The 111,923-nt window shown below is 62.7% G+C and carries 99 protein-coding genes, 1 tRNA gene, 2 rRNA genes and 1 other RNA gene (1 of these 103 running past the window's edge); 53 read left to right on the top strand and 50 right to left on the bottom strand.

All coding sequences use genetic code 11. The features are described 5' to 3' along the window. The 4 genes from BUC04_RS21260 to BUC04_RS21275 form a co-directional block, all read left to right on the top strand. Nucleotides 1-148, top strand: a 23S ribosomal RNA gene (locus BUC04_RS21260); the annotation flags it as partial. Nucleotides 149-248: 100 nt separating this feature from the next. Further along, nucleotides 249-363 (top strand): 5S ribosomal RNA (rrf, locus tag BUC04_RS21265). A gap of 289 nt (nt 364-652) precedes the next feature. Further along, the gene (locus BUC04_RS21270) at nt 653-1,903 is read left to right on the top strand and encodes a BamA/TamA family outer membrane protein (protein WP_067662516.1); all 1,251 of its coding nucleotides are present in this window, start codon (nt 653-655) and stop codon (nt 1,901-1,903) included. Nucleotides 1,904-1,990: 87 nt separating this feature from the next. Then, complete coding sequence (locus BUC04_RS21275) at nt 1,991-2,611, top strand: GNAT family N-acetyltransferase (RefSeq protein ID WP_067662513.1); 621 nt, start codon at nt 1,991-1,993, stop codon at nt 2,609-2,611. On the opposite strand, the gene BUC04_RS24255 is transcribed toward BUC04_RS21275, so the two are convergent. The 6 genes from BUC04_RS24255 to aspA all read right to left on the bottom strand — a co-directional run bounded on the left by BUC04_RS24255 (nt 2,598) and on the right by aspA (nt 11,209). After that, nucleotides 2,598-3,170 carry a prepilin-type N-terminal cleavage/methylation domain-containing protein gene (locus tag BUC04_RS24255; RefSeq protein ID WP_067662510.1) on the bottom strand — a complete coding sequence of 191 codons (573 nt, stop codon included), beginning with the start codon at nt 3,168-3,170 and terminating at the stop codon, nt 2,598-2,600. The genes BUC04_RS21275 and BUC04_RS24255 overlap by 14 nt on opposite strands. A 115-nt stretch (nt 3,171-3,285) precedes the next feature. Further along, nucleotides 3,286-5,220, bottom strand: a complete 1,935-nt coding sequence (locus tag BUC04_RS21285) for a RecQ family ATP-dependent DNA helicase (RefSeq protein WP_067662507.1) — start codon at nt 5,218-5,220, stop codon at nt 3,286-3,288. 117 nt (nt 5,221-5,337) lie between these two features. Then, nucleotides 5,338-6,147: an ABC transporter substrate-binding protein gene (locus tag BUC04_RS21290; RefSeq protein WP_067662504.1), complete on the bottom strand. Its 810-nt coding sequence runs from the start codon at nt 6,145-6,147 to the stop codon at nt 5,338-5,340. A 29-nt stretch (nt 6,148-6,176) separates the two neighbouring features. Then, nucleotides 6,177-7,106 (bottom strand): porin, encoded by a 930-nt coding sequence (locus tag BUC04_RS21295; protein ID WP_067662502.1) that lies wholly within the window; start codon nt 7,104-7,106, stop codon nt 6,177-6,179. A gap of 554 nt (nt 7,107-7,660) precedes the next feature. Continuing rightward, complete coding sequence (locus BUC04_RS21300; protein WP_067662499.1) at nt 7,661-9,127, bottom strand: hypothetical protein; 1,467 nt, start codon at nt 9,125-9,127, stop codon at nt 7,661-7,663. Nucleotides 9,128-9,766: 639 nt separating this feature from the next. Beyond that, complete coding sequence (aspA, locus tag BUC04_RS21305; RefSeq protein ID WP_067662497.1) at nt 9,767-11,209, bottom strand: aspartate ammonia-lyase; 1,443 nt, start codon at nt 11,207-11,209, stop codon at nt 9,767-9,769. A gap of 213 nt (nt 11,210-11,422) precedes the next feature. On the opposite strand from aspA, the gene BUC04_RS21310 reads away from it, so the two are divergent. From BUC04_RS21310 to BUC04_RS21320, 3 genes are all read left to right on the top strand, one after another. Next, entirely contained in the window at nt 11,423-12,223 is an 801-nt protein-coding gene (locus tag BUC04_RS21310; RefSeq protein WP_067662495.1) for a CLCA_X family protein, read from the top strand. 43 nt (nt 12,224-12,266) lie between these two features. Then, nucleotides 12,267-12,527, top strand: a complete 261-nt coding sequence (locus tag BUC04_RS21315; protein ID WP_067662492.1) for a hypothetical protein — start codon at nt 12,267-12,269, stop codon at nt 12,525-12,527. A 373-nt stretch (nt 12,528-12,900) separates the two neighbouring features. Continuing rightward, complete coding sequence (locus BUC04_RS21320; RefSeq protein WP_067662489.1) at nt 12,901-13,908, top strand: glycosyltransferase family 9 protein; 1,008 nt, start codon at nt 12,901-12,903, stop codon at nt 13,906-13,908. 69 nt (nt 13,909-13,977) lie between these two features. Here the strand turns inward: BUC04_RS21320 and panD are convergent, their stop codons facing one another. From panD to sfsA, 8 genes are all read right to left on the bottom strand, one after another. Next, nucleotides 13,978-14,358: an aspartate 1-decarboxylase gene (gene panD, locus BUC04_RS21325; RefSeq protein ID WP_067662486.1), complete on the bottom strand. Its 381-nt coding sequence runs from the start codon at nt 14,356-14,358 to the stop codon at nt 13,978-13,980. 38 nt (nt 14,359-14,396) lie between these two features. Continuing rightward, nucleotides 14,397-15,254, bottom strand: a complete 858-nt coding sequence (gene panC, locus BUC04_RS21330) for a pantoate--beta-alanine ligase (RefSeq protein ID WP_067662483.1) — start codon at nt 15,252-15,254, stop codon at nt 14,397-14,399. 8 nt (nt 15,255-15,262) lie between these two features. Continuing rightward, nucleotides 15,263-16,054 (bottom strand): 3-methyl-2-oxobutanoate hydroxymethyltransferase, encoded by a 792-nt coding sequence (panB, locus tag BUC04_RS21335; RefSeq protein ID WP_067662480.1) that lies wholly within the window; start codon nt 16,052-16,054, stop codon nt 15,263-15,265. Between the two features lie 76 nt (nt 16,055-16,130). After that, complete coding sequence (gene folK / locus BUC04_RS21340; RefSeq protein ID WP_067662477.1) at nt 16,131-16,631, bottom strand: 2-amino-4-hydroxy-6-hydroxymethyldihydropteridine diphosphokinase; 501 nt, start codon at nt 16,629-16,631, stop codon at nt 16,131-16,133. Then, nucleotides 16,628-17,971, bottom strand: coding sequence for a polynucleotide adenylyltransferase PcnB (gene pcnB, locus BUC04_RS21345; RefSeq protein WP_143165835.1), 1,344 nt, complete (start codon nt 17,969-17,971; stop codon nt 16,628-16,630). Before pcnB ends, folK begins: the two co-directional genes overlap by 4 nt. 99 nt (nt 17,972-18,070) lie before the next feature. Further along, nucleotides 18,071-18,952, bottom strand: a complete 882-nt coding sequence (gene gluQRS, locus BUC04_RS21350; protein WP_067662471.1) for a tRNA glutamyl-Q(34) synthetase GluQRS — start codon at nt 18,950-18,952, stop codon at nt 18,071-18,073. A gap of 60 nt (nt 18,953-19,012) precedes the next feature. After that, nucleotides 19,013-19,459, bottom strand: coding sequence for an RNA polymerase-binding protein DksA (dksA, locus tag BUC04_RS21355; RefSeq protein ID WP_067662468.1), 447 nt, complete (start codon nt 19,457-19,459; stop codon nt 19,013-19,015). Nucleotides 19,460-19,627: 168 nt separating this feature from the next. Beyond that, entirely contained in the window at nt 19,628-20,335 is a 708-nt protein-coding gene (gene sfsA / locus BUC04_RS21360; RefSeq protein ID WP_067662465.1) for a DNA/RNA nuclease SfsA, read from the bottom strand. Between the two features lie 158 nt (nt 20,336-20,493). On the opposite strand from sfsA, the gene pepB reads away from it, so the two are divergent. Continuing rightward, nucleotides 20,494-21,771, top strand: a complete 1,278-nt coding sequence (gene pepB, locus BUC04_RS21365) for an aminopeptidase PepB (protein WP_067662462.1) — start codon at nt 20,494-20,496, stop codon at nt 21,769-21,771. A 173-nt stretch (nt 21,772-21,944) separates the two neighbouring features. Here pepB and BUC04_RS21370 read toward each other — a convergent pair whose 3' ends face one another. The 4 genes from BUC04_RS21370 to thpR form a co-directional block, all read right to left on the bottom strand. Beyond that, the gene (locus tag BUC04_RS21370) at nt 21,945-22,595 is read right to left on the bottom strand and encodes a hypothetical protein (RefSeq protein WP_067662459.1); all 651 of its coding nucleotides are present in this window, start codon (nt 22,593-22,595) and stop codon (nt 21,945-21,947) included. Nucleotides 22,596-22,755: 160 nt separating this feature from the next. Further along, nucleotides 22,756-23,535: a PhzF family phenazine biosynthesis protein gene (locus tag BUC04_RS21375; protein ID WP_067662456.1), complete on the bottom strand. Its 780-nt coding sequence runs from the start codon at nt 23,533-23,535 to the stop codon at nt 22,756-22,758. Between the two features lie 244 nt (nt 23,536-23,779). Further along, complete coding sequence (locus tag BUC04_RS21380) at nt 23,780-24,610, bottom strand: zinc metalloprotease (protein WP_143165836.1); 831 nt, start codon at nt 24,608-24,610, stop codon at nt 23,780-23,782. A 610-nt stretch (nt 24,611-25,220) separates the two neighbouring features. Further along, a complete protein-coding gene (gene thpR / locus BUC04_RS21385; RefSeq protein WP_067662450.1) occupies nt 25,221-25,745 on the bottom strand; it encodes an RNA 2',3'-cyclic phosphodiesterase in 525 nt (174 codons plus the stop codon). Nucleotides 25,746-25,886: 141 nt separating this feature from the next. On the opposite strand from thpR, the gene hrpB reads away from it, so the two are divergent. The 4 genes from hrpB (at nt 25,887) to BUC04_RS21405 (ending at nt 32,373) form a co-directional block, all read left to right on the top strand. Further along, entirely contained in the window at nt 25,887-28,349 is a 2,463-nt protein-coding gene (hrpB, locus tag BUC04_RS21390) for an ATP-dependent helicase HrpB (RefSeq protein ID WP_067662447.1), read from the top strand. 12 nt (nt 28,350-28,361) lie between these two features. Continuing rightward, on the top strand, nt 28,362-30,719 hold the full coding sequence (gene mrcB / locus BUC04_RS21395) for a penicillin-binding protein 1B (RefSeq protein WP_067662444.1): 2,358 nt from the start codon (nt 28,362-28,364) through the stop codon (nt 30,717-30,719). Between the two features lie 24 nt (nt 30,720-30,743). Then, on the top strand, nt 30,744-31,742 hold the full coding sequence (locus BUC04_RS21400; RefSeq protein ID WP_067662441.1) for a substrate-binding domain-containing protein: 999 nt from the start codon (nt 30,744-30,746) through the stop codon (nt 31,740-31,742). 115 nt (nt 31,743-31,857) lie between these two features. Further along, nucleotides 31,858-32,373: a gluconokinase gene (locus BUC04_RS21405; protein ID WP_067662438.1), complete on the top strand. Its 516-nt coding sequence runs from the start codon at nt 31,858-31,860 to the stop codon at nt 32,371-32,373. 297 nt (nt 32,374-32,670) lie between these two features. Here BUC04_RS21405 and BUC04_RS21410 read toward each other — a convergent pair whose 3' ends face one another. Next, complete coding sequence (locus BUC04_RS21410; protein WP_067662435.1) at nt 32,671-34,050, bottom strand: GntP family permease; 1,380 nt, start codon at nt 34,048-34,050, stop codon at nt 32,671-32,673. Between the two features lie 379 nt (nt 34,051-34,429). Here BUC04_RS21410 and yfcC point away from each other — a divergent pair, with 379 nt between their 5' ends. The 8 genes from yfcC to BUC04_RS21450 all read left to right on the top strand — a co-directional run bounded on the left by yfcC (nt 34,430) and on the right by BUC04_RS21450 (nt 42,876). Further along, complete coding sequence (gene yfcC / locus BUC04_RS21415) at nt 34,430-35,968, top strand: putative basic amino acid antiporter YfcC (RefSeq protein ID WP_067662432.1); 1,539 nt, start codon at nt 34,430-34,432, stop codon at nt 35,966-35,968. Nucleotides 35,969-36,098: 130 nt separating this feature from the next. Then, entirely contained in the window at nt 36,099-36,695 is a 597-nt protein-coding gene (locus BUC04_RS21420; RefSeq protein WP_067662429.1) for a 3'-5' exonuclease, read from the top strand. Beyond that, entirely contained in the window at nt 36,688-37,659 is a 972-nt protein-coding gene (locus BUC04_RS21425) for a succinylglutamate desuccinylase/aspartoacylase family protein (RefSeq protein ID WP_143165837.1), read from the top strand. The genes BUC04_RS21420 and BUC04_RS21425 overlap by 8 nt, the downstream gene beginning before the upstream one ends. Nucleotides 37,660-37,785: 126 nt before the next feature. Next, complete coding sequence (locus BUC04_RS21430; protein ID WP_067662424.1) at nt 37,786-39,420, top strand: ATPase RavA domain-containing protein; 1,635 nt, start codon at nt 37,786-37,788, stop codon at nt 39,418-39,420. Then, nucleotides 39,407-40,888 (top strand): VWA domain-containing protein, encoded by a 1,482-nt coding sequence (locus BUC04_RS21435; protein ID WP_067662421.1) that lies wholly within the window; start codon nt 39,407-39,409, stop codon nt 40,886-40,888. Before BUC04_RS21430 ends, BUC04_RS21435 begins: the two co-directional genes overlap by 14 nt. Nucleotides 40,889-40,983: 95 nt before the next feature. Beyond that, on the top strand, nt 40,984-41,265 hold the full coding sequence (locus BUC04_RS21440) for a YihD family protein (RefSeq protein ID WP_067662418.1): 282 nt from the start codon (nt 40,984-40,986) through the stop codon (nt 41,263-41,265). Nucleotides 41,266-41,402: 137 nt separating this feature from the next. Further along, complete coding sequence (locus BUC04_RS21445) at nt 41,403-41,915, top strand: DUF2937 family protein (RefSeq protein ID WP_067662415.1); 513 nt, start codon at nt 41,403-41,405, stop codon at nt 41,913-41,915. Between the two features lie 151 nt (nt 41,916-42,066). Beyond that, nucleotides 42,067-42,876: a DUF2797 domain-containing protein gene (locus BUC04_RS21450; RefSeq protein WP_067662412.1), complete on the top strand. Its 810-nt coding sequence runs from the start codon at nt 42,067-42,069 to the stop codon at nt 42,874-42,876. On the opposite strand, the gene BUC04_RS21455 is transcribed toward BUC04_RS21450, so the two are convergent. The 3 genes from BUC04_RS21455 to BUC04_RS21465 all read right to left on the bottom strand — a co-directional run bounded on the left by BUC04_RS21455 (nt 42,873) and on the right by BUC04_RS21465 (nt 44,099). Continuing rightward, nucleotides 42,873-43,463 carry a 5-formyltetrahydrofolate cyclo-ligase gene (locus tag BUC04_RS21455; RefSeq protein WP_067662409.1) on the bottom strand — a complete coding sequence of 197 codons (591 nt, stop codon included), beginning with the start codon at nt 43,461-43,463 and terminating at the stop codon, nt 42,873-42,875. The genes BUC04_RS21450 and BUC04_RS21455 overlap by 4 nt on opposite strands. A gap of 63 nt (nt 43,464-43,526) precedes the next feature. Further along, nucleotides 43,527-43,707, bottom strand: a non-coding RNA gene (gene ssrS / locus BUC04_RS21460) — 6S RNA. Between the two features lie 35 nt (nt 43,708-43,742). Beyond that, nucleotides 43,743-44,099, bottom strand: a complete 357-nt coding sequence (locus BUC04_RS21465; protein WP_073326144.1) for a cell division protein ZapA — start codon at nt 44,097-44,099, stop codon at nt 43,743-43,745. A gap of 136 nt (nt 44,100-44,235) precedes the next feature. Here BUC04_RS21465 and BUC04_RS21470 point away from each other — a divergent pair, with 136 nt between their 5' ends. From BUC04_RS21470 to gcvP, 7 genes are all read left to right on the top strand, one after another. Next, nucleotides 44,236-44,805 carry a UPF0149 family protein gene (locus tag BUC04_RS21470; protein ID WP_067662406.1) on the top strand — a complete coding sequence of 190 codons (570 nt, stop codon included), beginning with the start codon at nt 44,236-44,238 and terminating at the stop codon, nt 44,803-44,805. A gap of 33 nt (nt 44,806-44,838) precedes the next feature. Beyond that, nucleotides 44,839-46,140: a Xaa-Pro aminopeptidase gene (pepP, locus tag BUC04_RS21475; protein ID WP_067662403.1), complete on the top strand. Its 1,302-nt coding sequence runs from the start codon at nt 44,839-44,841 to the stop codon at nt 46,138-46,140. A 17-nt stretch (nt 46,141-46,157) separates the two neighbouring features. Continuing rightward, the gene (ubiH, locus tag BUC04_RS21480; protein ID WP_067662400.1) at nt 46,158-47,363 is read left to right on the top strand and encodes a 2-octaprenyl-6-methoxyphenyl hydroxylase; all 1,206 of its coding nucleotides are present in this window, start codon (nt 46,158-46,160) and stop codon (nt 47,361-47,363) included. A gap of 62 nt (nt 47,364-47,425) precedes the next feature. Next, on the top strand, nt 47,426-48,610 hold the full coding sequence (locus BUC04_RS21485; protein WP_067662397.1) for an FAD-dependent oxidoreductase: 1,185 nt from the start codon (nt 47,426-47,428) through the stop codon (nt 48,608-48,610). A gap of 169 nt (nt 48,611-48,779) precedes the next feature. Beyond that, nucleotides 48,780-49,874: a glycine cleavage system aminomethyltransferase GcvT gene (gene gcvT / locus BUC04_RS21490; RefSeq protein ID WP_067662394.1), complete on the top strand. Its 1,095-nt coding sequence runs from the start codon at nt 48,780-48,782 to the stop codon at nt 49,872-49,874. A gap of 23 nt (nt 49,875-49,897) precedes the next feature. Further along, complete coding sequence (gene gcvH, locus BUC04_RS21495) at nt 49,898-50,287, top strand: glycine cleavage system protein GcvH (protein ID WP_067662392.1); 390 nt, start codon at nt 49,898-49,900, stop codon at nt 50,285-50,287. Between the two features lie 82 nt (nt 50,288-50,369). Continuing rightward, on the top strand, nt 50,370-53,246 hold the full coding sequence (gcvP, locus tag BUC04_RS21500) for an aminomethyl-transferring glycine dehydrogenase (protein WP_067662389.1): 2,877 nt from the start codon (nt 50,370-50,372) through the stop codon (nt 53,244-53,246). Nucleotides 53,247-53,714: 468 nt separating this feature from the next. Here gcvP and BUC04_RS21505 read toward each other — a convergent pair whose 3' ends face one another. After that, nucleotides 53,715-54,935, bottom strand: a complete 1,221-nt coding sequence (locus BUC04_RS21505) for a multifunctional CCA addition/repair protein (protein WP_067662386.1) — start codon at nt 54,933-54,935, stop codon at nt 53,715-53,717. 147 nt (nt 54,936-55,082) lie between these two features. On the opposite strand from BUC04_RS21505, the gene BUC04_RS21510 reads away from it, so the two are divergent. Together BUC04_RS21510 and BUC04_RS21515 are read left to right on the top strand one after the other, a co-directional pair. Beyond that, complete coding sequence (locus BUC04_RS21510) at nt 55,083-56,603, top strand: ExeA family protein (protein WP_067662383.1); 1,521 nt, start codon at nt 55,083-55,085, stop codon at nt 56,601-56,603. Continuing rightward, a complete protein-coding gene (locus BUC04_RS21515) occupies nt 56,603-57,520 on the top strand; it encodes a general secretion pathway protein GspB (RefSeq protein ID WP_067662380.1) in 918 nt (305 codons plus the stop codon). Before BUC04_RS21510 ends, BUC04_RS21515 begins: the two co-directional genes overlap by 1 nt. 63 nt (nt 57,521-57,583) lie before the next feature. Here the strand turns inward: BUC04_RS21515 and putA are convergent, their stop codons facing one another. The 4 genes from putA to BUC04_RS21535 all read right to left on the bottom strand — a co-directional run bounded on the left by putA (nt 57,584) and on the right by BUC04_RS21535 (nt 63,703). Continuing rightward, nucleotides 57,584-60,754: a bifunctional proline dehydrogenase/L-glutamate gamma-semialdehyde dehydrogenase PutA gene (gene putA / locus BUC04_RS21520; protein WP_067662377.1), complete on the bottom strand. Its 3,171-nt coding sequence runs from the start codon at nt 60,752-60,754 to the stop codon at nt 57,584-57,586. A gap of 222 nt (nt 60,755-60,976) precedes the next feature. Next, nucleotides 60,977-61,564, bottom strand: coding sequence for a TIGR04211 family SH3 domain-containing protein (locus BUC04_RS21525; RefSeq protein ID WP_067662374.1), 588 nt, complete (start codon nt 61,562-61,564; stop codon nt 60,977-60,979). Between the two features lie 149 nt (nt 61,565-61,713). Further along, nucleotides 61,714-62,982 carry an inorganic phosphate transporter gene (locus BUC04_RS21530; RefSeq protein WP_067662371.1) on the bottom strand — a complete coding sequence of 423 codons (1,269 nt, stop codon included), beginning with the start codon at nt 62,980-62,982 and terminating at the stop codon, nt 61,714-61,716. A 43-nt stretch (nt 62,983-63,025) separates the two neighbouring features. Next, nucleotides 63,026-63,703: a TIGR00153 family protein gene (locus tag BUC04_RS21535; RefSeq protein WP_067662368.1), complete on the bottom strand. Its 678-nt coding sequence runs from the start codon at nt 63,701-63,703 to the stop codon at nt 63,026-63,028. 230 nt (nt 63,704-63,933) lie between these two features. Between BUC04_RS21535 and BUC04_RS21540 the strand changes: the two genes are divergently transcribed. Then, nucleotides 63,934-64,791: a CYTH domain-containing protein gene (locus tag BUC04_RS21540; protein ID WP_067662365.1), complete on the top strand. Its 858-nt coding sequence runs from the start codon at nt 63,934-63,936 to the stop codon at nt 64,789-64,791. On the opposite strand, the gene BUC04_RS21545 is transcribed toward BUC04_RS21540, so the two are convergent. Further along, nucleotides 64,786-65,541: a potassium channel family protein gene (locus BUC04_RS21545; protein ID WP_067662362.1), complete on the bottom strand. Its 756-nt coding sequence runs from the start codon at nt 65,539-65,541 to the stop codon at nt 64,786-64,788. The genes BUC04_RS21540 and BUC04_RS21545 overlap by 6 nt on opposite strands. Next, on the bottom strand, nt 65,538-66,446 hold the full coding sequence (locus BUC04_RS21550; RefSeq protein WP_067662359.1) for a DUF350 domain-containing protein: 909 nt from the start codon (nt 66,444-66,446) through the stop codon (nt 65,538-65,540). Before BUC04_RS21550 ends, BUC04_RS21545 begins: the two co-directional genes overlap by 4 nt. Nucleotides 66,447-66,647: 201 nt before the next feature. On the opposite strand from BUC04_RS21550, the gene glnE reads away from it, so the two are divergent. After that, on the top strand, nt 66,648-69,500 hold the full coding sequence (gene glnE, locus BUC04_RS21555) for a bifunctional [glutamate--ammonia ligase]-adenylyl-L-tyrosine phosphorylase/[glutamate--ammonia-ligase] adenylyltransferase (RefSeq protein WP_067662356.1): 2,853 nt from the start codon (nt 66,648-66,650) through the stop codon (nt 69,498-69,500). 60 nt (nt 69,501-69,560) lie between these two features. Here the strand turns inward: glnE and folE2 are convergent, their stop codons facing one another. Both folE2 and BUC04_RS21565 read right to left on the bottom strand, forming a co-directional pair. Continuing rightward, on the bottom strand, nt 69,561-70,490 hold the full coding sequence (gene folE2 / locus BUC04_RS21560; RefSeq protein ID WP_067662353.1) for a GTP cyclohydrolase FolE2: 930 nt from the start codon (nt 70,488-70,490) through the stop codon (nt 69,561-69,563). Between the two features lie 110 nt (nt 70,491-70,600). Beyond that, nucleotides 70,601-73,915 carry an SPOR domain-containing protein gene (locus BUC04_RS21565; RefSeq protein WP_143165838.1) on the bottom strand — a complete coding sequence of 1,105 codons (3,315 nt, stop codon included), beginning with the start codon at nt 73,913-73,915 and terminating at the stop codon, nt 70,601-70,603. Between the two features lie 221 nt (nt 73,916-74,136). Here BUC04_RS21565 and BUC04_RS21570 point away from each other — a divergent pair, with 221 nt between their 5' ends. After that, complete coding sequence (locus tag BUC04_RS21570; protein WP_067662347.1) at nt 74,137-74,493, top strand: Hpt domain-containing protein; 357 nt, start codon at nt 74,137-74,139, stop codon at nt 74,491-74,493. Nucleotides 74,494-74,552: 59 nt separating this feature from the next. Here BUC04_RS21570 and arcA read toward each other — a convergent pair whose 3' ends face one another. The 7 genes from arcA to BUC04_RS21605 form a co-directional block, all read right to left on the bottom strand. Continuing rightward, nucleotides 74,553-75,278, bottom strand: a complete 726-nt coding sequence (gene arcA, locus BUC04_RS21575; RefSeq protein ID WP_067662344.1) for a two-component system response regulator ArcA — start codon at nt 75,276-75,278, stop codon at nt 74,553-74,555. A gap of 516 nt (nt 75,279-75,794) precedes the next feature. Beyond that, nucleotides 75,795-80,681: a S8 family serine peptidase gene (locus BUC04_RS21580; RefSeq protein ID WP_067662341.1), complete on the bottom strand. Its 4,887-nt coding sequence runs from the start codon at nt 80,679-80,681 to the stop codon at nt 75,795-75,797. Between the two features lie 191 nt (nt 80,682-80,872). Beyond that, nucleotides 80,873-83,749, bottom strand: a complete 2,877-nt coding sequence (locus BUC04_RS24110; RefSeq protein ID WP_067662338.1) for a hypothetical protein — start codon at nt 83,747-83,749, stop codon at nt 80,873-80,875. A 124-nt stretch (nt 83,750-83,873) separates the two neighbouring features. Beyond that, complete coding sequence (rluA, locus tag BUC04_RS21590) at nt 83,874-84,533, bottom strand: bifunctional tRNA pseudouridine(32) synthase/23S rRNA pseudouridine(746) synthase RluA (protein WP_067662335.1); 660 nt, start codon at nt 84,531-84,533, stop codon at nt 83,874-83,876. Nucleotides 84,534-84,592: 59 nt separating this feature from the next. Beyond that, nucleotides 84,593-84,883, bottom strand: coding sequence for a hypothetical protein (locus tag BUC04_RS21595; RefSeq protein ID WP_067662332.1), 291 nt, complete (start codon nt 84,881-84,883; stop codon nt 84,593-84,595). An 18-nt stretch (nt 84,884-84,901) separates the two neighbouring features. Beyond that, nucleotides 84,902-85,438, bottom strand: a complete 537-nt coding sequence (locus tag BUC04_RS21600) for a class I SAM-dependent methyltransferase (RefSeq protein WP_067662329.1) — start codon at nt 85,436-85,438, stop codon at nt 84,902-84,904. Next, nucleotides 85,438-85,842: a hypothetical protein gene (locus BUC04_RS21605; protein WP_067662326.1), complete on the bottom strand. Its 405-nt coding sequence runs from the start codon at nt 85,840-85,842 to the stop codon at nt 85,438-85,440. The genes BUC04_RS21600 and BUC04_RS21605 overlap by 1 nt, the downstream gene beginning before the upstream one ends. A 172-nt stretch (nt 85,843-86,014) precedes the next feature. Between BUC04_RS21605 and BUC04_RS21610 the strand changes: the two genes are divergently transcribed. Both BUC04_RS21610 and BUC04_RS21615 read left to right on the top strand, forming a co-directional pair. Continuing rightward, nucleotides 86,015-86,611, top strand: coding sequence for a thioredoxin family protein (locus BUC04_RS21610; RefSeq protein WP_067662323.1), 597 nt, complete (start codon nt 86,015-86,017; stop codon nt 86,609-86,611). A 104-nt stretch (nt 86,612-86,715) separates the two neighbouring features. Beyond that, nucleotides 86,716-87,501, top strand: a complete 786-nt coding sequence (locus BUC04_RS21615; RefSeq protein WP_067662319.1) for a ParA family protein — start codon at nt 86,716-86,718, stop codon at nt 87,499-87,501. A gap of 18 nt (nt 87,502-87,519) precedes the next feature. Here the strand turns inward: BUC04_RS21615 and BUC04_RS21620 are convergent, their stop codons facing one another. From BUC04_RS21620 to BUC04_RS21635, 4 genes are all read right to left on the bottom strand, one after another. Further along, on the bottom strand, nt 87,520-87,999 hold the full coding sequence (locus BUC04_RS21620; RefSeq protein ID WP_067662317.1) for a protein-tyrosine phosphatase family protein: 480 nt from the start codon (nt 87,997-87,999) through the stop codon (nt 87,520-87,522). Nucleotides 88,000-88,063: 64 nt separating this feature from the next. Further along, on the bottom strand, nt 88,064-88,507 hold the full coding sequence (locus BUC04_RS21625; protein ID WP_067662314.1) for an SRPBCC family protein: 444 nt from the start codon (nt 88,505-88,507) through the stop codon (nt 88,064-88,066). A gap of 4 nt (nt 88,508-88,511) precedes the next feature. Further along, complete coding sequence (locus BUC04_RS21630) at nt 88,512-89,447, bottom strand: DMT family transporter (protein ID WP_073326146.1); 936 nt, start codon at nt 89,445-89,447, stop codon at nt 88,512-88,514. A 93-nt stretch (nt 89,448-89,540) separates the two neighbouring features. After that, on the bottom strand, nt 89,541-90,449 hold the full coding sequence (locus tag BUC04_RS21635) for a cation diffusion facilitator family transporter (protein ID WP_067662311.1): 909 nt from the start codon (nt 90,447-90,449) through the stop codon (nt 89,541-89,543). Between the two features lie 123 nt (nt 90,450-90,572). Here BUC04_RS21635 and rsuA point away from each other — a divergent pair, with 123 nt between their 5' ends. Next, the gene (rsuA, locus tag BUC04_RS21640) at nt 90,573-91,259 is read left to right on the top strand and encodes a 16S rRNA pseudouridine(516) synthase RsuA (RefSeq protein ID WP_067662307.1); all 687 of its coding nucleotides are present in this window, start codon (nt 90,573-90,575) and stop codon (nt 91,257-91,259) included. Here rsuA and BUC04_RS21645 read toward each other — a convergent pair. Further along, on the bottom strand, nt 91,256-92,023 hold the full coding sequence (locus BUC04_RS21645) for an NRDE family protein (protein WP_067662304.1): 768 nt from the start codon (nt 92,021-92,023) through the stop codon (nt 91,256-91,258). The genes rsuA and BUC04_RS21645 overlap by 4 nt on opposite strands. Nucleotides 92,024-92,136: 113 nt before the next feature. On the opposite strand from BUC04_RS21645, the gene BUC04_RS21650 reads away from it, so the two are divergent. Both BUC04_RS21650 and BUC04_RS21655 read left to right on the top strand, forming a co-directional pair. Continuing rightward, nucleotides 92,137-92,589 carry a YtoQ family protein gene (locus BUC04_RS21650; protein WP_067662301.1) on the top strand — a complete coding sequence of 151 codons (453 nt, stop codon included), beginning with the start codon at nt 92,137-92,139 and terminating at the stop codon, nt 92,587-92,589. Nucleotides 92,590-92,657: 68 nt separating this feature from the next. Then, complete coding sequence (locus tag BUC04_RS21655; protein WP_067662298.1) at nt 92,658-92,897, top strand: YgjV family protein; 240 nt, start codon at nt 92,658-92,660, stop codon at nt 92,895-92,897. On the opposite strand, the gene BUC04_RS21660 is transcribed toward BUC04_RS21655, so the two are convergent. Next, nucleotides 92,876-93,502, bottom strand: a complete 627-nt coding sequence (locus BUC04_RS21660; protein ID WP_067662295.1) for an esterase/lipase family protein — start codon at nt 93,500-93,502, stop codon at nt 92,876-92,878. The two genes, BUC04_RS21655 and BUC04_RS21660, sit on opposite strands and share 22 nt — an antisense overlap. 235 nt (nt 93,503-93,737) lie before the next feature. On the opposite strand from BUC04_RS21660, the gene BUC04_RS21665 reads away from it, so the two are divergent. The 13 genes from BUC04_RS21665 to BUC04_RS21720 all read left to right on the top strand — a co-directional run bounded on the left by BUC04_RS21665 (nt 93,738) and on the right by BUC04_RS21720 (nt 104,785). Beyond that, the gene (locus BUC04_RS21665; protein ID WP_067662293.1) at nt 93,738-95,900 is read left to right on the top strand and encodes a S46 family peptidase; all 2,163 of its coding nucleotides are present in this window, start codon (nt 93,738-93,740) and stop codon (nt 95,898-95,900) included. A gap of 88 nt (nt 95,901-95,988) precedes the next feature. After that, nucleotides 95,989-96,062: transfer RNA gene (locus tag BUC04_RS21670), tRNA-Gly, on the top strand. A gap of 184 nt (nt 96,063-96,246) precedes the next feature. Further along, nucleotides 96,247-97,785, top strand: a complete 1,539-nt coding sequence (locus BUC04_RS21675) for a hypothetical protein (protein ID WP_073326148.1) — start codon at nt 96,247-96,249, stop codon at nt 97,783-97,785. Between the two features lie 441 nt (nt 97,786-98,226). Beyond that, a complete protein-coding gene (locus BUC04_RS21680) occupies nt 98,227-98,541 on the top strand; it encodes a hypothetical protein (protein ID WP_067662288.1) in 315 nt (104 codons plus the stop codon). A gap of 269 nt (nt 98,542-98,810) precedes the next feature. Then, the gene (locus tag BUC04_RS21685; protein WP_067662285.1) at nt 98,811-99,275 is read left to right on the top strand and encodes a hypothetical protein; all 465 of its coding nucleotides are present in this window, start codon (nt 98,811-98,813) and stop codon (nt 99,273-99,275) included. 11 nt (nt 99,276-99,286) lie between these two features. Continuing rightward, nucleotides 99,287-99,613, top strand: a complete 327-nt coding sequence (locus BUC04_RS21690; RefSeq protein ID WP_143165839.1) for a hypothetical protein — start codon at nt 99,287-99,289, stop codon at nt 99,611-99,613. A 530-nt stretch (nt 99,614-100,143) separates the two neighbouring features. After that, entirely contained in the window at nt 100,144-100,278 is a 135-nt protein-coding gene (locus BUC04_RS24230; RefSeq protein ID WP_268762554.1) for a hypothetical protein, read from the top strand. Nucleotides 100,279-100,346: 68 nt separating this feature from the next. Continuing rightward, entirely contained in the window at nt 100,347-100,796 is a 450-nt protein-coding gene (locus tag BUC04_RS21695) for a hypothetical protein (protein ID WP_067662279.1), read from the top strand. A 304-nt stretch (nt 100,797-101,100) separates the two neighbouring features. Next, nucleotides 101,101-101,421 (top strand): hypothetical protein, encoded by a 321-nt coding sequence (locus BUC04_RS21700; protein WP_067662276.1) that lies wholly within the window; start codon nt 101,101-101,103, stop codon nt 101,419-101,421. A 496-nt stretch (nt 101,422-101,917) separates the two neighbouring features. Further along, complete coding sequence (locus BUC04_RS21705) at nt 101,918-102,388, top strand: hypothetical protein (RefSeq protein ID WP_067662272.1); 471 nt, start codon at nt 101,918-101,920, stop codon at nt 102,386-102,388. A gap of 118 nt (nt 102,389-102,506) precedes the next feature. Beyond that, nucleotides 102,507-102,698: a hypothetical protein gene (locus BUC04_RS21710; protein WP_067662269.1), complete on the top strand. Its 192-nt coding sequence runs from the start codon at nt 102,507-102,509 to the stop codon at nt 102,696-102,698. A 276-nt stretch (nt 102,699-102,974) separates the two neighbouring features. After that, nucleotides 102,975-103,586: a PB1 domain-containing protein gene (locus BUC04_RS21715; protein WP_143165840.1), complete on the top strand. Its 612-nt coding sequence runs from the start codon at nt 102,975-102,977 to the stop codon at nt 103,584-103,586. A gap of 80 nt (nt 103,587-103,666) precedes the next feature. Beyond that, nucleotides 103,667-104,785, top strand: a complete 1,119-nt coding sequence (locus BUC04_RS21720; RefSeq protein WP_067662263.1) for a PilT/PilU family type 4a pilus ATPase — start codon at nt 103,667-103,669, stop codon at nt 104,783-104,785. Nucleotides 104,786-104,842: 57 nt separating this feature from the next. Here BUC04_RS21720 and BUC04_RS21725 read toward each other — a convergent pair whose 3' ends face one another. Both BUC04_RS21725 and BUC04_RS21730 read right to left on the bottom strand, forming a co-directional pair. Beyond that, complete coding sequence (locus BUC04_RS21725; protein ID WP_067662260.1) at nt 104,843-105,742, bottom strand: 1,4-dihydroxy-2-naphthoyl-CoA synthase; 900 nt, start codon at nt 105,740-105,742, stop codon at nt 104,843-104,845. Nucleotides 105,743-105,865: 123 nt separating this feature from the next. Continuing rightward, a complete protein-coding gene (locus BUC04_RS21730) occupies nt 105,866-106,273 on the bottom strand; it encodes a (deoxy)nucleoside triphosphate pyrophosphohydrolase (RefSeq protein WP_067662257.1) in 408 nt (135 codons plus the stop codon). Between the two features lie 84 nt (nt 106,274-106,357). Between BUC04_RS21730 and BUC04_RS21735 the strand changes: the two genes are divergently transcribed. Then, nucleotides 106,358-106,564, top strand: coding sequence for a dodecin (locus tag BUC04_RS21735; RefSeq protein ID WP_067662254.1), 207 nt, complete (start codon nt 106,358-106,360; stop codon nt 106,562-106,564). Nucleotides 106,565-106,608: 44 nt separating this feature from the next. Here the strand turns inward: BUC04_RS21735 and queG are convergent, their stop codons facing one another. The 4 genes from queG to BUC04_RS21755 are packed head-to-tail and all read right to left on the bottom strand — an operon-like array spanning nt 106,609 to nt 109,727. Continuing rightward, nucleotides 106,609-107,739, bottom strand: coding sequence for a tRNA epoxyqueuosine(34) reductase QueG (gene queG / locus BUC04_RS21740; protein WP_067662251.1), 1,131 nt, complete (start codon nt 107,737-107,739; stop codon nt 106,609-106,611). A 54-nt stretch (nt 107,740-107,793) separates the two neighbouring features. Further along, nucleotides 107,794-108,735 (bottom strand): DUF4097 family beta strand repeat-containing protein, encoded by a 942-nt coding sequence (locus BUC04_RS21745; RefSeq protein WP_067662248.1) that lies wholly within the window; start codon nt 108,733-108,735, stop codon nt 107,794-107,796. Between the two features lie 9 nt (nt 108,736-108,744). Further along, nucleotides 108,745-109,212 carry a hypothetical protein gene (locus BUC04_RS21750; protein ID WP_067662245.1) on the bottom strand — a complete coding sequence of 156 codons (468 nt, stop codon included), beginning with the start codon at nt 109,210-109,212 and terminating at the stop codon, nt 108,745-108,747. Beyond that, nucleotides 109,209-109,727 (bottom strand): RNA polymerase sigma factor, encoded by a 519-nt coding sequence (locus BUC04_RS21755; RefSeq protein WP_067662242.1) that lies wholly within the window; start codon nt 109,725-109,727, stop codon nt 109,209-109,211. Before BUC04_RS21755 ends, BUC04_RS21750 begins: the two co-directional genes overlap by 4 nt. 229 nt (nt 109,728-109,956) lie before the next feature. On the opposite strand from BUC04_RS21755, the gene BUC04_RS21760 reads away from it, so the two are divergent. Together BUC04_RS21760 and yfbR are read left to right on the top strand one after the other, a co-directional pair. Next, a complete protein-coding gene (locus tag BUC04_RS21760) occupies nt 109,957-111,294 on the top strand; it encodes a histidine kinase (protein WP_067662239.1) in 1,338 nt (445 codons plus the stop codon). Nucleotides 111,295-111,362: 68 nt separating this feature from the next. After that, nucleotides 111,363-111,923, top strand: the 5' portion of a protein-coding gene (yfbR, locus tag BUC04_RS21765) for a 5'-deoxynucleotidase (RefSeq protein ID WP_067662236.1). 51 nt of this gene lie beyond the right edge of the window; the window shows 561 of its 612 coding nt (coding positions 1-561); its start codon is at nt 111,363-111,365; the stop codon falls past the right edge of the window.

Genomic DNA, 111,923 nt, shown 5'->3' on the forward strand with positions numbered 1-111,923 from the left:
AAGCGGGAAGCGAGCCTCAAGATGAGTTCTCACTTGGACTTTAAGTCCACTGAAGGGCCGTGGAAGACTACCACGTTGATAGGCAGGGTGTGTAAGCGTTGTGAGGCGTTGAGCTAACCTGTACTAATGACCCGTGAGGCTTAACCATACAACACCCAAGTGGTTTTGTTTGCTGGATATCCAGCACTTGTAAGAATTAAGAGAAAGACGTTCGCAAGAGCGCAGCTTATCTAGATTGACGTTTTTTGTCTGGTGACAATAGCGTTGTGGTCCCACCTGATCCCATGCCGAACTCAGAAGTGAAACGCAACCGCGCCGATGGTAGTGTGGGAGTTCCCATGTGAGAGTAGGTCATCGCCAGACGCTTATTTAGATTAAGCCCCTGTCTTCGGACAGGGGCTTTTTCGTATTTGGCGCCCCTCTTTAATGGCAGCATGTTCCTCTATTGTTGGCCTTCAAACATCTTCTGCTCTGTTTCGTTATTACCGCTTTCCAACTGAATCACATTGGTTTTTTCGGCCCACTCGATGCTGAACAATATCCGGTGTAGGCTAATAACTTGTCCCTGAATTCATTCTGAATTGACACCGGATTGTCACTGACAGGGAATAGGAGAGTGCGTATGCTTGCGCCTCGTTAACAGGGAGCTTGCATGCGTCGTTTCATCCATTCCGTGTTGCTGATGGCACTGTCCTGCGGCACTGCATTGGCACAAGAGGATCTTGAGGTTGCCGAACCTCAAGCCGGACGCACCCGCAACGCTGCCGTTCCCATCGCTTTCTCCACCTCCAGTATGGGCTTGTCCGTGGGGGCTGCGGCCTCCCTGCAGGGGATTGGTCAGCCCCAGGCTCAGGTCGTCGCCATCGGCGCCTACTCGGAAAACCAGAGTTACGTTACCTATCTTGCTGGCTACAACTACCAGCTGGTGTCCGGTTCCCGTTTCTTCTTCGATATCGAGGGCTTTGTCGGCCGCTTCAAGGAATCGACCCTGCACCTTGACGGCGACATGCCATTTTCACCTCCGGCGGGCAGCCACGACTCGGCCTTCGAGGATGCGGTGGTCGGTCTGCAGAACCAGTGGGATGTGCGGGGTACCGTTCGATACCTGTTGCCGCTGGGGGCGGGCAGGGAGCCCACACCGAGGCGCCCCGAGTTGCGAGAGGGCCTGCCGGTGCCTAAGGCGGAGCGTCAGCAGCAGCGCCAGGGTGCCTACACTGCACTGGAACTCTCCCCGTTCTACGAAAAGCGCTACGTCGGCCCGCTGGACCGCACCGAGCTCAGTCAGGGCCTGACCCTGACCTTAGAGCACGACGCTCGCAACTTCCTGCCTTCGCCGACTGACGGCTATCGCTTCTCGCTGGAGGTGGATCGCGATTGGGGTAGCGAGGATCGGGTGGCCTATACCCGCTGGCAGGCCCAATACCGCCACTACTTCGATCTGGGCCAGAGTGATTGGTCCAAGCAGCAATCGGTGGCGCTGACCGCCTACCTGTCCGATGTCCCGACCTGGGAGGGGGGCAGTGAGGGAGATCTGGCAGCACCGCCCTGGTTTGCCCAGTCGACCCTGGGGGGCTGGTATCGACTGCGGGGCTACAGCAGTGCGCGCTATCACGACCGCAGCGCCATCTATTACGGTGCTGAATACCGCACCGTACCTACCTGGCAGCCCCAGGGCGGGATCCCCTTCATCAACCGCTATCGCTTCCCCTGGTATGAAGTCGCCTTGTTTGGTGGGGTGGGTCGGGTCAACCATGAGTTCGACCTACCGGAGCTGCACCGTGACCTGCAGTGGTCCGCCGGCGTTGGTTTACGGCTTTGGGTAGAGAATGTGCTGGTGCGGCTCGACCTGGCCTTTGCCCAGGACGACAGCGGCCTGGTGGTGGCAGTAAACCAACCCTTCTGAATCCGCTTCCAATCACAGGTGGCAACAGCCACCTGTGGCCTCCCCATTGGGGTATAGTGCTCCGCTTCATGAAGTAGAGAGGGCAGCATGAGCCAAACCGTCACCCCCGAATTGCACTACACACCACTCCAGCCCGAGCACTTTGCCCAGGTCGTGGCCTTGGGCAATGCCGTCCACGGTGAAGGCTACCTGACTCTGCCGATCCTTGAGGACTGGGCGCAGCGCGGCCATGCCAAGGGCATCAACGCCAGCTACGTAGCGCTTAACCAGGGACGTTTAGTGGGATTCCGCATCACCTTTGCGGTAGGCCAGTGGCAACCGGATGACTGGTGCACCCCCTCCCAGTGGCCGGTGAATCCGGCGCAGGTGTGCTACTTCAAGTGCAACACCGTGGCGCCGGATTGTCAGGGCCAGGGCATCGGCTCGGCGATGTTGAGTCACTCCATCTCCGCCGCCCAGCAGCAGGGTGCAGTGGCCGGTTTAGCCCACATCTGGAAGCAGAGCCCGGGTAACAGTGCGATGCGTTACTTCCAGCGCTGTGGTGGTGTGCTGATCGCCAGCCACCCGGGTAAATGGCGTCAGGCCAGCCTGGAGGGGTACGACTGCGTGGTGTGTGGTATCCCCTGCAGCTGTGAAGCGGCGGAGATGCTGCTGGATTTTGCTCAGCTGCCTGCCGCCCTGGCAGACAAGGTCGCTAGCACTCGCTGAAATCGCTGCCGATGACCCCGGCCTTGGGATCGTCCGGTTGGGTGGTGGCGTTAGGGTTGAGGTAGTAGAGGTAGCAGCGCTGGTTGTTGACCTGGTAGCCGTAGGGAAAGATCACGAAGCCCCGGCCCATGCCGTCGGCACTGTAGCCCCGGCTGGCAAACCAGCCGCCACCCCGCTGGCGCACGCACCAGCGCACGTCGTCCAGATCGCAGCTGTTGCTGTTGACCTGCTCAGTCGCTTCAAAATCGGTGAGGTGGATAAAGGTGTTGTTCCAGCGGCCGTCGGGGATGCCGCCACGCAGGCGGATCTGCTCTCCAGAGTCCAGGGTGAAGCGGCTGGCCGCGGCATTGATCTGCTCCGGTCGGAGCTGGATCTGCATGTTGGTCATCGACAGGGTAGAGCGCAGGGCGCCGGTCATGGCGCGCATTGCGGCCTGATCGGCATCGGTGGAGAGACTGATAAAACGTGGCGCTGCGGTAGCGGCCAGCATGCCCACCACGGCAATGACCACCACCAGTTCAACCAGGGTAAATCCCTTGCTGCCCATCTCTCTTTTCATCCCTGCATCCTTACTGCCGTTGGGTGAACTACCCCAATCTCGTTTCCTCGCCAATTTAACAACTTGAAACAGTAAACGCTAGCGCAACCAATCCCCAGGTGGTATCGGTGCAGTGCTAGGTCAGGCACTGGGATGCCAGCTGCCGTACCTGGGCATAAGGCACTTCGGCCAAAGCTCCGTAACCGGTCAACTGACGTGCCTTGACCTGGGTCAGCCAGGGGCTGGGCAGCCCCACCAGGAAGCGCGCCGCCAGGGTGGCGGTGAGCGCGGTGTGGCACTGGTTGGTGATGGTCTGCTGCAGCGGCTGAAGCCAGGACTGGACGGTTGCAGGCTCCGGCAGCGGCAGTTCAGGCATGGGCTGAAGCTGAGCCGGCTGATGGCGACAGGCGGAGCAGTGGCCGCAGGCAGTGGGGGCCTGGCCATCACCAAAGTAGTGGGCCAAGGCATGGCTGAGGCAATCCGGCGCCTGCAACAGCGCCAGCATCTGTTCGATGCGCTGCACCTCGCTGAGCTCCTTCTGTTCAAACTGCTGCAGCAGCTGCTGTGCCAATGCCTCCATCGGCGGCAATGGCTGGTGCACCCGGTAGACCTCGGTCATCTGTTTGCTCTGCAGCTCCACCAGGCCCCGATCTGCCAGGTATTCGATCGCCGCCATGGCACGGTTTCGCTCGGCACCGTAGGCCTGGTACAGCGCTTCAAAATCTGCCTGGTACCAGGTGCGCCCCTTGGGGCTATGGGCCAGCAGGGCCTCGAGAAAGACCCGGCGCTCGCCCTGGAAGCGCGCCAGCAGCTCGGAGACCTCCACCAGCAGCTTGAACTTCACCTCGGCAAAGTAGCTGTACTGGGGCTCGATCACCCCCGCCATCTCCAAATAGACCAGCAGGGTGCGCAGCGGCAGCGGACGAATGTTGCTGGCCTTGGACAGGGCGTTGCCCATCAGCTCCCACTGGTTTCCCGCCTGGGCTATCTCCTCCAACACCCGCTCGATGCCGGCACGCTCCGGGGTGTCACCGTAGACAAAGTTCTCCAACACACTGCGGTTGGCGAGGTTGGCCATCACCAGGCATTCGCTGGGCTGGCCGTCACGGCCGGCCCGACCGATCTCCTGGGAGTAGTTCTCCACTGATTTGGGCAGGTCATAGTGCACCACCAGGCGGATATCGGCCTTGTCGACCCCCATGCCAAAGGCGATGGTGGCCACGATCAGATCCAGCTGACCGGCCATAAAACGCTGCTGGATCCCCTGGCGTTGTGGGTGTTCCAGGCCCGCATGGTAGGCGCTGACCTTGTGCCCGGCAGCGGCGAGCTTGCTGGCCAGCACCTCGGCGGTTTGCTGTTGGGTGACGTAGATGATGCCAGGCCGATGGCGTCGAGTGTCCAGGTAGCGCAGCAGGGTGGCCTCCCGCTGCTCCGGTGCCACCGCCTCGACGCTCAAATCCAGGTTGGCCCGGTAGAAGCCGGTGGTGACGATGTTACCGCTGGGGATGGCAAACTTGCTGGCCATGTCCTCAATCACCTTGGGGGTAGCGGTGGCGGTCAGCAACAGGACCTGGGGGATGTTCAACTGCTGGCAGTAGCGTGGCAGCTTGAGGTAGTCGGGACGGAAGTTGTGGCCCCACTCCGAGATGCAGTGGGCCTCATCCACCACCAGCAGGGACAGGGGCACCTGGCCGATAAAGCGACGGAAGCGCTCGTTCTTGAGCCGCTCTACCGAGATCATCAGCACCTTGAGCTGACCCGCCCGGGCCGCGTTCATCACCGCCTGGCTCTCGTCATAGCTCTGGGTCGAGTCGATGGTGGCGGCGGGGATCCCCTTGGAGTGCAGAAACGCCAGTTGATCCTGCATCAGTGCCAGCAGCGGTGAGATCACCAGGGTCAGGTGGGGCAGGGCCAGGGCCGGCAGTTGGTAGCACAGTGACTTACCGGAGCCGGTGGGAAAGATGGCTGCAGCGCTTTGGCCGGCCAACAGGGTGTCGATCGCTTGTTGCTGACCGGGGCGAAACTGGGAGAAACCGAAGTGCTGCTGGAGCAGTTGCTGGGCTTGGGGCATGGTGAGTGCTGACGGATGGGGGATGCCAGCGAGTGTGACGCTAGCCCCAGTAGACTGTCAACGACCAAGACAACGCAAAAGGGCCGCGATGGCGGCCCCTTGTTGGGTTTGTTGCGATTACTGCTGGTAGGTGGCCTGGAACAGGCGCTGACCGTTGATGGTGAAGCTGTCGATCATCTGCTGACCCTCTTCGCTCACCAGCCAGTCACTGAAGGCTTCGGCGCCGGCGTGGTTGAGGTCCGGGTAGTGGGTCTCGCTGACCAGGATCACCTGGTAGGGGTTGAGCAGGCTGTCATCGCCTTCGTGCACCACCTCCAGTTGCAGACGCTCCATGAACGCCAGGTAGGTGCCACGATCGGCCAGCACGTAGGCTTCCATCTCACTGGCGGTCAGCATCGCCGGGCCCATGCCCTGGCCGATGGCGGAGTAGCCGGTAAAGTCGGTGGCCACGCCGGCTTGCTGCCACAGTGCCAGCTCCTTCATGTGGGTGCCGGACTCATCCCCACGGGAAACGAAGGGACGCTGCTGCTCGGCGATCACCTTGAACGCCTTCACTGCGGAGTCCAGTTGGCTCAGACCGGCAGGGTCCGCCTTGGGGCCCAGGATCACAAAGTCGTTGGCCATCAGCTGACGAGGTACACGGCCATAACCGTCCTCAACGAATTGAGCTTCTGCCGCCGGAGCGTGGGTCATCACCACATCGACGTCGCCGTTACGGCCATGGCGCAGGGCCTTGCCGGTACCGGTGGCGATCACCTGAACCTGGTAGCCGGTCTTTTCTTCAAAGGTAGGCAGCAGGTAGGCCAGCAGGCCGGAGTTGTCGGTGCTGGTGGTGGTGGCCAGCTTGATCACCTTGTCGTCGGCGGCTTGGGCACTGACGGGCAGAACCAGGGCCAGCAACAGAGCGCTGATAGTGTGCTTCTTCATGAGTCGGGGTCCTTATGGAGTTCAGCAGGTTAGAAGTTGTACTGCAGGCCAACGGCCAGGTAACGGTCGTCGTTGTCGCGGCTATCCCACTCCACACCGGTGTAGTAGGCGTGCACGCGCAGCGGGGTGGACAGGCGGTACTCACCACCCAGGGTGTAGCTGGTGTTGGCCTTGCCGGGCACATCACCGTCGCTGTACTGCACCTTCAGCTTGGTTTTGCCGATGGTGTAGTTGGCAGAGACCAGGAAGGCATCGCCGCTGGCACCGGCCTCGTCGCCATCCACGATCTCTTCGTCGGAGTAGATGGCACCCAGCTCAAAGCCAGCGATGCTGCCACCGACGGTGGCGCGCAGGATATCGCGGTTGGCAACCTTGCTGTCGTAGGCCACAGCGGCGTAGAAGGGCTGCAGCTGGTAGCGAGCGTCACCCAGCATCAGGGCGCTGGACAGGCCGGAGTCGCCGTTGTTGCCGTTCTCTGCCACGTAGGTGATCTCTGCCATCAGCAGGTTGGCGATGCGGGGGCTGGTGTAGGACACCTGCTGGCCGGCACGCACCTCACCACCCATGGTCTTGTTCAGATCACCGTCGAAGGTCAGGAACTGCTCGACGTTACCGCGGGAGCGCTTCAACGCGGTATCGCGTCGGCCCACGGTGGTCATACCGAAGTCGCCCTTCAGGCCGATGAACTGGTTACGATGGCTGAGGGGGTCGCCGTCGGTCACCCGCAGGCCAAACTCCGCCTGGTAGATCGCCTCCAGGTTGGCACTGAGCTCATGGCTGCCGCGGATACCGAAGCGGGAGCCGTGGCTGGCTACCTTGGTCTCGCTGTTACCGGCCACCTCGTTGGCCTGAGCGGTCAGGTTAAGCAGACCGTAGAGTTCCGGGGTGTCGGCCAGGGCGGTGCTGGGCAGGGACAGGGCAGCCAGGGCGGCGGCGACAGGGGCGTACTTGAGTTTCATTGAATCGACTTTCCTTAGGGTTGAATCCATCGCGTCACTGCGTGAGTTGAAGCGAAGAGGGCCGAAGTGCTGGAGAGGAGTGCCCAGCGCCCCGGCCCGAGATGCGCTAGATAATTGCAGAAAAAACAATGAGTTCAATTGGACACTTTGTCCGGCGTTGCGGGGCTATAGGGGATTGTGGAGGGTGATTTAAATCGCTTTTAGCGATGTCTGGCGATTATGGGCTGTGAGAAGGGCCGATCTGAGACGGAATGACCCGGCAATCTGTTTTGCTCTTCCCTTAGGCGGACTCTTTGGGTCTCTGGCGGTGGGCTCAGGTCACACATTGGGTTTGCTTGCGGGAGCGGCAGGAGCCTTGAACTGTGAGGTGGATCACGCTCGAGGGCTGTGTGGGCCGAGGCTGTTCGAAACTGAGCTTTTGGACTGAGCAAGGAAGGCCGGTTTGGACAGAGGGGCTTAGGTAAAAAGGCGGGTGATTGTCGGTGCTATATCCCTGGGCAGAAACAAAAAAACGCGGCCCGGGGGCCGCGTTGTAATGCAGGGAAAGCGCTGGCTTAGTTGATCTTCACGTCGGAGGACATGGTGATGTGATCGGCGCTAAGGGCTTCGATACGCTGCTCTTCGGTCACGTCGAACTCGATATCCAGCTCGTCTTCCAGCAGGTACCACAGCTGCGGCTGGGTGCTCAGCTCGATCTCCAGGCTGGTCAGAACCAGCTCAGCAGTGTCAGCACGCGGTGCTTGGGCAACGTCAATCACCAGCTCCGGCAGAGCAGTCACGGTCTGGTCGGTGATGATGACGTGGCTCGGAGCCAGTTCTTTCATGCACTTCATGGTGTTCCAGTCGTAGCCCCACTCCAGGCAGTAGGCCTCGTAGTTGGCATGCATCACCTGGGTGTAGCTCTCCAGGGTGGTGGCCAAGCTCAGGGTACCGGCCAGCATGTTGGCGTAGCGCAGGTACTCGTTGCTCAGATCCGGCAGGCTGATGCTGTAGGGATCGGCGTGCAGGTTGACTGCCTTGACGACGAACTCATCGTTGGGAGTAAAGTAGGTGCGGGTCTGTACCATCAGCTCCAGCTCGGCCGGCACGAAGATGTGGTCTTCGTGCTTCATGTTCGGCCAGCGGAGGCTGGTGCCGTCAAACCAGGAGGCGTAGAAGTCGTGCTCAGCGATGTTTTCCACCAGCACCTTATCGGCCATCTTGTACTCCACCGGCAGGGCGATCTTAATGTCTTCCTGGGCGTCGTGGTAAACCGGGTAGTGCTCAACGATGGCGTAATCCAGGTAGCCGGCTTGGTCCAACTGGGACAGCAGGAAGGCGCCTTCGTTATGGCTGTCCAGGGCGATCTCGTAGCCCGGGTAGGCATTGGACTCATCCAGGAAACGCTCTTCGCCGTTGGCGAAAGCGGCAATGGCAGAGCGGCTCACGTTGGCGTTGGTGACGTCCACCAGGGTGAACAGGTCGGCGCCTTCCGCCAGCTCCAGCTCTTCCTCGGCCAGGTTGTCACAGTCGGCAGCCACCAGGCCACGGGCCAGCTCAGGGGACAGCTCGATGACGGCGTCTTGCTGCAGCAGGCTCTGCTGAACGGTGATGTAGTTGGTGTCGGCGTCGTTGCCCAGGGCGAAAGTCACCAGGCTGTCTTCGTCCTGGTTGAAGGTGATCTGGCCGTTCTCGTCGGTGATCAGCGCGGTTTCCATCAGGTTACCGTCCAGGTCGTGCTGCATCAGGCTCAGGCCCGGAACCGCACAGATGGCGAACTCTTCGCGCTCGATCGGGTTTTCAGTTTCCGGCAGTTCAATCGGGTTCTCGATGGTCGGCGGCGGTACGATCGGGTTCTCGATCTCCAGGCCCGGATCTTCGATCGGGTTTTCAATGTCGCCGGAGCGCTTCACTTCGGTGACGAAGGTGAAGGTGGCGTTCTGAACCGCCGGGCCCTGGTTGTCGTTATCGTTGTCTTTGCTGGAGCTGCAGCCCGCCAGAATGCTGGCGCTGATCAGGGTCGCTAACAGTTTCTTGTTCATGGTGTATCCGTTTCTCACTGAAACCGGTTTATCCAAAAAGGGAAAAACCAAAGAAAAACCGACACATTGTGATGCGTCGGGAAATTGGCGCGAATTAGGCCATATGCTCTAGTTTCTGGCAAGCCGTCATGGAAATGTCATCTGTTTGGTGAATGTTGCAGAGTTATGTGCTCGTCCGTGGGGCGTAAAAACTTGAAGGGGGATGACGCGAAAGGGTGTAAGAGATCCGCTTTCGCGTAAGGCTCCAGAGAAAAACATCGCTAAAACAATAGCTTTAGAATCTAGATTCTCGAGTTGTTGGTGTCGGCTTGGCAGCTAAAGCGCGGACAGGTTGCGGGTGATACAGGCTTGGCGTTTCGCAACGGCGATATGTTGGGCAACGGAGGTGAGAAGGGTGAAAGGGGCGACTGCATTGTCGGTGATCGAATGAGCAGAGATGTAAACAGCTGACAAATAGGGGCAAACCCTAAAGTGTGAGCCGAGTCACCTCGGCTGGTGCGGCGTGGGACTGGTTGTCGCGAAAGGATATTTACCCTGGCGGCGAGGTTACGAGCTTCACTCGAAATGGCCGCTAAGTTGACCTCATTCGTGGGCAACAAAAAGGGGCCCATAAGGGCCCCTTTTGGTAACGCGGTGGCGTTAGCCGTAGCGTTTGCCGGCGTAGGCGGGGGCGATCAGATTCTGTACCGAGAAGATCTCCTCCAGCTGCGCTTCGGTCAGCAGGCCACGCTCCAGTACCACCTCTTTGACGCTGCGGCCGGTTTCGGCGCAGATCTTACCGACGATGTCCCCTTCGTGGTGACCGATGATCGGGTTGAGGTAGGTGATGATGCCGATGGAGTTGAACACATGCTCTTTGCAGCGCTCAACGTTCACGGTGATCCCTTCAACACACTTGCTGCGCAGGGTACCGCTGGCGTTGCCCAGCAGACGGATGGACTCGAACAGCGCCTGGCCGATCACCGGCTCCATCACGTTGAGCTGCAGCTGGCCGGCCTCGGCGGCCATGGTGACGGTGACGTCGTTGCCCATCACCTTAAAGCAGACCTGGTTCACCACTTCCGGGATCACCGGGTTGACCTTGGCGGGCATGATGGAGGAGCCAGCCTGGCGTTCCGGCAGGTTCAGCTCCTTCAGGCCTGCACGGGGGCCGGAGGAGAGCAGACGCAGATCGTTGCAGATCTTGGACAGCTTTACAGCGGTGCGTTTCAGCGCGGCCTGCAGCATCACGAAGGCGCCACAGTCGGAGGTAGCCTCGATCATGTTGTGGGCCTTCACTAGCGGGCGGCCGGTGATGCGGGCCAGGTGGCTAATGGCCAACTCACTGTAGCCCGCCGGGGTGTTCAGGCCGGTGCCGATGGCGGTGGCTCCAAGGTTCACCTCGTGCAGCAGTGCCGCGGTGTGGCGCAGGTTCTTCACCTCTTCGCGGATCAGCTCACCAAAGGCGGTGAACTCCTGGCCCACGGTCATCGGCACGGCGTCCTGCAGCTGGGTGCGACCCATCTTCAGCACGTCGGAGAACTCCCCGCCCTTGTCCATAAAGGCCTGCTGCAGCCCCTCGAACTCGGCTACCAAACCGTCGATCGCCTCCAGCAGGGCGATGCGGAAGCCGGTGGGGTAGGCGCAGTTGGTGGACTGGCTGTGGTTCACATGGTCGTTGGGATGGATGTGCTGGTACTGGCCCTTGTCATGGCCCATCAACTCCAGCGCCAGGTTTGCCACCACCTCGTTGGTGTTCATGTTGACCGAGGTACCGGCACCGCCCTGGAACAGATCGGTGGGGAACTGGTCCATGCAGGCGCCCTGCTGCAGGATCTGGTCACAAGCGGCGATGATCTGCTTCGCCACATCGGTGGGGATGGCCAGCAGGTCGCGGTTGGCCATGGCCGCAGCCTTCTTGACCTGGACCATGCCACGGATGAACTCGGGTACGTCGTTGATGGTGGTACCGGAGATCTGGAAGTTGTCCATCGCCCGAAGGGTATGGATGCCGTAATAGGTGTCGTTGCACACTTCACGACTGCCGAGCAGGTCGTGCTCCGTACGGCAACCGCACGGGCTGATCTCGTTGATTCCTTGCATTGGGCGCTCTATGGTTCTGGGCACATGGCCTGGGTGGGTCTCAATGTCGTGACGATTATAGGGATGGTGCGAACGAACTCTGTGATCTGGCGCACGCTGTGGCCCGGGAAATTCCGCTAGGTGCCGACGAGGAAATCGATTAACCGAGGCGGTCAGCCAAGGCAGGTATGCCAACTCACTGACCTCCATAGATTTGCAGACATCAGGAGCATAATGGCAACGAGTAAGGGGCGAGGCTTGCAGCGCGAGTTTTACCGGCGAGGCCCGGATTATCGCCATGGCGAGCCCAGCAGCTTCGCCGAGATCAAGGGCCAGTTCGGCCTGGGCGGCATACAGATTGGTGCCTGGGTGACCAAAGCCGAGAAGGCGTTGGCGGCGGATCTGATCTTCGATGCCATGGCGGACCTAGCGTTCCTGCTCAATGTGCCTCCGGCGCTGCTGGGGCTGCGGGGCGAGCTGGACCTGGCCTTTGGCACCGGTGGACAGCCGGGGGTGCAGGCCCACTATGCCCCTGGCAGTCGAACCCTGGCGCTGGCCAAGAACGCCGGGGCCGGCGCGCTGGCCCACGAATGGTGGCATGCCTTCGACCACTACATCAGCGATCATCTGTTTCCCGATCATGGCCAAAGGATGGCGATGGCCAGTTCGTTATGGCTGGCGGCGGTGCCGGTCCAGCCCCATCCTCTGAACCGCCGGCTGGAAGCCCTGTTTGCCGCCGTGATGCTGACCCCGGATGGCGAGCAGCAGCACGATTACGTGCGCCGCAGCGTCGCCCTGGATAAGCGCCTGGGGCGGCGCTATTTCAGCCAGCCGACCGAGATGATGGCCCGGGCCTTCGAGTCGGTGATCCAGGCCGACGGTCGGATCAAGAATCGCTACCTGGTCAGCGGTACCCAACAAAGTGAAGCGGCCCAGGCCGGCGCCTATCCCGACGAGACACACCTGCTTACGATTCGCTCAGCCTTACTGGGCTATTTTGAGCCCCTGGGCACAGCCTTGCATAAGGCCCTATGATGCAATGAATTGAGCATGTTGCCGCACAACAGGGAGAGGGCAGATGATACGATGGAGTGTGATCCTGGCAGCGCTGGTATTGGCCGGTTGTGCCACGCAAGAGTACGCCAGTGAAGTAGACCGTATCCTGGCGGAGGAGCAGCTCTGTACCGGGCTGGTGGACACCCAATACGAGCTCAGTGCCACGGTTTGGTCGAGCGACGGCGCTACCCCAACCTCTGGCCCCGCCCCCTCGGCGTCGTCCCGCTGCATCACCGATCCTGCCGAGATAGAGCGGGTACAACGGGAGCAGGAGCGCCCCTGAAGTTCTAGTTACGCAGTCCGCCACGGTGCAACTGGATCTGCACGTGGAGGAAATTAAGCTCTGAGGAGCTAGGAGCTAGGAGCTAGGAGCTAGGAGCTAGGAGCTAGGAGCTAGGAGCTAGGAGCTAGGAGCTAGGAGCTAGGAGCTAGGAGCTAGTTGCTAGAAAAACGTCGTGCCATCGCCCGGCGTTTTTTGTGGCAGGCAAAGACGGGTTTGATTCCCAAAGCCACGCCATTTGTAGAGGGGTGTATCATAGAATCCAGCCCCGCCTCTGGGATTTTGCGCCCAAGGATGGTGAGATACCCCTTTTACCCTATGGCCGGTGCACTGCACCCTCAGGGGCGTCCCCCCCTGCTGCCTTTTGGACGGAACTATGGATCGCATCCTTATCATTCGAGTCGATAAGCTGGGTGACTTTTGTCACTCATTGCCCGCCTTCTCCCTGCTCAAGCGATCGCTGCCCGACAGCCAGATCGACGTTATCGTGGCCCCGATCATGGAACCCTTTGCCAAGGCGATGCCCTTTATCGACAACGTGCTGGTCTACCGCAAGGAGGACGACAACCTGGTGGAGACCCTGCGTGAGCGGGATTACCAGGCGGCGATCGTGATGCACAGCCACAAGCGGATGGCCCAGATCGTCAAGGAGGCGGGGATCCCCTACCGCTTGGGTCAGCGTCGGAAGTGGTTCCAGTACCTCTACACACACCGCGCGCCGATCAACCGCAGCGCCTGCCTGAAACCGGAGTGGCGCTACTGTACCGATCATATCGAGTACTTCCTCTGCAAGAACCATATCCCGCCGGCGGATATCCACGACCGGGTCTGGCAAAGCCCCGATGATCGTGGCCAATGGCAGCAGTTCTACGGCCAGGCCGAGGGCGAGCGGCTGGTGTTTATCCATCCGGGCAGCGGCGGCTCTGAAGGCTCGTTGTCGACCCAGCAGTTCGCTGAGATCGCCGACAGCCTGGTCAGACATACCGAACAGCGGGTCAAGTTTGTGGTGACCTTCGGCCCGGGTGAGGAGTCGCTGGCCCAGGAGGTGGTGGATAAGATTGCCGGGCTGGGCCACACCGCGGTCAAGGCACCGCCGTTGGCGGCGGTCGAGGAGTTTATCCGCTCTTTGGCGGCGGCGGACATGATGATCGCCGGCTCCACCGGGCCACTGCACGCAGCCAGCCTGCACAACGCCATCACTGTGGGCTTCTACCCGCACAAGACCCGCGACGATAAGATCCGCTGGCAGACCCTCAGCGAGGATGTGCGCCGGCTGTCGTTCTCACCGCCGCAGGGCAAAGAGACCGGGACCCAGTTGAAGCTGATCGATGCCCAACTGGTGGGCCGCAAAGCGGCGCAGGTGCTGCACAAGCAGTTCAGCTAGCCGTTATGGCTGGGATCAAAAAACGCCGGGCAGTTGCCCGGCGTTTTGCGTTTCTGAGTCTTTCCTGGCTTAAGCCGCCTGGGTGGGGATGCCGTTGCCGGTGCCCTTGATCTTGTTGTCGGCATCCAGGTAAACCAGGCTGGGCTGGTGGGCCTGGGCTTCGCCGTCATTGAGGCCGACGTAAGCGCAGATGATCACCCGGTGGCCCGGGCTGGCCTTGTGGGCCGCAGCGCCATTGACGGAGATGATACGGGAGCCACGCTCACCGGCGATGGCGTAGGTGGCGAAGCGCTCACCGTTGTCGATGTTGTAGATCTCCACCTGTTCAAACGGCAGGATCCCGGCGGCGTCCAGCAGGTCCATATCGATGGCGCAGGAGCCTTCGTACTCCAGTTCGGCGTGGGTGACCCGCGCCTGATGCAGTTTGCCTTTCAGCATGATGCGTTGCATGGCAATTCCTTTTGTAAAACGAAAAAATGCCCCGCCGCTCAGGACGACAGGGTGAGGGTCAGGTTATCGATCAGGCGGGCCTTACCCAGGTAGGCGGCCGCCAGGATCACCAATTCTTGATCGCCGGGTGTGGCCGGCTGCAGGGTGGTGGCGTGGCAGATGCGAAAGAAGTCTGGCTCGAAGCCACGCTCCGCCAGGCGCTGCTGGGCTTGCTGCTCCAGCGTTTCGCGGTGTTCCAGCCCCATCTCGTCCAGCGCGGTGGCGGTGAGGTCGAGGGTCTTCTTCAGCTCCGGGGCGATGGCCCGCTCCAGCTCGGTGAGGTAGCCGTTGCGGGAGCTCATCGCCAGGCCATCGGCTTCCCGCACCGTGGCGATGCCGACGATCTCCACCGGCAGGTTCAGATCCCGCACCATGGCGCGGATGATCGCCAGCTGTTGGTAGTCCTTCTGGCCAAAGCAGGCCAGGTCAGGCTGCACCAGGTTGAACAGCTTGGTGACGATGGTGGTGACCCCACGGAAATGGCCCGGGCGGCTGGCACCGCAGTGCAGATCCGACAAACCCGGTACCTCGACAAAGGTCTGCTCGCCCAGACCGCTGGGATAGAGCAGCTGGGTGTCCGGGGTGAACAGCAGATCGCAGCCCGCCGCCACCAGGCGCTTCTGATCCGCCTCCAGGGTACGGGGGTAGCTGTCGAGATCCTCGCCAGCACCGAACTGCATCGGATTGACGAAGATGCTGGAGACCACCTTGTCGGCGCGGCCCTTTGCCTGGGTGACCAGCTCGATGTGGCCATCGTGCAGGTTGCCCATGGTGGGGACGAAGGCGACCCGAAGGCCCTCCTGGCGCCATTGGCGGATCTTCTGTCTCAGTCGATTGACGTCACTGATGGTCTGCACGGCGACTCCTAAAAACTGTGCTCCGGACCAGGGAACTGACCCTGGCGTACCTCATCGGCAAAGGCGGCAGTGGCGGCCTGGATGCTGCCATGTTCGGCCAGGTAGTTCTTGGCAAACTTGGGGATGTAGCCCGAGGTGATCCCCAGCAGGTCGTGCATCACCAGGATCTGACCGTCGGTGTCCGCGCCGGCACCGATGCCGATCACCGGGATGGTCAGGGCTTGGCTGATCGCCTTGGCCAGGGCGGCAGGCACACACTCCAGCACCAGCATCGCGGCGCCGGCCTGCTCCAGTTGCTTGGCCTGGTCGAGGATCGCCATGGCGGCGTCATCGGTCTTGCCCTGCACCTTGAAGCCGCCGAACACATGTACTGATTGTGGGGTCAGGCCAAGGTGGGCACACACCGGCACGCTGCGCTGGGTCAGACCACGAACGGTCTCCAGCAGCCAGCTGCCGCCTTCCAGTTTGACCATCTGGGCGCCGGCACGCATCAGGGTGGCGGCATTGCGGTAGGCGTTTTCCGGGGTGTCATAACTCATGAAGGGCATGTCGGCCATCACCAGGGCACTGGGCGCCCCCTGGGCCACACAGCGGGTGTGGTAGGCGATCTGCTCCACCGTCACCTTGAGGGTGTCGGCGTCGCCCTGCAGCACCATCCCCAGGCTGTCTCCGATCAGCAGCACCGGGATATCCGCCGCCTCGAAGGCCGCGGCAAAGCTCGAGTCGTACGCTGTCAGCGCCGCGAACTTGCGCCCGTCGCGCTTGTAGCGCGCCAGGGTGGAGGTGGTGATCTTATCCATAGACAACGGGTCTCCTAATTTGAGCAGCCCGTTATATGACAATTGCGGGGACGATTCAACGTCCGAACCGAATGGATCAGTCCGGCAGGTGGCAACCGCCGTCGTGGCGATAGAGGGGTTGGGCTGGGCATTGGGCCAGCAGGGTGGTGAGTTGGCGACCGTCCGGCAGGGCCAGCTCCGGTGCCAGTTCAAACAGCGGGATCAGGACAAACGCCCGCTCTGCCATGCCGTAATGGGGCAGGGTTAAACGCTCGGTGCAGAGGGTGGTGTCGCCGTAAAGCAGCAGATCCAGGTCCAGGGTACGGGCCCCCCAGCGCTCCAGGCGCTGACGGCCCTGCTGGGTTTCGATCCCCTGCAGGGCATCGAGCAGGGCCAGTGGTTTTAGCTGGGTATCCAGCACCGCCACCGCGTTGGTGTAGTCCGGCTGCTCCATCCCCGCCATTGGCGGGCTGCGGTAATAGCTGGAGCTGTCCACCAGTTGGCTGTCGGGCAGTTGGGCCAGGGCGGACAGCGCCTGGTCCAGGTGGGCGACGGAGTCACCCAGGTTACTGCCCATGCCAACGTAGCAGCGGATCATGCGTCGCTCTTGGCGCTGGGCTTACGACGACGGGGACGACGGCGACGGCGATTGCCTTCACCACCGACGTTGCGGGCCATCTGGCGACGACCCTGCTCATCGGCATCCTGGAACTGGGTCCACCAGCGGGCCAGTTCCAGCAGCTCTTCATCCTGCTCCGCCTCGGCCCGCAGTAGCAGGAAGTCGTAGGCGGCGCGGAAACGCGGGTGTTCGTACAGGCGGAAGGCGCGGGCACCGGAGCGCTTCTCCAGTCGGCCTTGCAGCTGCCAGATCTCCTGGGCCGGGGTGGTAAAGCGGCGCGGCAGTGACACGGTTTTGCACTGCTGGCTGATCGCTTCGCCACAGGCGGAGGTCAGGGCATCGTAGGGCGGAACCCCCTTCTGCTGACGCTTCTGGCTGATCTCCTCCACCACGTACCACAGCAGCGCAGCGTAGAGGAACGCCGGGGTCACTGGCTTCTCCGCGGCGACCCGCTCGTCGGTGTTGACCAGCATCGCCTCGATCAGGCGTTCTTCCTTGCCACCGGGGCTGCGCTTCAGCTGCGCTTCCTGCAGCGGGAACATCGGCTCCCACAGGCCGTATTCGCGCAGCATGCGGAAGTTTTCCAGGCCCTTGCCGGACATCAGCAGCTTGAGGGTTTCCTCGAACAGGCGGGCCGGCGGGATGGTGCCCATCAGCGGCGCCAGGCGAGGGATCGGCTTGGCGGTCTGCTTCTCCAGGGTGAAGCCCAGCTTGGTGGCGAAGCGCACGGCGCGGATCATCCGCACCGGATCCTCGCGGTAGCGGGTTTCCGGATCGCCGATCAGGCGCAGACGGCGGGCCTTGAGGTCTTCCATGCCACCGAAGTAGTCGCGCACGCTGTAATCGCTGATGTCGTAGTAGAGGCCGTTGACGGTAAAGTCACGACGCTCGGCGTCTTCATCGATGGTGCCGTAGACGTTGTCGCGCAACAGGCGGCCGCGGTCGTCCTGCTTGGCGTTCTTGCTGGTGTTCTCTTCGTGATGACCACGCAGGGTGGCGACCTCGATGATGTCACGGCCAAACAGGATGTGGGCCAGGCGGAACCGACGACCGACCAGACGACAGTTGCGGAACAGACGGCGGATCTGCTCCGGGGTGGCGTTGGTGGCGATGTCAAAATCCTTGGGCTGGTGGCGCAGCAGCAGATCGCGCACGCCGCCGCCCACCAGGTAGGCCTCAAAGCCCGCCTTGTGTAGGCGATAGAGCACCTTCAGTGCGTTTTCACTGATGTCATTGCGGGAGATCCCGTGGTGTTTGCGGGGGATCACCGCCAGTTCTGCGGCATCACTGGGCGCGTTGCCAATCAGTTTTTTTGCCAAAGATGTCAGGCGCTTAAGAATGGTACACCTCGTTTGTTCCAGGCCAATGGGCTTACATCGTTTTTCTGGCGCGCAATCATATACTACCGGCGGTGAAAATTATACCGCCTCCGGTGCCAGCAACTGTCGCTGCTGTGGCAGTCGGCTCAGGTCAAACTGGGTCACGGCCCAGTGAAGCTGCTCGGCCACCGGCGCCGCCGTCAGTTCGGTCGGCAACGGGTGGCGCAGAAACGCCAGGCACCGGGCCAGGGTGGCACTGCGATTTGACGCTTCGATGGCACGGGCGTGATTCTGTTTCGACAGCTTGTTGCCATTGGGCTGTACTGCCAAGGGCAGATGCAGAAACGTCGGCGCCTGCCAGCCCAGCTGCTGGTACAGCGACAGTTGTCGCACCGTTGCCTCCAGCAGGTCGTTGCCCCGCACCACCTCGGTTACCCCTTGATCATGGTCATCCAGCACCACAGCCAACTGGTAAGCATAGAGGCCGTCTCGCCTTTTTAGGATAAAGTCTTCCTGGGCGAAGGCCGGCTCGGTGTGGATGGGGCCCAGCAGGGCATCGTCAAACTGGCTTACGCCGGGCAGATTACGCAGTCGCAGTGCGGTGCCTTCGGCGGGCAGCTGGCGTGCTCGGCAGTGGCCATCGTAGACCCCACCAATCGCCTTGATCCGCTTGCGGGTGCAGTCGCAGCGGTAGGCCAGGCCCTGGTCCTGAAGCTCGGCCAGCACCTGCTCATAGCGGTCGTGGCGCTGGCTTTGGAACAGCACCTCGCCGTCCCAGTGCAGACCGTAGTCGTCGAGCTGACGCAGGATGGTGTCGGCGGCGCCGGCCACCTCACGGGGGGGATCCAGGTCCTCCATCCGGACCAGCCAGCGGCCGCCCTGATGGCGGGCACGCAGGTAGCTGCCTACGGCGGCCACCAGTGAGCCAAAGTGCAGTGGCCCGGAGGGGGAGGGGGCAAAGCGCCCGATATAGTCAGACATGGTGTTTCAAGGCTGGGATCAAAAACGGGAGGCCAAGCCTCCCGTTTCGCTGAGGGGGCCTTAGCCCACCATCTGCTTCTCTTTAATCTCGGCCAGCGTCTTGCAGTCGATGCAGAGATCGGCGGTCGGTCGGGCTTCCAGACGGCGGATGCCGATCTCGATGCCGCAAGAGTCACAGAAGCCGAAGTCGTCTTCCTGCACCTTGATCAAGGTCTTTTCGATCTTCTTGATCAGCTTGCGCTCACGGTCACGAGTGCGCAGCTCCAGGCTGAACTCTTCTTCCTGGGCAGCACGGTCAACCGGGTCCGGGAAGTTGGCAGCCTCGTCCTGCATGTGGTGCAGGGTACGATCAACTTCTTCACGCAACTGGTTGCGCCACGCTTCCAGGATGGTTTTGAAGTGAGCCAGTTGCTTCTCGTTCATGTACTCCTCACCAGGGGCTTCCCGGTAAGGCTCCACGTTGGCGTAGGCCAATACGCCGATTTTCTTGGTCTTGCCCTGCGGCATCAGGCGTCTCCTGTTACTAGTTACGAGAGGCAATCCTCTGATTGGGGCGGTATCTATATCAGATGGATCTCGTTTACGCAATTCCCTGCGAACCAGATTGCTAGCTAGAACCAATCAATTGAGCGGTATATCACGCTAAATAAACTCACGCAAGTGAGAGCAAATGGTCTAAACATTGACCGCGAGGGGTGCTAGGGCCTGAACCCCATGCGTATCGCAGTCACAGGCGAGGGCATAAAATTCCACCCCGGCGGCCTTGGCATCGCGGCACAGTTGGGCATAGGCCGGGTCGATGTGTTCCGCCGGTGCGACCCGCTCGATCCCGGTGTGGGGCACCACAAACAAGATGGCGGCCCGGTGACCCTGCTGCACCATCGCCATCAACTCCCGCAGATGCTTCTGTCCCCGCAGGGTAACGGCATCGGGAAAGTAGCCCTGACCCTCTTCGCCCAGCAGGGTGACGTTCTTCACCTCGACGTAGCAGTCCGCCTTACCCTCGGCGCTGAGCAGCAGATCGATACGGCTGTTCTCTTCGCCGTAGCGGACCTCTCGGCGGATCTGCGGGTAATTAGCCAGCGGCGCCAGCAGGCCCGCCTCGATCCCCTCCTGGGCCAGGGCGTTTGCGCGACCGGTGTTGACCATGATGCGGTGGCCGGCGTCGGACTCCACCCACTCCCAGGTGCAGGGGTATTTGCGCTTGGGGTTTTGCGAGTCGGAGTACCAGACGGTCCAGCCCGGACCGGCGCAGCCGGTCATGGCTCCGGTGTTGGGGCAGTGCAGGGTGAACTCCTGGTCCTGGTCGTCGATGACATCGGCCAGGAAGCGTTTGTAGCGCTTGATCAGGCGAGCGGATTGCAACGGAGTGGAAAACTTCATAAACACCTTATGTAGCCGCAGGTGAAACGGTCGCTGCGGATTTGCGATGAAATGGTAAACTGGCGCGCGGAATCGTTTCTGAACCCCGTCCAAGGCGACGGGCTCGGCAACCATAAGAACAGTACGTTACAGCGACGGACAAAAAAAAGGAAAGGACAATGACCAGCCGAATCAATGTGCTTCTGAGCGATCAGAGCATCCCCGCGCACTGGGGCAAGAGCAACATCAGCTTTGCCGGTGACAGCGTCACCATCCACCTGGCGGACAGCCCGGATGCCGCCCGTGCCGTGCAGGCAGCGGCACGCAAGCTGACCAACCAGGGGATCCGCGACGTGGCCCTGGCCGGTGAGGGTTGGACCGAGGCGCTGCAGTGGCGCTTTGCCAGTGGCTTCGGTGAGGCGCTGGAGCCGGGCACCATTGAGTGGAATGGCGCAGGCGATCAGCTGGAAGCGCAGCGCGATGCCGCCTTGTGGCTGAAGTCCCTGACCCACGCCAGCCCCGAGGCGTTGAGCCCCGAGGTGCTGGCGGACGAGGTGGCCGAGCGCTTGACCGCCCTGGCGCCGGAGAAGATCACCTCCCGTCGTATCGTTGGTGAAGCGCTGCTGGCCGCCGGCTGGGTGGGGATCCATGGCGTTGGCCGCGGCTCCGACCGTCCGCCGGTGATGCTGGAGCTGGACTACAACCCCACCGGTGACACTAATGCGCCGGTGTCCGTGGCCCTGGTGGGCAAGGGGATCACCTTTGACTCCGGCGGTTACTCCATCAAGCCCTCCACCGGCATGGTGACCATGAAGTGCGATATGGGCGGTGCGGCCACCGTGGCAGCGGCGCTGAAACTGGCGATCCGTCGTGGCCTGGATAAGCGGGTCAAGCTCTACCTGTGCTGCGCTGAGAACCTGGTTTCCGGCCACGCCTACAAGCTGGGTGACATCCTCCACTACAAGAACGGCACCAGCGTCGAGATCGTCAACACCGATGCCGAGGGGCGCCTGGTGCTGGCGGATGGCCTGATCGCCGCCAACGAAGCGGGCGCTGAGCGCATCATCGATGCCGCCACCCTGACCGGCGCGGCTATGGTGGCCCTGGGCAGCGACTACAACGCGCTGTTCTGTGGTGACGATGCCGTCGCTGCCGAGGCCCTGACCGCCGCTGCCAAGGCGGACGAAGGCCTGTGGCGCCTGCCGCTGGCGCCGATCCACGCCGATAAGTGCCCCTCGGTGTTTGCCGATACCGCCAACTCAGTGGCACAGAAAGGTGGCGGTGGCGGCGGTGCCTCCAACGCCGCTGGCTTCCTCAGCCGCTTTGCCGGTACCCCGCCCAAGGGCTGGATCCACCTGGATCTGGCGGGCAGCTACGTCGGTGGCAATGGCCAGAACCACGAAGGGGCCACCGCTCTGGGTCTGCTGACCGTGACCGAACTGCTGATGCAGGCGTAAGCCGCATTTAGGTAAAGAAAAAGCCCCAAGGCGCAAACCTTGGGGCTTTTTTGTGTCAGGCAAATTAGGAAAACATACGAACCGGAGCGTGGCTCGCTGGAGCTCAGCTACTGTCGAACAGGAAAGTTTGCACATCTGGTCGAGACAAAGATCGCCAAATGTTCTGAGAGGATTCAGAACATATAGCTAGCTCTCAGGTCAATTGGCCTGCGTTCGATCATCAGCCTACCTTTAGGTGCTTTGTTCAGTGCGGAGGAGGGTTTCTTGGCGTTGCTGTGATGCGTGACGATGGGCACTCTGCCGGCACCGTGAAACAACGATTGGTTGGGGGTGTAGCGTGTTGCTTCTGGTGCGGACTCGCCGGTCTCCAGCGACATGATCACTAGATATCTTGCTTCCGGGAGAGGGGTGACTGCTGCCCTAAGATGAGACCGTTCCATCAGGGAACCGCCAAAGTGTTTCATCTGCAGTGAATAAGCATGTATCAACTGGCGATCAGCATTGAGCTCAAACAGCACAGGATCGAAATACTGGCGCTTATGTAGTCCACGGACGTAGCTCTTCAGCATGAAATAGTGATCGGTCATATCCGGCAATTCCATTGCCACGGCATAGCTTCGCTCTCCCTCGTATTCGTACACGGAGAGACCGGGCCCCATCTCTAGCTTTAACGCCTTTGTGAAGTCTGGCTGCAGCATAGTGAGTTCGGCGAAATGGGAGCAGCATACAGGTTCAGCCATAAGTGCATGGCGCTGCTGTTCAGGTGGAGTGGCGCAGCCGGTCAGCACAATCAGGGCAGCAGCTAGCAGAGCGTTGTATTTCATGAGAGGTCCATCTATCCATAGTTTTGGACAGGCTAACAACCCTCATACATCAGGATGGGGATACGGATACAGGTGGATGGGTAACTGTGACTTGAGGCTCGAATGAGGTTTGGTTGCGCCACCTTCCTCGGCCTATTTGTGCCTGACGGCTCAGGCTCGCTCAGGGCAGCGGCAAGCTGGCCTGGTGCGGTACCTGGGTCTGCAGGGTCAGGCTGTCGTCACCGGACTGGGTTACCTGGAACTGACCGCCCTGGTGGGACAGCTGCGTCACCAGTAGCTGTTTCTGATTGAGGCGCTGGAACCAGTAGGGCGCCAGCGAGCACTGGGCTGAGCCGGTGGCGATGTCCTCGTCGATGCCGATCTTCGGGGCAAAGTAGCGCAGCAGGTAGCCGTCGCTGCCATTGCCATTGCCGTTGGCGGCGACGGTGAGGATCAGAGCATGCTGTGGTACCTGGGAGACCAGCCAGGCGAGATCCGGCGCGGCGGTACGCAGTTGGGCTTCGTCCTCCAACACCAGCACCAGATCCCGGGTGGTGAAGGCTTCGCGAGGCGTGACGCCGATACCGGGCATTGCTGGGGGCGAAATCGGCTTTCCATTCCAGGCGGGCAAAACCAGGCTGAAGCCGCCCTGCTGGTAGGACACCGCCAGGTCACCATGGGCGCTGGTGAAGGCCATCTCGGTCAGGTCCCAGCGGCGATGGATGTCTGCCGCTACCGCAAGGCTGCCATGGCCACACAGGTTGATCTCCGCCTGTTGAGAGAACCAACGCAGGGCAAAGGCTTCCCCTTCACGGCGATAGAAGGTGGTGACCGGCTGCGCCAGGGCACGGCTGATCGCCTGCATCTGGGCCTGGCTGGGCCAGCTGTCGACCGCCACCACGGCGGCAGGGTTGCCCTGGGCGCTGGGGCCAGCGAAGGGGTGATAAAGCTCAGCCTGCATTCAGAACTCCCAATGCTTAAGTCGATGGTACTCCACCCCGCCGGGGCCGTTTTCCGATAGCATCAGCTCGATCCGGTGTTGGCTTGGGGGCAAGGTAGTGTAGCAAGATCAGAGTTTGGGATAAGTCATCGCCTCGGGCGATATCAAGCTCTTGGCCGCTGGATCGCAGCCTAAGCGATCCTGTTTGATGACGACAGCGGCGACGCACATTCCTCTGTGAGGCGCGCCGCTGTCGCTTGTCGGGTTAGTCTTCCGGGTACAGGGCGTCGAAGGGCTGGCCCGGTGGGTTGTGCGGGCTGTACATGGTGCGCAGTACCCGCTCGGCGTTGGCATCAAAGGCGGCACCATCGCCAAAGCCTTGGAAGTGATTGCCCATCCCCAGGGCATGGCCCAGCTCGTGCAGGGTGACCTCGTCATCAGCGATGATTGTACAGCCCTCCCCCGGGATCTCGGCGCCGCTGTCGATGTTGATCCAGGTGAACTCGTCTGGAACGTTGCGCAGCAGGCCCTGATTGCGGTCAGCCAGGTAGCTGACCAAGTTGCTCATGTTGGGGCCTTTGGAGACCGTGCCGGAGGAGCAATTGCCTGGACTGGTGCCTTGGCTCCAGATAAAGCCCCACTCCGTCGGCAGGTGGCTGTAGTCGATAGGCTCCCACCATTCGCCGAGTTCCAGTTCAATCACGCCGCCGCTGCGGTCGAACATTGGGTAGCCGACAATGGCTTCGGCGCGGTCCATCGCTTTGGCAAAGCGCGGATCTTCGCTGCCGAGGTAGTAGACGGGGATCAGCTCGCCCTGGATAAAGCGGGTCAGGCCCGGGTGTTCGGGGGCCGGAGACTTGTCCTCAAAGCAGTACTGCCCTTTGCAGTAGCCGTGCTCATGATCCCAATCGCCCCAGGCGTAGCCCGAGTTGGCGGTGCAGTAACTGTCCGGCTGGCTGGGTTTACCCAGCCGCAGGTTGGAGCACTTGATGGTGTCAAACAGCTGTTGATTGGACCAGGAGTTGTCGGTATCGCTGTCGCTACCACAGCCGATCAATAGGGTGGCACAGGCCACAGTTAGAGCAGATAACCGCATCATATAAATCCTTTACGTTAAAAAAGTGAACTGGCTACTTCGTTCCGTCATGACCCTTTTTCTGCCCTCGAGCGCTCATTTGCAGATCGCGCTCCGAATGCAATTCAGCGCGTGGAGCTGCGCGTGACGCTGAAGGTGCAGGGTTTCGCTCACCAATGGGTTCACAACAGGTCAAAGGCAGCCTGCGCTGCCCCATCACAATTCATTTGAGTTTGCCCAGCACCAGAGACACGGTGTATGGCTCTTTTTCCCAGGTACAAAGCCGCTGTCAAAACTGGGGTTAAGACTCGAGGTATAGGATGGGGATCATTGCTGACGGTGATTGGCGCGAGGTGCTGAGGCTTGGCTCCTAAAGTACTCTGCCCACATTGGTTTTGTGGCTTCGAGGGTACTCATGATTGTCCTCGGCGGTAGAGTCAATATCTGACATTTCGCCGAATGAGTCCGTCCGTGCCACGGGAATTTTGAACGCCTTACCGGCGGGGGGGCGGGCAAACTGGGCATAAAGAGGGGGGCGAAAAGGACCAATAGCGGGGAACCTGGCTTATCGCTGCCTTCAACGACCTGGGTGTGAATGGCTCAGTCATTCAATAGCCCGGATGGCCCAGGTTTAGGCCCAATGCTTGAGTCGATGGTACTCCACCCCGCCGGGGCCGTTTTCCGATAGCATCAGTTCGACGCTATGGCAGGGCAGGATGATGGGCGGCTCCAGTTGCTCAGGCAGCTCGGGCAGCAGTGCCGAGGCGCCGCGGAACAGGGTAATGTGGGGGCGAAACGCCTGACGGCTGGCGTGCAGGCCGTGATGGGCGGCGTCCTGCTGCAGGGCACTGGCTAGCTGGCCAAGGGCGATGGGGGTGCGGCGTGCACCCAGGGCCAGGACCCCGGGCTTGGCCCAGTAGTGCAGGGTATCCAGCGATAGCTGCAGATCTGGCGGCACCAGCTCAGCCCAGCGCTCCAGCAAGCTGGCCTTTTGACTGGCGGTGACGTTGCCCAGAAAGGCCAGGGTGAGATGGAAGTTGGCGGCTGGCACCGGTCGCCCGCGCACGCCGGCCTGGGCCAGCGCACTTTGCTGACGCAGCAGCGCCAGCTGGGTGACGCGGGGGACCGGCACGGAGAAAAACAGTCGTTGGGCCATGGGCACCTCATGCTGGGGTTAGGTCACCGGGATCTGTCTGCGACCGGCGCAAGATCAAAGCCTCGGGTGTGCTGGCTGACGGCGGCGAGCAGGACAAGTACACTGTGGACCGATTTTTCTTCGATTGGAGCCTGAGCCCCGTTGTCCAACCTGCCTATCGCCGCCCTGTTCGGTTCGATCCGAACCGCACTGCAGCAACATAACCAGCTGATTTTACAGGCTCCAACCGGGGCAGGGAAGTCAACGGCCCTGCCTTTGGCGCTGCTGGAGTGGCCGGAGCTGCAGGGCAAGATCCTGCTGCTGGAGCCCCGGCGCCTGGCGGCGCGGATGATAGCCCGTTACCTGGCCAGTCAGCTGGGGGAGAAGGTCGGTCAAACCGTCGGCCTGCGGGTGCGGGGAGAAACCCAGGTCTCCAGCCAGACTCGGATCGAGGTGGTGACCGAAGGGGTGCTGACCCGGCTGATCCAGGCGGATCCTGAGCTGGAAGGGGTGGGGCTGATCCTGTTTGACGAGGTGCATGAGCGTCACCTGGCCACGGATCTGGCCCTGGCCCTGGCGCTGGAGGTGCAGGGTGGGCTGCGGGAGGATCTACGACTGATGCTGATGTCCGCCACCCTGGAAGGGCAGCCGCTGCAGCAGCTGATGCCCCAGGCACCGCTGCTGGAGAGCGAGGGGCGCAGCTACCCGGTCAGCGTCGAGTATGTCGCGGTGGCCACCCACCAGCGCTGGCTCAATGAGCTGGTGGCCCAGGTACGACGGCAGCTGGCCAGCCAGGAGGGCAACCTGCTGGTGTTCCTGCCCGGGATGGCGGAGATCCGCCGCGCTGCCGAGCAACTGCAGGATGGCCTGCCAAGCAATGTGCGGGTCTGCCCGCTCTATGGCCAGTTGGCTCCAGCGGAGCAGGATGCCGCGGTACAGCCCCCATCGGCGGGTCATCGTAAGGTGGTGCTGGCCACCAACATCGCCGAGTCCAGTTTGACCATCGAGGGGATCACCGTGGTGGTGGACGCCGGCTGGCAGCGCCGGGCCGGTTTCAACCTGCGTACCGGTCAAACCCGGTTGGAGACCGCTCGCATCAGTCGCGCCGCGGCGGCCCAGCGCGCCGGCCGTGCCGGGCGCTTGATGCCGGGTCATTGCGTCCGGCTGTGGAGCGAGGCGATGCAGCAGGGGCTGGCCGAGGCGGAGACGCCGGAGATCCTGCGGGCGGACCTAACCTCGCTGGTGCTGGAGCTGGCGGCCTGGGGCAGCGACCCGGAGGAGCTGGCCTGGTTAAACCCACCCACCGAGCTGGCACTGCAGCGCGCCCGTGATGTGCTGCGTCAGCTGGGCCTGTTGGATCAGCATGACAGTCTGACCCGGCTGGGGCGGCGGGTGCATGAGCTCGGCGCCGATCCGCGCCAGGGACTTATGCTGGTGCGGGCCGCTGAGCTGGAGGCCGACAACCCGGGCGCTTTGCAGCTGGCCTGTCTGCTGGCGGCGCTGATCGAAGAGGGTGACCCACTGAAGGGGCGGGACCTGGGGGCCGATCTCGGTCGTCGCCTAAGTGCTGCGGCCCAGGGTCGTCACGGCCAGATGGCGCAAAAGTGGTTCCGCCAACTGGGCCGCGGCGCGCGCAAACAGCCGGCCCATCATGAGCTGGCGGGTCTGCTGCTGGCGCTGGCCTACCCGGACCGGGTGGCGCAGTGTCGTGATAACGGCGCCCGCTACCAGTTGGCCAATGGCAGTGGCGCCACCTTGCTGGAGCAGGACCCGCTGCTGGGTAGCCCCTACCTGGTGGTGGCCAGCATGAACGAACGGGTCGGCCAGGGGGATGCGCTCATTCACCTGGCGGCGGAGCTGGATCCCGCGACGCTGCAGGCCCAAGCCCCCCATCTGTTTGTTAGCGAGCGTCACGCCCAGTTTGACCGCAAAAGCGGGGTGCTGCGGGCGGAGCAGCGGCTCTGTCTCGGCGCCCTGGTGATCCGTCGGTCAGCGCTGACGGATCTGGAGCCGGAGGACCACCGCCGCGCCCTGCTGGCGGAGATCCGCCGCCGTGGTTTGGACAGCCTGCCCTGGAGCGACCGGGCCCAGACCCTCTGCGCCCGGGTGGCCCTGGCCCGCCAGTACCTCTGCCAGGAGGCCTGGCCGGATCTGGGCCCGGAGGCCTTGCTGGCCAACCTGGAGCAGTGGCTGGCCCCCTACCTGGACGGCATGACCCGCTTTGCCGCGCTGGCCAAGCTGGATCTTTACACCCTGCTGCGCAACCAGGTGCCCTGGTCGCTGCATAGCCTGTTGGACGAGGAGCTACCGGAGCGGCTGACTGTTCCCACCGGTAGCGAGGTGCGATTGCACTACCGCGCCGACGGCGTCAGACTGGCGGTACGAGTGCAGGAGATCTATGGCCAGAGCGACACCCCCAGACTGGCCCGGGGCCTACTGCCGGTGACCCTGGAGCTGTTGTCACCGGCCCGGCGTCCGCTGCAGATCACCGAGGATCTGGCCGCCTTCTGGGCGGGATCCTGGCACGAGGTGAAGAAGGAGATGCGGGGCCGTTACCCCAAGCACCTGTGGCCGGACGATCCAGCCAACACCCAGCCCACCAAGCGCACTAAGAAATTCAGTTAAAGACAGAATCCTATGGCAGAAAAGAAAAAGGCTGCGGCACCGCGGCGGCGGAAAAAGGCGGCCTCCAAACGCGGGGCGGCCAAAGCGACCCCCTGGTGGCGTCGCCTGCTGTTGACCGGCGTTAAGCTGGGGCTGGTGGCCCTGACCCTGGTGGTGGCCTATGGCATCTACCTGGACGTGCGGATCGCGCAGAAATTCGAGGGGCAGAAGTTCTTCCTGCCAGCCCAGGTGTTTGCCCGACCGATGGCGATCTACCCCGGCGCCCCCATCACCCACAGCCAGCTCAAGCAGGAGCTGGCGCTGCTGGGCTACCGCAATACCGGCCGCGCCGCCGCTGAGGGTGAGTTTGCCGTCGCGGTAAACCGCATCGAGGTGTACCGCCGTGCCTTCGAGGGCCCCAATGGCCCCGAGAGTCCGGTTAAGGTGATGATCCACTTCGAGCAGAACCGGGTGGCCCGACTGACCCGCACCCAGGATGACCGGCCGCTGGGCTTTGTTCAGCTCGAGCCGCTGCTGCTGGATCGGATCCTGGTGGGTGAAACCGAGGATCGACTCTTTGTGCCGCGCCAGGAGATCCCTGAGGCGCTGGTACAGGCGCTGCTGCGCACCGAGGACCAGGCCTTCTACGACCATCATGGCGTCTCTCTGACCGGCATCGCCCGGGCGGCGGTGGTGAATTTCAAAGCCGGCCGTACCGTTCAGGGGGGCAGTACCCTGACCCAGCAGTTGGCCAAGAACTTCTTCCTGACCCGGGATCGCACTCTGGTGCGCAAGGCCAACGAGGCGCTGATGGCGCTGATCATCGATTTCCGTTACCCCAAGGATGAGATCCTCGAGGCCTACCTTAACGAGGTCTACATGGGCCAGGATGGCAACATCGCCGTGCACGGGGTGGGCCTGGCCGCCTGGCACTATTTTGGTACCCCGCTGGATGAGCTGAACCTGGCCCAGCAGGCGCTGCTGGTGGCGATGATTAAGGGCCCCAGCTACTACAACCCCTGGCGCCATCCGGACCGGGCCATGGCCCGCCGTGACCTGGTGCTCAAGCTGATGCTGGAGGAGGGACTGATCTCCCGCCACCAGTACCAGCAGAACGTCAGCCTGGATCTGGCCCTGCGGGATCCCAACTGGCGTCAGCGTCACAAGCTGCCGGGCTTCCGCAGTCTGATGCAACGCGAACTGGCGGAGCGCTTTGGCGACAACGTGCTGAACCAGTCCGGCCTGCGGGTCTACACCACCCTGGATCCGCTGGCCCAGCAGGCCGCGGAGAAGGCGGTTAAGCAGGGGATGAAGGAGCTGAGCCGCAACCGTAAGGATGACCAGTTGCAGGCGGCTATGGTGGTGGTGGATCGCTACCAGGGCGGTGTGCTGGCGGTGGTGGCAGACAAAGACCCCAACTTCCGCGGCTTCAACCGGGCACTGGACATGCGCCGCCCGGTGGGCTCGCTGCTCAAGCCCCACGTGTTCCTGACCGCCTTGGCGGCGCCAGAGCAGTACCACCTGATGACGCCGCTCAAAGATGAGCCGATCACCATGAAAAGCGGCAGCGGTCAGCTGTGGGAGCCGCAAAACGTGGACAAAGCGTTCCGCGGCGAAGTGACCCTGCAGGAGGCACTGATCAAGTCCTATAACGTGCCCACGGTGAACCTGGGGATGTCGGTGGGGCTGGATGCGGTGATCTCCACCCTGTACAAATCCGGCTGGACCGATCGGCTGCGCAGCAACCCGGCGCTGCTGCTGGGGGCACTGGATGCCAGCCCGCTGCAGATGGCCCAGCTCTACCAGACCCTGGCGGACGGCGGTCGCTACCGCGAGCTGTACGCCATTGGCCATGTGCTCAACAAGGCCGGTGAGCGCCTGGTGGAGCAAAGCCCGCCGTCGGAGCAGGTGCTGTCACCCTCCGCCGCCTGGCTGGTCAACCACACCCTGACCCAGGTGGTGGAGCAGGGCACCGCGGTGCGGCTGGGCCGACAGTACCCGGGGATCACCCTGGCGGGGAAAACCGGCACCACCAGCCAGGGTCGCGACGCCTGGTACGCCGGCTTTGATGACCGCGATGTGGTGGTGACCTGGGTGGGCCGAGACGACAACAGCGCGGCGGGCCTCTATGGCAGCTCCGCCGCTCTGCCGCTGTATCAGCATTACCTCAGTGAGCGGGAGCCGCTCTCGCTGGTACTGACCCGCCCGGCGGAGATCCTGCAGGGCCATTTCCTGGCGGATGGCTCGCCGGTAGCGGCCCGCTGTCGTGAGGCCCAGGCAGTACCGGCGGATCAAGCCAGCTGGCCGGCCCCCTCCGGCTGTGGCCACACCCAGATGGCGGACCAGGAGCCGGGCGAGCGTAACTGGCTGGAACGCCTGTTCGGGCTGTAATTCAACGGAGCAACGCAGCAGTCAATGAATCGAAAGAAGCGACCCACCCTACAGGACGTGGCAGACCAGGTCGGCCTGACCAAGATGACCGTCAGCCGCTACCTGCGTGAGCCCTCGCGGGTTTCCGAGCAGACCGGTGCCCGCATTGCCGAGGCGTTGGAGACCCTGGGGTACATCCCCAATCGGGCCCCGGACATCCTCTCTAATGCCAAGAGTCGGGCCATCGGCGTGCTGGTGCCTTCGCTGACCAACCAGGTGTTTGCCGAGGTGATCCGCGGCATCGAATCGGTGACCGCCCCGGCCGGCTACCAGACCATGCTGGCCCACTACGGCTATGACGCCGAGGTGGAGCAGGAGCGGATCACCGCGCTGCTCTCCTACCATGTGGATGCCCTGCTGCTGTCCGAATCGGAGCACAGCGAGCGTACCCTGCGGATGGTGGAAACCGCCGGGATCCCGGTGGTGGAGATGATGGATGTGGTGGCTGAGCCTATCCAGCAGTCCGTCGGCGTGGATAACGAAGCGGCGGCCTACGCCATGGTGTCGGCGATGATCGCCAAGGGCTATCGCCATATCGTTTACCTGGGGGCGCGGATGGACCGACGCACCCGGCTGCGTCAGCAGGGCTACGAAGCCGCCATGGCCGCCCATGGGCTACAGGCGGCTACTGTCGCCACCCCGCAGCCCTCCAACTTCAGCCTGGGTGCCCAGCTGCTGGACCAGGCGCTGGCGCGCTATCCTCAGATGGATGCGGTGTTCTGCACCAACGATGACCTGGCCGCCGGGGTGGTGTTTGAGTGCCAGCGTCGCGGTATGGCGGTACCGGGTCAGCTGGGGGTCGCCGGCTTTCATGGCCTCGATTTTGGCCAGGCGATGTCGCCACAGCTGGCCACGGTGATGACCCCCCGCTTCGACATCGGTGCCCGTGCCGCCCAGCGGGTTCTGGCCCAGTTGGACCAGGACGCACCGGTGGGCGAAAACGAAGTCCTGCCCTACCAATTGGCGCTGACCGGCAGCCTGTAACGGGGCCGGTCACGGTTTCGCCAGGGTTGCATTTACAGTGGCGGAAGTTACCCGTAACATTGCGTTGTAAGGCACCGCAGATGTGCCACGACAGGTTCGATAACGGGAGACGATAATGGCTCAGCCAGACGCAGGCACTAGCTTGATCATCATGGGGGTATCCAGCACCGGGAAATCCGTGGTGGGCGCTCAACTGGCCACCCAGCTGGGGGCCAAGTTCATCGACGGCGATGATCTTCATCCCAAGGCCAACATCCTCAAGATGGCCTCTGGTCAAGCCCTGAACGACGACGACCGTGCTCCCTGGCTGGAGCGGATCCGCGATGTGGTGTTCTCGGTGGAGCAAAAGAACGAGGTCGCCGTGGTGGTGTGCTCCGCGCTAAAGCGGGCCTACCGGGACCAGATCCGCGAAGGCAACGGCCAGGTGCGCTTTTTGCACCTGCACGGTGACTTTGAGCTGATCGCCCAGCGGATGCAGGCACGCAAGGGCCACTTTATGCCGCTGTCGCTGCTTGAGAATCAGTACAACACCCTGGAGCTGCCCGGCGCGGAGGAGGCGGATGTGACCGCCATCGGCGTTGAGGTGCCACTGGCGCAGGTGGTGAAGCGCTGTGTCGATGCCGTGCGTTAAGCCCTGACCCAATTCCAAACAAAAAAACCGTGGCATGCCACGGTTTTTTTGTGTTTTAAAGCGCATTCCCCCTAACGAGGTTATGGCGCAAGCTTCATCCTGACCGCATTGGCCGACTGCCGTGAAGAGTACGATGCGTGCGATCACGCATCATGGAAGGGGTGTAGCCGTGTCAGGGACGCGAGCCGGTGCAGGCGACCAAAGCCGTACACCTTTTTTGCTCCTGTCGGTGCGATGCTGTTCAGTCAGCAACAAAAAACCGGCGTAAGGCCGGCTTTTTCTGGATGTGAGAATGGCTTAAATAAACCAGCTCAGGATCCACACCATCAGGAAGGCGATGGTGCCCAGCAGGGTCTCCATCACGGTCCAGGTCTTCAGGGTGGTTTTCTCATCCATCTCCAGGAAGCGGCTGACCAGCCAGAAGCCGGAGTCGTTGAAGTGAGACAGCACGGTGGCACCACCGGCGATGGCGATCACGATGAAGCACAGGTGTAGCTGGCTCAGCTCCGGCATGCCCAGAACAATGGGAGACAACAGTGCTGCAGTGGTGGTCAGGGCTACGGTGGCAGAGCCCTGGGCCACACGGAGGATGGTGGCGATCAGGAAGGCCGCGACGATGATGGGCATGCCCGTATCGGACAACACGTTGGCCAGTGCTTCACCGATACCGGAAGCGCGCAGAACACCACCAAACATACCACCGGCACCGGTCACCAGGATGATGCCGCAGATCGGCGCCAGGGCGTCCCCGCAGAGCTTTTCCAGACGCTCTTTGCCTTGGGTTTTCGAGAAGTAGGCCAGGCACACCAGCAGGGTGATCAACAGGGCGACCGGGGTCTTACCAAACAGACGCAGGAACTCAACCCAAGTCTGGCTACCATCGATCATACCGGCCACGGCCAGCGTGTTCAGACCGGTGTCCAGGAAGATCAGCAGGATTGGCAGCAACAGGATGCTCATGACGATGCCAAAGCTTGGCAGCTGGTCTTGCGGCACCGGCTTGGCCTTGTCCGCGCCAAAGGCGTTGGGCACTGGCAGATTAAACTTCTCACCGGCCCAAAGACCGAACAGGTAAGCACCGAGGTACCAAGTAGGGATAGCCACCGCCAGGCCGACGAACAGCAGCAGGCCGATGTTGGCACCGAGCAGATCCGCTGCGGCCACGGGGCCCGGGTGCGGCGGCACAAAGCCGTGCATCACGGCGAAGGCACCGGCGGCAGGGAGGGCGTACTTCAGAACCGAGCCGCCAAATTGACGGGCCACGCTGAAGATGATCGGCAGCATCACCATCAGACCGGCGTCAAAGAAGATGGGGAATCCGAATAGCAGCGAGGCAACACCCAGCGCCAATGGAGCGCGTTCTTCACCGAAACGGTTGATCATGGTATCGGCCAGTACCTTGGCACCGCCACTGACCTCCAGAATCACCCCGATCATGGCACCCAGGCCCACCAGCAGAGCAACGCTGGCAAGCGTGCCGCCCAACCCGCCGGACATGGTCGGTAGGATCTGGTCGTAACTGATACCCGTGGCCAAGGCCGTCAGCAGGCTGACCAGGATCAGAGAGACAAAGGCATGGACGCGGAAGCGCATGATCAGCACCAGCAGCAGTGCGATTGCACCGGCGGCGATGGACAGCAGATACGCTACATCAGGAGAGGAAGCCACTTCGTTCATGGGACACCTTATGAGGTCTGAGTAGTGTTCAGATCTGGCTTATGCAGACCTGAAGTGTAGAAACTGGACGGCGCAGCCTAGGGCTGAACCACAATCGGTCTCGGATGATACCCGTAACATTGCCCTATTGGCAGTCTAAAATGACCATTTCGGTGAAAAAGTGGTGTTGGCTGTGAGATGGGCCCCGAATTAGTGCGATTTACTCCCTGGCAGAGCCGGGAGGCTGTGAACCCCTGTGATTTGCCTTTGCTACCCGGTTATCTGCGCTGCAGCCATAGGGTGTGAGCCACAGCACAAAATTCTATGATAGGCTTGTGTGCCACCAGGGTGTGGTTATTATGCATAAAAATTACATAAAGATTCATCGCGAGCGTGCCACATGTCTTCACCTTCTCACTCCACCTCTGCCCAGGCGGTGCCACGGCCGTCACGCTGGCAGGTGCCCGATACCCTGATCATCATCTTTTTCGTTGGCCTGCTGGCCGCGGCGTTGACCTACCTGGTACCGGCAGGCAGCTTCCAAACCCAGGAGATCAGCTACCTGGCCGATGGCGCGGAGAAGACCCGCACCGTGATTGATCCCAGCTCCTTCGCCTACGGGGTGGATGAGAATGGCGAGCGGCTCTACAACCGGGTCGGCCTGTTCGAGGGGGGGGGTGGTGTCGGTCTGCTCAACTTCCCGTTCGAGGGGCTGGTGTCCGGTTCCAAGTGGGGCAGTGCCATCGGCGTGATCATGTTCATGCTGGTGATCGGCGGCGCCTTCGGTGTGGTGATGCGCACCGGCACCATCGACAACGGCATCCTGCGTTTGATCGACAAAACCCAGGGTAACGAGGCGCTGTTCATCCCGGTGATGTTCTCGCTGTTCTCCCTCGGTGGCGCCGTCTTTGGCATGGGGGAGGAGGCGGTGGCCTTTGCCATCATCATCGCCCCGTTGATGATCCGGCTGGGCTACGACGGCATCACCACGGTGATGGTGACCTATGTCGCCACCCAGGTCGGTTTTGCCGCCTCCTGGATGAATCCCTTCTCGGTTGCCGTGGCCCAGGGCGTCGCCGGGGTGCCGGTATTGTCCGGCTCCAGTCTGCGTATCGCCCTGTGGGTGGGCTTCACCCTGGTCGGCATCGGCTTCACCATGTGGTATGCCCGGGGTGTAAAGGCCAAGCCGGAGCGCTCCTACAGCTTCCACAGCGACAAGCACTTCCGTGACCAGCCGGTAACCGCGTTGAAAGACAGCCGCTGGAACCTGGGTGACAGCCTGGTGATGCTGACCGTGCTGCTGACCCTGGTCTGGGTGATCTGGGGTGTGGTCACTCAGGGTTGGTATATCCCGGAGATCGCCTCCCAGTTCTTCACCATGGGCCTGGTCGCCGGCATCATCGGTATCGCCTTCCGCCTCAACGACATGACGGTCAACGACGCCGCTGATGCCTTTAAGGATGGTGCCGGCATTATGCTGCCCGCCGCGCTGCTGGTGGGCTGTGCCAAGGGGATCCTGCTGCTGCTCGGTGGCGCCGATCCCAGCGAAGCCACGGTACTGAACTCCATCCTCAACAGTGCCGCCAACACCATCGGTGGCCTGCCGGAGGTGCTGTCGGCCTGGTTTATGCTGATGTTCCAGTCGGTGTTCAACTTCTTTGTCACCTCCGGCTCCGGTCAGGCGGCCCTGACCATGCCGCTGATGGCACCGCTGGCGGATCTGGTGGGGGTCTCCCGTCAGGTGGCGGTACTAGCGTTCCAGCTCGGTGACGGCTTCACCAACGTGATCGTCCCCACCTCCGCCTCGCTGATGGCCACCCTGGGTGTCTGTCGGGTGGACTGGGCTGACTGGGCGCGCTTCAGCTGGCGATTCGTGCTGCTGCTGATGGCGCTCTCCTCGGTGGCCGTGGTACTGGCACAACTGCTGGGATATCAGTGACAATAGCCGGTGGAGGCGACGCGCCCCACCGCATTTGTCGGCGCCGGGTTTGCCCGGCGCCGACAAACCGCAAATACTGGAAAGCGGGCCACGAGGCCGGCTTTTTTCTTTTTTATAGACTGAGGATGGGATGGCAAAGCGGATTGTCTGCATTGACACCGAACTGAGCTGCTGGGACGACCCGGCGTTTCAGAAATCGCAAACCCTGGAGATATTCCAGTTTGGTCTGGCGTTGATCAACGCCGACACCCTGGAGATTGAGAAGACCGGCAGCTACTACGTCAGCAACACCCGTCATGAGGTGTCCAAGTTCTGTTACCAGCTGACCGGCATCAGCCAATCCACCCTGGATAAACGCGGCATGCCGCTGGATCACGTCACCCATCTGCTCAAGGAGCGCTGGGGTGTGGCGCAGCGGTGGAATGCCCTGGTCACCTGGGGGGACGAACGACGCTGGATGGAGCCGGATTTCGTCGCCAAAGGGGTGGAGTACCCCTTTCATAACGGCCTGCTCAACCTGGCGGACTACTACCGCTTCTGTCACTGCCAGAGCAAGCGAGACCGAGCTTCGCAAAAGGCCGCGGCCGAGCGCTACGGGGTGACCCTGGCGCAGCCGCAGCATAACGCCGAGGCCGACGCCACCACCCTGGCCCGCATCGTGATTGCGATGATCAAGGCCGGCGAGTTGTGGGCGCCTTTGAATGCCAGCGGAGCCGCCGATGTTTGAACTAGCCAAGCTGATAGAGCAGCTGGATCTGGCCGCACTGGCCCCGGGTCGTCATGCCCTGCGCTTCGTGCCCCTGACCATGGGCAATGGCCAGAGCTGGCAGTTGCCGGTGCTGGTGCTCAAAGGCAGCGAGCCGGGCCCCCGGGTCTGGATCGTGGCCGGTACCCACGGTGATGAGCTCAATGGCGTGCTGACTGCCCAGCGGATGGGGCGGGAGCTGAGCCCCGAGGGGATGTCTGGCACCCTGGTGATCCTGCCCAGCCTCAACCTGCCGGGCATGCTGCAGCACAGCCGCGACTTTATTCCCTCGGATCCCGACAGCTCGCCGGTCAATCTTAACCGCCTGTTCCCGGGCAAGGCCGATGGCAGCAGCGCCGAGCGCTACCTCCATGCCATCTGGCAGCGGCTATTGATGGGCAATGCCGACTACGTGCTCGACCTGCATACCCAGACCCGCGGTGCCAGCTACCCGCTCTATGTGTTTGCCGATTACCGCATCGAGGCGGTGCGGGCGATGGCGCTGCAGATCGGCGCCGACGCCATCCTCGACGACCCCGGCGAAGCCGGGGTATTGGAAAGTGAGCTTAACCGGGCCGGGATCCCCTGCATTACCCTGGAGGTGGGCAGTGGCAAGGTGATCGAACCTGAGCTTATCGACCGGGCGGTGACGGGATTGCGCCGGGTGCTCGGCCACCTTGGCCTGATTTCGCCCTGCCCGGCGGCACAGAACCAGCCGGTGGAGGGCACCCAAACCACCACCATTCGGGCGGATCTAGGGGGCATGGCGCTGCCCCAGGTAAGGTTGGGACAGCGTGTGGTCACAGGCGAACTGCTGAGCATTCAATACGACCCCTTCGGCCAGGAGGCACGGCGCTACCATGCCCCTTGTGACGGCTGGGTGTTGAGTCTCAACACCGATCCGCTGCGCGAGCCGGGTACCCTGCTGGCTCGCTTGCTGCACTGAGGGGAGATACCCTTGTTGCCAAAATGTGACGAAAATCCCGTCAGGGAGTGACGGGATTTCCTTGCATTGGTTGCCCACAGGCTGGCGGGAGGGGTAGATTAGGCACATCTAACTTGGGGACTTTCAATGATGTACGAAGATTCCAGCCTGCTGGCGACTCGCATTACTCGCCTGGTGCAGGCGCTTTCCACCGGCGTCTACGAGCGAGACCGTGCCTTCAAGCTGTGCCTGCTGGCAGCACTCACCGGCGAAAGTGTGTTCCTGCTTGGCCCCCCTGGAATCGGTAAGTCTCTGATTGCCCGCCGGATCATGCACGCCTTTGAAGAGGGCAGTGCGTTCGAGTACCTGATGAATCGCTTCTCCACCCCGGAGGAGCTGTTCGGCCCCCTGTCGATCCAGGCACTGAAGGATGAAGGCCGCTACGTGCGCCTGACCGAGGGCTACCTGCCGGAAGCATCGGTGGTGTTCCTGGATGAGATCTGGAAGGCCGGGCCGGCGATCCTCAACACTCTACTGACTGTGGTGAACGAAAAGGTCTACCGCAACGGCAACCAGACCCTGCAGGTGCCGATGCGCCTGCTGATCACCGCCTCCAATGAGCTGCCCGACGGCGACTCCAGCCTGGAGCCCCTCTACGACCGGATGCTGTTGCGGGTCTATGCCGACCGGGTCTCCCAGAAGCAGCATTTTAAGGTGATGGTGGGGGACAGCTCAGACATGTACAGCGATCCTGTGCCGGCCGGGCTGAAGATCACCGAGCAGGAGTACCGCGAGTGGAAGGAGGGGGTTAAGGCCGTCTCCCTGCCGGACTCCTGTTTCGAGAAGATCTACCAGCTTAAGACCTTGGTGGAGGAGCGTCAGGAGGAGCACCCGGAGCTGGATCTCTACGTCTCTGACCGTCGCTGGAAGAAGTCGGTGTCGCTGCTCAAGGCCAGTGCCTTTTTCAATGGCCGGATGACGGTCTCGCCCACCGATATCCTGATCCTGCGCAACTGCTTGTGGCGCGACCTGCCCACCCGGGAGCTGATCCAGACGGTGATGGGGCAGTACGCCAAAGAGGTGGCCTTCGAGCAGAGCGACATGCGTCAGCAGCTGCTGTTCCTCCATGCTGAGCTGGACCGCCTGGCCCACACCCGCGCCGAAGCCCTGATGCCACGCACCGTGAAAACCAGCAGTCTGCGCGGCGAGCGCTACGAGCTGGATCTCAACGAGGCGAACCTGGAGCCCCGCGCTGGGGTAGGGGAGATGGCGGTGTTGCTGCCGCTGCTGGCTCAAACCCCGTTGCACCAGGACCTGGATGAGCCCACCGCCATGGTGCGGGTGGCAGCCACCGAGTTGCAGAAGCTGGTGGCCCACGGGGAAGGCACGGTACCGGGCTTCATCAACGATCATGACACCCAGTCCTACGCCATCAAGCTGGCGCTGGATGCCAACCACCACCTGGTGCTCAAGGATGTGGCTAACCGGGAGATCCCGGTGGCAGCCTTGGGCCCCTGGCCGGTCAGCCGACTGACCCGGCAGGAGTGGGAGGAGCAACTGGCGGCCCTGACCCTGCAGACCGATCAGCTCGAGCAGCAGCTGATGGATCAACGGGCGATGTTCAACCGCACCATGCCCCACAACTTCATCGATACCGACCTGACCGACATGGTCACCGAAAGCCTGGATGACCTGACTGAGCAGATGCATCGGTTGCGTCAAAGCATGGATAGCGCCGAACGCCTGTGGCAAACCATTCAGTGCAGCTATGACGCCCAGTGAGTCCCACTACCCGGATCGCGCCGCCCGGGATCCTGGTCATCAGCAGGCGCTGGGTCATCTGCTTGGCCGCCTGGTCGGTCAGCGTCGCGATGCCCTGCGTGACCAGCTGCAGCAACAGCAGCGCTTTGCCACCCCTGGCCTGGTTCAGGCGCTGGATGAAGAGCTAACCCGCTGGAGTCAGCAGCTGCAGTCGGTGCTCAAGGGCCAGGCGCTGCCGAAGGAGGCCCGGCGCGAGATCAGCTTGTTGGAAACCGCGATGCAGCAGGACGTGGGCCAGTTCCTCGATGAGCTGGATGCGGTACGGCTGCAGCTCAAGGGTCACTCCCCCATGGCCGACGAACTCAACCGCTTTGCCCAGGAAGTCGCGCAGATGCCCAGCTCGCGTCAACCAGACGCGCTGGAGTCCTTGTTGACACAGTGGCAGGTCAGTATTGAACAGCGCTACCTGGCCGACCAGCTAGCGCTGCTGGATAAACAGCGGGAGCAACTGCTGGACGAGCTCTACCGGCGAATGGAGGGCACCGAAGCCCTGGCGGAGCTGATCCCGGTGCACCAGCCCGGCGAAGCGGGGCGACTATGGGACATGGCGGACGTGACCCTGTCCAAGCGCCAGCGCAAGGACCTGGGCAAGCTGGCCCGTTGGCTCAGCCGCCAGGCCCAGATCCAGACCTTGGCTGAGGAGTTGGGACGCATGGCCCAGGCAGCCAACAGCGGCCGTATCCGTCGGGTCAAGGAGCCGGCGACGGCGCGGGAGATCCGCCCCAGCCCCCTGCCGGAAGAGGTGGTGGGGGTGCAGCAGGGCAAAGACCTGGGGCGGCTACTGGCGGTGGCGATGTCGCTGCTCTCCAGCGAGGAGCTGGAGCTACTGTTCTACAAGCAGTTGATCGACTCTCAGCTGCTGGTCTACCAGATGCGTGGCAAACAGCCGGTGCAGGGCAAGGTGAAGAACGTGTTTCGCGCCCGCCCCAGCGAGGCGATGGAGCACGGCGGCCCCTTTATCCTCTGCATCGACACCTCGGCATCGATGCAGGGCTACCCGGAACGCTGCGCTAAGGCGTTGGCCCTGGCGCTGGCTCGCATTGCGGTTCGGGATGGGCGCGATTGCCAGGTGCTGATCTTCTCCACTCAGGTGGTGCAGTTTGACCTGGTGGGCAGCCAGGGGCTGAGCCAATTGCGGGACTTCCTCGGCTACCACTTCCATGGTGGTACCGATCTGGGCCCCTGCATCGATCTGGCCTGCGACAGCCTCTCCAGCTCGGTATTCGCCAACGCCGATGTGCTGATGGTGTCGGACTTTATTGCCCCCCGGATGAAACCAGAGCGTCTGGCCAAGGTGGATGCGGCCCGCCAACGAGGCAGCCGTTTTCATGCCATCCCTCTTTCCCGTCACGGCAACGACGGCCTGTTGGCCCAGTTTGATCGCAGCTGGCCGCTGGATACCGGCCTGGGCAAACACTTCGGTCGCTAACTGAAGAGAATTCGGTGAAAAATGCTGGAGCTGGGTCACATCGCTGGGGCATAATGCGAGCCCTGCACGCAATGGCCAAGCTGTAAGGAGCATCCATGTCCTGCCACCGTATTGACGAACTAATTGAGCTGCTGGAACCGGTCTGGCAGAAGAACCAGGATCTCAACCTGGCCCAGATGCTGGTCCAGCTGGCCAAGGAAGCGGGCTTTGATGGGCCGCTGGAGTCGCTGACCGACGATGTGCTGATCTACCACCTGAAGATGAAAGAGACCGGCGAAGGCAAGATGATCCCGGGCATCGCCAAGGATTACGTCGAAGACTTCGACTGGAAGAACGCCATCCTCAAGGCCCGCGGTTTCGATGAGAACGAGCGCTAAGCCAAGTTTGAGCATACACAGGGCCCTACGGGGCCCTGTTTGCGTTTCAGGGCCCGGGCTTCTAGTGTTGTTGGCAGAAGATCCAGAAAGATAGAGTCGCCTTAGTCTCTCGTCAGTAGTACCAGGAGGGTCAGCCCATGCTGCGAGATTATGCCCGTTTAACCCTGTTTATGTGCATGGTGCTGCTGGGGATCCAGATCCCCGGCTTCCTTGAGCTGTACCAGCAGCGTCTGCAGGCCCATGTTACCGAGGCCCGCCACAGCCTCAGTGGCTTCCAACAAACCGCCGACCGACACTTCGATGGCAACCTGGCTGCCCTGGTGGAGTACTACCGCAGCAGCAGCGACGCGGTGTTTCGTGAAGATGCCAACTCGCTGGCGGTGATCATCGAGCGGGTGCTGGTGCTGGAGTCGGAGATGGCGGCGATGGATTCCGGTCAGTTTGGCCAGATCGCCCACCTGATGACACGGGCGGATCAAAGCCTGCGCGCCGACACCCTGGCCCACTACCAGTACCGGGTGATCCTCAACCCTGCTGCGATCGGCTGGGGCCTGGGCATCGCTTTGCTGCTGAGTTTGTTGGTGGAGGGCGTCGGTAGGCTGCTCTGGCCGCGCCGCCGGCATCATCGCCATCGCCCGGTCTATAACTAGCGACCGGCAGAGCCGATCAATCCTCTAGCCGGAAGTCTGCGGCCCCGCTCATGGCGGGGCCGCACTGTTTTCCCCATCCTCTGTTGAGAGCGGGCTGAAATTGCAGCGGAACCCCTGTTACACTGCGTTTTTTCCCCTCGGAGCTTTCGCCATGCAAGGCACCCTTTCCAAGATGGCCAATGCCCTTGGCCAGCCCGCTCAGTACGCCCTTCGGGTGGGCGATGAACAACTGCCGCTGAACGAGCGCATCGGTCAGCCGTTGACCCTGACCTACACCGGCAAGATCTTCTGCGACGCCTGTGGTCGCAAGACCAGCAAGAGCTACTCCCAGGGCCACTGCTTTCCCTGCATGAAGAAGCTGGCCCGCTGCGACATGTGCATCATGAAGCCGGAAACCTGCCACTTCGCCCAGGGCACCTGCCGTGAGCCGCAATGGGGCGAGACCCACTGCATGATCCCCCACTATGTTTACCTGGCCAACACCTCGGGCCTGAAGGTGGGGATCACCCGCCACAGTCAGATCCCCACTCGCTGGCTCGACCAGGGGGCGACCCAGGCGCTGCCGATCCTCAAGGTGGCGACCCGTCAGTTGTCCGGTCTGGTGGAGGTGGAGCTGGCCAAGCTGGTGGCGGATAAGACCAATTGGCGGGCGATGCTGAAGGGCGCCGGCGAGCCGGTGGACCTCAAGGCGGAAGCCGACCGACTGTTGCCGGCCATCGAGGCCACCCTGACCGAACTGGGCAGCCGCTTTGGGGTGGATGCCATCGAGCGCTTGGATGAAGAGGTGGTGACCATCGACTACCCGGTGGACAGCTACCCCACCAAGATCGCGTCCCACAACTTCGACAAGCAGCCGGAGGTGTCCGGTACTTTGCTGGGGATCAAGGGGCAGTACCTGATCTTCGACACCGGGGTGATCAATATCCGCAAGTTCACCGGTTACGAAGTCAGCGTCGGCTAAGTCCGAAAGCGGCGCAGTCCCTGCTCGGTGGCCACCGCATCCAGCGGCACATCCCAGGCCTCGTTAGGCAGCTGCGCCACCTCCTGCACGCTGTGGGCTAAGCCCAACAGCTGCGGCCTCTGGGTGGTGGTGAAGCCACCCAGGGTGCGATCGTAAAAACCACCGCCCATCCCCAGGCGGTGGCCCTCTCCGTCAAACCCCACCAACGGCATCAATACCAGGTCCAGCTCCTGCAGCGGCACGATGTCCGGTTTGGCCAGCGCTGGCTCGGGGATCTGAAAGCGATTGGTGCGCAGCGACTGACCGGGTTGGTAGCGCTGGAACAGCAGTTGATTCGGGCTGAAGGGGTGCATCACCGGCAGCGCCAGCTGTTTGCCCCGGGCGTGCAGCACCTCGGCCAGCAGGTGGGGATCCAGCTCGCCGTCGTTGGCGATGTAGATAGCGATTTGACTGGCGTGCTGCACCAGACTGTGGTCCGGCAGGTAGGTGGCCAGGGCGATGGCGGCCTGTTTTTGTTGTTCGTGGTTCAGCTTTTGCCTTGCTTGGCGTAGCTGACGGCGCAGCAGGGCGCGGTGGTCACACTCCATGTCCCGGTTCCAGATAGAGGGGGATGGAATAACTGTGAATCCAGTCGAGGGGAAAGGCAAGGGGCGCTCTCCGAAAGTGCCGCTGCGGAGTGAAGCCCTTGAACCGTAAGTTCAAGGCGGGAATCCCGTCGGTGCTTTCGGCTTCTCGGTCGTGCCGAGCATGCGCAGCCGCACTAAGCGGAACCCCCTGGTGTTAAAAGCATCGGCCAGGGACATGCACCGCTGGCGAACACTTCAGAGAGCATCGAAATGGTGAGCGGTCGGGCTCACTGCCGTGTCCTAACCGTCGGATTCAGTGTAGGGACGCGGAGACTGGGGTTCAACCGTTTTCGGGTCAGCGCGAAACTGTTCGGATAAAGCCTGCTCAATGGTGTTCTGTAACAGGTTGATTCGCTGTTGCATTTGCCTTTCTTGCTCGGCCTGATTTTGTTCAGACTGCATCGATTCGTTGATCAGATTCAGCGCTGCCATCACCGCCAACTGCTCCAGGCTGCCCAATCCGGTGCGTTGGCGCAGCTGCTCCAGTCGCTGGTTCAGCTCCTCGGCAACCCGGTTGAGTTGGGCTACCTGTTCCGGCGGACAGGTGACGGTAAAGCTCTTGCCCAGCACAAAGATGTCGGTGGTTTGTTGGCTCATAAAAACACCACGATAGGTCGAACATTCAGGGGAAGGAAAGCGCCCCGGCCAGCCTGAGTCAGCGTGGGGCCTTGGTGGAGCGATTCGCCCCGCCATGATAGCATGACAGCGAATTTTAACCTCGGAAGTTTCTGCGATGAAATGCAACACCCCTTTATTGCTCAACAAGCTACAAGCCGCCCTGGATAAGGATGAGATCGCGGTCCTGCCGGCGGAGGTGCACGGTGTGCTGACTGGTTTGGTGTGCGGGGGCGTTGCAGTGGACGGCAAGGCCTGGCTCCGCCCCTTCCTGGAGCTGGTCAACGACGGTGAGCCGATGTCCGACAACCTCACCGCCATCGTCCGCGAACTCTACGTAGACGTGGTCAACACCCTGGTCGATCCAGAGATGCGCTTCTCGCCGCTGCTGGCGGACGAAGACGATCCGCTGTCCGATCGCCTGGAGGCCTTCATCAACTGGACCCAGAGCTTCCTGACCGGTCTGGCCATGGTCCAGCCTGCGCTGGACTCCGCCTCCGCCGAGGTGAAAGAGCTGATCGACGACCTCACCCAGTTCACCCAGGTGGAACTGGAGGTGGAAGAGAACGACGAGAACGAAGAGGGGTTCGCCGCCCTGGTAGAACACACCCGGATCGCCGCCTGGGAGTGCCTGCGGGAGTTCCGCGGGCTGGACGACGACGAGGACGAACCCAAAACCCTGCACTAATGCCGTGAGCCCTCAGCAAAAGGAGTAGTACTGATGGACCCGATAGATTTTCACCAGCATCGCCAGCGCCTGATGGCCCAACTGCCGGAAGGCTCGGTGGCCCTGGTTTACGCCGCCGCCGAATGCACCCGTTCCAACGACACCGAGTACCGGTTTCGCCAGGACAGCGACTTTTTCTACCTGACCGGCTTCCGTGAGCCCGACGCGCTGTTGCTGCTGCGCCCGGGCCAGACCCCGGAGAGCGTGGTATTTGTTCGCCCCAAGGACAGCCTGATGGAGATCTGGCATGGCCGCCGCTTGGGCGTCGATGCCGCGCCGAAGGCGCTGGGCGTGGATGCCGCTTTCAGCATCGAGGAGCTGGACAGCCAGCTGCCGGCGCTGGTCAACGGCGCCGACATCCTGGTGCATCGCCCGGGTCAGTCGGAGCGTGAGGACGCCACCGTCGCCAAGCTGCTGCAGGCACTGCGCAACGGCCTGAAGAAGGGCTACCGGGCCCCGTCCCGGGTACAGGATCTGCGCCCTGAGCTGCACGAACAGCGGCTGATCAAGACCGACGCCGAGCTGGCGATGATGGCCGAAGCCGGTGCCTTGAGTGCCCGCGCTCACAGCCGGGCGATGAAGGCGTGTCAGCCGGGCATGTACGAGTACCAGCTGGAGGCGGAGATCCAACACGAGTGCGCCATGGCCGGTGCGGTGGATATGGCCTATGGCACCATCGTCGGCGGCGGTGACAACGCCTGCATCCTTCACTACACCGAGAACAGCGACCAGCTCAAAGATGGCGACCTGGTGCTGATCGATGCCGGCGCCGAACTGCATGGCTACGCCGGTGACATCACCCGCACCTTCCCGGTCAATGGTCGCTTCAGCGAGGAGCAGAAGGCGCTCTACACCCTGGTACTGGAAGCGGAAGAGACAGCCATCGCTATGCTCAAGCCCGGCGCCTCCATTAAGGACGCCAACCAGGCGGTGCTGGAGATCCTGGTCTCCGGGCTGGTGAAGCTGGGCATCATGCAGGGCGACGTCAACGAGCTGATCGAGCAGGAAGCCTACAAGGCGTACTACATGCACGGCCTAGGTCACTGGCTGGGGCTGGATGTGCACGATGTGGGGGATTACCACCACGCCGACCGTCGCCGTCCGCTGGCACCGGGCATGGTGTTGACCATCGAACCGGGCCTCTACATCGCCCCGGATGCCGAGGTGGATCCCAAGTGGCGTGGTATCGGTATCCGTATCGAGGACAACATCGTCATCACCGAACAGGGGCACCGGGTCTTGACCGACGGTGTGCCGAAATCCATCGACGCCATCGAGGCGCTCATGGCCGGGTGAACCCGGCAGGATAGGGAATGAAACAGCACTACGATATTGCCATTGTCGGCGGCGCCATGGCCGGTGCCACCCTGGCTCTGGCATTGTCGGCCAGGGGCGACCGGGAAGGTCGCCCCTGGCGCATCGCCGTCATTGAGGCGCACACCCCGGAATCGCAACGCCATCCCGGCTATGACACCCGCGCCATCGCCCTGGCGGAGGGCTCGGTACGTCGTTTGAAAACCCTGGGCTGCTGGCCTGCCATTCAGGCCCACGCCGCCCCCATCGAGCGCATTGAGGTATCGGACCAGGGTCACTTCGGTGGCCTGGCCATGGCGTCGCAGGAGTACGGTGTTGAGGCATTGGGCCAGGTGGTGGAGCTGGAGCGGGTCGGCCCCGCCCTGTGGCAGCAGCTGGCCAAATCCGGGGTGGATTGCTTCAGCCCGGATCAGCTGGCGGAGCTGACTCAGCAGAACGACCAGGTCGCCTTGACCCTGACCTCCGGCCAGCAGCTGACCGCCCGGCTGGTGGTGGGCGCCGATGGCACCCACTCCAAGGTGCGTGAGAAGCTGGGGCTGGGGCTGCGCCGTACCCCCTATCCGCAGACCGCATTGATCGCCAACCTTAGCGCCCGCGACCACGGCGCCACCGCCTACGAGCGCTTTACCGCCGAAGGGCCGCTGGCGCTGCTGCCGATGTGCGACGACCGCTATTCGCTGGTCTGGGTACAGAGCCCGGAGCAGGCGCAGCGGCGCCTGCAGCTGTCAGAGGCGCAGTTCCTGGCGGAGCTGCAGCAGGCCTTTGGTTATCGTCTGGGTCGCTTTACCCAGGTGGGCCAGCGGGCCAGCTATCCGTTGGCGCTGTGTAAGGCGGAGCGGGTGATCCATCACCGCTGTGTGCTGGTGGGCAACGCCGCACAAACCGTCCACCCCATTGCCGGCCAGGGCTTCAACCTGGGCTTGCGTGACGTGGAGGTGCTGGCGCATCTGCTCAGTCAGGCGGACGATCCCGGTGCCTTCTCCCTGCTGGCTCAGTATGAGCAGCAGCGGCGCAACGACCGGGGCCGTACCACCGGCTGGACCGATCTGCTGGTGCGCTTGTTCTCCAACTCCTCCCGGGTGATGGCACTGGGTCGCAACAGCGGCTTGCTGGCGATGAGCCTGCTGCCGGGCCTGAAGCGCCAACTGGCGGGGCAGGCGATGGGCTGGCGCGGTGGCGCCCCCCGTCATCCACAACAGAAATGAGGGCTGGCCCAATCGGGCCGGCCTGGCGGGCCACCGGGCCCGAACGCAAAGGAAACAACCAGATGATGAAATCCCTCTCCGTTGACGTGGCCATTGTCGGCGGCGGCATGGTCGGCATGGCGACGGCACTGGGCCTGGCCCAGGCGGGGTACCAGGTGGCGGTGGTCGAACGCAGTGAACCGCAGCCGGTCCAGGGCGAGCCGCGGCTGCGGGTCTCTGCCATCAATCGGGCCAGTCAGCAGTGGCTGACCCAGTTGGGGGCCTGGTCACTGCTGCCAAGCGACCGGCTGGCACCCTACCGGGCGATGCAGGTGTGGGACAAGGACAGCCTGGGGGCCATCGGCTTTGCCGCCGAGGATCTGGAACAGCCGGACCTCGGTCACATCATCGAGAACGACGCCATTGCCTACGCCCTGTGGCAGCGTGCCGACAGCGAGCCCAACCTGCATCGGGTGATCGGTGCGCCGGAGCGTTGGGCTCAAGGTGAGCGGGAGGACTGGCTCAGCCTGGCCAGCGGCGAGATGATCACCGCCCGGCTGCTGCTGGCCGCCGACGGGGCCAACTCCTGGTTGCGTCAACAGGCCCAGGTGCCGCTGGTGTTCCGCGACTACGGCCACCACGCCCTGGTGGCCACCATCCGTAGTCAGCATCCCCACGATGGCGTCGCCCGTCAGGTGTTTCTGCCAGAGGGGCCGCTGGCGCTGCTGCCGCTGGCGGATCCCCATCTTTGTTCCATCGTCTGGTCGCAGCCACCGGCCCTGGCCGAGCAGCGCCAGGCACTGAGCCCGGAAGAGTTTGGTCAGGCCCTGACCGTGGCCACCGAGGCCCGTCTGGGTTGCCTCAGTCTGGCGTCTGATCGTGCCGTATTCCCGCTGACCATGCGCTACGCCCGGGATTTCGTCCGGCCGCGCCTGGCGCTGCTGGGGGACGCAGCCCACACCATCCACCCGTTGGCGGGGCAGGGGGTTAACCTCGGCTTTGGTGACGGCAAGGCGCTGGTGGAGCTGCTGGCCTCGGCCCGTGGCAGTGATTGGGACATCGGCGATCTGCGTCTGCTCAACCGCTACGGCCGCGCCCGTAAAGCGGCGGCCCAGGAGATGCTGGCGGCGATGGACGGATTCCGCTGGCTGTTCGCCGGCAGCCACCCGCTGAAGAAGTCGATCCGCGACCTGGGCTTGAGCCTGGTGGACAAGGCCGGTCCGGTGAAAAATCGTTTGCTGGCCCGCGCCTTGGGCCTGGAGGCCTAGGGCGGAATTTGGCAGTTTCCAAGGACAGTTTGTCCCGCTGACCGAACGGCCGAAATTGTATACAAAATATTTGTGAGCGGTATAATGCGCCCAAAAACTGGGGCGTGATCCTGGGCTCGCCATGAGGTGGGTTTGTGATCTGCGTCCCGAGCGCTGGCAAGGGAGCATTATGGCGAGCAAAACCGTACTCTACGACAAGCACTTGGAATCCGGCGCCAAGCTGGTGGACTTTCACGGCTGGGAGATGCCGCTGCACTACGGCTCCCAGGTGGAGGAGCACCACCAGGTGCGCCAGGACGCCGGCATGTTCGACGTCTCCCACATGACGGTGGTGGACATCAGTGGCCCTGACGCCAAGCCCTTCCTCCGTACCCTGCTGGCCAACGACGTGGCCAAGCTCACCGCCCCCGGCAAGGCCCTCTACGGCGCCATGCTCAACCACGACGGCGGTGTCATCGATGACCTCATCACCTACTACCTGTCCGACACCCAGTACCGCCTGGTGGTGAACTCCGCCACCCGGGAAAAGGATCTGGCCTGGATGAACGAGCAGGTTGCCGCCTTCGATGTGACCCTGAGCGAGCGCCCGGAGCTGGCGATGATCGCGGTGCAGGGCCCCAACGCCAAGGCCAAGGCCGCCGAGGTGTTTAATGCCGAGCAAAACGCTGCCGTTGAGGGGATGAAGCCCTTCTTCGGGGTACAAAGCGGTGATCTCTTTATCGCCACCACCGGGTATACCGGAGAAGCCGGCTACGAGATCGTGGTGCCCCAGGAGCAGGCCCCGGCATTGTGGCAGGCGCTGCTGGAGGCCGGGGTCAAACCCGCCGGTCTGGGGGCTCGCGATACCCTGCGTTTGGAAGCCGGAATGAACCTTTATGGCCAGGACATGGACGAAGGGGTATCTCCACTGGCGGCTAACATGGGCTGGACCATCGCCTGGGAGCCGCAGGAGCGTGCCTTTATCGGCCGCGAGGCGCTGCAGGCGGCTAAAGTTAATGGCACCGACAAGCTGGTCGGCCTGGTGATGACCGACAAGGGTGTGCTGCGAGGCGGCCTCACCGTGGTCTTTACCGACGACCAAGGCAAGGAGCAGACCGGGGTGATCACCTCCGGTACCTTCTCCCCGACCCTGGGCCACGCCATCGCCATGGCGCGGGTACCGGCGGGGATTGGCGCTCAGGCCGAAGTGGAGCTTCGAAAAAAACGCGTTGCGGTGCAGGTGGTGAAGCCCTGCTTTGTCCGCAACGGAAAACAAGCATTCTGACTTAAGCTAAAGGAAAGTCGATCATGAGCAACATTCCGTCCGAACTGAAGTTTGCCTCCACCCACGAGTGGGTCCGCGCCGAGGGTGATGGCGTTTACACCATCGGGATCTCCGAGCACGCACAGGAGCTGTTGGGCGACATGGTGTTTGTCGAGCTGCCCGAGGTGGGTGACAGCATCAACGCCGGTGACGACTGCGCAGTGGCGGAGTCCGTGAAGGCCGCCTCCGACGTGTACGCGCCGCTGACCGGTGAGGTTGTGGCGGTGAACGAAGAGCTGGAAGAGTCGCCGGAGCTGGTCAACAGCGACCCCTACAGCGATGGCTGGTTCTTCAAGGTTAAGATCAGCGACGACAGCGAGCTGGAAGCGCTGCTGGACGCTGAGGGCTACCTCGCCTCAATCGAAGACGAATAAAAACAATTAGTTAAGTTGAAAGCCCCTGTCTCAGGGGCTTTCTGTTTCCTGCACCCTACTTGCTACAAGAGAGCTGTCATTCATGAAAGAAACCTTGACCGCCCTGTCGACCCACGACGAGTTTTTGCAGCGTCATATCGGCCCGGATGCCGAGCAGCGTAAGGCGCTTTTGAGCGCCGTTGGCGCGGACAGCCTGGCGGATCTGACCGATCAGATCGTGCCGGAGTCGATCCGCCTGACCCAACCCTTGGCGGTAGGGGAGCCCCTCTCCGAGGTGGATGCCCTGGCCCGCCTGCGTACCCTGGCCGATCAAAACGAGATCCGAAAAACCTACATCGGCATGGGCTACTACGGCACCCTGGTACCCCACGTCATCCAGCGCAACGTGCTGGAAAACCCCGGCTGGTACACTGCCTATACCCCCTATCAGCCGGAGATCGCCCAGGGCCGCCTGGAGGCGATCCTCAACTTCCAGCAGCTGACCATGGACCTGACCGGGCTCGACCTGGCCTCTGCCTCGCTGCTGGATGAGGCCACCGCCGCTGCTGAGGCGATGGCCCTGGCCAAGCGGATGTCTAAGAACAAGAAATCCGATCTGTTCTTCGTGGCCGATGACGTCTTCCCCCAGACCCTGGACGTGGTTAAGACCCGCGCCGAGCAACTGGAACTGGAGGTGATTGTCGGCCCGGCTAAGCAAGCCGCCGATCACGACATCTTCGGTGCCCTGCTGCAGTACCCCAACCAGCTGGGCGCGGTAGAGGACTACCGCACCCTGGCCGACGCCATCCACGACAAGAAAGCACTGGTGTGTGTCGCCTCCGATCTGCTGGCGCTGATCAAGCTGCAGGCCCCGGCCCAGTGGGGCGCCGACGTGGTGTTCGGCAGTGCCCAGCGCTTCGGTGTGCCGATGGGCTACGGCGGCCCCCACGCTGCCTTCTTTGCCACCCGTGACGCCTACAAGCGCTCCATGCCGGGGCGCATCATCGGTGTCTCCAAGGACACCCGTGGCAAGCCGGCGCTGCGCATGGCGATGCAGACCCGTGAACAGCACATCCGTCGGGAGAAGGCCAACTCCAACATCTGTACCGCCCAGGTGCTGTTGGCCAACATGGCCTCCTTCTACGCCGTCTACCACGGCCCGCAGGGGCTGAAGAAGATCGCCGACCGTACTCACCGCCTCACCTCCATCCTCTCTGCGGGCCTGATGCAGAGCGGCATCAAGGTGGTGAACAGCAGCTGGTTCGACACCCTGACCCTGGCCCCGGCGGATCGCGATGCGGTGCTGGCCCGGGCCGAGCAGGCCAAGGTTAACCTGCGTACCGATCTGCCCGGCACCCTGGGTATCAGCCTGGATGAGACCACCACCGCTGCCGACATCCTGCAGCTGTGGGACGTGCTGGTGGGTGCTGATCACGGCCTGACCGTGGACGCGGTAGATGAGATGGTGGATGAGATCCTCGATCCGCGCCTGCTGCGCAGCGAGGCGATCCTGCAGCATCCGGTGTTCAACCAGTACCACTCCGAGACTGAGATGTTGCGCTACATCCGTCGCCTAGAGGGCAAGGATCTGGCGCTGAACCACTCGATGATCTCTCTGGGCTCCTGCACCATGAAGCTCAACGCCACCGCCGAGATGATGCCGGTGAGCTGGCCGGAGTTTGCCAACCTGCACCCCTTCTGCCCGCAGGAGCAGGCCCAGGGCTACAAGCAGCTGGTAGACAGCCTGACCGACTACCTGCTGGACATCACTGGCTACGACGCGCTATGCATGCAGCCCAACTCCGGTGCCCAGGGCGAATACGCCGGCCTGGTGGCGATCAAGAAGTACCAGCAGTCCATCGGCGAGGGCCACCGGGATGTCTGCCTGATCCCCAGCTCTGCCCACGGTACCAACCCGGCCTCCGCCATGCTCACCAGCCTCAAGGTGGTGGTAGTGGGCAGTGCCAAGGATGGGACCGTCGACATGGACGATCTCAAGGCCAAGGCCGAGGAGTTCTCCGATCGCCTCTCCTGCATCATGATCACCTACCCCTCCACCCACGGGGTGTACGAGGAGCAGATCAGCGAGATCTGCGATCTGATCCACCAGCACGGTGGCCAGGTTTACATGGACGGTGCCAACATGAACGCCCAGGTGGGGATCACCTCGCCGGGCCTGATCGGCTCCGACGTGTCTCACCTCAATCTGCACAAGACCTTCGCCATCCCCCACGGTGGTGGCGGTCCGGGCATGGGCCCCATCGGGGTGAAATCCCACCTGGCGCCCTTTGTCGCAGGTCACGCGGTAGTGAAGACCGGCGGCGAAGCCCAGGACAATGGTGCGGTCTCCGCAGCCCAGTACGGCTCTGCTTCCATCCTGCCCATCAGCTGGATGTACACCGTGATGCTGGGCAGCCGCGGCCTGACCGAGTCCACCCAGGTGGCAATGCTCAATGCCAACTACCTGGCCACTGAGATCGGCAAGCATTTCCCCATCCTCTACACCGGCCGTAATGACCGGGTGGCGCACGAGTGCATCATCGACATGCGCCCGCTCAAAGAGGAGACCGGGGTGACCGAGATGGACGTGGCCAAGCGCCTGATGGACTACGGCTTCCATGCTCCGACCATGAGCTTCCCGGTAGCCGGTACCCTGATGGTGGAGCCGACAGAGTCCGAGTCCAAGGCGGAGCTGGATCGCTTTATCCACGCCATGGTCAACATCCGTGAAGAGATCGCCCAGGTGGGGCGCGGCGAATGGCCGGCGGACAACAACCCGCTGTGCAACGCCCCGCACACCCTGGACGACATCATGGATCCGGCCTTCGATGAACGCCCCTACAGCCGCGAGCAGGCGGTGTTCCCGGTGGCGGAGCTGCGCGACAACAAGTTCTGGCCTACCGTTAATCGCATCGATGATGTGTTCGGTGACCGTAACCTGTTCTGCGCCTGCGTGCCGATGGACGCCTACCAGGACTGATAGTGTGGTGAGATAACGAAGCCCCGGCAGACGCCGGGGTTTTTTGTGGCCAGAAGTTCTGGCGCTCAATCCGGCTAACCGCATCGATGATGTGTTCGGTGACCGCAACCTGTTCTGCGCCTGTGTACCGATGGACGCCTACCAGGACTGATAAGGTCTAAAGACAGAAAGCCCCGGCATACGCCGGGGCTTTTTTGTTTGGATTTTGCCGGGTTGCCGGGTTGCCGGCAGCAACCAAAGGGGCTCTCGCCCCCTTGGAACCCCCTTTGCCTCCAATCGGTGCTGCCTCCTCCCTTCAGCGAGTTCTGCCGACGGCACAGACCAGAGGCGACATCCCTGTCTTCGCTGGTCACTCGGGCCATCCTGGCCCTCGGCCTGGCCGACAACGCTTCCACTCGGGCACCTCAAAGTCGGCGAAAGAGCAGAAGGAGCTCCACATCCCAACGGAGAAGTTCACTTACATAGGGGCTAGCTGGCCTTGAAGGCGGTGAGGGCCGCCAGACGACGCTTGGTTAACTCTTCTCGGATCTCGGCGCCCTTGAAGCCGGCGGCGACGATACTCTTCACCTCGACGGCATTAGCGGTGGCTAGGGCCTGGGTCAGGTAGGATTGTGGCGGATAGTCATCCTGCTGACGACCGGGGCGGCCGATGGCGTCAAAGCGGCTGGCGGTCAGCAGCTGGGCAAAGCGCTCGCCCTTACGCCAGGCATCGCAGCGGTCGAACAGTTTCAGCAGGGTGGCGGGCTTGAGCTCCAGCGCCCGGTGCACATTGAGGTGCTGGGCGCACACCGCCAGGGCCAGCTCGCGGTGTTCGTTGGGCACCTTGAGTCTCTCACACAGCGCCTTGAGTGGTGCCAGTCCGGCCTGCTCGTGGCCGATGTGACGGGGCCACTGCGCTTTTGGGGTCAGCGCCTTGCCCAGGTCATGGGTCAGCACGGCGAAGCGCACCGCGGTGTCGGCCTGCTGCTGCGCCGCGGTTTGCAGCGCCAGCAGGGTGTGGTCAAAGGCATCCAGGCCACCGTGGTGGGCGTCGGGCTGGGGTACGCCCTGCAGTGCCGCCAGTTCCGGCAGCAGTGCGGCGAGGGCGCCGCAGTCAGCCAGTACCTGGAAATAGACCTGTGGCGCCGGCTCAGCCAGGGCCCGTTCGGTTTCCTGCCAGACCCGTTCGGCACTCAAGTGAGCCAGCTCGCCGCTGTCACTGAGGGTACGCATCAGCTCCAGGGTTTCCGCGGCCACGGTGAAGCCTAATGGATGGAAACGGGCGGCAAAGCGGGCGACCCGCAGTACCCGCAATGGGTCTTCCACGAAGGCGGGCGATACATGGCGCAACAGGCGCCGCTCCAGGTCTTGCTGGCCGCCGTAGGGGTCATACAGCACGCCCTGGTCATCCTGGGCCATGGCGTTGATGGTCAGGTCGCGGCGGATCAGGTCCTCCTCCAGGGTAACGCTGGGGGCGGCATCAAAGTCGAAGCCGCCGTAGCCCACCCCGGTTTTGCGCTCGGTGCGGGCCAGGGCGTACTCCTCACCACTGTCCGGATGGAGGAACACCGGGAAGCTCTTGCCCACCTGGCGGAAGCCCGCCGCCTTCATCTGTTCGACGCTGGCACCCACGACCAGGTGGTCCTTGTCCTGACTGGGGATCCCCAGTAAGCCATCCCGTACCGCGCCACCGACCAAATACTGTTTCACATCGCCTCTCCTGTCCTGGACCGCCAGTATACCCCAGCGCTTGGCGTCCCGGGCAGGGATCCCGCTCCCAGACCCCGCTTGGGCGCTGGACAAGCGCAGGGCGAGCCCGTAACTTGAGAAGCACTTAACAGGACGTGTTGAACCACCATGTATAAAGGGTTTTATGGGCTGAAAGAGAGCCCGTTTTCTATCGCGCCCAATCCGGCGTTTCTGTTCCTCAGTGACCGACATCGTGAAGCCCTGGCTCACCTGACCTACGGGTTGGGCGAGAACGGTGGCTTTGTGCTGCTCACCGGCGAGGTGGGCACCGGCAAGACCACGGTGTCCCGCAGCCTGCTGGCCAACCTGCCGGAGGACACCGACGTCGCCTTTATCCTCAACCCGGCGCTGACCGAGCTGGAGCTGCTGGCGACCCTGTGTGATGAGCTGAAGATCGATGTGGGTGAGGCGCCGACCCTGAAACAGCTGACCGACAAGATCAGCGCCTACCTGCAGGCCAACCACCAGGCTGGCCGCAAAACCCTGATGGTGATCGACGAGGCCCAGCATCTTAAACCCGAGGTGCTGGAGCAGCTGCGTCTGCTCACCAATCTTGAGACCGACACCCGTAAGCTGCTGCAGGTGATCCTGATTGGCCAGCCGGAGCTGCAGGCGCTGCTTCGGCGCCAGGAGCTGCGTCAGCTGGCTCAGCGGATCACCGCCCGCTATCACCTGTTGCCGCTGAACCAGCCCGAGGTTGGTGCCTACCTGGCGCACCGGTTGCACGTAGCCGGCCGGGCCCAGCCGCTGTTTAAGAGCTCGGCGGTCAAGGCGCTGCACAAACTCAGTGGTGGCGTGCCCCGGGTGATCAACTTGATCTGCGAGCGGGCGCTGATGGGTGGCTACGGCGCCCAGCGGCCGATGCTGGATGCCTGGGACGTGGAGAGTGCTGCGGCCGAGGTGTTGGACAAGCCCGCCCCGACCCAGCGTCGCTGGCCGGCGGCGCTGGTGTCGGTGGCGGCGGCACTGGGCGGCTTTGCTGCGGTGCAGGCTATGACCCCCAGCGCCCCACCGCCACCGGCCCCGGTACCGGCGGTGCAGCTGGCGGATTGGCCCGGCGGCGAGCGGGAGGCGATGCAGGTGCTGTTTCATGCCTGGGGCAAGCCGCTGCCACTGCAGCAGGCCTGCCGCTTTGCCAGTCAATATGAGCTGCGTTGCCTGAACGAAACCGGCAGCTGGCAACAGCTGCTGCAACTCAATCGTCCGGCGATGATCGGTCTGCGCGATGAGCAGGGCAAGGCCCGCAAGGTCGCTCTGCTGGCCATGAGCCAGGACCGCTGGCTGGTACAGCTGGGCAACCAGCAGCTGTGGCTGGACCACGATTACCTGGCCCGCCATTTCGATGGTCGTTTCACCCTGCTGGTGCCGGAACTGCCCGCTCTGCCCAAGCTGATTGGCCCCAAGGCACCGCTGGCGCAGATCCAGTGGCTGGAGAACCGGCTGGCGGCGCTGGAGGCACGGCCGGCACGACTGCTGGGCCAGTATGATGCTCAGCTCGAGCTCGACCTGCGCCGCTTCCAGCAACAACAGGGGCTGGAAGCGGATGGCCTGGCCGGCCGGCAGACCCTGGAGCGTCTGACCCTGCTCAGTGCGGAGCTGGGGCCCAAACTGATTCAGGAGGAGAGCTGATGTCGCTGTTACTGGATGCGGTCAGCCGCGCCAAGCAGGCGCAATCCCAGGACCCGGCCATGGTGGTCACCTTACCTGGCGTTCGTCGCCGTCCCCGTCCCTGGCATTGGCTCTGGCCACTGCCGGCGCTGGCCCTGGGCGCAGGCTTGGGTTGGTGGTGGCAACCGACGGCGGCACCGGTGGTCGCCGAGGTGCCCCACTCGGGCGTGGCCCTGGGGCCCCAGGTCACCCTGCCGTCGCCGGTGGCGATGCAGCCGCGACCGGCGCTGGAGCCGGTCGCGCTGGAAGGGCTGCCCGTGGTGGCTCAACGCGAAGTGGCGCAACCCGAGGCCACGGCAACGCCCGCTGCGGCAAACTCAACCCCGGTGGCGGCAAACGGGTCGGCCCAACCGGCGCCTCAGCAAGTCAGTGAGCCCGAGGTGGACCCGGCGGTTCAGCGTGCCTTTGAGACCGCATTGGCCCAGGTTGGGGGCGAGCTGCTGCCGGCGATGTCAGAGGTTGAGGCGGTACCGACACCAGAACCGCAGGTAATGGAGACGGTGCAGGTAGTGGCGGACGCAGAATTGCCCGAGGAGCTGGAACCGCTCAGCTTTGAGCTGCAGCAGGCACTGGAGCGGGCCCAGCAGCAGGTGGCTACCCAGCAGGCCCGGCAGCGTGCAGGCAACGTCAGTGGCAGCGAGGTACCTAAGCTGGGGCAGATGCCCTGGGCGTTCCAGAAGCAACTGCCGGATCTGGAGGTGACCGCCCACGTCTACGCCAGCACCCCGGACAAGCGCTGGGTTCGGGCCAACGGCCGTGAGTTGCAGGAGGGGGACGAAGCCGCCCCGGGGCTGACGATCAGCGAGATCCTGCCCAACGAGATCGTGCTGGAGATGGATCAGCAGCGCTTCCGCATCCCGGCCCTGGGCACCTTGTAACCCCGCGGTGAGAACACAAAAAAAGCGGGCCCCTCGGGGCCCGCTTTTTGTTTGCCGTGGCGCTTAGCCGTCGCCCAGGGCCAGCAGCGTGGTGTTGCCGCCGATGGCGGTGATGTTGTTGCTGATGGTCTTCTCGGTGACAAAGCGGGTCAGGTAGTGAGGGCCACCGGCCTTGGGACCGGTGCCGGACAGGCCCTGGCCGCCAAACGGCTGAACCCCGACCACTGCGCCGATCTGGTTGCGGTTGATGTAGGCGTTGCCCGCCTTGACCGCACTGGCGATGCGCAGGGCGTGACCCTCGTTGCGGCTGTGCACGCCCAGGGTCAGGCCGTAGCCGGTCGCGTTGATGTCGGCGATTACCTGGGGCAGTTGCTCCGCCTTGTAGCGGATGACGTGCAGGATCGGGCCGAAGTGCTCCTGATCGAGCTGGTCGATGGCCTGGATCTCCACCGCGGTGGGCGGCACAAAGTGGCCCTGCTCGGCGTTATCCGGCAGCGGCGTCTGGGCGATCAGCGCGCCATGCTGCTGGATCTGTTCGATGTGGGCCAGCAGCTTGTGCTGGGCATTGGCGTCGATCACCGGGCCCAGATCGGTGGCGTAGAGGGCCGGATCGCCGACCGATAGCTCGGCCATGGCGCCCTTAAGCAGCTCCAACATGCGTGGTGCCACATCCTCCTGCACGTACAGCACCCGCAGCGCTGAGCAGCGCTGGCCGGCGCTCTGGAAGGCGGAGTGCACCACGTCGGTGATCACCTGTTCCGGCAGGGAGGTGGAGTCTACCACCATGGCGTTCTGGCCGCCGGTCTCGGCGATCAGCGGCACGATGGCGCCGTCCCGCGCCGCCAGGCTACGGTTGATCGCCTTGGCGGTGGCGGTGGAGCCGGTAAAGCAGACACCGGTAATGCGTTCGTCGGCGGTCAGCAGCGGGCCGATCTCGGCGCCACTGCCGGGCAGCAGCTGCAGGGCATCCACCGGGATCCCCGCTTCGTGGGCCAGCTGAGTGGTGCGCAGCGCCACCAGGTTGGTCTGCTCCGCCGGCTTGGCGATCACCGTATTGCCGGTGACCAGCGCCGCCACGGCCTGGCCGAGGAAGATCGCCAGCGGGAAGTTCCAGGGGCTGATGCACAGGAAGGTACCGCGGCCCTCGATAAACAGCTCGTTGCGCTCGCCGGTGGGGCCGGGCAGCACGGTGCCCTTGGCCATCATGCTACGGGCCTCAATGGCGTAGTAGCGGCAGAAGTCCACCGCCTCGCGGATCTCATCGATGCCGTCCTGCAGCCCCTTGCCCGCTTCGCGGGTACACAGGGCGATCAACTCATCCTTGTGCTGCTCCAGCAGATCCGCCAAACGCTCCAGTGCCGCGGCGCGCTGCTCTACCGGGGTGGCGTTCCAGAGCGGGAAGGCCTGCTGAGCACGATCCAGCGCCTCGTTGACCTCCGCCACGGTGGCGAAGTGGACCTGGCCTACGGACTCGTTGTGGTTTTGCGGGCTGACCACGGTCACCGGGTTGCCCGGGGTGCGCAGCTCGCCGCCCACCAGTGGGCCGGCCAGCCATTGGGTCTGGGCAAAGCGGGCCTGGCCGGCGAAGAAAGGCTCGGCCTGGTGAGCAATATCCAGGTTCCAGCCCTGGGAGTTGCGCCGCTCGGCACCAAAGATCGCCGCAGGCTGCGGGATCCTGGGGTTGGCCAGTTGCTCAAAGCCCGCCAGGGTGGTGAGCGGGTGGGTGATCAGGCTGTCGATGGGGGTGCCGGGATCCACCAGCTTGTGGACGAAGGAGGTGTTGGCGCCGTTCTCCAGCAGGCGGCGTACCAGGTAGGGCAGCAGATCCTTATGGGCGCCAACCGGGGCGTAGATCCGCACCGTGGTACCCGGCTGCTGGCCCAGCAGGGTGTCGTACAGCTCCTGACCCATGCCGTGCAAACGCTGGAACTCGAAATGACGCTGGCCGGCAAACTGCTGGATGCTAGCCACGGTCTGGGCGTTGTGGGTAGCGAACTGGGGGTAGATCTGGCCCTGGGTCTGGTCGGACAGCAGGTAGCGGGCGCAGGCCAGGTAGGAGGCGTCAGTGCCCGCCTTGCGGGTAAACACCGGGTAGCCATCGGTACCGGCCTGCTGACACCATTTGATCTCGCTATCCCAGTAGGCGCCCTTCACCAGGCGCACCGGGATCAGGTCGCCCTGCTCGCTGGCCAGGGCATTGATCCACACCAGCACCGGCAGGGCACGCTTGGAGTAAGCCTGTACCACCAGGCCCAGGTTGCCCCAGCCCTGGGTGATCGGATCGAGGTAGAGTCGCTCAAACAGCTTGAGGGACAGCTCCAGGCGGTCGGCCTCCTCTGCGTCGATGGAGATCCCCACGTCCACCGCGCGGGCCTGCTCAATCAGCCGCAGTACGGTGGCGTGCAACTCCACCAGCACCCGTGCTTCGTTGGCCACCTCGTAGCGGGGGTGCAACGCAGAGAGCTTGATGGAGATGGTGGGGCGGGGGGCCTGTTGGCTGTCGAAGCTGCGCTTGCCCAGCGCGGCAATCGCCTGGCTGTAATCATTGAAGTACTTGTCGGCGTCGGCCTGGGTCAGGGCCGCCTCGCCCAGCATGTCGTAGGAGTGGGTGTAGCCCAGCTTGCGGTTGTCCTCGGAGTGCTTGAGCGCCTCCTCGATGGAGCGGCCCAACACAAACTGCTTGCCCATGATCTTCATCGCTGCGTACATCGCCTGGCGGATCACCGGTTCGCCCACCCGGTTAACCAGGCGGTTAAGCATGCCGGCGGGGCTGCCGTCTACGTTCTTGTCCAGGGTCACCAGCTTGCCGGTCAGCATCAGGCCCCAGGTGGAGGCGTTGACCAGCAGAGAATCGCTGCCCTTGAGATGACGTGACCAGTCCGCACCGGACAGCTTGTCCTCGATCAGGGCATCCGCGGTGGCGGCGTCGGGGATGCGCAGCAGCGCCTCCGCCAGACACATCAGGATGATCCCCTCCTCGGTCTCCAGGCTGTACTGCTGCAGGAAGGCGTCGATCCCCACGCTCAGCCCCTTCTTCTCGAACTGGCGCACCGCTGCCACCATGGCATGGGCTTGCTGGGTGACCTGCTCGATGCTTTGCGGGTCGGAGGGCACCAGGGTGAGCAGCTCCTTGAGGTAGCTCTCCTCATCCACGGCATAGTGGGCACTGATGGCGTTAAACGCCTGCTGTCGGTTTGGGGTGGGCGATTCCAGAACTTGGCTGGCACTGAACATGAGCGGTCCTCTCTACTGCTGTACGCGCGGCGTCATTCGTTATTTTGTATACAATTTTATCGATCGCGCGCACAGTATATCGGCAAAGTGTGAGCGGGAGTAGAGGGGCGTTACCGCAGCAAAACAAGATGGCAACCTAAAGCTACAGCGGCAGGGGTAAGCGGTTGTGGGGAAACAAAAAAAGCAGGCCAGGGGCCTGCTTTTCGGTTGACGGGGTTGGGCTTAGGCCCAGCCGTCGTTGCGCTTGCGACGCTTAGGACGGGGCAGGTAGGCCAGGATCAGGCCCACCAGCAGGCCAGCACCGGCGATCATGCCGCCTTGGCTGAGCCAGATGAAGCGCTCGTCGTTCTTCAGCTTGGAGACCTCGGCCTTGAGGCGCTCGTTCTCCTGCTGGGTCTCGGTCAGCTCCCGCGCTTGAGAGCTGGAGGCTTGCTGCTGCTCGCTGGTCTGCTGCTGCAGGGCATCGCGCTCTTCGGTGACGCGCTGCAGTTGGCTGCGAGTCTGGGCCAGGGCTTGCTGCAGTTCCGGCAACTGGGTGCGGAAGCTCGGGCCCTCGGCGATGAACTTGGCCTCGACCCAGCCAGTGCGGCCGCGGTCGTCGGTGATCTTGGCGTAGTTACCCTGGCGCTCACCGGTCACGGTGATGGCTTCGCCGGCGTTGATGCTACCCAGGGTACGGTACTGGGTGCTGGGGCCCGCCAGCAGGTAGATGTAGATGTCTTCCGAGACAATGTTCTTGGCGTCCTGTGCCGCCACCGGGCCTGCCAGTGCCAACAGGCAGATCAAAGTGGAGGTAATGCGTTTTGACATGGTCGTACGGTCTCGTTGGTTTGGGGCTCGATCCTAGGAGATCGACCGGACGGAGACAAGCATAAAACAGTAAAGGGGCCGAAGCCCCTCATTTTTGGGCGCCCAGCCCCCAATTTTGGGGGCTGCGCCCGGTTTCATGCGCTTTCCGGTCAGGACAGGATGGAGCGGATGATGGTGAAGAACAGGATGGACAGCGCGGCACCGGCCGGCAGGGTCACAATCCAGGACACCACGATGTTGCGCACCACGCCCAGGTTCAGGGCGGCGATGCCGCGGGCCATGCCCACACCCAGTACCGCACCCACCAGGGTTTGGGTGGTGGAGATCGGCAGACCGGTACCGGAGGCGATCACCACGGTGGAGGCGGCGGCCAGCTCGGCGGCGAAGCCGCGGCTCGGGGTCAGGTGGGTGATGTTCTTACCAATGGTGGTGATCACGCGCTTACCCAGGATGGCCAGACCGGCAACGATACCGATGGCACCCAGGGGCAGGATCCACCAAACCAGCGGGGCCTTGTCCGGGATCTCGCCACCGGCTTGAACGATGGTGACAACAGCGGCCAGCGGACCGATGGCGTTGGCGACGTCATTAGAGCCGTGGGCGAAGGCCATACAACAGGCGGTAACCACCATCAGGATGGCGAACACCTTCTCCACGTTGCCGAAGTGGGTGTCACGGTCGGCGGTGGGGTCGAACTTGAGGCGGCCGATGAAGAACTTGCCGATCAGTGCCAGGATCACCGCCAGCAGCAGTGCCAGGCCGTAAGCCTCGGCGGTGCTGAAGTTCAGGCCCAGGTGCTTGAGGCCCTTGGTGATGGTCACCAGCGACATGATAAAGGCGGCGAAGCCCATGTAGAAGGGAACGTACTTCTTGGCGTTCTCCAGCGGATTCTCGGTATCGAAGATCAGCTTCTGGGCGCTTTGGAAGATGAGGTAAGCGATGGTACCGGCGATGGCAGGGGTGATAACCCAGGAGCCGATGATGCCACCCACTTTGCCCCAGGCTACCGCGTCGGAGCCCACGCCCACGGCGGCGAAACCGATGATGGCGCCGATGATGGAGTGGGTGGTGGAAACCGGCCAGCCCAGGAAGGAGGCAGCCACCAGCCACAGACCCGCCGCCAACAGGGCGGAGATCATACCGTACACCATCAGCTCAGGCTGATGGGTGAAGTAGCTGGCATCGATGATGCCACTGCGGATGGTGTTGGTGACCTCACCGCCGGCCAGGTAGGCACCAGCGAATTCAAACACCATGGCGATGATGATCGCCTGCTTAATGGTCAGTGCGCCGGAGCCCACTGAGGTGCCCATTGCGTTAGCTACGTCGTTGGCACCAATACCAAACGCCATCAAAAAACCAAATAGCGCAGCGGCCATGATCAGCCAGGGGCCGTAAGTTACCAGTACTTCTACCATGGTAAAACCTTGTCAGGATGTCTTCTTAGACTTAGATAAGCAGTTAGTTGCGGGCCAGGGTCAGCTCCAGACGGGCGCCAACACGCTCCGCCAGGTCAGCCAGATCACCTGTCCATTCGAGGATCTTGTAGAGGAACATGACGTCCACCGGGTTGAGATCCTTCTCGATCTCAAACAGCTGTCGACGCAGCTGTACCTGCATGGCATCGGTGTCGTCTTCGATGGCGTCGAGTTGATGCAGCATCTCTTCCACCAGAACGACCTCACGGCCGCGGAATCCGGTTTCCACCAGGTCGTCCATCTCGTGGATCGCTTTACGGGCCTGGTACACCGCATCAACACAGCGCTGTACGTAAGGGGTAAAGGTCTCCTGCAGTTGAGACGGGATCAGCATCTCGCGACCGATCACACGGCCAGCGATGTCTTTTGCCTTGTTGGCGATCTTGTCCTGATGGGTGACAATCTCCAGCAAATCAGTGCGAGCAACCGGCATGAAGATGCCAGACGGCAGGCCCATGCGGATCTCCCGCTTCAGGGTGTCTGCGTCCTTCTCCAACTGACTGATCTCTTGTTGAAGCGTACGGGCGGTTTCCCAATCTGCTGCCAGGACGGCATCAAAAAAGGGCACCAGCTTTTCTGCTGCTGCGCTGATCGTATCGATGTGCTGCTCAAGAGGTTTGATTGGCGACTTTGCGAAGACGCTCAAGAAGTTTGCCGGCATTGCCTTGTTCCCAATAATGGACCACGGATTTGGTGGCCTGCGAATCATACTCAGGTGAATGAAAGTCGCAAGCCATCCTGTGCGATTGCATCTGTTCACAGTGTATGACATCCGGTCAAAATGGCCGGAAAATCAACTGCGGCGTAAGGTATGTCAGTTATATGACACTTGTGTGACAGTATGACAGTTAAATTAAGTTGAATTGAATTTTTGATGAAGCGGGAGCCCAAGTGGAGATCGAAATCAAACTCTTACCTCCGGTCGGTCAAGCCTTGCCCAGCCTCGATGCGCTGGCGCAGTGGCTGCCCATTGGCAGCGGCCAGCGGATGACGCTGGGAAACTGCTACTTTGACACCCCGGAGCTGGCCCTGCGTCATCTGGATATGGGGCTGAGGGTACGGCGCCAGGGCGAGGCCCGCGAACAGACCATCAAGACCGCCAGCAAAGGGGTGGGCGGACTGCATGCCCGGGGCGAGTACAACGTGGCGATCACCCAGGATTGGCCGGACCTGGCCCTGTTCCCGCCGGAACTCTGGTCCAAAGCCACGCGGCAGGCGCTGCAGGCCGCCCTGGTGGCCCAGTTTGATACCGACTTTGAGCGCCAGGCGGTAACACTGGAGTGGCAGGGCAGCCGGGTTGAGCTGGTGAGGGACAGCGGCTGGATCCGTGCCGGTGATCGCCGCGAGGCGATCGCCGAGCTGGAACTGGAGTTGGTCGAGGGCGAGGCCGAGGTGCTGTTGGCTCTGACCGAGCGGCTGATGAGCGCGCTGCCGCTGCGGCTGGGGCTGGATTCCAAGGCGGCGCGGGGCTATCGACTGGCTGGGTTGCAACCGCAGGCGGCCCCGATGACCCAGTGGGCAACGCCGGGCCAGCAACTGGTGGCCTGGCAACGCAACGAGGCCTGCCTGCTGGCGGGGATTGAGGAGGCATTGGCGCCTTTGCGCCAGCTTTGGCAAGAACTGGGTGAGCAAGCCGAGCTGGCCTGGCTGGCTCAGGTTGAGCTGACCGATGCCGCGGCCCTGGCGTCACTGCAGCAGCACAACGACTACGGCCTGTGTCAGCTCAGGTTGCTGCGACAGGCGTTATGAGTCCGGGCCATGACGCTTGGCCAACTGCTTGCGTAGCGCCTTGATCTCGGTCAGCAGCTCCTGCTGCTGACTCTCCAGCGACTGCAGCCGGCCCTCGCTTTCCTCACTGTCCTGGCCGACAAAGAGTGAGGCCAGGTAGCCGGCCACCACCCCAAAGAAACTGACCCCGGTGACGATCAGCACCGTGGCGATCACCCGTCCCGCCGAGGTGATGGGGTAGTAGTCGCCGTAACCGACGGTGGAGATGGTGATCAGCGCCCACCAGATCGCCTGCTCCGCGGTGGTGATGTTGGCCCCGGAGGCGCCATCCTCCACCAACAGGATCAGTACCGAGGCCAAGGAGATGATCACCACCATCGCCAGCATCAGGCTGGTCAGGGTGGTTTCCTGCCGTTGACGCAGCAGCGGCATCAGCATCGACTGACTGACCCGGATCATCCGCACCACCCGCAGCACCTGGAAGATCCGGGCAAAACGCAGGTGTTCGGCCACCGGGATGGAGGCGACCAGATCGATCCAGTGGGTGCGCAGGTAGTGACGGCGATCGTCGGCCCGGAACAGGTCAAAGAAGAAATTGCTGATGAAGATGATGCAGATCACCAGGTCGATGCGGACCAGCACCCGGGTGGTCTCCCGGCCGGGATCGCTGAAGGCGATCACCAGCACCACCGCCACCGACAATATAGAGAGCAGCATAAAGCCCAGCTCTTTGGGCGACAGGGTGCCCGGCGGGGTCAGTGATTCCTTCATGGCAACAGCACCATGCTCAGCACGTAGGCGGTGGCAAACACCAGGGCGCCCTCCAGGGCGGCCACACCGGCATTGTTTTGCAGCTCCACCTCGAGGCTGACCTTGACCTGGGTGAGCACCAGGCGGCGCAATGCCCAACTGCACAGCACCAGCAGTGCCAGGCCGAACAGGGCCCACAGCAGCCAGGCGGCGACATTCAGTAGCGGCATATGGGCCTGGTAGGGGTGGAAGTGGCCCGAGGTCTGGATCACCAGGCCACAAGCGAGCAGGTAGCCACTGTGGCGCAGGGCAACGGGACGATGATCGTGGGCCAGCGCCTGCTGTAGGCTGCCACCCTGGTTATTGCGACGGTAGCCCAGCTCCAGCAACCGGGTGAGCAGCACCAAAAAGCTGATGGCGATGAAGAAATTGAACACCAGCAGGGGCAGCGCCGCGGCGCTGAGCTCACCGAGCCACAACAGCATGCCTTTGAGCACCATGGCGATGGCTACCGCCACGGCGCCATCGACGATGGCCATGGCGACGTTGCCCTTGAGGATCTGCTCACGCTTATCCACCTGGTTCAGGCCCCATTTGTCGTACCACCAGCGGCCGAATCGGATCAACAGGATGGCCGCCAGCCCTAGGCCCAGCATCCACAGGGCGTCCTGCCACAGGGTGGCCTGACCGGGCAGCTTGAACACGCCGGAGAGCGACACTGCCAGGGCGATAAAGCCACCGGCCACGCTGATGCCGAAGGCGATATTATCGCGCTCCGCCAGCTCCTCACGGGTGTCGACCCCGGCAAACCAGCCATGGCTGAAGCGAGCGATAACGAACAGCACTGCCGCCACGGCCAACTCCACCAGGATCTCAGACAGTGGGTAGTGCTGGCTCCATGCCTGCCAGTAGTTGATCCATTCCATAGGTTGGCTTCCTCCCTTGCCTCAATGCCTTATGTTACAGTGAGCCCCTCTTGAAAGGGAATCTTAGCGGTGCAGCCAGGCGGTTCTGAACCGCCCTCAATGGGCCCTGTCTCTTGTTGCCGGGCCTCAACCGGTCTAAGGTCCGCTGGCACCCCACTGACCAGCCTGGCCTGCGGGTTCTCCACAATCGATGGATCACAGATGAACAGCTTAGCGACAGAGAGCAAGCTCAGCCCAAGCCTACAACAACAGGCTCAGCGGCTGCAGGAACGATTGGATAGTGAGTTACTGGAGGCCCTGGCGGCTCCGGAGCGCAGTGCGCTGCAGGCGGTGCTGGCTTTGTCGGAGTTTGCCGGCCAGGTGCTGGCCCGGGATCCGGCGCTGCTGCAGCACCTGTTCGTTGATAAAGCGCTGTACCAGGCCGAGCGAGCGCAGGGCTATGACGCGGCGCTGAGCCAGTTGCTGGGGCAATGTGCCGACGAGGCCAGTGCCAGTGCGACCCTGCGACGCTTTCGCAATGCCGAGATGTGCCACATCGCCGCCCGCGATCTGCTGGGGCTGGCCAGCCTGGACGAGTCACTGCATCACCTGTCGCGATTGGCGGAGGCCTGCATTGGGGCCACCCGCGATTTCCTGGTCACGCTGCAGGCTCCCCAGTGGGGTCGTCCCTTCAGTGCCGAGGGGCAGGAGCAAAGCCTGATGATCCTCGGTATGGGCAAGCTTGGCGGTGGCGAGCTGAACTTCTCCTCCGACATCGACCTTATCTTCTGTTATCCGGAGCATGGCCAGACCCAGGGCGGTCGACGGGAGCTGGATAACCAGCAGTACTTTATTCGCCTGGGCCAGAAGCTGATCAACCTGCTGTCGCAAACCACGGTGGAGGGCTTCTGCTACCGGGTCGATATGCGCCTGCGCCCCTTTGGCGAGGCCGGCCCCTTGGTGATCTCCATGGCAGCGATGGAGGACTACTACCAGGAGCAGGGGCGGGAGTGGGAGCGCTACGCCATGGTCAAGGCCCGGCTGATGGCGCCGCTGGCGGGCCAGCAGGCCCAGCTGGATCAGCTGCTGCGCCCCTTTGTGTACCGGCGCTACCTGGATTACTCCGCCATCGACGCCCTGCGGCGGATGAAGCAGCTGATCGAGACCCAGCTGCGGCGCCAGGCGGTAGCGGACAACATCAAGCTCGGTCCCGGCGGGATCCGCGAGGTGGAGTTTGTGGTGCAGAGCCACCAGCTGATCCGTGGCGGCCGCGAGCCGGGCCTGCGCGGGCCGGCGCTGCTGCCGGCGCTGGCGGAGCTGGACCGGCTTGGCCTGATCAGTCACGTCGACCGCCAGGCACTGGAGTCCGGCTATCGGTTGCTGCGGGAGGTGGAGAACCGCCTGCAGGCACAAGGGGACAAGCAAACCCAGCGACTGCCGGATGACGAGTCGGATCGGCTGCGGCTGGCATTGGCGATGGGCTATGACAGTGCCGAGGCGCTGTGGCAGGGTATCGCCGAGGCGATGGCCGGGATCCACCGGGTGTTTCGTGACACCGTGGGCGATGCCCCCGGTGAGGAGCAGGACCTGGGTCCACTGCCACTGCTGTGGCAGGACGACAGCGGCACCCTGGATGGGCCACAGCTGCTGGAGGAGCAGGGCTTGGACCCCGAGCTCTGGCCTCGGCTGCAGCAGGCCCGGGCCGAGTTCGCTAAGCGTCGCATCGGCCCCCGTGGGCGTGAGACCCTGGATAAGCTGGTGCCCTACCTGTTGCAGGAGCTGGCCCGCCAGGGCCAGTCGCTGATGCTGTGGACGCGGCTGGAGAGCGTGCTGACGCCGATCCTCACCCGTACTACCTACCTGGAGCTGTTGCTGGAGAAGGAGGGGGCCCGACGCCAGCTGATTACCCTGTGCGCCGCCAGCCCTTGGATCACCGAACAGCTGGCGCGCTATCCGATCCTGCTGGACGAGTTGATCGATCCGGTGGCCCTGTACCAGCCGCTGCCCGCCGATGGCTACGGTGCTGAGCTGCGCGAGTTTATGCTGCGGGTGCCGGAGGAGGATCTGGAGCAGCAGATGGAGGCACTGCGTCAGTTCAAGCAGGCCCAGCAGTTGCGTATTGCCGCCGCCGACGTGACTCGAGTGTTGCCGGTTATGAAGGTGAGCGACCACCTCTCCTGGTTGGCGGAGGCGATTGTTGAGAAGGCGGTGGACCTGGCCTGGCAGCAGATCAGCCAGCGCCACGGCGTCCCTGCCGGGTTGGAGCAGGACCAGCGCGGTTTTGCCGTCATTGCCTACGGCAAGCTCGGTGGCCTGGAGCTGGGCTACGGTTCTGATCTGGACCTGGTGTTCCTGCACCAGGGCCTGGCCGGGGAAACCAATGGACCCAAGCCCATCGACAATGGCCACTTCTACATCAAGCTGGCCCAACGGATCCTGCACCTGTTTGCTACCCGCACCCCCTCAGGGGTGCTGTATGAGGTGGATATGCGGCTGCGCCCCTCCGGCAGCAGCGGCCTTTTGGTGAGCCCGATCGAGGGCTTTGAGCGCTACCAGCAGGAGGATGCCTGGACCTGGGAGCACCAGGCGCTGGTGCGGGCCCGCTGTATCTACGGCGACGACGCCCTGGCGGGCCGATTCGGCCGTCTGCGTCGCCAGGTGCTGTGTCGCAGCCGCGACCCGGCTGAGCTGCGCGAGCAGGTAGTGACCATGCGCGCCAAGATGCGCGACCACCTGGATAAGGGCAATGCCGAGCGGTTCGACATGAAGCAGGGGCTGGGCGGGATCACCGACATCGAGTTCATCACCCAGTACCTGGTGCTGGCTTATGCCCGGGAGGCGTCGAGCCTGGCGACCTGGTCCGATAATGTGCGGATCCTGGAATCGGCGCTGATGGCGGACAAGCTGGAGCCCAACCAGGCGGATCTGCTGATCCAGACCTACATCGACCTGCGCAACACCAACCACCACCGGGTGCTGGCCGGTGACAGCGGCCCCATCCCCATGGCCGAGCGGCCCCAGCGTTGCGACGCCGTGGCCCAGTTGTGGCAGGAGCTGCTGCTGAGCGAGGGCTGAGGGAAGACCAGCAAAAAGGGGAAGCCGATGGCTTCCCCTTTTTTGTAGGTGCTTGGTAACTCAGCGCGGCTGGTAGCCGTCCTCCAGCCCCTTGGTGGCCACCGCCACCGCATCGTGGGCGTGCAGGCTCTCCAGGTGGTTGACCCGCAGCCAGAAGTCCAGCAGCTCCGGCTGTTCCTCCAGGGCGAACTTGAGGCGACGGGCAGCGTCTTCGACGAACATCAGGTTTTGACCGTTAAGGCGGGCAAACTCCTGCTCGTCTTCCCGCTTCACCGCGGCCTGCACCGGAGTCTTGAGGGCGTCCTCGATGGCGTCCACCAGACTGACGATGGGCAGGGCATCGAGCTGCTCAGACAGGCGCACCTTAACCTGGGCCAGGGAGCGTTGGCTGTGTGGGGTGGCGACCACGCCGGCGGTGGTGCCAAGCCAGCGGCGAACCACCTCGCTGTCCACCTGCTCTTCACCGTGGAAATGGTGCTCGAACGCCTCCTGGATCAGCTGGCGCGCCAGCGCCGCAGAGCAGGGACAGGTAGAGGAGTAGGCCACTTCCACCTCCAGCTCCAGCTCCAGCTTGCCCTGTTCCAGGCGGCCGGTGAGGGCGATGGGGTAGTTGCGCCAGCCCTCGTTGCCCGACAGCAGTGCCGGACGACGCAGGTGGTAGTCGAACTGGAAGCGCACGTGGGCGCGATCGGACAGGTCGTCGTGGCTGCGGATGAACTCCTCGAGCAGGCCCTTGACGCTCTGCAGGCTCAGCGGCTGCTCCAGCGAAAGCTTGTCCAGCGCCAGGTAGAGGCGGGACATGTGGATCCCCTTGGCGTGCGCCTTCGGCAGGTTCACAAAGGCTTCCACCCGGGCACTAACCTGGCGCGGCGTGTCGTTGTCCGCCACCACGGTCAGGGGCATCTCGATCTCGCTCATGCCTACCCAATCCAGGGTGCCACTGACGGCCGCTTTGGCGCTGCTGGCCACGTCCGGCATGTGGGCGGGCATTGAGGGGTTCTCTGTCATAGGTCGCTACCCTGATACTTCAATTGGACGCGGATTATACCACGGGGTGATTGGGGTCACACCAATTGACCCAATCGGAAATGCCGCGCACTCTACCGCAGCGCGCGGACCGGACGCAACCATGGGTTTTGTGGGGCCTTGTCCAGGGCCTCCAGCGCCTGGTGCGCCTGCTGGCGGTTGTCGAAGCCACCCCACAACACCTGGTACCAGCCATCCTTGAACAGAATGTAGCTGTTATCACTGAGTTTGTGCTGACGCAGCACCGCCTTGGCACTGCTCTCGGAGCGGGTGGCGGCCAGCTGCCACACCAGCTGGTTGTCGTTCAGCGCCTCTAACCCACTGGCTTTGGCTGCCTCGGCGGGTTTGGGCGCGGTCGCCGCTGCCGCGGGGGCGACTGCGGCGCTGTTGGGCTTGGCTGGGCTGATGCTCTCGCGCTTCAGATCCGCCACCCGACGCACCATAGGCTCGCCGTTGCTGAGACTGGCGGGCAGGCTACGGGCGCCAAGCTGGGCGGAGCGCCGGCTCGGATACTGGCCCGCCAACAGCAGGTTCATCGGCTTGCCGCCACGCATGGCGGTGATCTGGAACAGCGACTGGCCCGGGTAGCGGCGTTTCAGCGCGGCCAGGTCAAAGGGATCCCGGCTGGCGGCCAGCTGCAACACGTAATCGCTGTCACTCATCCGTGCCAGGGCCGGTACCACCGCGGGCAGGGCAGCGGCACGGGTGACGTTGGCCGGCAGGCTGGGTTCCGGCCGCGCCAGCTCCTCCATCGCTTCCTGCTCCACCAGGCTGCCACCGAGCTGGGCACTGGCGTTGGCGGGATGGAACGGGCTGCTGACCTCGGCGGCCAGCTCGATGGTCCAGTTGCTGCGGCCCTTGCCGTCACTGCCGACGTTGATCGGGTAGACCGGCACCGTGCTGCTCAGCCCCAGGCTGCGCAGCTGGCGGCCGTTGAAGGCGAGGTAGTAGTTGCCCGGCTTGGCGTCGAAGCGGAAGCGCCCCTCGCTGTCACTGCTGAGTTGGGTGACCGGCCGCTTCTCCAGATCGGTCAGGGTCAGGGCCAGCTCCGGCAGGGGCACACCCTGATCTGTGGTCAGTTGCCCCTGGATCTGGCTAAGCCGAACCAGGGCCAGCTCCACCTCGTTAAGCTGACCGGCCAGCGGCATGATCTCCACCGGGCCGTCGCGCAGCACCAGGCCGCTGGGCAGCATGCGGCTGTCCACGTCGATCAGGTAGCGGGTTTGGGCCGGCACCTGGCGCAGCATCACCTCACCGAGATCGTCACTGGCTTCCCGTGGCCAGGAGGGGGCGGTGTCGATGCTGACCCCGGCCAGGGGCTGATCGGTTCGGTCGAAGCGGCCGTTGTTGTTGCCGTCGACGAACACCCGCACCTTGACGTCGGCCTGCTGCGGTCGCACTGCGGCGAGATCGAGCTGGTCGCGGTTGTCCTGGTGGTTGATGGCAAAGGTGGCGGTGGTGTTGACCTGCCAGTTGCCCCGGGTGTCGATGCCACCCTGCAGGCCGACGGTCAGCCAGCGGTAGCGGTAGGCCACCTCGTGGCCAAAGCCCACCCGGCTTTTCTTGTCTTCGGGATCGGCGTACCAGAGCAGAGTCTGGTTGTAGATCCCGTACCAGGGGCGCCAGCGCATACGGGTTTCCATCTCGGTCACCCCCTGGCCAAACTGGTAGTCCCACTGGCTCGACAGGCTCCAGTCGTTGCCGCTGGTGGTCAGCAGCACCTGGCCGCTTTGCCGCTCCAGCCGGTCGTCATACTGGGCGTCGTAGTAGTAGTTGTGGGTAAAGTGGACCGGGCCCCACTGGGTGGAGAGTCGGTTCTCAAACGCCCCGTAGCTGTCTTGGTAGCCCTCCGGCTCACGGTAGGCACCACCAAAGGCATACTGCCAGCCACCCAGGCGCCAGGTCTGGCCCTCCAGCCACAGCTCAGACTCGTTGCGCAGCGGGATCTCCTCCTGCTCGGTGAGATCGTTCTGCAGCTCGTCGTTGTGGCGGTGGGTCAGGCGGAACTGGTGGTTGGCACCGAGACGACGACTGAGGCCGGCGAAGTAGGCCTGGTTGTTGTCGTCATCGCTGACCATCTCCAGCTGCAGCCGGTTGCCCCAGATATTGGCGCCCAGCTGAACGCCGAAGAAGTTGATGGGGTCGTAGGTCACCAGGCCCCAGTCGTCCTGTTCCAGCTTCTGCTGCTGGTAGCTGACACCGATATCGAGGAAATCGGTGAGGCCATAGTTGGCCCGGATGCCCACCTGGCGCTGGGCGCCCAGCTCAGACACCTCCTCCTCGCTGCGCTCGTTGAAGGCGAAGCGGGTGTTGTCCAGGTACATGAAGTTGTAACTGAACTGGCCCTGGCGCAGGCTGCGGCTATTGTCCACGGTCTGGCGGCGGACATGGTGCTCGCCGTTGTTGCCGTACAGGTGCAGCTCGAAGACGTTGGTGCCTTCCAGCAGGGTGACGTCGGTAAACTGGTAGCGGCCGGAGTTTTTGGCCTGGGTGAAGGCCAGCAGCACGCCGTTGCGGTAGAGGTGCACCTGCCAATCCGGCGGCGCGTTGCCCTCCAGGGTGGTGACGCCGAAGCGGTCCTGCTTGCCGTGGCCGATCTGGAAGCCGAGGCCCTCGCGGTTGCCGCTGATCAGGTTGTCGCCAAAGTAGCTGATGTCACCGGCCTGGTATTGTCCCAGGGAGAAGGGCAGGGATTCGCTGATGTCGCCCAGGTCGCGGGAGAAGCGCAGACGGTATTCGCTGCGCTCCTTGGCCAGCTTGGTGTAGTTGAACTCGTAGCTCTGGCCGGCCAGGTCGCCGTTGCTGATCACCCCGAGGCGATAGTCCTGGGTCAGCAGGTCATCGCCGATGACGGCGCTGTTGACGAAGCCCAGCACCGAGGGGGCGGAGACATCCTGGTAGTCGTGGGGGTGGATAGGATCGAGGCCGCCGCTGTGGAAGTTCTGCTGCTGACCCAGGCTAGCCTCGTGGGCCCGTTCGCGGGCGATGGCATCCAGCACCGGCAGCGGATAGGTGCTGGTGACGCCGAGGCGGCTGGACTGGCTGTTGAAACTCAGTCCCAGCGGCAACACGGTTTGCAGCAGTTCGGCGTCGAGGTAGAGATCGGCGCCGTCCCGGCCCCAGGGCAGGTCCGGATCGATGTCGAAGCGGTCAAAGCCACGGCGGGCTTCATCCGCTTCGATGTCCAAAAGAAAGTTGCTGTTCTCACCGCCGATCCAGCCACTGGCGCTGGCGCTGGCCGGGTCTACCCGGATCTCCAGGCCGACGGCCGCACTCAGGGCCTGCAGCGGCACCAGGTGGCGATCACCATGGCGGTATACCACCAGGGTTTGGGGAAGTTGCTGGCCCTGACTGTGCAGGGTAAAGGTCTGCAGATGGTCTGCGGACAAGGGCACTTCTACCGCGTGGGCCGGCATCGTGCCGATCAGCGCACCCGTTACTGCTAAGGTGACAGCTCGCATTCTTTTGATTCGATTGGTTAATGGTTCTTAATGAGCGCGCTAGCTTATCATTAAATGTTTGGCTAAGCAGTGACCGAACAGCGCTTTTGAAGTCGGCGCAAAAGTTCGTATGATATGGGTAACGCAACCCCATAGCTGGAGAACCCTCAATGCCTGATTCGGCCCACCTGGACGTACTGACCCTGGACCAATACATCGCCGCCATCGGTGCGCAAACCCTGATGAAATCGGTGGTGCTGTTTGAGCAGATGGCCCCGGATTACGTCGCGGCGGTGGCCAAGGGGATGGCCGCTGGCGATAAAGCGGTGATCACCAGCGAGGCCCATAAGCTCAAAGGGGCTGCCGGCTCGGTGGGTCTGAAACGGATCCAGGAGCTGTCACAAAAGCTGCAATGTGGTGATGAGCCGCAGTGGCCAGCGGAGCATGCCCAGTGGTTTGCCCAGATTGAGCAGCATATGATGGCCGACGTGGAAAGCCTCAAGGCCTATCTGAATGAGCGCAGCTGAACCGGGCTGCAGAAACAAAAAAAGGGACCGCGATGCGGTCCCTTTTTTGTTTGGCACACTTACTGGGCTTCGTTACCCAGGGCACCACAGAAGCGGTAACCTTCGCCGTGGATGGTGGCGATGATCTCCGGAGTCTCCGGGTGGCTTTCGAAGTGCTTGCGGATGCGACGGATGGTCACGTCCACGGTGCGATCGTGCGGCTTGAGCTCACGACCGGTCATCTTCATAAGCAGGTCTGCACGGGACAGGATCTTGCCGGGGTTCTCAACAAAGTGCAGCAGCGCACGGAATTCGGAGCGCGGCAGTTTGAAGGGTTCGCCAACCGGGCTGATCAGAGAACGGCTGTTGATCTCCAGGGTCCAGTGGTTGAAGTGGTAGAACTCCACCTGCGGCTTCTCTTCGCTCTGCTTGGCAGCATTAACAATGCGGTTCAGCAGGTTGCGAGCGCGGATGGTCAGCTCACGGGGGTTGAAGGGCTTGGTGATGTAGTCGTCAGCACCGATCTCCAGACCCAGGATCTTGTCCACCTCGTTATCACGGCCGGTGAGGAAGATCAGGGCGATGTCGTCCTTTTCACGGAGTTCACGGGCCAGCAGCAGGCCATTCTTGCCCGGCAGGTTGATGTCCATGATCACCAGATTCACCTTGCTGGTTTTCAGCGCGGTGTGCATCTCTTCGCCATCAACGGCAACGGTGACTTGGTACCCTTCAGCTTCAAAGATGCTCTTCAGGGTATTACTGGTTACGGCCTCGTCTTCGACAATGAGGATGTGCGGATTTTGCATTTGGCTACCTAAAAATCGCTGTTCAACACAATTTTATGGCGCAGGCATCGATGGATGCGCCGTTAAGCATAGGCAAAGTCCTTTTTGATGCCACATTCAGCCTCGGTGTATTACTGCCACGATTTGGCTGCACAGTTCCAACAGTTTGGTCGCACGAAATGACGTCCGACTCCAACGGGAGAACAAAATACCCAAAATCGCTCAACAGTTATCCAAAAAATGTTAACGGACCGCCAAAAATGCTATGGGGATCACATTGTTGAGTGAGACTCAGAACTCGGTTATCTGACTTCATCTCCACCGAGCGCTCGTGGCGGGTTCAATCCTTTAACCCTTCTATGGCGCCGCATTCTACGTAGCATTTAGTGCTAAGTCATTTTTGTTGTAAAGACTTGTTTTAACTTGTGATCGACACTGGCAAAAATGCCGTGATGGACGACATTTCACCACTATAAAGTGTGGCACATCCGGGAAATACCTGCCGCGTGCCAGGGGAAATGGCACGCGGCGTGCTTTCTAAAGACGGCGTCGACCGGTCAGGATGGCGAGCAGGGCCAACAACCACCAGCTGAGGCTACCGCCACCGGAGTCGCCTCCACTGTCGGCCGTCGGAGTGTCATCGCCCCCGCTGCTCGGGCTGGGGCTGTTGCTGTCGGCCACGGTGACCTCCACCGATTGACTCACCTCGTTAAAGCCGTCGCTGACCGTCAACAGGAAGCCCAGGGTCTGGCCCTGGCTGTCGTCCGGTGCGGTGACGGTCAGCGAGGCACCATCGGCCTGAACGGCGGCGCTCGGTCCGCCTTGCTGCAACCAGGAGAAGGACATCGGGTCCTGCTCAGGGTCGGTCACAGTGGCCACCAGGGTGACGCTCTGGCTGGCCTCGACGGTGGCGTTGCTCAGCTCAATCCGCGGTGCCTGGTTGTTTTGCACCAGCAGGTCGATGTTGGCAAAGCCACTGGCCGCCCCGTTGCTCACCTCCAGTTGCAGGGTCACGGTAGCATCCTGTTCGACGATGGGCAGCTGCACCTGGGTTTCGGGCTGGTCTTCGTTGGCAATGCTCACCAGCGGGCCGGTCAACTGGCGCCAGCGGTAGCTCAGCGGCTGGCCACTGCGATCCTCCGCCTGGCCGGTCAGGGTCAGGCTGCCCTGCTCCATCACCGTCAGCTGGCTGCCCTGGTCAATGGTGACCATGGGCACCGCGCCGACGCTGATGGGGGCGGCGCGTTCGTTGCTCTCCAACCGGGTACCCGGGGCACTGCTGTCTGAGCTCAGGGTGGCGAAGTAGACACCGTCGGCGACATCGTTGGCCAGGGTGGCACTGAAGCGGATCGGCTCCTGGGCATTGGGGTTGGTGACTTGGTCGAAGCAGAGGATGGTGCCGGACTGGATCTGGGTTTCCAGCTCACCGATGGCGCCAATGGGGTTATCAAAGGCGTGGAACAGGAAGTTGTCGCCAAACTGCCCCAGCGCGTCTTCGTAGCCGATGGTGGCACCCAGGATGGAGCCAAAGTCGTGCACCACGTTATCAAAGGCAACCATGATCTCCGGCCCGTCTCCTACGCTGCGCAGCAGGATCTCTACGTCGGCCATATCGGCGGCCTGGGCATCGGTATTGGCAAAGAAGGTCACCAGGTTGTCGTACTCGATCAGCGACAGGTCATCGGCCACCGCCAGGGTCACACCGCTGTTGCTGTCCAGATCATATTCGATCAGGCCGTCACGCCAGAGGAAGGCAAGCAGCTGGTTCGGCGCGGTAGTATCCGGCAGCTTCTGGTTGACCCAGGGCACGCCACTGAAGTCGTCGCTGAAGCCGATAAAGCCGTCGTCGTTGAAGTAGAGCGTCTGGTACTGCTCACCCAGGAAGGTGTGGCTGCGATCCCAGGCCCAGCTGACGGTATCGCCGGACAGGTTGGGATCGGTTCTCAGGTTGGCCACGGTCAGCAGATCGATGTAGCCCTCGCCTTGTCCCAGGTCCGGCAAGGTACAGCTGGGATCATCGGCGTTGCTGGTCATCTGGTAGCGATACACCGGCTCTCCCGCCAGCCCCATCAGGGTGATGGGGGCGAAGCTGATGGTTTGACCTGAGACCGAGGCCCCCTCCGGCAAGGTGGCGGGATCCACCGTCACGGGAGCGGGCAGGGTCACGCTGACGTCGTAATCGATCGGCTCGCTGGATTGGTTGGCGCGCAGGTTTAACTCGTACTCGAAGCTCTGGCCCGGATCCAGCACCTGGCTCTCCGGTAGCACGGTGGTCAGCTGCACGTCGTCCTCACCGCGGGTGAGGTCGATGCGCATCAGACCCAGGTTGCCGGGGCTGGCGGGATCGGTGGCCAGCTCCAGGGCGCCGTAGAAGCGCTCGCCCTGGTCCATTTCGGTATCCCAGAGGATGCGCAGATCGAAGGTCTCGGTATCACCGATGTCGCTGGGGGCCTCCACCGACAGGTTGGTGGAGGGGTCGCCGCTGACCACACCGGTAGAGAGGGTAAACTCGTCCTCGGCGCCATCTGCGGAGCTAAGCCAGTTCTGCACCAGCACCCAGTAGTTGCCCGCGGCGGGCTCGGGGATCTCAATCCGCTCCAGGGCACTGCCGGTGGCGGCCAACATCACCAGCTCCTCGGCCTGGGCCTGGCCATCGTCATTGGCATCGATGCCGACAAACAGGTCGATGTCCGGAGCTTCCGAGCGGATGATCTCGGTAACGAAGCGCTTGCTGCCCTCGGGTACGGCGTAGAGGTAGGTCACCACGCCATCCTCGAGATCGTCAAAGGGATCGCTGTTGTTGCTGTCCTCCATCAGGCTGCCCTGCTCCTGCAGGGCCGGCACCAGGCCAAAGCTGTCCACGCTGAAATCGGTAATGGCGATGGCCGTCAGGTCCGCCAGCACGATGCTGTCGGCATCCCGGTAGGCCTGGATATTGACCTGCTCAGGCAGGTTGCCGATGGAGGAGAAGGCCACCAACGGCATACGCAGCTCATCACCATTGCCGCTCAGGGCGACGTAACCGTTAACCCAGGTCTCCCGCGGCGCATTGAGCACATCGGCGGTGATGGTCAGGGTCACCGGCTCCGGATCGTCGGGGCTGATGCTGAAGCTGCTGGGTTCGATGGTAATGCTGACCCCTTCGGTGATGGCCACCCCTTCGGCGGTAAAGCTGCCCGCAGTGGTGGCGGTGAAGCGGCGGGTCCAGCTGCAGCTGCCAACACACTCGCTGTCCGCCAGGGCCGCCATATTGAGGTTGGCGGGGTCGCCGCCCTCACTGGGGTTAGCGTCGACGTACTCTTCGAAGCTGATGTCCATCAACAGCGGACTGTTGACGGCCCGGTCGACCTGCACCCGCCCGGCCCCGACGTCGAAGGGCAGGGCATTGCTGACACCGTCCTCTTTGAGGTTATTGGCGCTGGCGGTGAGCATCAGCGCCGATTGCGCCTGGGCCGGCGTCCAGGCCGGTCGCAGCCCGGCGATCAGCGCCAGGGAGCCAGCCACGTGGGGGCTGGCCATGGAGGTACCACTGAGGAAGGCAAAGGGGCTGCCGTCGGGCAGGGATTTAAACGGGGTCTCTGAGGCGTAGGCGGCGTAGATATCGACACCGGGGGCACCCAGGTGGGGTGACAGCGTGCTGGGCACGCTGATGTTGGGCCCACGGGAGCTGAAGCCGGCAACGATATCACCCTGACTGGCGTCAGTGCTGACAGTGGTGTTCGGCATGGCCGCAGTGTGGCCGCTGCCGGTGGCCAGCCAGCTCTTCAGGGTCTGGCCGAAGGTGGCATCGATGTGCAGGGCCGGGATGACGTGGGCATCGGCCACCACGTTATCGGCACCACCCGGGAGGTTGACCAGCACCAGGCCGCCGGCGCCGCCGGCGGCGACGTTCTGACCCTTGGCCACGCGGGCAATGCTGCCCCGGTCACACACCACCACCTGGCCGCTGAAGGTGCCGGACGGGTAGGGCTGTAGGCACTGGGCCGGGTCGCCGTTGGGATCGTTGGGGTTGGGGATGTCGCCGGCGTAGAGCATCGGGGTGGCGGCCAGGGCGCCGGTGATGGACTTGCCGGTGATGCCACTGGGGGCACTGCTGTCGCCGCCGCTGAGGGTCAGCAGCTTATCGTCGAAGCTGCGGTCGTGGGTCATGGCTGCGACGGAGGTGAGCCAGGGGTTATCCCCAGGGGAGCCGACGGTACCGGGGGTGGGGCCGCTGTTGCCCGCCGAGGTCACCACGTGGATGCCGGCGGCGCGGGCGTTGAGGAAGGCCACCGATTCGCCGTCATTCCAGGGATCACTGGAGCCACCGCCGACCGAGTAGTTGAGTACCTTGACGCCATCCTGGATGGCGGCCTCCACGGCCAGGATAGCCAGCGAGGTAAAGCAGCCCGCCAGGGGATCGCCGGCATCGCCGGGCAGACAGGTCTGGTAGCTGATGATGTTGGCGCGGGGGGCGACGCCGGAGATCCGCTCGAAGCTGAAGCCGCTGGGCTCGCCATCGGCGTTGTACACCGGCACATCCAACAACACATTACCGGCGGTGGTGCTGGCGGTGTGGGAGCCGTGACCGTTGTAGTCACGGCCATCGGCGGGAACCTGGCCGTTGTAGAGATCGGTGATGGTGTCCCAGCTGTAGACCCCCACCAGCTTGTCGTTACACAGCTCGGGTGCGTCGATGCAGTCGCCTTTGTAAACGCCACTGCCGTAGGGATTGGTGTGAACGTAGCCATCGCCGCTCTCGGCGGCAAAGGCGGGGTTGGTGACGTCCACCCCGGAATCGAGGATACCAACGGTCACCCCTTCACCCTGGTAGCCAGCGTCGGTGCCGCTGCCCTGCCAGACCGGCTCGGCACCGATCCAGCCTGGGCCACGGTCGGTCAGCAGCTGGCGCCGCTTATCCTTCTCGATGCGCTTGACCTGCCCCTCCCGGGCCAGGGCGATCATCTGGTCCTGGGTGGCTTCCACGATCAGGCCATTGAGGGCCAGTTGAGTGGTGGCCAGCACCCGCATCGGGCTGCCCAGGCGCTGGGCTGCCCGCTGTTGGAAGCGTTGCTGGTTGGCCTGCAGTTGGGCGCGGTAGTTGCGGCTGTCGGCACTGGTCAGATCCAGGCCAACACGAGGGCGGGTTTGGGCAAAGGTAAAGCTGTCCTGGGCGACCTTCTGGCTGGATGCTTGCTTGGCGCCGCCGAGGTGGCTGGCCAGGGCCGGCTCCTGCAATTGAATGATGTAGCGGTGGCTGCTGCCATCGTCATCGGCATCCGGCACAAAGCGTTTGGCAACCTGGGATGTCACTGCAAGGTTGGCAGGCTTGGGACTGAAGGAGACGGCGCGTAGAGGAGATTGAGGTGCTGCGCTCACCGCACTGTAGCCGGAGGTCGCAAGATAGCCAGCAGCCAACACTGCCCAAACCACGTGTTTTTTCATCGCTACCCTTCCTTGTCTATGTAAACCCTTCGATGCCGCTCGAGGGCCGCCCTGATGTCATCGGGCAATAGAAATGAGTTAATACCCAGTCCGGGCATTGCGCGAGTTTATCTGGCGGTAAATTTGTAAATCCACAGAGCTAAATGCTGAAAGTGAAAGGTAAGCCACTGAGTTGGCTTACCTTATTTTCTTCATCTTGATGCGTCTCGCGCATTAGCCGGTACGCTCCACCGGCGCCAGGCGATCATCAACCCCAGCCACCAGGCCAGACCGGCTCCGCCGTTGTCGCCGCCCTGGCTGGGCGGATCGCTGGGCGGATCGCTGGGGGGATCCTCAGGCGGTGGGTCGCTGGGCGGGTCCTCCGGCGGTGGGTCGCTAGGCGGGTCCTCAGGCGGCGGATCGCTGGGCGGGTCCTCCGGCGGCGGGTCGCTGGGCGGGTCCTCCGGCGGTGGGTCACTGGGGGGATCCTCCGGCGGTGGGTCGTTGGGCGGGTCCTCCGGCGGCGGATCGCTGGGTGGGTCCTCCGGCGGCGGGTCACTGGGGGGATCCTCCGGTGGTGGGTCACTGGGGGGCTCTTCGGCGAGGATGTTCAGGGCGGCCTCCACCACCACGCTGTTAAAGCCATCCTCGACGGTCAGGCGGAAACGGTGTTCTCGGCCTGCCATGCTCGAGTCGGTTTGCAGGGTGACCTGGCTGCCATTCACCGCTATTGCTAGTTTAGGATTGGTGATTTGCCACCAGTCGAACTGCAGCGCATCGCCCTCGGGGTCACTGACCTGGGCTTGCCATACCAGCGACTCCCCTGCCACCACGCTTTGGTCATCGAGCGCCACCTGTGGCGGCTGGTTGGCCACCACCGGCAGGGTGATTGACGCGCTCTGCCGTTGAGTCTCGGTCTCGGCCGTCACCTCCAGGGTGAGGCTGCTGTCCTCCACCAGATCCGGCAGGGTGAAGCGCACCTCTGCCTGCTGGGCTCCCTCCAGCATCACTGCGCCACCACCGGCTTGGCGCCAGCGGTACTCGATGGGCAGCTGGGTGGGATCTTCCGCCCTGGCGGTCAGGGTGATGGCGCTGCCCTCCATGCTAGGCAGGGGGGCGGGAGCATCGATGGTCAGGTTCAGCCCCGGGCCGATGGTCAGCGGCACTGTATCGGTCTGGGGCTCGAGCTCTCCCTCATCGCCCATCAGCCAGGAGTTCAAGGCGAGGTTGTAGTTTCCCGCTACGGCATCGGCGCGGATCTGGCCTTCGAAGCTAAGCGGGGCCAAGCGAGCAGGGTGGGTTTGCTGATCAAAGCAGAGCAGCAGGCCGGCTTCGATGGGCAGTGGGGTGCGGTCCGGGATGCCATCATGGTAGTCAAAGTCACTGGGGGGCAGGTGGTACCAGCTCTCGCCGTGGCGGCCCTCGCGGCCCTCGTAGCCGATGGTCAGGCCCATGTGAAAGCCCATGTGTTGATAGTGCTGGTCGTAGGCGATCAGCAGCTCCGGGCCCTCGCCGGCCTGTTGTCGCAGCAGCAAGGTGATGTCCGCCAAATCTGCAGCCTCGCCCCAGTCCCAGCCATAGAGTGTATCGAACCTATCAAACTCGATAATGGCCCACTCAGGGGTGGCCGCCAGGGTGAGCCCAGTTTCCGCTTCGGGCCAGTAGACCACGTAGTTGTGACGCCAGAGAAAGGCCAGCAGGTTGTTGGGGCCTTGTGGGCTGGGCAGCTCCTGATTGAGATAGAGCGCGTAGTGCCGGGGCTCGCTGAAGGCGATAAAACCGTTGCTGCTGATCAGGATCTCCTCGTAACGACGGCCAAGGAAGGTGACTGTCTGCGGCCAGCGCCACACCAGATTATCGCCGTGGAATCTGGGGTCGTAGTTGAGGCCCATCAGGCTTTGCAGGTCAACTTCATTGCCCCCCTGGCCCAGGTCCGGCAGCTGGCAATCCGCATCCTCCCGGTTGCTGCTGATGCGATAGCGGTAGAGAGGCTCGCCCTGCAGTGAGGGTTGGGTCAGGTTGTCGATGAGCAGTCGTTGCCCCTCTAGCCTGACGCCCTCCGGCAGGCTGTCCGGGTTCAGTTCGAGGATGTCCGGCAGCACCAGCTCCACCCGGTACTGTTTCTGCTGCCAAGTGTCGCTGGGCTCAAGCTGTAGCTGTAGGCTCAGCAGCGCACCCGGTTGCAAAGGGGTGCTGTCATCGTTTTCCAGGCTCAGCTGTATGTCGGAGGGCCGAATATCAAGGGTGACCAGTTGGCTGACGGGAGCATCGCTGTTGGCGGGGTTGAGCTCCAGCAGGCCAAGCAGGGTGTCGCCAGGTTCGGCCTGATGCTGCCAGCTCACCAGCAGGTCTTGCCGTTGGGGATCGTCGAATTGACTGAGTAGCTGGCCCTGCAGCTGGCCCTGCTGGCCTGGCTCGGGGGCCAAAGGGATAGCGGCGGTCTGTAACTGGTAGGGTTCAATGGGCGGGGCGTTGCCGTGGTAGCTGCCTTCGACCCGGGCCAGTACCCAATACTGTCCCGTTTCCGGGTAGTGCAGCTCGATGGCATTGGCCCGCTGCTCACTGGCTTCTATTCGAAGCTCCTCAGCCTGGGCCAGGCCATCGCCGTTGTCATCCCGGCCCAGGTAGAGCCTGAGTCGAAGCCCCTCCATCCTGGCCACCGACAGCCACAGCAGCCGGGTGGGTTGCTCCAGCGATAGCCAGTGATCCGGCGATACGCTGGCACCCTCATCAAAGGGGCTGGAACGGTCGCTCTCACCTTCACCCTTAAGGATGCTGACTGGCACCAGTGCCGAGCCCTGGATGGGGCTGTCCACCGGCGCATCAGTCCAGTCCACCCACCAACGGCTGTCATGGCGGCGATAGGCCTCCAGTGGCAGCGGTGGCGTCGGGCCGCTTTGCGCTTGCTCGAGCGGGGCAATGGCGTGATTTTGGAGCGAGGAGTCTGCCGAGGCCGCGGGATCGGCGTGAGCAACGGCCATGGCCAGCAGAAGCAGGACTGCCGCAACAACTACAGCCAATCCCATACCCCGCAGGGCCCGGCTCATGCGGCTGGCGAATGCCTGGCTGCCAATAAATCCAATGCCCATCACTGCCCCCCTTCCCCTAACTGGGCCGAAAAAGCGGCCGAGAAAGCGGCCGAGAAAGCGGTCGCGAGTGCGACACAGTGTAGAAAGGGGGCGGGTGAAGGGGCCGTTTTGGTGTGAAAGCGGATCAGCTGAAGGGCTGGGGGGCCTCGAAGTGCAGCGGCTCGCCACTGTAGGGCTGCTTAATGCTCAACTTATGGGCGTGCAGCAGCAATCGGTCGGCGGCGGCCAGGGCTTCAGGGTGAGCATAGAAGTTGTCACCCAGGATGGGGTGTCCCAGGGCCAGCATGTGCACCCGCAACTGGTGGGAACGACCGGTGATGGGGGTCAGCTCCACCAGGGCGCTGTCGCTGTCCTGTTGCAGGCAGCGGTAGCGGGTCTGAGACGGCTTGCCATTTTCATAGCAGACCATCTGCTTGGGGCGATTGGGCCAGTCACAGATCAGCGGCAGATCGATCTCCCCTTCGCTCTGTTCAAGCTGCCCCCACACCCGGGCCAGGTAGGTCTTGGCGGTTTCCCGCTCGCGGAACTGACGCTTGAGTTCTCGCTCGGCGTTCTTGCGCAGGGCCAGCACCATCACTCCGGAGGTGGCCATGTCGAGTCGATGCACATCGAAGACGGTGCCGTACTCCTGTTGTGCCCGGCTCATCACGCTGTCACGGTGGGCCGGGTCGCGCCCCGGTACTGACAGCAGGCCGCTGGGTTTGTCCACCACCAGGATGTCCTTGTCCTGGTACAGGACCGACAGGAAAGGTTGCGTGGGCGGGTTATAGACAAACTCAGGCATGACAGGCTCCGTGGGCGAGGGGCGCTCACTTTAGTGGAGCCATGGGAGGGTTGCAAGGTTCAGAGCAGGTTGCCGCCGTTGGCGTATATCACCGAGAAGGTCCAGATCACGAAGGCCAGCGGCAGGTGAACCAGGGCATAGAACAGGGCATCGAGGCGGCTCATGGTGTTGTCGTCCACCAGCAGGTAGATGTGTAACGCCAGCACCAGCGGCAGGCTGGCAAACAGCGGCCACATAAAGAAACTGGCACCGGGCAGCACCATACGCCCGATGATGGCCACCACCACCATCGCCATGGTCACCACCGGGGCGGCGCCGATCCGGAAGTGATTGGGGTACCACTGCAACATCCACGACTCCTTGTCGGTTCAGAGCGGCTTGCGTGTCACCAGTTGGGCACTGTAGCGCTCGGGATCAACCTGCTTTCCCTCACGGTAGTGGATTGTTTGCCAGCTGGCAAAGGCTTGTTGCAGCTCGCCGGGTTTTAGCAGGAAGTCCGGGTTGCGGGGTCGCCCCAGGGTGGCCTGCTGGCGCAGGAAGGTTTCGTAGATTAACAGGCCGCCGGGCAGCAGCGCCTGGGTCAGTTCTGCCAGCAGGGGGCGGTGCAGGTAGTTAAAAACCAGGATGGCGGCGAAGCGTTTGCCGGCCAGGGCGGGCCGATGGGGCTGTTCCAGGTCCCGATGCCAAAGCACGCCGCTGAGCCCTTCACCGTTGAGTTGTTGCTGTACCTTGTCCAGGGCATCGCGATTGCGGTCGGCGAACCAGACCGGCAGGCCAGCTCGGGCCAGGGCCAGACCGTTGCGACCGGCCCCGCAGGCCAGGTCCAGCACCGGGCCCGGCGGACACTGCGCCAACGGCTCGGCCGCCAGCGTCAGCAGGGGGCTGGGCTGGCCGGTGCCGTGCATCAGCCCTTGATCTCCTGGCCTCGTAGGATGCGTCGGTGCCAGATAGAGTAGTGGCGGAACTGGGAGGGGCCGTGGGCGATGAACACCGACAGCAGCATGATGGCGGCAAACAGCATCGGGCTAAATTGTGGGAAGGGGTAACAGAGCGCCAGTAGCAGCACCTTCACCATGGTGAACACCCCTTTGAGTTGCACCAGGTAGAGCGGTGAGCGCCACACCTCCCAGCCGGTCAGCGCTACCCCGGTGGCCATCCCCAGGATCCACCAGCTGCGCCATAACTCGATATCCAGGCCAAACAAAAAGCCGGCACTGGCGCCGGCAACGCCCAGGACATGCAGCGCGCGCAGGGCGGTTTTGCCCATGCGCAGGCGGAAAAATTGGGCGTCGGTTACGGTCGATTTCATCCGAAGGGGTCCTTGTGGTGGTCTGAGTCGATTGTGAGTGGTGTCGGCGGTGGCGACAAGGGGTGGGCCGTAGGCTCTGTGAGGGGACTCCCAGTTTGGCCATGAACAGTAGGGGGGAATTGGTTACACTCCACAGGAAATTGTGACGCGGAATCAATTTAGGATGAAACCCATGAACACTCAGAACGGCGCCCGGATCGGCGTACTGCTCGGTAGCCTGGCGCTGCTGCCCATGGCTGCGATGGCCCAACCGGAGATGCCCCTGGACCATAAGAAGATGCTGTCGCAGATGGCCGGTCAGGAGCAACAGGCCCAGGCCCAGGGCAACCCCCACGACAATCCGCACGGCGGCGCGCCGATGCAGGATGCGGTACTGACCGGTGAGCTGGACAGCCAGCAGCTGATCTTTGAGCTGGTGCCCATGGGCCGTGCCTACCTGGATTACCAGGTGGACGCCGAGGCCCTGGCACCGCTGGCCAACTACCAGCAGCAGACCCAGATCACCGCGGTGATCGGCACCTGGTGCCCGAGCTGCCAAAGCTCTACCCCGGCTTTGATCAAGATCATCAAAGAGTTGGATAACCCCAATATCCAGGCACGCTACCTGGGTGTCGATCGACAGGGCCAGGGTGCTGGTGTTGACCTGGCCACCCTGGGGGTGTCGGTGCTGCCCACCTACATTGTCTACCGCGAGGGGCAAGAGGTTGGCCGCATCGAAGGCGAGCTGGAACAGCCGCTGGAGCAGAGCCTGGCAGCGATGCTGCGCTGATTGCCTGACCCCGCCCGCCCCGGCGAAAAACCGACCTGCGGGTCTGGAGGCCGGGGCCAATATCCCGTAACGTAGATGGCACAAAAAGTGACCAGGGGACGGCGATGAAACGGGCGGTATTCAATCAGAAAGGGGGCGTTGGCAAGTCCAGCATCAGTGTCAATCTGGCGGCGGTCAGTGCCCAGCGGGGGCTGAAGACGCTGCTGGTGGATCTGGATGTGCAGGGCAACAGCAGTCACTACCTCGGCTTCGACGAGCAGGAGGGGGCCCCGACGGTGGCCGATCTGCTCAAGCAGACGGTGGGCTGGCTATCCCGGCCCCAATCGGCAGCGGAGTTTGTCTACGACACCCAGTGGGATAACCTGTGCCTGCTGCCGGCCTCCCAGGCGCTGTCCCAGATCGAGCGGGATCTGGAGAGCCGCTACAAGATCTTCAAATTGCGGGAAGCGCTGGACGAGCTGATGGACGAGTTCGACCGGATCTACATCGACACCCCGCCCAACCTCAATTTCTACGCCAAATCGGCACTGATTGCCGCCGACTCGGTGATCATTCCCTTCGACTGCGACAGTTTCTCCGCCCAGGCGATCCACCGCCTGCTGGACAACGTGCTGGAGCTGAAGAACGACCACAATCCGGCGTTGATGCTGGAGGGGATCGTGGTTAACCAGTTCAACCCCCAGGCCAAGCTGCCGCGGGAGTTGGTGGCGGCGCTCAAGGCCCAGGACCTGCCGGTGCTGGAGACCCTGCTGACCAGCTCGGTCAAGATGAGAGAGTCGCACCAGCTGCAGCGGCCGCTGATCGACTTTGCCGCCAACCACAAGCTCACCGGCCAGCTGGTGACCCTGTTTGAGGAGCTGGAAGCCAAGTCGCTGGTTTTGAGTAACTGAGGACTGGCCTCGCTGGCGTCAGTGACTGGGGCGCAGCTGGTGTAGCACCTGCTCCGCCAGCTCCCACCAGCCCTCCGCGCTGAAGGCGATGGGGCGCACTTCGCGCACCTTGGCCATCGCCGCCTGGGGGCTGAAGCCCTGACGCACCATCAACAGGTAGGCCATCATCAGGCCGGTGCGGTCCTTGCCGGAGCGGCAGTGGATCAGCACCGAATCTCCCTGGGACAGGGCGGCGCTGACCTGGGCCAGGGCCTGGGGCAGGCGGTGCAGGCACTGGGCCTGATCCCCCGGTGCCGGCGGGATGTTGGCGGGCAGCTCGACGTGCAGGTGGCTGATGCCATGCTGGGCCAGGGCGCTGGCGTCCACCTCGACGGCATCGTTGAGGGAGAGCACGGTGTCGATCCCCTGCTGCTTGAGTTCAGCCACGGTCCAGGGGAGTTTGTTGGGGCCACTGCGCCCGGCGATCTGCCCCGGGGTGAGCCAAAAAAGGTCCTGCATCTTGCTTCGGTCTTGCTTCGAACTTGCGAAAAAACGGAGTGTATCAAAAACTCCGGGCATTGGGTCAGGGCTGCTTCGAGCTGGATTCGGCGAAGTTTTTGAACTGGTTCATCATCTGCAAGGTCTGCTTCCTAAACACCCCCGGCATCAACCAGCCCATCAGCTTGAGCCAGCCACGGAACTGGAACTCGCTTTCCATCCGCCAACGGGTTCGCGCCCCCTCGCTGTCAAACCGGTTGTCGCAGCGATTGTCCACACCCTTGGCCTGATAGCGGGCACTGAACTGCTCCGGCAGATCCCGCACCAGCACCGTCTCCACCATCTCCACCTCCCGCTTGCCCATGCGATAGAGCAGACGACAGGTGGAGCCCGGCTGGCCGGGCACCCCTTGCAGCGGCTCGAAGCTGAGCAGGTCCGGCTGCCAGCGGGGCAGGTTATCGGGGTTGTCGAACAGCGCCACCACCTGCTCTCGGGGCAGATCAATCACGACATCACATTGGTATTTCATACCGTTAGGTGTTTTCTTCCGAGTTGAGGCTGTTAATTTTAGACCCAGACGCCGATACCGGGGTGGCACTGCGGTTGGCCAGGGCGATGCCACCGATGATCAGCGTGGCGCTGACGCCATGTAGCCAGGTCAGCGGCTCGCCCAGCCACCAGGCCGCCTGCAGACCGGCAAACAACGGCATCAGGAAGTAGATCCCCGCGGCCTGGCCTGGGCCTATCAGCTCCACCGCCCGACTCCACAGGGCGTAGGCCAGCAGCGAGGCGCACAGGCCAACGTAGGCCAGCGCCGCCCAGGTCGACAGGCTGTAGCCCTTGAATGCCTCTCCCTCCCACGCCACTCCGGGCAGCAGCATCAACCAGCCCGGCAGGAAGGTGGCCAGCAGCATCACCCGGGCGGAGAGCTCTGCCGGCTTGAAGCGCAGTAACAGCGAATAGGCGGCAAAGATCAGCGCCGCCAGCAGCATCCACAGATCCCCCGCGGCAAAGCTCAGTTGGCCCAGCCGCGCCGGCTCCCCTTCCAGGATCAACCAGAGCACGCCGGCAAAGGCCAGCGCCAGGCCCAACCCCCGTTTCGGGCCAATGGGCTCACCCAGCACTCCCCGCGCCATCAGCGCCAGCCAGATCGGCGAGCTGATGGCGATCAGCGACAAATTGATCGCCTCGGTGCTGTGGCCAGCCTGGTAGATCAGGGTGTTGAACAGGGTCACCCCAAGCAGGGCGGTGAGCAGCAGGTAGCCCTTGTGCTGGCGGATCAGCGGCCACTGTTGTCGCGCCGGGCGCCAGGCCAGGGGCAGCAGCACCAGCAGCGCCAGGCTCCAGCGCCAGAAGGCCAGGGTGATGGGGGGCAGGGTGTCGGCCAGATCCCGGGCCACCAGGAAGTTGCCGGACCAGAGTGCGGTGGCGAGCAGGGCAAACAGGGTGCCTTGATGGTGGGGCGACATGGGATCCTCGGTACTGTCATTCGGCCTGGGCGCCGATGGTACCACCTTGTGCCGACCCTAGGTTGCTGCAGGCGCGAGCGACTGTCCCCGGGACTAGTCGCTCAGGTCCGGCTCGAAGAACAGCCACAACACCTGGGGGAAGGCCTGCTTGAACGCCTGCTCGGTGGCGTTGATCTGCTGCACCATCACCTGGGCATCCTGCTGCCCGGCCATCCGCGCCTTCACCGCCACCATTACGTCCTTGCCCAGCTGCAGCGTCAGCAGGTTGTAGACCTGCTCCACCGCCGGCTGCTCCGACAGGAAGGCGATCATCGCCTGGCGCTGCTTGGGCTCGACCCCCTGGCCGATGAGCAGCGATTTGACCTCAATCCCGATAAACAGGGCGATCAGCAGCAGCAGGCCGCCGATGGTCAGGCTGCCGTAAGCGTCCCAGGTCGGATCGCCGGTTACCATGGTGGTGAGCACGAAGCCCAGGGCAAACAGCAAGCCCAGCAGGGCCGCCAGGTCCTCGCCGAAGATCACCAGCAGCTCCGAGCTGCGGGTCTCCCGGAACCAGCGCCAGTAGCTGCGCCCGTCGCGCTCCTTGTTGACCTCCACCAGGCAGCCGCGGAAGGACCAGCCCTCCGCCAGGATGGCGAACAACAGCACGGCGACGGCGATCCAGGGTTGGTTGAGGGGCTCGGGGGCGTGCAGTTTGTGCCACCCTTCGTACAGGGAGTAGAGGCCGCCCATGCTGAACAGCATGATGGCGACGATAAAGGACCAGAAGTAAATGGTCTTGCCATGTCCCAGCGGGTGATCCGGCGACGGCGGCCGCTTGGCGGTTTTCATCCCCAGCAACAGCAGCAGCTGGTTGCCGGCATCGGCGAAGGAGTGGATCGCCTCTGCCATCATGGCACCGGAGCCGGTGACGATGGCCGCCGCCAGCTTGGCGATGGCGATGGAGAGGTTGGCGGTCAGGGCGTAGAGGATCGATTTGACCGAGTTGGCTTCGCTGGCCATGGCGGGCTCCTGCGGCTGGGGTCCTCAACAAAGGTAGAAGCGCCGTGGCGATTGGCAACCGGTTGTGCTCGCCTGCACCGGACAAAGCGGCGATAATGCGCCGAATTTTTTAAAGGGGCCACCATGCGACTGGACAAGTTTCTCACCAGCAACACCGATTTGACCCGCTCCCTGGCCAAGCGGCAGCTCAAGGCCGGCGAGGTCAGCTGCGACGGCGAGGTGATCACCGATCCGGGCTTCCAGATCAGCGATCAGACCGAGGTGCACTGGCGTGGCCAGCCGGTGGGGGCGATCGCCACCCGCTACCTGATGCTGCACAAGCCGGTGGACTTTCTCTGCTCCAACGTGGATGAGCTCTATCCTTCGATCCTGAACCTGATCGATCAGCCCCGGCTCGACCGGCTGCGCATCGCCGGGCGGCTGGATGTCGACACCACCGGGCTGGTGTTGCTGTCGGAGGATGGCCAGTGGTGCCACCGCATCACCTCACCGCGCCGGGCCTGTGACAAGCGCTACCGAGTCTGGCTGGCTGAGCCGCTGGTGGCCGATGCGGAACAGCGCTGCGCCGAGGGCATCGAGCTGCACCAGGATGGCCTGACCCGACCGGCCCAGCTGGAGCGGATCAGCGACACCGAGGTGCTGCTGACCATCAGCGAGGGCAAGTACCACCAGGTGAAGCGGATGTTTGCCGCGTTGGGCAATAAGGTGGTGGGGCTGCACCGTGAGCGGATCGGTGCGGTGACCCTGGATCCCGAGCTGGAGCCGGGTGAATGGCGCGCCTTGACCGAGGCGGAGGTGGCGTCGTTCTAGCCTGGGTCAACAGACCCTAGGGTCCAGCTACGGGTGGTGCGACCGGCACCATCGCCATGGTGCTGGCGTTCGTGCCAGTGCAGGGTGCCATCGCGCTGCCACTGCCACAGGGTGCTGCTGCGGGTGCCGTAGCTGGGGGTATGGATAAAGATGGCGGACAGGGCCCGCTCCCAGGCCAGCTCAAGGCCGGTGTCCGGCAGGGCTGAGTCCTCTGCCTGGGTTGGCTCCAGCAGCAGGTCCAGCAGCGCCTCGGCGCTGGGCTGCGGCGATGACACCAACTGCTGGGCCAGGGCGTTTTTCAGTCGGGTGACCTTGGGCCAGGGGGTGTCGAGCAGGTCATTGGACAGGCCATAAAGCCCGGGCTGCAACGGCTGGATCTGGCGCTGGCGGTTGCTGTAGTAGTAGCCCCCGCTGCGGTCCCACAGCAGCAGATTGAAGCCGCTGTAGTCGTCATCATGGTGCTGCAGCTGTTGCAGGTAGGCCTCTGCACTTAGCGTGCTTTGCAAGTACTCACTGACCAGCAAGCCCCGGGAAACCCTGCCTTCGGCCTGGCCGATGCGGCGGTGGTTGGTGATCAGGGCCAGGCGGCCGCCGGGGCCCCAGCCCATCCAGGTGCCGCCGGCCTGGCTGTCGCGACCGGCCCAGATCCCCTCGGTCCATTGATGGGTGGGTTCGGTGGGGCGTTGGTAGAACTCGTCTCGATTGGCCAGCAACAACAACGGGATGGGGCTGTCCGGCTGCCAGCGAAAAGCGGTCAGGCACATGGTTGGTTCCGGTCGCGGAAAACCCCAGTGTGGCGTTTTCCCTTGGGCCCTGGCAAGAGCGGTGCTACCTTGTGGCCAGCCATTTTTCTGGTAAGTAGCAACAAGGAGATAGCATGCAGTGGCAGGTGTACCTTTCCGGTGAGATCCACACCGATTGGCGTGAACAGATAGCGCAGGGCTGCCAGGCCCTGGGGTTGCCCATCCAGTTTGTCGGGCCGGTGACCGACCACGCCGCGTCCGATGCCGCCGGGGATCTGCTCGGGGTGCCGGCGGACAACTTCTGGCGTGACCACCAGAGCGCTCGGGTCAATCAGATCCGCACCCAGACCCTGATCCAGCGTGCAGACCTGGTGGTGGTGCGCTTCGGCCCCCAGTACAAACAGTGGAACGCCGCCTTCGACGCTGGCTACTGCGCTGCCCTGGGCAAGCCTTACATCACCCTGCATGACGCCGATCTGGTCCACCCGCTCAAGGAGGTGGATGCCCAGGCGTTGGCGTGGGCGCAGACCCCGCAGCAGGTGGTGGAGCTGCTGGCTTACCAATGCCAGGGGCTCAGCCGCGACTGAGCGGTATCTCAACCCATCAGCTCGGATGGATTGACTAGGCTTGGATCAACCGACAACCGGAGAGCATTATGGAAGCCGCAACCTTATGGGAGTGGGTGGGGTACCTGGCGTCGATCCTGGTGGCGATCTCCTTGATGATGTCCAACATCAAGGCGCTGCGCTGGTGGAACATGGCGGGGGCGGCCCTGTTTGTGGCCTATGGCACGGCGATCTCCGCCATCCCGGTGGCGCTGGTCAATGGCTTTATCGTCCTGATCAACATCTACTACCTGTACAAGATCTACAGCTACGAACAGGCGGAAGCCTGAAACTGGCCGTGGCGTAGGAAGTGATCGCACTGCACCGCGGTCTGCTCCGCCAGCAGCATGCTGGTGTGGGTGGTGGGCAGGATGATGTGATCCGCCATCCCCTCGACCTCGGTTTCCGATACCGCCACGGTGCCATCGCTGGGCTCGTTCAGGGCGCCCAGCAGCGCGCCGACCCCCAGTCCGCTGCGTCCGGCCAGGCTGCCCAGCGCCGCCGGGCTGCGCCAGCGCAGGCAGTCACCATTGAGCAGGCCATGCTCGCCGGCGTTGCCCATCAGGGCTGACAGGCCCCATTCGGCCAGACGCTTGGCGATGGCCGCGCCTTGCAGGGGGCTACCCAGGGTGACAATACGGCTGTCCACCGTCAGCGCCCGCTGATGAGCGTAGTGGTAGAGCATGACCCCACCCAGGCTATGGCCGATAAAGTAGTTGGGCTGGTCATGCGGTAGGGCGTTGCTGAGCCGATCAAACAGCGCCTCGGGCTCGATCGCCACCGAGTTGTAGCTCAGGCATTCGGTTTCCCAGCCCAGCTTCTCCAGGCGTCGGGCCAGCGGCCACATCACCGTACCGTGCATGTACAGACCATGCAGTAACACCACCTTTGCCATGCGCCCTCCTTTGCGACTTGGATACGCCAATCTATCAAGGGGACCCCACGCTGACCAGCGCCAATCCGCCCCTTTGTCCCCGCCGATCCCCCTGGGTTTATCCCGGAATCCTGTGTCAATGCCCGCTGGCCCACCCTGTAATGAAATGTGTCAGCCAGGTTAATTTGAACCCCGCTTCGTGTTAACGTCGCAGCACGGTGGGCCCCTGGGCCCGATTCAGGAAGAGAGTGACGTGATGAAAACATGGATTTTTCCCCTGGGCCTGGCCCTGGCCAGCACTGGGGCCATGGCAGTAGAGGGGATGTGGCAACCGAGCCAGTTGCCGGGACTGGGCAAGCAGATGCAGGCCCTGGGTCTGCAGTTGGACCCGGCCGAGATGGCCGACCTGTCTGACTTCCCGATGAACGCGGTGATCAACTTCGGCGGCTGTACCGCCTCCTTCGTCTCCCCCAAGGGCTTGCTGGTGACCAATCACCACTGCGGCTACGGCGCCATCCAGTATCACTCCACTCCGGAGGATAACCTGCTGGAGGAGGGGTTCCTGGCCCGCTCCCTGGCGGAGGAGAAGATGCCGGTGCCCGGCTACAAGATCTGGATCACCGAGTCGATGACCGACGTGACCGATCAGGTGGTGGGCGATCTGGCCCCGAGCCTGGCCGGCCAGCCTTACTACGAGGCGATCCAGCGCAACCGTAAGGCCCTGGTGGCGGAGTGCGAGCAGGAGGAGAACGTCCGCTGTAAGGTCTCCAACTTCCATCACGGTGCCCAGTATGTGCTGATCAAGGAGCAGGAGCTGCGAGACGTCCGCTTGGTCTACACCCCGTCCCTGTCGGTCGGCAAGTACGGCGGCGACATCGACAACTGGATGTGGCCACGCCACACCGGTGACTTTGCCTTTTTCCGCGCCTACGTCGGCCCGGATGGCAAGCCGGCGGATTACAGCGAAGACAATGTCCCCTATCAGCCCAAGCGCTTCCTCAGTGTGTCCGCGGGCGGCCTGAGCGACGGCGACTTCCTGATGGTGGCGGGCTACCCAGGCCGGACCGATCGCTACCGCACCGCTGAAGAAGCCGCCATCTACTTTGAGCGCTACTACCCGGCAGCGCGGGATCTGCGTAACGAGCTGATCGACGTCATCAAGGGCGCCAGCGAGCCGGGCTCCGAGGCCCGCATCAAGTACGAGGGCACCCTGGCCGGTCTGGCCAACTATGCCAAGAACTTCCAGAGCATGGTGGAAAGCTACGACAAGACCGAGCTGGCCAAGCACAAGCAGACCCAACAATCCGCCCTGTGGGCTTGGGTTGAGGGCGAAGGGGACCGGGCCAGCAAGTACGGCAACGTCAAGCAGGAGATGGATCGCCTGGTGGAGCAGCAATGGGCCCACCTGGAACGGGACCTTATCCTGGGGTACATGGGCTACAACCAGATGATCTCCAGTGCCCAGCGCCTTTACCGCCTGGCCCAGGAGAAGCAAAAGCCGGATCTGGAGCGGGAAGCCGGCTACCAGGAGCGGGACTGGGATGGCATCAAGGCCGCCATGGAGCGGATGGAACGCCGCTTTGACCCGGCGGTGGACAAGGCGATGCTGCACCACCTGCTGAGCCGCTACGCTCAGCTGCCCGCCTCCGAGCGTGATCCTGTGATCGATCAAACCTTTGGCCTGGCCAATGGCCTGGATGAGGCCAAATTGAGCGCCACCCTGGACAGCCTCTACCAGGCCACCAGCCTGGATCAAACCGAGGTGCGCCTGGCCTGGCTGGAGAAGGGCCCCAAGGCGTTTGAGCAAAGCGACGATCCCTTTATCCGCTTTGCCGTTGCCAACTACCCTCGCCTGCAGAAGGAGGAGGCGGAGGAGAAACGCCTTAATGGTGAACTACTGCGCGCCCGTCCCCAGTACATGGCCGCGATCATCGCCTATCAGCAAAGCCAGGGTAAGCCGGTTTACGCCGACGCCAACTCCACCCTGCGCCTGACCTTCGGTACCGTGCAGGGCTACTCCCCGCAGGATGGCCTGGTGGCCCAGCCTTTCACCACCCTGGAAGGGTTGAAACGCAAGGCCACCGGCGAGGTACCCTTCGATGCCTCCCAGCGTCAGCTGGAGCTGATTAGTCAGCGCCAGTACGGTGGCTTCGACGACAAGGCGGTGGGTTCGGTGCCGGTCAACTTCCTGTCGGATCTGGACAGCACCGGCGGTAACTCCGGTTCGCCGACCCTCAATGGCAAGGCGGAACTGGTGGGTCTGCTGTTCGATGGGGTGTACGAGAGCATCATCGCCGACTGGGATTTCAATACCGAGTTTGCCCGCTCCATTCACGTCGACAGTCGCTACATGCTGTGGGTGATGAAGGAGCTGGATGGCGCCGACAACCTGCTCCAGGAGATGGATGTCGTTCGCTAAGCCCTGCGGAGCCTGGTTAAACAAGCGGCAGTCGTCTCGGCTGCCCTTGCCAAGCTGACCCGGCCCAAGTAAGGTATTTTCCTGTCAGGCGACCATCGTATAATGGTATTACCTTAGCTTCCCAAGCTAATGACGCGGGTTCGATTCCCGCTGGTCGCTCCAGAATTTATCTTCATCGATGGTTTTCGGTGAATGAACGGTTTTTCGAAAAGCCCCGACCCTAACAGGTTGGGGCTTTTTTGATCACGCTTCCAGGAAGTGTCGCAAATTGACTCAAAGGGTAGAGCCTTGGAGCCCTAAGATGCGCCCCAGATTTTAGGCCTATCCCTTGGAGACCCGACGACAAATGAATGCTTTGAAGTTCGCGCCAATCGCCGCCGCCCTGATGCTGGCCGGTTGTAGCTCCGACACTGTTTACCCGGAAAGCGAGTGCAACACCGAAGTTAACGCTCTGCTGGGCATGTGCGAGAAGCTGGAAGGGGCGATTGCCGCCTTTGACGCTGACAACCGTTACAGCCACACCACTTACACCTTCAACGGCAGCTTGGAGACTTCCAACGCAATGGTGGTGTCCTCCAGTGCGCACAAGAACTACCATGCGCCGAATTTCCGCTACGGTTACCGCTTCACCGAAGGCGGCGTTTTTGAAGCTTTGGTTCTGGCCCCGGAAGTGGCTGAAAAGTGGAACGCTTTGGGTTGTACAAAAGGTTTTACTTGTTCCGCTGCTGTCCTTGCTGGTGCTAACAACCACCCTGTAAACGGCTACGTTGAAGGCGAAATGCTGGTCCTTGTTGATGATAACGACTCTCAGCTGGTCCACACCGTCTTCAAGGGCACCCCGGTATCCGTTGGTATTTGGCATGAAGGGCACGAACTTGACAGCGTGCCGGTAACCTTCCCGGCGGAGATGCAGGAAGTTATCCGCGCCGCCGAGGCCATCCCACACAGCGAGATCAACAAACAGATCCAGGTTAACGAGCTGCTGGAAGCTGGCTTCCCCGGCAACGCTTACGCTCTGGTAGCTCTTGGCGAGAGCACCGAATTTGATATCGAGAAGGACGAGCAGGGTCATATCCTGAGCGCGTCTTACTCCACCACCAACCATTATCGCACCCTGAACACCGTTGCGGGGTCCGCCGAGCTTTCCGGATCAACTCGTACCGTTGATGACGAGGTTGTTGGCGTGGTTTGGTATATCGACGGCCAGCCGGTTGACCGTGTTACTCCGGGCGATATCGCCGACATCACCCACGTTAGCTACGAAGGCTCTAGCCGCGTATACAGTGTTGGCGAGCGTGAGCGTGCCCACCTGGCGTTTAAGTTCTGGGCCGACGGTGAGGAATTCTCTGGCGGAACCCCGATTTTGGACCCAGTTGATCCGCCCTGTGGTGACGAGTGTTACGACAAGCCGGAAAACCCGGACGACCCGCTCGATCCGGGCCTGACCCCTGAGCCTGGTCCGGTTGACCCGTCCGCGAAGCTCTCCAACATTGTTGAGGTACAGGGCTTTGGCAACACCTACACCGTTATCACCGGCAAGGAAGAAGATCAGAGCATCTTCTCCAAGTATCCGGCGGTTGGCTGGATGGCCGACAAGTACGACTTGGGTAAAATCGCCGACTACCAAGACGGTTGGTTGAACTATTACTTCCAGACCGAGGAAGGTGAGAAGTGCCGCGCTGACGTTCTGGGTGATGGTCGAATCCGTTCTGAGTGTACTGAAGGCAACTTTGATGGTGACATTGCCGAGTTTGCGGAACAGAACAACCTTACGTTGCGGACTGACTACGTAGAGCTGCCGATGGGCCCGGTCAACGTTATCTGGCGCATATCCGATGGCAAGGAAGGCTTGTTCGAGCAGTCATCCACCATCACCATCAAGTAACTTAAAAAACCCGCTTCGGCGGGGTTTTTATCTTTTAGTCACTCGACGTTGATAAGTCTTAAAGTTGAAAAGCAGCTTCTTAAATGTTCAATGGTTGGGTAAGTCGTCTGTTTGATGACTATTGCCAAGGGATTACTACTCAGAATGGCTAATGACGCGGGTTCGATTCCCGCTGGTCGCTCCAGAATCTCGAAACCCGAGCTACGGTCTCCGTCGCTCGGGTTTTTTCGTTTCTGCCCTCAAGCTCGCACTGCGCAAGCTATCGATCCCCTCATCTGTTGAAAGCCCTCCTTTGTCCCTCTTTCCATAAAACTGGCTGGAGACCAATACGGTCACATCCCGACATCCAGAGCAACTACTCTAAATTGGCCTTGATGGGACCAAATGGTCCGTATAGCATCTTAGCTAAAGATGACCATTTGGCCCTAACGAGGAGGCGCTATGAGACACCACGCAGGCCCGGCATTTGAGTATGCAAAGCAACGACTGGAACAGGAAGGCAAAGGCGAAGGGCGCAAGAAGAAAGAGGAGGGCTGGTGTGCCCTGGCCCTGGCGCTGATGTTGCCGATCTTTCCCTTTGTACTGGGTGTCCACCATATCGGCCCGTTGATGTTTTTCGTCGGGGTAGTGTTGGCCGCCTACGGTGGGCTGTGTCTGATGGCCTCGCGGGAGTATTGGCAACGGTTCGACAACTACGAGCAGCAGTACGTGTGCGAACACTGGGGCGATGAGTGCAGCAGATCAGCGCACCCTTAAGGGCAACGGCACAAACCAGCAGCGATGGCTGATAGCGGTGGGGGGGATTACTTCGCGGATTGAGCGGACTGGTTTCCCTGGTGCTGCCAGCGTGCCTTGTGCTGCTCCCTCACCGCAGGGAGCCGCGTGATCTCGAGGATAGAGCCCCGGTCTTCAACCAACCGGGCTTTTGCGATCCTGGTCATAGTCCCGATGAGGACCATTTGGTCATGGTGATATTTTGGTCCTATTATGCGGCTCAACTTTGAGCATCTAGGATCCATGACACCATGAAGAAGATGATTCTTGCCGCCTCTCTGCTGCTGTGCGGCGCAGCCGGAGCCAGCGACAGCGACAGCGCCATTACCTTCAACGCGAACCTGGGTGATTTTGAGACCTACGGCGTTGGCTTCTACCAGTTAAATGGCAGGGACAAGTTAGGCTTCGCGGTTCAGGGCGATTATTACTCCGACACGGTTTCCGCATTTGGTAACCGCTATGGCGAAATGGTTTCCCGAGTGCACCTTGGGCTGACCTACGGCGTCACCGACAAACTCTATATTGCCCCGATGGTGGGGGCGACCTATGGCAAATTTGATTACCTGGTCGCCGATAGCAGCGACACCAAGGTCACTGTCTCCGTTGCTGGGGTCTACCAGTTGGACCGGGTAGCGCTGAAGCTTGGCGTTGGTACCGCAAAGACCTTCGTTCACGACGATCCGGTTGTTGAGCTGGGCTTTGGCTTCACCTTCTAATGGCCAACATCATGAGAAGAGCAGCATTTTCGATCCGCGCAGCAGTCGGCCTGGCTCTGACCTTGCTGGTAATGGAGTTGGCTGCCGTATGGCTGGTGCTGGTGTGGCTGGTGGTTCTGGCGATTCGGATCCCAATGATCGCCCTGCAGCGGATGGCGGATATCTCCCGGCGCTGGAAGTATCAGCTGACCACTGGGGTTGTTACCGTCCATTGCCTGGCGATGATCTTCGCCCCGGTCTTTATGGTGTTCACCCTGGCTTTTGCCGCACTTTACCCTGGCGAGTCGGTAAGGCGTCGCCTGGGTCTGGCCTGGCACCTGGTACCGGCGCGAGTCTAACCGCACCAAGTCGCAAAGTGACCGTTGTTCCGGGTCGGCGCCATGGCAATATCACCCCGTCACCAGATGCGTTTTCAGCTTTGACTGAAGCACGGGAAATGGTTGCCCGAAGGCGGGTGGAGGTGACACCCGGAGGCGCAAGTCGCATCGGCCGCCGGGCCAAAGAGCCAGCCGTCGCTGAAGTGACCGCAAAGAACCCCAGTTACCACGACTGGGGTTTTTTGCATCTTAAGTGCGGTCACAAGCTATCGCAGCCATGGCTAAGCAACTGGGGCTGAACCGCGCTGGCTAGTCCCAAAAAGGCCGTGTCGGCGCTCAATCGGTTGGGTGGGTGCTGCCGGTCATATTACGACACGAGAGGTACCATATGGTCCTAGTTCAGTCTTGGTTAAGGGACCCATTGCTAACTTGGCCTTGTGGTGATGACTGCCTTATCACCCAGAGCGAGAAGTTAGTTCTACTTTGCCCCGTCCCTTCGGTTCGGGGCCTTTTTTTGAACTGAAGGTTCGGTGTCGAACGGGGAGTGACAGATGAAATGGTTATGCAGCTACATCGGCAGCGGCTCTGACGAGTTGGCCCTGGTGCGTCTTTCGCTGTTGGCTACCGGCACGGTGGCCCTGGGCTTTGTGATCATCACCCTGTCCTCTTTCGTTATCGCCCACTAGCACTCGTAGTCAACCGAACCGGCCAGTCCAATGGTCGTCTCGCCACGCCTGAGCAACAAGAACCCATTATGAAGATCAACAGCAGCCGCCAGCTTCCCGGTTTTACCCTGTTTGAGCTGTTCTATGCCAAGCAGCAGTGTGGCAATCGCGCCCTGGTGTTTGTCGGTACGGCACAAAGTCGGTCGGCGTTGGGTCGGGCCCCCTGGCCAACCCATCTGGAGTTGGAGCAGGAGGACGGGGATCGTCTGCAACTGGCCCTGGTTCCAGTTCGGCTCGATGAACACAAGATGGGCTTTAAGCTGTCCCAGCAGCACCATGAGCAACTGCTGGTGGAGCTGCAGAAGCGCAGCAAGGTGGCGGTGGATATTGCTGGCATTCGCTGGTTTCTCGGCTCCCGGCGCCTGGTTCAGCTGTGCACCTGGGAGCGACAGGAGCCCAAGCAGTTTGCTCAACTCGGTCAGCCCGCAATGCGACGGCAAGATCAGCCGGACGCTCGACGCTGGAGTGCTCACCGTTAATCAATCCGACCATGTCATTCACTGTCGGCACCAGCGCTGCTGAGGTCGCTTGGTAAGAGCGATGATCTACGCTGGCTATCGCGCTAAGCGGTTCGTTTCGCCGGGCCGTGCCCAACGGCTGCTCAACCTCAGGCTGTCGCTATCGTCTCCCCATCATCATTGACTGCCGGACCCCAGGGTCCTACATTACGCCGGACCTTGCCTTGGTTCTGCCTCTTTGGCTCAGCCGATACCCCGGTGCTGACGAAAGAGCGATTCCCCTGGCTTGGGACGACAACAAAGCGATAAGAAAAAAGGCAGAGCAATGCGTCTGATAGAGATAGTGCGGGATGAGCAGGGCGGGATCACCCTGGTCCACGCCGACAATACCCGGGAGGAGGCGATCGCCCGGATCGATGAACTCAAAACCCGGCTGGAAACCACCTGGTTTGGGGTTGCCAGTGCCTTGGGGATGCCGGCCAATGAGAACAGCTGCCGGGTGATACGGCGCTGGCGTGCCAACCCGCAAAGCACCAACTTTCGTCCGATGCCGCTGGACAAGTACCGCTTCCTGTTGGGCCTGCTGGATCGCCTCCGGGCCGAGGCCGATCCCAGCTACCGCGACTTCTGGGTCAAGCCCGAATAACCTCTTGCTCTCCACTAGGGCTGCAGGCAAGGCTGCAGCCTGAATTCGCTTCTGCCCTGGCCACTGGTAGCCCCCGGCTGACGCCCTCCCTGTTATCCCCATCACAGAGCGGCCAATCCCGCTGCTGCCGCACGCTCGATTGTCGCAAACTGACCGGTCTGAACCCGGGTCAGCGCGGTAGCCTATCCGGCTCCTGACGAGCGGATGGCTTGAGAAAGGCCGTTATAGAGGCTGCGCCTCGGTCGGTACCGGTGAACCGGGTACCGGGCTCTGCTCGTCATTAAACCGGGAAGACTCCGTGGACTACTGGGACCGACGTCCGCCCCTCTTCCCCATGACTTGAAATAGCAGAGGTTGGCGTTGTGTTTGGCGGGTACTTAATTCTCTTTGCTCAGGGATTTCTGATGACGGTGGGTTTGTTCACCTTAATCTGGCTGAGCGTGGCCCTGCTGATCCGACTGGCCGGCGTGCTGAAAGATCAGAGAGTACAGCGGTGATGAAGAAGTGGAGTGGCCTGGGCTTGGCGATGTGGCTGTCGCTTTCGCCGGTGATGGCATCAACCGATGCCGGGGTTATCGCGTCTGTGACGAACGATGATCCGACCCAGCCGGCTCAGCTATGGCTGACAGTGAATGAGCTTGAAGAAGACCAACAGGCGGAGATCCATCTGACCCTGGTGCGAGCGGACAGCAACGGCTGCCACAGCGCAGGCCGGGGCAGCGACTTCCTGCTGCTGGGCGATCAGGCGGTGGATGCGCATGTGGTCTGTCGCAGCCGAGCGGGTGAGCAACAGCTGCGCTACCAGGCGCGCAGCCACTTTGGTAAACGCAAGCTGGCCGGTTTGCTCACCGCCACTGAGCCCACCGCGGTTGAGGTGGAGGGGCTGCGCTTTGTGCTCGAGCCCATCGAGTCGGGACAGCCGACGGACCCTGACGCGTCAGCGACCGAAGCTTGGGCGGCGCAATAGTGCCGATCTGAGGGCAAGCCATGGCTAATAGGAGGCGGAATGACGGATCTGTTTTGGACGCTGGCTGCCCTGCTGGGCGTGATGGGGCTGGCAAAATTCTTAACCTGGTGCCTTAGCGATGATATCGACAACCCTGGTTAGTATCGGCTTTATCCTGACCCTGTGGTGGGCCTTTGGCCCCAATGGCACCTTTTCCAACTTCATCTTTGGCTATAACCCGGACAAGGAACCGGCCAAGATCGAAGCCAGGCAAAACACCCTGGTGTTGCTGGGGCTGGGCTTCAGCCTGGTGGGGCTGTTGCTGCACTGAGCCTGCCACTTAAATTTAGTCGTTAAATGACAATGGCTTGCTCCCCTTTTGTTGGGATACTGCCGGCGGGTCTTTAGCTCTGTGCGCTAAGCCTGGTTCAATGTTTCGACCCGCCAGGATGGCGGGTCTTTTTTCTCCTCTGTACTTCGTTGTCTGTCCTCCCTGTACCGCAACGCCGGGCGGTTCTGTCAAGCAAGGTAGAGCCAGGTAAACCCGTTATCGCCACTCGCCCCGATGGCCCTATACTGCCCGCTCCGCTTACTCCTGGAGCTGCCGATGCGTCCCCTAATCCCTGTTCTGATGCTGTTATTGCTTGGTTGTCAGCCCGCGCCGATGCCGCCGGCCTGGCAGGCGGTGCAGCAACGGCTGGATCCCTTGGTGGTGCCCCAGCCCCACGATGGCGTTTACCAGCAAAGCGACGCTCTCCTGGCCACCGCCTTCGATGCGGTGCTGTTGAGCAGCCAGTGCGAGTCGCCCCAGGCGTCGCAGCTGCAGGATTACCACCGCGCCCTGTTTGCCGCCAACGATGTGGCCCGTAAGCTGAACCTGGTGCAGATAACCCTGCTGCTGGAGGACAATCGCCGACGCAGTGATGGGCAACCGACCCTGCTGCTGGCGTCGGAGCGGACCAGGATCAACGGCTTTCATACCTTTGACGACGGCCTGCTGATCAACCCGGTGGACCTGGACTCCCAGCTGCTGCGTCAGGTTCAGCAGCGCCACCCCCAGCATCCGGTAGCCCAGATGCAGTTTGGCGCCGTGCCACTGGAGCAGCGTTTCCGCTTGCTGGCCCACTACTGGCAAGCACTGGCCCGGTATCCGCAGGGACAGCCACCTCGCTGTGACCAACTGCCCGGCTTACTGGGTCAGTTGGTGAAGCACAGCTGAACGGCATTTCCGCTCGCCCCTTGTGCTGCTGGCGCACTGTGGCAGACTGGGAAAGTACTGCTTAATCAATGGATGGAAATATGGACTTTCACCAGCTGCTGAATCGCTTAGCCAGCGAAGATGGATCGGATCTTTACCTCACCGCAGGCGCGCCACCCATGGCCAAGTTCCAGGGGCGATTGCAGCAATTGGAGCAAGCCCCGCTGAAGAGTCAGCAGGTGGCGGAGATCGCCTATGGCTTGATGGACGCTGAGCAGCGCACCGCCTTTGAGCGCGATCTGGAGATGAACCTGGCTGTCAGCATCGAGGGGGTAGGCCGGTTTCGGGTCAATATCTTCCAGCAACGCAATGCCCTGGCCATTGTCGCCCGTAATATCAAGACCGACATTCCCCGCTTTGAGAGCCTGGGCCTGCCGGAGGTGCTCAAAGAGGTGATCATGACCCAACGCGGCCTGGTGCTCTTTATCGGCGCCACCGGCTCCGGTAAGTCCACCTCATTGGCGTCGCTGATTGATCACCGCAATCGCAACAGCGAGGGGCACATCATCACCATTGAGGACCCGGTGGAATACGTCCATCAGCACCAGGGCTGCATCATCAACCAGCGGGAGGTGGGGGTGGACACCCGCAGCTTCCATGCGGCGTTGAAGAACACCCTGCGTCAGGCCCCGGACGTTATCCTGATCGGTGAGATCCGCGACCGCGAGACCATGGAGCACGCCATCGCCTTTGCCGAGACCGGCCACCTGGCGATCTCAACCCTGCACGCCAACAATGCCAACCAGGCGTTGGATCGGATCATCAACTTCTTCCCCGAGGAGCGCCGGGCCCAGCTGCTCAATGACCTGGGCAACAACCTCAAGGCCTTTGTCTCCCAGCGTCTGGTCCCCACCCAGGAGGGCAAGCGCTGCGCCGCGGTGGAGATCCTGATGGGCACCCTGACGGTGCGAGACATGATCAAGCGGGGGGATTCCGGTGAGCTTAAGGGGATCATGGAAAAATCCCGGGAGCTGGGGATGCAGACCTTTGACCAGGCCCTGTTTGACCTGGCCCAGGCGGGCACGATCAGCGAAGAGACGGCGCTCAAGTTTGCCGACTCCCCCACCAACCTGAAGCTTCAGCTTAAGCTGGAGCGGGGGGAGGTGGAGGCCAGCTCGAGCCCGGACAAGCCCGGCCTCTCTCTGCAGCCCCTCTCCTAGGCTGCTCGAGTCCAACAAAAAAGGGCCCGCTGGTGCGGGCCCTTTTTGCTGCCTGGCTCAGTAGTGCCAGGGGAACTTGGAGAAGTCCTGGTCGCGCTTCTCCAGGAAGGCATCGCGCCCCTCCTGGGCCTCGGCTGTGCCGTAAGCCAGGCGGGTCGCCTCGCCGGCGAACAGCTGCTGGCCCACCAGGCCATCGTCCGGCAGGTTGAAGCCGTACTTGAGCATGCGCATGGCGGTGGGAGACTTGCTGTTGATCTCCTTGGCCCAGCGCAGTGCCTCCTCTTCCAGCTCGAAGTGGGGCACCACCTTGTTGACCATGCCCATCTCGAACGCTTCCTGGGCGGAGTAGTTAAAGCCACAGAAGAAGATCTCCCGGGCCCGCTTCTGACCGATCATCTTGGCCAGGTAGGCGGAGCCGTAGCCGGAGTCGAACGAGGCCACGTCCGGATCGGTCTGCTTGAATACCGCGTGCTCCTTGGAGGCCAGGGTCAGATCGCACACCACATGCAGGCTGTGGCCGCCACCAACGGCCCAGCCGGGCACCAGGGCGATTACCACCTTGGGCATAAAGCGGATCAGGCGCTGCACCTCGAGGATGTGCAGGCGGCCCATGCGAGCCACATCCGCCTGGCCCTCTTCGCCTTCGTACTTGTAGCCATCCTTGCCACGGATCCGCTGGTCGCCGCCGGCGGAGAAGGACCACTGGCCCTTATGAGACGGGCCGTTGCCGGTGATCAGCACGCAGCCGACGTCGGACCATTGGCGGGCATGGTCCAGCGCGGTGAACAACTCATCCACGGTCTTGGGGCGGAAGCTGTTGAGGCAGTCCGGGCGGTTAAAGGCGATCCGCACCGTGCCCTGGTCCTTGGCTCGGTGGTAGGTGATGTCCTCAAAATCGAAGCCATCAACCGGCTGCCACAGGTCGGGGTTGAAGATCTCGCGGGTGGATTCGGTCATGGTATTGGCCCACTTGGCAAATTTGTGGAGAAAAGGCTAGGTAGTTGCGTTAAGACAGTCAACCGTTTCGCCCTGTTGCTGCATCCAGGCTGCGGCCCAGTGCAAAAAACGTCGTGCTTGCTGCTAGTGATCGAGCCTGGCGTCGATGTAGCGCTGCAGCGCTGCCAACAGCGGCCAGTCTGCCGGCGCAAGGCTGGCCAGCTCTACCTGTTCTGGGGTGTGCCAGGCCAGCGCATCGTGACTGCCGGTCAGTACGATCGGCTGAGGCTGCCAGTGGCACAGGTAGCCATGCAAACGCACGGTCTTACCCGGGTAGCGGTGTTCGCTGGTCGCCAGGAAAGGGCCGACACTGAGGGTGACGCTGAGCTCCTCCTGGATCTCCCGCACCAGCGCGGCCTGATGGCTCTCCCCCGGCTCTACCTTACCGCCGGGAAACTCCCATAGCCCACCCTGGCTGGATTCCGGGTGGCGTCGTGCCACCAACACCTTGTCATCGGCCACCAGCAGGGCGGCCACAACATCTAGGATCATCTGTTACTCCAGGCTGGATTGGGGTGGGCAGCGATGGCGCAAAGCCCGCTGCCTATACTGATGGACTCAACTTAGGAGAGCACCATGTCACACACCTACAAGAAGATCGAGCTAACCGGCTCCTCCAGTGTCAGCACCGACGATGCCATCGCCAACGCGGTGGCCGCCGCCGCCAAGTCACTGCATAACCTGCGCTGGTTCGAGGTGGTGGAAACCCGGGGCCACATTGAGAACGGTCAGGTGGCCCATTGGCAGGTGACCATCAAGGTGGGCTTCACCCTGGACCCATGAGGCCCTGAGCTGACGGCTTGTCCTGGGCGCTTAGCCGACAGGCGTCAGGCGTCCCGGGGCAGCCCCTTCTCGATGCTGCGGATCAGCCGCTGCTGGCGCCGGTCTGCAGGCTGGGCCTGGGATTGCTGCCGGGCTATTGCCCATTGGATGTGCTCGTCCACCATGGCATTAACCCGGCCCAGCCCCTGGGTCAGGGCGCTGAGGACCGCGTCGCTGGCCGGGGCGTTACCCAGGGCCACCGCCAGGTTGCGCTGCCAGCGGGCAAAGCCGATGCGGCGGATGGGGGAGCCCTCGGTCTGCTTTAGAAAGGTGGCCTCGTCCCACTGCCAGAGCGTCAGCAGGTTCGCCCCCTTCAGTGGCGCCCGGGTATGAAAGTCGCTCTCCTGGGTCAGCGGGGCTACCCGGTTCCAGGGGCAGATCAGCTGGCAGTCGTCACAACCGTAGATGCGGTTGCCCAGCGCCGGACGCAGCGCCTCGGGGATGGGGCCGTCCGCCTCGATGGTCAGGTAGGAGATGCAGCGGCGGCTGTCCACCACGTAGGGCGCCACAATGGCCCCGGTGGGGCAGGCGGTCAGGCAAGCGGTGCAGCTGCCACAATCGCCGCTGTGGGGCGTGTCCACTGGCAGCGGCAGGTCGACCAGCAACTCACCGAGGAAGAACCAGCTGCCAGCCTGGCGGTTGAGCAGCAGAGAGTGCTTGCCGACCCAGCCCAGGCCGGCGTTACGGGCCAGTGGCCGCTCCAGCAGTGGGGCGGAGTCGACAAAGGGGCGAAACTGACACTCGGCCGCTTCCGCCTTGATGGCATCCCCCAGTTTCTTCAGCCGGTTGCGCATCAGCTTGTGGTAATCCCGTCCGCCGGCGTAGCGGGAGATGTAGGCCTGCTCCTCCGCCTTGAGGTTGCGGGCGAAGCCGGCATCCGGCGGCAGGTAATCCAGCGCAACGCAGACCACCCGCAGGGTGCCCGGCAGCAGCTGGTCCGGGGCACTGCGCATCGCCACATTACGGGCCATGTAGTCCATCTCACCGTGGTAGTTTTGCGCCAGCCAGGCTTCGAGCCTGGGGGCTTCCTCACTGAGGTCGATATCGGCAATGCCCACCGCAGAGAAACCCAGATCAAGGGCTTTGGCCTTGATCCGGGTGGCGATGGCATCCCAGTCGGGGGTCGGGGCGGTCATGGCGGCAAGGGTAGCAAACCGTTGCCGGGGGTCACAACCGCCGCCGGGGCGCGGTCAGGGCTCCAGCCGGAGATCGCCGCTGACGGTATTGAGGCGGACGCTGGCCTCGCCTTGGCCCAGGGTGAGATTCAGCTCCTCGTTGCGGGCGTACTTGGTGGTGGTGGGCTTGTCGCTGCTCCAGCCGTTGCGGATGCTGCCGCCGGGGCCGGTGCGGGCCGCCAGTTCCAGGTTGCGCGGCTCTGCCAGCTTGAGCTTGGCATCGCCGCTGACGGTCTCCAGGCTCAGCTCCAGGCCGGGGGCCGGCTCGGAAACCGACAGCGCCACGTCGCCGCTGACACTGCGGCTGTGCAGTCGGCTGAGGCTCTGGCCGCTGACCTGGATATCGCCGGAGACTGACTCCAGCGCAAGATCACCGCTGACCTCGGACAGACGCAGATCCCCTGAGACCGCACGCAGTCGCAGCTCACCCTTCAGGTTCTCACCGCGGATATCCCCGGAGACCGCTTCGCCCCGCACCTCGCCGGCCAGCTCGGTCAGGGTCAGATCGCCACTGACGCTTTGCAGATCGAAGCGGCCCTCTCCGGCGCTGACCTTGATGTCGCTGCTGACCCCGTTGAGCTTGAGTTGGGTCAGGCCGCTGGCCTCCATATCGGTGCTGATCCCCTGGGCCTGAACCTGCACCGAACGGGGCAGGGTGATGCGCAGGTTGGAGTGCTCTTCGGAGCGGGTACCGCGATCGCTCCAGCCCTCGGGCAACTTCACTTCGATCACCAGCTCATCCTGCTGCTGCTCGAAGATGAAGGCCTCGGCGTGTTGATCAACCTGGCCCAGCACCCGCACCTCGTCACCGTCGGCGCCGGTGATCACCAGCTGGCCACGGGGGACGGTAATGGTGATGGGGGTATCGCCCGAGACGGTCAGGCGCTGGTCCACCTCCTGGGCCTGCAGCGTCAGGGGGATCATCATCAGGGCCAGGCCCAGTTGTCGCATCAACATAATTGCTCCTTACAGCATCCGGGATGCCGGGGTTGAGGTTCTAAGTTGTTGTTCCAATATCTCTATTTCACGCTGCTGGGCCCATAGCAGCATCTCCAGCAGCGCAGTATTGTCCGGTTGGGCCAGCAGGGCCTGGGCGATCTCATCGCTGGCTTGCTGCAACAGCGCCAGATCGGCGTTGTTGCTGATGCTGTGGGTATAGCGAGCCTGCAGGCGCGCCCGCTCCGACTGCTGCTGTTGCTGCAGCGCCATCAATAGTGGCTCGACCTGGAGGCTCGGCGTCGCCGGTTGGCTAAGCTGCACGCCGCCGACACCGCCGAGCACCACTCCCAGCAGCAGGCTGGCGGCCAGTGCCCAGGGGGCGGTGCGCGGTGAAGCCGGTTGCAGCCGCTGGCTGATCTCCGGCCAGAGATCACGCTGCGGGGCCAGGTTGTCCGGCGTCTGCTGCAGCCGGCGTTCGATGGGATCTTTGCTCATTGCAGCATCTCCTTAAGTTGTTGGCGGGCCCGGTGGTAATGGGCCTTGCTGGCCCCTTCGCTGATCCCCAGCAGCTGGCCCACCTCCTTGTGGCTGTAGCCTTCGATGGCAAACAACACGAACACCTGACGGGGCCGGGTAGGCAGGGAGGGCAGCAGCGGGTCGATGCCGTGATCCTCCGGCCCCGCCGCCTGGGGCTCCGGCTGCTCAGACAGCGGCACCAGCTTGTGCCACCAGCGCTGACGGCGCTGCTGATCCAGCACCAGATTGATGGCCAGGCGATGCAGCCAGCTGGCAAATTGGGCCTCGCCCCGGTATTGCGCCAGCTTCTGCCAGGCGCGGACAAACACCTCCTGGGTATGGTCCTCGGCCTGGCCTTTGCCACCGCTTAAGCGCAGGCAGAGGGCGTAGATGCGCCGATGGTGGCGGCGGTAAAGCTGCTCAAACGCCAGGGCGTCGCCATTGCGGGCGGCGATCACCCAGGCCCGGTCCGGGTCTGGGTGAGGTTCTGGCATCGGGCTGATGGCTCCTTGCGGCACGATCACTTCCTTTTGGGGGCTGTGTAGGGTTAGACGGTTGCTATTGAGTGAAAGGTTTAACAGCTTCTTAAAAATCTACCCCAAATGATGAAAAGGCGTCCTGCTCTCGCTGTATTTTGCATCAAGAACAGTGATCTGAGTCCCTGACCTTGGTTCAGTCTGGTGGCAGACTGTGACGTTTTTCCCCAGACACCAGGAGGGCTAGATGAAGTCACTACGCTACCAGCTGCTGCTGGGCCTCCTGGCCCTGATGCTCCTTAGCGGTTCTATGGTGCTGGGGATGATCTATCTGCTGGCCATCCACAATAAGACCACCACCATGGATGCCTTCGTAGCCCAGCGTGCCCGCCTGTTGGCCGGGCTGGTGGAGCAGCATGACCTGACCAGTCGCCACCAGGCGATCGATGAGGTGTTTGCCCACTTCACCCTGCTGGCGACCGAGCAGCGCTTTAACTGGCAGCTGCGGATGGGGGACAAGGACATGCTGGACGTACTGCGGGCCCAGGTCTGGTTCGATGGCGTCTGCCTGCGTGACCTGAGCGAAACCCCCTGCCTGCCGGGGCAGCGGCTGGAGTTGAGCCAGGCGGGGTTTGACCTGCAAAGCCTGGATGGTGAGCCCTGGCAGGTTTACTCCCTCTATGTCCCGCATTTGGACGCCTGGTTCCAGGTAGCCTATCCGGCGGAACACCCTGCCGAGGTCTCCCGCCATCTGTTTGCCGGCTGGCTGCACTGGTACCTGCTGATCTGGTCGCTGGGGATCGGCGTGCCCAGTGCACTGTATGGTTACTGGGTGATGCGGCCGCTTAAAAAGGTGCAGCAGCAGCTCGATCGGGGAGTGGCGGTGTCAGACTTGACGCTGGAGCGCTGTCCCCAGGAGTTTGCCCAGTTGCGCGATCATGTGCAGCAGGCGATGGAGCAGGGACAGGCCCGGGTGGATCGGGAGCAGCAGCTGAACCGAGCCCTGCTCAGTGAGAGCTTTGAGGTGCTGGATAAGCTCAGGGAGACCATGGCGCAACCGGAAGGGATGATGGCGCGCATGGGTTACCAGCTCAATAAGATTGAGCAGCTGCTGCGGATCCGCGAACTGCAGCTGGAGCTGGGCCGGCCCAATCGCAGCGACAGTGCCTACCTGTCGGTGTCGGATCAGCTGGAGCGAGGGCTGGAGCGACTGACGCCGCTGAGCCAGCAACGCGGTCTGGCCCTGACCACCGCCCTGACCCGGCGGGACTGCGTGGTGGCCATCCCGGAGAGCGTGATGCGCGGCATGCTGGACAACCTGTTGGAGGTGGGGATCCGCCAGGCCCCCCACGGCAGCACCCTGGTGGTGGAGCTGGAGTGCCTGGGGGATCACTGCGCCTTGCTGTTGCAGCTGGAGCGGACCCAGTGGCGGCCGGTGCGCTGGCAGAGCCAACGCAGCAGCGAATCCGGCCTGCCGCTGGTGCGCCGCCTGGCGGACAAGTACGGTTGGGACTTTACCGTCAGCCAGGAAGGGGAGCCCAATCAGCTGAGGCTGAAGATGCCGCTGGCAAGACGCTGCGCCTGAACAGCAGAAAAGGGTCATAAATTCAGGGTATGCTACTGAGACCTTGAGCGTTCCTTCAGGAGTCCACCATGCAACCTGTGTTCTTTGCGCTGCTGTCGCGCATGCAGAATGTCCATCGCTGGAACAAGTCCAACCCCACCCGCGCCGAGAACGTCGCCGAGCACAGCTTCCAGGTGGCCCTGTTTGCCCATGCCCTTGGGGTGATCCGCAACCAGGTCTTTACCGATAAGCCGCCACTGGATGAGAACAAGCTGGCGGTAATGGCGCTGTTCCACGATGCCCCTGAGGTGCTGACCGAGGACGTTAACAGCGGCATCAAGTATTCCGCCCCGCGCATGCTGGAGCTGTGCCGGGAGATGGAGGGGATCGCCAGTGAGTTGCTGATCGGCACCATTCCCCCCAGCCTGCAGGCCAGCTATCGCCCGTTGATCGGCCACGAAGAGGAGGGCGAGATGGCCCGCTTCGTTAAGGCCTCGGATCTGCTCTCCGCTTACACCAAGGCACTGGCAGAGCTGCGGGCCGGCAACACCGAGTTCGAAGGCACGGAACGCAAGGTGCTGGCGGCGCTGCAGCCCTACATCGAGACCCTGCCTGAGGTGGCCTGGTTTATGGCCAACTTTGTCCCCGCC

Source organism: Ferrimonas marina, assembly GCF_900129905.1.
GTDB classification, from domain to species: Bacteria; Pseudomonadota; Gammaproteobacteria; order Enterobacterales; family Shewanellaceae; genus Ferrimonas; species Ferrimonas marina.

What these genes read in the sequence shown, in the direction of transcription:
- BUC04_RS21735 (WP_067662254.1), top strand. Translation starts at nt 106,358, where the DNA reads ATGTCACACACCTACAAGAAGATCGAGCTAACCGGCTCCTCCAGTGTC.
- BUC04_RS21660 (WP_067662295.1), bottom strand. Translation starts at nt 93,502, where the DNA reads ATGGCAAAGGTGGTGTTACTGCATGGTCTGTACATGCACGGTACGGTG.
- BUC04_RS21485 (WP_067662397.1), top strand. Translation starts at nt 47,426, where the DNA reads ATGATGAAATCCCTCTCCGTTGACGTGGCCATTGTCGGCGGCGGCATG.
- BUC04_RS21300 (WP_067662499.1), bottom strand. Translation starts at nt 9,127, where the DNA reads ATGAACAAGAAACTGTTAGCGACCCTGATCAGCGCCAGCATTCTGGCG.
- panB (WP_067662480.1), bottom strand. Translation starts at nt 16,054, where the DNA reads ATGGATAAGATCACCACCTCCACCCTGGCGCGCTACAAGCGCGACGGG.
- BUC04_RS21550 (WP_067662359.1), bottom strand. Translation starts at nt 66,446, where the DNA reads ATGGAATGGATCAACTACTGGCAGGCATGGAGCCAGCACTACCCACTG.
- BUC04_RS21380 (WP_143165836.1), bottom strand. Translation starts at nt 24,610, where the DNA reads ATGCGGTTATCTGCTCTAACTGTGGCCTGTGCCACCCTATTGATCGGC.
- ubiH (WP_067662400.1), top strand. Translation starts at nt 46,158, where the DNA reads ATGAAACAGCACTACGATATTGCCATTGTCGGCGGCGCCATGGCCGGT.
- BUC04_RS21430 (WP_067662424.1), top strand. Translation starts at nt 37,786, where the DNA reads ATGATGTACGAAGATTCCAGCCTGCTGGCGACTCGCATTACTCGCCTG.
- BUC04_RS21470 (WP_067662406.1), top strand. Translation starts at nt 44,236, where the DNA reads ATGAAATGCAACACCCCTTTATTGCTCAACAAGCTACAAGCCGCCCTG.
- BUC04_RS21370 (WP_067662459.1), bottom strand. Translation starts at nt 22,595, where the DNA reads ATGAAATACAACGCTCTGCTAGCTGCTGCCCTGATTGTGCTGACCGGC.
- BUC04_RS21630 (WP_073326146.1), bottom strand. Translation starts at nt 89,447, where the DNA reads ATGTCGCCCCACCATCAAGGCACCCTGTTTGCCCTGCTCGCCACCGCA.
- BUC04_RS21700 (WP_067662276.1), top strand. Translation starts at nt 101,101, where the DNA reads ATGCGTCTGATAGAGATAGTGCGGGATGAGCAGGGCGGGATCACCCTG.
- yfcC (WP_067662432.1), top strand. Translation starts at nt 34,430, where the DNA reads ATGTCTTCACCTTCTCACTCCACCTCTGCCCAGGCGGTGCCACGGCCG.
- thpR (WP_067662450.1), bottom strand. Translation starts at nt 25,745, where the DNA reads ATGGCCCAACGACTGTTTTTCTCCGTGCCGGTCCCCCGCGTCACCCAG.
- queG (WP_067662251.1), bottom strand. Translation starts at nt 107,739, where the DNA reads ATGACCGCCCCGACCCCCGACTGGGATGCCATCGCCACCCGGATCAAG.
- BUC04_RS21625 (WP_067662314.1), bottom strand. Translation starts at nt 88,507, where the DNA reads ATGAAATACCAATGTGATGTCGTGATTGATCTGCCCCGAGAGCAGGTG.
- dksA (WP_067662468.1), bottom strand. Translation starts at nt 19,459, where the DNA reads ATGCCGCAGGGCAAGACCAAGAAAATCGGCGTATTGGCCTACGCCAAC.
- BUC04_RS21435 (WP_067662421.1), top strand. Translation starts at nt 39,407, where the DNA reads ATGACGCCCAGTGAGTCCCACTACCCGGATCGCGCCGCCCGGGATCCT.
- BUC04_RS21410 (WP_067662435.1), bottom strand. Translation starts at nt 34,050, where the DNA reads ATGAACGAAGTGGCTTCCTCTCCTGATGTAGCGTATCTGCTGTCCATC.
- BUC04_RS21610 (WP_067662323.1), top strand. Translation starts at nt 86,015, where the DNA reads ATGAACACTCAGAACGGCGCCCGGATCGGCGTACTGCTCGGTAGCCTG.
- BUC04_RS21275 (WP_067662513.1), top strand. Translation starts at nt 1,991, where the DNA reads ATGAGCCAAACCGTCACCCCCGAATTGCACTACACACCACTCCAGCCC.
- BUC04_RS21615 (WP_067662319.1), top strand. Translation starts at nt 86,716, where the DNA reads ATGAAACGGGCGGTATTCAATCAGAAAGGGGGCGTTGGCAAGTCCAGC.
- BUC04_RS21620 (WP_067662317.1), bottom strand. Translation starts at nt 87,999, where the DNA reads ATGCAGGACCTTTTTTGGCTCACCCCGGGGCAGATCGCCGGGCGCAGT.
- BUC04_RS21730 (WP_067662257.1), bottom strand. Translation starts at nt 106,273, where the DNA reads ATGATCCTAGATGTTGTGGCCGCCCTGCTGGTGGCCGATGACAAGGTG.
- BUC04_RS21440 (WP_067662418.1), top strand. Translation starts at nt 40,984, where the DNA reads ATGTCCTGCCACCGTATTGACGAACTAATTGAGCTGCTGGAACCGGTC.
- BUC04_RS21320 (WP_067662489.1), top strand. Translation starts at nt 12,901, where the DNA reads ATGGATCGCATCCTTATCATTCGAGTCGATAAGCTGGGTGACTTTTGT.
- pepB (WP_067662462.1), top strand. Translation starts at nt 20,494, where the DNA reads ATGACCAGCCGAATCAATGTGCTTCTGAGCGATCAGAGCATCCCCGCG.
- BUC04_RS24230 (WP_268762554.1), top strand. Translation starts at nt 100,144, where the DNA reads ATGAAATGGTTATGCAGCTACATCGGCAGCGGCTCTGACGAGTTGGCC.
- BUC04_RS21645 (WP_067662304.1), bottom strand. Translation starts at nt 92,023, where the DNA reads ATGTGCCTGACCGCTTTTCGCTGGCAGCCGGACAGCCCCATCCCGTTG.
- BUC04_RS24110 (WP_067662338.1), bottom strand. Translation starts at nt 83,749, where the DNA reads ATGGGCATTGGATTTATTGGCAGCCAGGCATTCGCCAGCCGCATGAGC.
- sfsA (WP_067662465.1), bottom strand. Translation starts at nt 20,335, where the DNA reads ATGAAGTTTTCCACTCCGTTGCAATCCGCTCGCCTGATCAAGCGCTAC.
- gluQRS (WP_067662471.1), bottom strand. Translation starts at nt 18,952, where the DNA reads ATGTCTGACTATATCGGGCGCTTTGCCCCCTCCCCCTCCGGGCCACTG.
- BUC04_RS21290 (WP_067662504.1), bottom strand. Translation starts at nt 6,147, where the DNA reads ATGAAGAAGCACACTATCAGCGCTCTGTTGCTGGCCCTGGTTCTGCCC.
- BUC04_RS21650 (WP_067662301.1), top strand. Translation starts at nt 92,137, where the DNA reads ATGCAGTGGCAGGTGTACCTTTCCGGTGAGATCCACACCGATTGGCGT.
- arcA (WP_067662344.1), bottom strand. Translation starts at nt 75,278, where the DNA reads ATGCAAAATCCGCACATCCTCATTGTCGAAGACGAGGCCGTAACCAGT.
- aspA (WP_067662497.1), bottom strand. Translation starts at nt 11,209, where the DNA reads ATGCAAGGAATCAACGAGATCAGCCCGTGCGGTTGCCGTACGGAGCAC.
- BUC04_RS21760 (WP_067662239.1), top strand. Translation starts at nt 109,957, where the DNA reads ATGAAGTCACTACGCTACCAGCTGCTGCTGGGCCTCCTGGCCCTGATG.
- BUC04_RS21515 (WP_067662380.1), top strand. Translation starts at nt 56,603, where the DNA reads ATGTCGCTGTTACTGGATGCGGTCAGCCGCGCCAAGCAGGCGCAATCC.
- BUC04_RS21545 (WP_067662362.1), bottom strand. Translation starts at nt 65,541, where the DNA reads ATGAAGGAATCACTGACCCCGCCGGGCACCCTGTCGCCCAAAGAGCTG.
- BUC04_RS21270 (WP_067662516.1), top strand. Translation starts at nt 653, where the DNA reads ATGCGTCGTTTCATCCATTCCGTGTTGCTGATGGCACTGTCCTGCGGC.
- BUC04_RS21595 (WP_067662332.1), bottom strand. Translation starts at nt 84,883, where the DNA reads ATGTTGCAGTGGTACCCCAATCACTTCCGGATCGGCGCCGCCCCGGTG.
- BUC04_RS21400 (WP_067662441.1), top strand. Translation starts at nt 30,744, where the DNA reads ATGAATCGAAAGAAGCGACCCACCCTACAGGACGTGGCAGACCAGGTC.
- BUC04_RS21580 (WP_067662341.1), bottom strand. Translation starts at nt 80,681, where the DNA reads ATGAAAAAACACGTGGTTTGGGCAGTGTTGGCTGCTGGCTATCTTGCG.
- BUC04_RS21535 (WP_067662368.1), bottom strand. Translation starts at nt 63,703, where the DNA reads ATGCCGGCAAACTTCTTGAGCGTCTTCGCAAAGTCGCCAATCAAACCT.
- BUC04_RS21570 (WP_067662347.1), top strand. Translation starts at nt 74,137, where the DNA reads ATGCCTGATTCGGCCCACCTGGACGTACTGACCCTGGACCAATACATC.
- rluA (WP_067662335.1), bottom strand. Translation starts at nt 84,533, where the DNA reads ATGCCTGAGTTTGTCTATAACCCGCCCACGCAACCTTTCCTGTCGGTC.
- mrcB (WP_067662444.1), top strand. Translation starts at nt 28,362, where the DNA reads ATGGCAGAAAAGAAAAAGGCTGCGGCACCGCGGCGGCGGAAAAAGGCG.
- BUC04_RS21600 (WP_067662329.1), bottom strand. Translation starts at nt 85,438, where the DNA reads ATGCACGGCACCGGCCAGCCCAGCCCCCTGCTGACGCTGGCGGCCGAG.
- BUC04_RS21405 (WP_067662438.1), top strand. Translation starts at nt 31,858, where the DNA reads ATGGCTCAGCCAGACGCAGGCACTAGCTTGATCATCATGGGGGTATCC.
- BUC04_RS21720 (WP_067662263.1), top strand. Translation starts at nt 103,667, where the DNA reads ATGGACTTTCACCAGCTGCTGAATCGCTTAGCCAGCGAAGATGGATCG.
- gcvP (WP_067662389.1), top strand. Translation starts at nt 50,370, where the DNA reads ATGAAAGAAACCTTGACCGCCCTGTCGACCCACGACGAGTTTTTGCAG.
- BUC04_RS21710 (WP_067662269.1), top strand. Translation starts at nt 102,507, where the DNA reads ATGATATCGACAACCCTGGTTAGTATCGGCTTTATCCTGACCCTGTGG.
- panD (WP_067662486.1), bottom strand. Translation starts at nt 14,358, where the DNA reads ATGCAACGCATCATGCTGAAAGGCAAACTGCATCAGGCGCGGGTCACC.
- BUC04_RS21750 (WP_067662245.1), bottom strand. Translation starts at nt 109,212, where the DNA reads ATGAGCAAAGATCCCATCGAACGCCGGCTGCAGCAGACGCCGGACAAC.
- gcvH (WP_067662392.1), top strand. Translation starts at nt 49,898, where the DNA reads ATGAGCAACATTCCGTCCGAACTGAAGTTTGCCTCCACCCACGAGTGG.
- putA (WP_067662377.1), bottom strand. Translation starts at nt 60,754, where the DNA reads ATGTTCAGTGCCAGCCAAGTTCTGGAATCGCCCACCCCAAACCGACAG.
- BUC04_RS21530 (WP_067662371.1), bottom strand. Translation starts at nt 62,982, where the DNA reads ATGGTAGAAGTACTGGTAACTTACGGCCCCTGGCTGATCATGGCCGCT.
- BUC04_RS21375 (WP_067662456.1), bottom strand. Translation starts at nt 23,535, where the DNA reads ATGCAGGCTGAGCTTTATCACCCCTTCGCTGGCCCCAGCGCCCAGGGC.
- BUC04_RS21665 (WP_067662293.1), top strand. Translation starts at nt 93,738, where the DNA reads ATGAAAACATGGATTTTTCCCCTGGGCCTGGCCCTGGCCAGCACTGGG.
- BUC04_RS24255 (WP_067662510.1), bottom strand. Translation starts at nt 3,170, where the DNA reads ATGAAAAGAGAGATGGGCAGCAAGGGATTTACCCTGGTTGAACTGGTG.
- BUC04_RS21465 (WP_073326144.1), bottom strand. Translation starts at nt 44,099, where the DNA reads ATGAGCCAACAAACCACCGACATCTTTGTGCTGGGCAAGAGCTTTACC.
- BUC04_RS21445 (WP_067662415.1), top strand. Translation starts at nt 41,403, where the DNA reads ATGCTGCGAGATTATGCCCGTTTAACCCTGTTTATGTGCATGGTGCTG.
- glnE (WP_067662356.1), top strand. Translation starts at nt 66,648, where the DNA reads ATGAACAGCTTAGCGACAGAGAGCAAGCTCAGCCCAAGCCTACAACAA.
- BUC04_RS21655 (WP_067662298.1), top strand. Translation starts at nt 92,658, where the DNA reads ATGGAAGCCGCAACCTTATGGGAGTGGGTGGGGTACCTGGCGTCGATC.
- BUC04_RS21605 (WP_067662326.1), bottom strand. Translation starts at nt 85,842, where the DNA reads ATGAAATCGACCGTAACCGACGCCCAATTTTTCCGCCTGCGCATGGGC.
- gcvT (WP_067662394.1), top strand. Translation starts at nt 48,780, where the DNA reads ATGGCGAGCAAAACCGTACTCTACGACAAGCACTTGGAATCCGGCGCC.
- folK (WP_067662477.1), bottom strand. Translation starts at nt 16,631, where the DNA reads ATGATCCGCTGCTACGTTGGCATGGGCAGTAACCTGGGTGACTCCGTC.
- pepP (WP_067662403.1), top strand. Translation starts at nt 44,839, where the DNA reads ATGGACCCGATAGATTTTCACCAGCATCGCCAGCGCCTGATGGCCCAA.
- BUC04_RS21705 (WP_067662272.1), top strand. Translation starts at nt 101,918, where the DNA reads ATGAAGAAGTGGAGTGGCCTGGGCTTGGCGATGTGGCTGTCGCTTTCG.
- folE2 (WP_067662353.1), bottom strand. Translation starts at nt 70,490, where the DNA reads ATGCCCGCCCACATGCCGGACGTGGCCAGCAGCGCCAAAGCGGCCGTC.
- BUC04_RS21635 (WP_067662311.1), bottom strand. Translation starts at nt 90,449, where the DNA reads ATGGCCAGCGAAGCCAACTCGGTCAAATCGATCCTCTACGCCCTGACC.
- BUC04_RS21525 (WP_067662374.1), bottom strand. Translation starts at nt 61,564, where the DNA reads ATGTCAAAACGCATTACCTCCACTTTGATCTGCCTGTTGGCACTGGCA.
- rsuA (WP_067662307.1), top strand. Translation starts at nt 90,573, where the DNA reads ATGCGACTGGACAAGTTTCTCACCAGCAACACCGATTTGACCCGCTCC.
- BUC04_RS21285 (WP_067662507.1), bottom strand. Translation starts at nt 5,220, where the DNA reads ATGCCCCAAGCCCAGCAACTGCTCCAGCAGCACTTCGGTTTCTCCCAG.
- BUC04_RS21745 (WP_067662248.1), bottom strand. Translation starts at nt 108,735, where the DNA reads ATGTTGATGCGACAACTGGGCCTGGCCCTGATGATGATCCCCCTGACG.
- BUC04_RS21675 (WP_073326148.1), top strand. Translation starts at nt 96,247, where the DNA reads ATGAATGCTTTGAAGTTCGCGCCAATCGCCGCCGCCCTGATGCTGGCC.
- BUC04_RS21695 (WP_067662279.1), top strand. Translation starts at nt 100,347, where the DNA reads ATGAAGATCAACAGCAGCCGCCAGCTTCCCGGTTTTACCCTGTTTGAG.
- BUC04_RS21420 (WP_067662429.1), top strand. Translation starts at nt 36,099, where the DNA reads ATGGCAAAGCGGATTGTCTGCATTGACACCGAACTGAGCTGCTGGGAC.
- BUC04_RS21310 (WP_067662495.1), top strand. Translation starts at nt 11,423, where the DNA reads ATGGCAACGAGTAAGGGGCGAGGCTTGCAGCGCGAGTTTTACCGGCGA.
- BUC04_RS21685 (WP_067662285.1), top strand. Translation starts at nt 98,811, where the DNA reads ATGAAGAAGATGATTCTTGCCGCCTCTCTGCTGCTGTGCGGCGCAGCC.
- BUC04_RS21455 (WP_067662409.1), bottom strand. Translation starts at nt 43,463, where the DNA reads ATGGAGTGTGACCACCGCGCCCTGCTGCGCCGTCAGCTACGCCAAGCA.
- BUC04_RS21450 (WP_067662412.1), top strand. Translation starts at nt 42,067, where the DNA reads ATGCAAGGCACCCTTTCCAAGATGGCCAATGCCCTTGGCCAGCCCGCT.
- BUC04_RS21690 (WP_143165839.1), top strand. Translation starts at nt 99,287, where the DNA reads ATGAGAAGAGCAGCATTTTCGATCCGCGCAGCAGTCGGCCTGGCTCTG.
- BUC04_RS21425 (WP_143165837.1), top strand. Translation starts at nt 36,688, where the DNA reads ATGTTTGAACTAGCCAAGCTGATAGAGCAGCTGGATCTGGCCGCACTG.
- BUC04_RS21715 (WP_143165840.1), top strand. Translation starts at nt 102,975, where the DNA reads ATGCGTCCCCTAATCCCTGTTCTGATGCTGTTATTGCTTGGTTGTCAG.
- BUC04_RS21680 (WP_067662288.1), top strand. Translation starts at nt 98,227, where the DNA reads ATGAGACACCACGCAGGCCCGGCATTTGAGTATGCAAAGCAACGACTG.
- BUC04_RS21315 (WP_067662492.1), top strand. Translation starts at nt 12,267, where the DNA reads ATGATACGATGGAGTGTGATCCTGGCAGCGCTGGTATTGGCCGGTTGT.
- BUC04_RS21725 (WP_067662260.1), bottom strand. Translation starts at nt 105,742, where the DNA reads ATGACCGAATCCACCCGCGAGATCTTCAACCCCGACCTGTGGCAGCCG.
- BUC04_RS21755 (WP_067662242.1), bottom strand. Translation starts at nt 109,727, where the DNA reads ATGCCAGAACCTCACCCAGACCCGGACCGGGCCTGGGTGATCGCCGCC.
- BUC04_RS21510 (WP_067662383.1), top strand. Translation starts at nt 55,083, where the DNA reads ATGTATAAAGGGTTTTATGGGCTGAAAGAGAGCCCGTTTTCTATCGCG.
- BUC04_RS21295 (WP_067662502.1), bottom strand. Translation starts at nt 7,106, where the DNA reads ATGAAACTCAAGTACGCCCCTGTCGCCGCCGCCCTGGCTGCCCTGTCC.